76 protein-coding genes and 1 pseudogene are annotated in these 94,111 nt (G+C 59.4%); 50 read left to right on the forward strand and 27 right to left on the reverse strand.

Going from position 1 to position 94,111, the window contains the following annotated elements:
- From FYJ85_RS16330 to FYJ85_RS16355, 6 genes and pseudogenes are all read right to left on the reverse strand, one after another.
- Nucleotides 1-232 (reverse strand): annotated as a pseudogene (locus FYJ85_RS16330) (biotin synthase BioB); the annotation flags it as partial.
- Nucleotides 233-341: 109 nt separating this feature from the next.
- Nucleotides 342-1,145, reverse strand: a complete 804-nt coding sequence (locus FYJ85_RS16335; RefSeq protein ID WP_154419522.1) for an ABC transporter ATP-binding protein — start codon at nucleotides 1,143-1,145, stop codon at nucleotides 342-344.
- Nucleotides 1,138-2,031 carry an ABC transporter permease gene (locus FYJ85_RS16340; protein WP_106055462.1) on the reverse strand — a complete coding sequence of 298 codons (894 nt, stop codon included), beginning with the start codon at nucleotides 2,029-2,031 and terminating at the stop codon, nucleotides 1,138-1,140. The genes FYJ85_RS16335 and FYJ85_RS16340 overlap by 8 nt, the downstream gene beginning before the upstream one ends.
- 20 nt (nucleotides 2,032-2,051) lie before the next feature.
- Complete coding sequence (locus tag FYJ85_RS16345; RefSeq protein ID WP_154419523.1) at nucleotides 2,052-3,077, reverse strand: ABC transporter substrate-binding protein; 1,026 nt, start codon at nucleotides 3,075-3,077, stop codon at nucleotides 2,052-2,054.
- A 26-nt stretch (nucleotides 3,078-3,103) separates the two neighbouring features.
- A complete protein-coding gene (locus FYJ85_RS16350) occupies nucleotides 3,104-4,726 on the reverse strand; it encodes a type II secretion system protein GspD (RefSeq protein WP_106055464.1) in 1,623 nt (540 codons plus the stop codon).
- Nucleotides 4,727-4,746: 20 nt separating this feature from the next.
- Nucleotides 4,747-6,237: a type II secretion system protein D gene (locus tag FYJ85_RS16355; protein ID WP_154419524.1), complete on the reverse strand. Its 1,491-nt coding sequence runs from the start codon at nucleotides 6,235-6,237 to the stop codon at nucleotides 4,747-4,749.
- A 217-nt stretch (nucleotides 6,238-6,454) separates the two neighbouring features.
- Between FYJ85_RS16355 and FYJ85_RS16360 the strand changes: the two genes are divergently transcribed.
- The 19 genes from FYJ85_RS16360 to FYJ85_RS16450 all read left to right on the forward strand — a co-directional run bounded on the left by FYJ85_RS16360 (nucleotide 6,455) and on the right by FYJ85_RS16450 (nucleotide 32,822).
- Nucleotides 6,455-7,219, forward strand: a complete 765-nt coding sequence (locus tag FYJ85_RS16360; RefSeq protein ID WP_154419525.1) for a hypothetical protein — start codon at nucleotides 6,455-6,457, stop codon at nucleotides 7,217-7,219.
- A 214-nt stretch (nucleotides 7,220-7,433) separates the two neighbouring features.
- Nucleotides 7,434-8,423: an ABC transporter substrate-binding protein gene (locus tag FYJ85_RS16365; protein ID WP_106055468.1), complete on the forward strand. Its 990-nt coding sequence runs from the start codon at nucleotides 7,434-7,436 to the stop codon at nucleotides 8,421-8,423.
- Nucleotides 8,424-8,442: 19 nt separating this feature from the next.
- Nucleotides 8,443-9,501 (forward strand): ABC transporter permease, encoded by a 1,059-nt coding sequence (locus FYJ85_RS16370; RefSeq protein ID WP_116884078.1) that lies wholly within the window; start codon nucleotides 8,443-8,445, stop codon nucleotides 9,499-9,501.
- Between the two features lie 2 nt (nucleotides 9,502-9,503).
- Complete coding sequence (locus tag FYJ85_RS16375) at nucleotides 9,504-10,391, forward strand: ABC transporter ATP-binding protein (protein WP_154419526.1); 888 nt, start codon at nucleotides 9,504-9,506, stop codon at nucleotides 10,389-10,391.
- A gap of 17 nt (nucleotides 10,392-10,408) precedes the next feature.
- On the forward strand, nucleotides 10,409-11,128 hold the full coding sequence (locus FYJ85_RS16380; RefSeq protein WP_154419527.1) for an urea amidolyase associated protein UAAP1: 720 nt from the start codon (nucleotides 10,409-10,411) through the stop codon (nucleotides 11,126-11,128).
- Nucleotides 11,129-11,144: 16 nt separating this feature from the next.
- Nucleotides 11,145-11,801 carry an urea amidolyase associated protein UAAP2 gene (locus tag FYJ85_RS16385; protein WP_154419528.1) on the forward strand — a complete coding sequence of 219 codons (657 nt, stop codon included), beginning with the start codon at nucleotides 11,145-11,147 and terminating at the stop codon, nucleotides 11,799-11,801.
- Nucleotides 11,798-12,451, forward strand: a complete 654-nt coding sequence (locus FYJ85_RS16390; protein WP_154419529.1) for a DUF1989 domain-containing protein — start codon at nucleotides 11,798-11,800, stop codon at nucleotides 12,449-12,451. Before FYJ85_RS16385 ends, FYJ85_RS16390 begins: the two co-directional genes overlap by 4 nt.
- A gap of 7 nt (nucleotides 12,452-12,458) precedes the next feature.
- Entirely contained in the window at nucleotides 12,459-16,058 is a 3,600-nt protein-coding gene (gene uca, locus FYJ85_RS16395) for an urea carboxylase (RefSeq protein WP_154419530.1), read from the forward strand.
- 39 nt (nucleotides 16,059-16,097) lie between these two features.
- Nucleotides 16,098-17,846, forward strand: a complete 1,749-nt coding sequence (gene atzF / locus FYJ85_RS16400) for an allophanate hydrolase (RefSeq protein WP_154419531.1) — start codon at nucleotides 16,098-16,100, stop codon at nucleotides 17,844-17,846.
- A gap of 13 nt (nucleotides 17,847-17,859) precedes the next feature.
- Nucleotides 17,860-18,690, forward strand: a complete 831-nt coding sequence (locus FYJ85_RS16405) for an alpha/beta hydrolase (protein ID WP_154419532.1) — start codon at nucleotides 17,860-17,862, stop codon at nucleotides 18,688-18,690.
- Between the two features lie 233 nt (nucleotides 18,691-18,923).
- Entirely contained in the window at nucleotides 18,924-19,802 is an 879-nt protein-coding gene (locus tag FYJ85_RS16410; protein WP_106055476.1) for a helix-turn-helix domain-containing protein, read from the forward strand.
- An 87-nt stretch (nucleotides 19,803-19,889) separates the two neighbouring features.
- Entirely contained in the window at nucleotides 19,890-22,208 is a 2,319-nt protein-coding gene (locus FYJ85_RS16415) for a DUF6259 domain-containing protein (protein ID WP_154419533.1), read from the forward strand.
- Complete coding sequence (locus FYJ85_RS16420) at nucleotides 22,198-25,758, forward strand: GDSL-type esterase/lipase family protein (RefSeq protein ID WP_154419534.1); 3,561 nt, start codon at nucleotides 22,198-22,200, stop codon at nucleotides 25,756-25,758. The genes FYJ85_RS16415 and FYJ85_RS16420 overlap by 11 nt, the downstream gene beginning before the upstream one ends.
- A gap of 80 nt (nucleotides 25,759-25,838) precedes the next feature.
- Nucleotides 25,839-26,531, forward strand: a complete 693-nt coding sequence (locus FYJ85_RS16425) for a prepilin-type N-terminal cleavage/methylation domain-containing protein (protein ID WP_106055480.1) — start codon at nucleotides 25,839-25,841, stop codon at nucleotides 26,529-26,531.
- Between the two features lies 1 nt (nucleotide 26,532).
- Nucleotides 26,533-27,552 carry a LacI family DNA-binding transcriptional regulator gene (locus FYJ85_RS16430; protein ID WP_154419535.1) on the forward strand — a complete coding sequence of 340 codons (1,020 nt, stop codon included), beginning with the start codon at nucleotides 26,533-26,535 and terminating at the stop codon, nucleotides 27,550-27,552.
- Nucleotides 27,539-29,035: a glycosyl hydrolase family 28-related protein gene (locus FYJ85_RS16435; protein ID WP_154419536.1), complete on the forward strand. Its 1,497-nt coding sequence runs from the start codon at nucleotides 27,539-27,541 to the stop codon at nucleotides 29,033-29,035. The genes FYJ85_RS16430 and FYJ85_RS16435 overlap by 14 nt, the downstream gene beginning before the upstream one ends.
- Nucleotides 29,035-30,678 (forward strand): glycosyl hydrolase family 28-related protein, encoded by a 1,644-nt coding sequence (locus FYJ85_RS16440; protein WP_154419537.1) that lies wholly within the window; start codon nucleotides 29,035-29,037, stop codon nucleotides 30,676-30,678. Before FYJ85_RS16435 ends, FYJ85_RS16440 begins: the two co-directional genes overlap by 1 nt.
- A 25-nt stretch (nucleotides 30,679-30,703) precedes the next feature.
- Nucleotides 30,704-32,134 (forward strand): sialate O-acetylesterase, encoded by a 1,431-nt coding sequence (locus FYJ85_RS16445; RefSeq protein WP_154419538.1) that lies wholly within the window; start codon nucleotides 30,704-30,706, stop codon nucleotides 32,132-32,134.
- Between the two features lie 223 nt (nucleotides 32,135-32,357).
- A complete protein-coding gene (locus FYJ85_RS16450; RefSeq protein WP_154419539.1) occupies nucleotides 32,358-32,822 on the forward strand; it encodes a LacI family DNA-binding transcriptional regulator in 465 nt (154 codons plus the stop codon).
- Nucleotides 32,823-32,894: 72 nt separating this feature from the next.
- Here FYJ85_RS16450 and FYJ85_RS16455 read toward each other — a convergent pair whose 3' ends face one another.
- Entirely contained in the window at nucleotides 32,895-33,875 is a 981-nt protein-coding gene (locus FYJ85_RS16455) for a calcium/sodium antiporter (RefSeq protein WP_154419540.1), read from the reverse strand.
- Nucleotides 33,876-34,003: 128 nt separating this feature from the next.
- On the opposite strand from FYJ85_RS16455, the gene FYJ85_RS16460 reads away from it, so the two are divergent.
- The 3 genes from FYJ85_RS16460 (at nucleotide 34,004) to FYJ85_RS16470 (ending at nucleotide 36,105) form a co-directional block, all read left to right on the forward strand.
- A complete protein-coding gene (locus tag FYJ85_RS16460; RefSeq protein WP_106055487.1) occupies nucleotides 34,004-34,483 on the forward strand; it encodes a C-GCAxxG-C-C family protein in 480 nt (159 codons plus the stop codon).
- Nucleotides 34,484-34,499: 16 nt separating this feature from the next.
- Nucleotides 34,500-34,844 (forward strand): TIGR04076 family protein, encoded by a 345-nt coding sequence (locus tag FYJ85_RS16465; RefSeq protein WP_154419541.1) that lies wholly within the window; start codon nucleotides 34,500-34,502, stop codon nucleotides 34,842-34,844.
- A 91-nt stretch (nucleotides 34,845-34,935) separates the two neighbouring features.
- Complete coding sequence (locus tag FYJ85_RS16470) at nucleotides 34,936-36,105, forward strand: MFS transporter (RefSeq protein WP_177995774.1); 1,170 nt, start codon at nucleotides 34,936-34,938, stop codon at nucleotides 36,103-36,105.
- Nucleotides 36,106-36,159: 54 nt separating this feature from the next.
- Here FYJ85_RS16470 and FYJ85_RS16475 read toward each other — a convergent pair whose 3' ends face one another.
- The 8 genes from FYJ85_RS16475 to FYJ85_RS16510 all read right to left on the reverse strand — a co-directional run bounded on the left by FYJ85_RS16475 (nucleotide 36,160) and on the right by FYJ85_RS16510 (nucleotide 44,998).
- Nucleotides 36,160-36,483 (reverse strand): 50S ribosome-binding protein YggL, encoded by a 324-nt coding sequence (locus FYJ85_RS16475; RefSeq protein ID WP_106055490.1) that lies wholly within the window; start codon nucleotides 36,481-36,483, stop codon nucleotides 36,160-36,162.
- Nucleotides 36,484-36,522: 39 nt separating this feature from the next.
- Nucleotides 36,523-38,298, reverse strand: coding sequence for an ABC transporter ATP-binding protein (locus tag FYJ85_RS16480; RefSeq protein ID WP_158704358.1), 1,776 nt, complete (start codon nucleotides 38,296-38,298; stop codon nucleotides 36,523-36,525).
- 127 nt (nucleotides 38,299-38,425) lie between these two features.
- On the reverse strand, nucleotides 38,426-39,526 hold the full coding sequence (locus tag FYJ85_RS16485) for an ABC transporter ATP-binding protein (RefSeq protein WP_106055492.1): 1,101 nt from the start codon (nucleotides 39,524-39,526) through the stop codon (nucleotides 38,426-38,428).
- 223 nt (nucleotides 39,527-39,749) lie between these two features.
- Complete coding sequence (locus tag FYJ85_RS16490; RefSeq protein ID WP_106055493.1) at nucleotides 39,750-40,043, reverse strand: hypothetical protein; 294 nt, start codon at nucleotides 40,041-40,043, stop codon at nucleotides 39,750-39,752.
- Between the two features lie 109 nt (nucleotides 40,044-40,152).
- On the reverse strand, nucleotides 40,153-42,009 hold the full coding sequence (locus tag FYJ85_RS16495; protein ID WP_177995773.1) for a glycosyltransferase family 39 protein: 1,857 nt from the start codon (nucleotides 42,007-42,009) through the stop codon (nucleotides 40,153-40,155).
- An 8-nt stretch (nucleotides 42,010-42,017) separates the two neighbouring features.
- Complete coding sequence (frr, locus tag FYJ85_RS16500; protein ID WP_206213252.1) at nucleotides 42,018-42,584, reverse strand: ribosome recycling factor; 567 nt, start codon at nucleotides 42,582-42,584, stop codon at nucleotides 42,018-42,020.
- 123 nt (nucleotides 42,585-42,707) lie between these two features.
- Nucleotides 42,708-44,249, reverse strand: a complete 1,542-nt coding sequence (locus tag FYJ85_RS16505) for a glycoside hydrolase family 5 protein (protein ID WP_154419544.1) — start codon at nucleotides 44,247-44,249, stop codon at nucleotides 42,708-42,710.
- 5 nt (nucleotides 44,250-44,254) lie between these two features.
- Nucleotides 44,255-44,998 carry a prepilin-type N-terminal cleavage/methylation domain-containing protein gene (locus FYJ85_RS16510; protein ID WP_154419545.1) on the reverse strand — a complete coding sequence of 248 codons (744 nt, stop codon included), beginning with the start codon at nucleotides 44,996-44,998 and terminating at the stop codon, nucleotides 44,255-44,257.
- 180 nt (nucleotides 44,999-45,178) lie between these two features.
- Here FYJ85_RS16510 and FYJ85_RS16515 point away from each other — a divergent pair, with 180 nt between their 5' ends.
- The 4 genes from FYJ85_RS16515 (at nucleotide 45,179) to FYJ85_RS16530 (ending at nucleotide 50,221) form a co-directional block, all read left to right on the forward strand.
- Entirely contained in the window at nucleotides 45,179-46,084 is a 906-nt protein-coding gene (locus tag FYJ85_RS16515) for a helix-turn-helix domain-containing protein (protein ID WP_158704361.1), read from the forward strand.
- Nucleotides 46,074-46,895, forward strand: a complete 822-nt coding sequence (locus tag FYJ85_RS16520) for an alpha/beta hydrolase (RefSeq protein ID WP_154419547.1) — start codon at nucleotides 46,074-46,076, stop codon at nucleotides 46,893-46,895. Before FYJ85_RS16515 ends, FYJ85_RS16520 begins: the two co-directional genes overlap by 11 nt.
- 267 nt (nucleotides 46,896-47,162) lie before the next feature.
- Nucleotides 47,163-47,927 carry a type II secretion system protein gene (locus FYJ85_RS16525; protein WP_154419548.1) on the forward strand — a complete coding sequence of 255 codons (765 nt, stop codon included), beginning with the start codon at nucleotides 47,163-47,165 and terminating at the stop codon, nucleotides 47,925-47,927.
- 17 nt (nucleotides 47,928-47,944) lie between these two features.
- Entirely contained in the window at nucleotides 47,945-50,221 is a 2,277-nt protein-coding gene (locus FYJ85_RS16530; RefSeq protein WP_154419549.1) for a hypothetical protein, read from the forward strand.
- Between the two features lie 64 nt (nucleotides 50,222-50,285).
- Here the strand turns inward: FYJ85_RS16530 and FYJ85_RS16535 are convergent, their stop codons facing one another.
- Nucleotides 50,286-52,076, reverse strand: coding sequence for a hypothetical protein (locus FYJ85_RS16535; RefSeq protein ID WP_154419550.1), 1,791 nt, complete (start codon nucleotides 52,074-52,076; stop codon nucleotides 50,286-50,288).
- Between the two features lie 140 nt (nucleotides 52,077-52,216).
- Here FYJ85_RS16535 and FYJ85_RS16540 point away from each other — a divergent pair, with 140 nt between their 5' ends.
- Together FYJ85_RS16540 and FYJ85_RS16545 are read left to right on the forward strand one after the other, a co-directional pair.
- A complete protein-coding gene (locus FYJ85_RS16540) occupies nucleotides 52,217-53,512 on the forward strand; it encodes an ATP-dependent 6-phosphofructokinase (RefSeq protein ID WP_106055503.1) in 1,296 nt (431 codons plus the stop codon).
- A gap of 12 nt (nucleotides 53,513-53,524) precedes the next feature.
- Nucleotides 53,525-54,592 carry a polyprenyl synthetase family protein gene (locus tag FYJ85_RS16545; protein ID WP_106055504.1) on the forward strand — a complete coding sequence of 356 codons (1,068 nt, stop codon included), beginning with the start codon at nucleotides 53,525-53,527 and terminating at the stop codon, nucleotides 54,590-54,592.
- A 53-nt stretch (nucleotides 54,593-54,645) separates the two neighbouring features.
- Here the strand turns inward: FYJ85_RS16545 and FYJ85_RS16550 are convergent, their stop codons facing one another.
- On the reverse strand, nucleotides 54,646-55,638 hold the full coding sequence (locus tag FYJ85_RS16550; protein WP_154419551.1) for a uroporphyrinogen decarboxylase family protein: 993 nt from the start codon (nucleotides 55,636-55,638) through the stop codon (nucleotides 54,646-54,648).
- 10 nt (nucleotides 55,639-55,648) lie between these two features.
- Nucleotides 55,649-56,593 (reverse strand): hypothetical protein, encoded by a 945-nt coding sequence (locus tag FYJ85_RS16555; protein ID WP_106055506.1) that lies wholly within the window; start codon nucleotides 56,591-56,593, stop codon nucleotides 55,649-55,651.
- Nucleotides 56,594-56,764: 171 nt separating this feature from the next.
- On the opposite strand from FYJ85_RS16555, the gene FYJ85_RS16560 reads away from it, so the two are divergent.
- From FYJ85_RS16560 to FYJ85_RS16650, 19 genes are all read left to right on the forward strand, one after another.
- Nucleotides 56,765-57,661, forward strand: a complete 897-nt coding sequence (locus FYJ85_RS16560) for an electron transfer flavoprotein subunit beta/FixA family protein (RefSeq protein WP_106055811.1) — start codon at nucleotides 56,765-56,767, stop codon at nucleotides 57,659-57,661.
- A gap of 20 nt (nucleotides 57,662-57,681) precedes the next feature.
- Nucleotides 57,682-58,692: an electron transfer flavoprotein subunit alpha/FixB family protein gene (locus FYJ85_RS16565; protein ID WP_106055812.1), complete on the forward strand. Its 1,011-nt coding sequence runs from the start codon at nucleotides 57,682-57,684 to the stop codon at nucleotides 58,690-58,692.
- A gap of 18 nt (nucleotides 58,693-58,710) precedes the next feature.
- The gene (locus tag FYJ85_RS16570) at nucleotides 58,711-60,429 is read left to right on the forward strand and encodes an acyl-CoA dehydrogenase family protein (RefSeq protein WP_106055507.1); all 1,719 of its coding nucleotides are present in this window, start codon (nucleotides 58,711-58,713) and stop codon (nucleotides 60,427-60,429) included.
- 84 nt (nucleotides 60,430-60,513) lie between these two features.
- Nucleotides 60,514-60,780, forward strand: coding sequence for a DNA-directed RNA polymerase subunit omega (gene rpoZ / locus FYJ85_RS16575; RefSeq protein ID WP_106055508.1), 267 nt, complete (start codon nucleotides 60,514-60,516; stop codon nucleotides 60,778-60,780).
- Between the two features lie 9 nt (nucleotides 60,781-60,789).
- A complete protein-coding gene (purE, locus tag FYJ85_RS16580; RefSeq protein WP_106055509.1) occupies nucleotides 60,790-61,302 on the forward strand; it encodes a 5-(carboxyamino)imidazole ribonucleotide mutase in 513 nt (170 codons plus the stop codon).
- Between the two features lie 22 nt (nucleotides 61,303-61,324).
- The gene (locus FYJ85_RS16585) at nucleotides 61,325-61,936 is read left to right on the forward strand and encodes a MarC family protein (RefSeq protein WP_177995764.1); all 612 of its coding nucleotides are present in this window, start codon (nucleotides 61,325-61,327) and stop codon (nucleotides 61,934-61,936) included.
- Nucleotides 61,933-62,706 carry a M55 family metallopeptidase gene (locus tag FYJ85_RS16590; protein WP_154419554.1) on the forward strand — a complete coding sequence of 258 codons (774 nt, stop codon included), beginning with the start codon at nucleotides 61,933-61,935 and terminating at the stop codon, nucleotides 62,704-62,706. Before FYJ85_RS16585 ends, FYJ85_RS16590 begins: the two co-directional genes overlap by 4 nt.
- 136 nt (nucleotides 62,707-62,842) lie before the next feature.
- Complete coding sequence (locus FYJ85_RS16595; RefSeq protein ID WP_177995763.1) at nucleotides 62,843-63,262, forward strand: ATP-binding protein; 420 nt, start codon at nucleotides 62,843-62,845, stop codon at nucleotides 63,260-63,262.
- Between the two features lie 6 nt (nucleotides 63,263-63,268).
- The gene (locus tag FYJ85_RS16600) at nucleotides 63,269-63,604 is read left to right on the forward strand and encodes an STAS domain-containing protein (protein WP_154419556.1); all 336 of its coding nucleotides are present in this window, start codon (nucleotides 63,269-63,271) and stop codon (nucleotides 63,602-63,604) included.
- Nucleotides 63,605-63,623: 19 nt separating this feature from the next.
- Nucleotides 63,624-63,887 carry a PqqD family peptide modification chaperone gene (locus FYJ85_RS16605; RefSeq protein ID WP_154419557.1) on the forward strand — a complete coding sequence of 88 codons (264 nt, stop codon included), beginning with the start codon at nucleotides 63,624-63,626 and terminating at the stop codon, nucleotides 63,885-63,887.
- Between the two features lie 48 nt (nucleotides 63,888-63,935).
- Nucleotides 63,936-66,491 carry a peptidase domain-containing ABC transporter gene (locus tag FYJ85_RS16610; protein ID WP_154419558.1) on the forward strand — a complete coding sequence of 852 codons (2,556 nt, stop codon included), beginning with the start codon at nucleotides 63,936-63,938 and terminating at the stop codon, nucleotides 66,489-66,491.
- Nucleotides 66,488-67,819, forward strand: coding sequence for an HlyD family type I secretion periplasmic adaptor subunit (locus tag FYJ85_RS16615; RefSeq protein ID WP_106055515.1), 1,332 nt, complete (start codon nucleotides 66,488-66,490; stop codon nucleotides 67,817-67,819). The genes FYJ85_RS16610 and FYJ85_RS16615 overlap by 4 nt, the downstream gene beginning before the upstream one ends.
- Before the next feature lie 97 nt (nucleotides 67,820-67,916).
- Nucleotides 67,917-69,110, forward strand: a complete 1,194-nt coding sequence (nagA, locus tag FYJ85_RS16620; protein WP_177995762.1) for an N-acetylglucosamine-6-phosphate deacetylase — start codon at nucleotides 67,917-67,919, stop codon at nucleotides 69,108-69,110.
- Nucleotides 69,107-69,943, forward strand: a complete 837-nt coding sequence (locus tag FYJ85_RS16625) for a class I SAM-dependent methyltransferase (protein ID WP_154419560.1) — start codon at nucleotides 69,107-69,109, stop codon at nucleotides 69,941-69,943. Before nagA ends, FYJ85_RS16625 begins: the two co-directional genes overlap by 4 nt.
- Complete coding sequence (locus FYJ85_RS16630) at nucleotides 69,940-70,755, forward strand: AraC family transcriptional regulator (RefSeq protein WP_106055518.1); 816 nt, start codon at nucleotides 69,940-69,942, stop codon at nucleotides 70,753-70,755. The genes FYJ85_RS16625 and FYJ85_RS16630 overlap by 4 nt, the downstream gene beginning before the upstream one ends.
- Nucleotides 70,756-70,894: 139 nt before the next feature.
- Nucleotides 70,895-71,632, forward strand: coding sequence for a prepilin-type N-terminal cleavage/methylation domain-containing protein (locus FYJ85_RS16635; protein WP_154419561.1), 738 nt, complete (start codon nucleotides 70,895-70,897; stop codon nucleotides 71,630-71,632).
- A 17-nt stretch (nucleotides 71,633-71,649) separates the two neighbouring features.
- Entirely contained in the window at nucleotides 71,650-74,556 is a 2,907-nt protein-coding gene (locus FYJ85_RS16640) for a hypothetical protein (protein ID WP_154419562.1), read from the forward strand.
- A 31-nt stretch (nucleotides 74,557-74,587) separates the two neighbouring features.
- On the forward strand, nucleotides 74,588-75,577 hold the full coding sequence (locus FYJ85_RS16645; protein ID WP_154419563.1) for a hypothetical protein: 990 nt from the start codon (nucleotides 74,588-74,590) through the stop codon (nucleotides 75,575-75,577).
- Between the two features lie 4 nt (nucleotides 75,578-75,581).
- Nucleotides 75,582-75,767, forward strand: a complete 186-nt coding sequence (locus tag FYJ85_RS16650; protein WP_154419564.1) for a hypothetical protein — start codon at nucleotides 75,582-75,584, stop codon at nucleotides 75,765-75,767.
- Between the two features lie 85 nt (nucleotides 75,768-75,852).
- On the opposite strand, the gene FYJ85_RS16655 is transcribed toward FYJ85_RS16650, so the two are convergent.
- The 6 genes from FYJ85_RS16655 to FYJ85_RS16680 all read right to left on the reverse strand — a co-directional run bounded on the left by FYJ85_RS16655 (nucleotide 75,853) and on the right by FYJ85_RS16680 (nucleotide 86,995).
- Nucleotides 75,853-76,902 carry a LacI family DNA-binding transcriptional regulator gene (locus tag FYJ85_RS16655; RefSeq protein ID WP_177995756.1) on the reverse strand — a complete coding sequence of 350 codons (1,050 nt, stop codon included), beginning with the start codon at nucleotides 76,900-76,902 and terminating at the stop codon, nucleotides 75,853-75,855.
- Between the two features lie 948 nt (nucleotides 76,903-77,850).
- Nucleotides 77,851-81,387, reverse strand: coding sequence for a DOMON domain-containing protein (locus FYJ85_RS16660; RefSeq protein ID WP_154419566.1), 3,537 nt, complete (start codon nucleotides 81,385-81,387; stop codon nucleotides 77,851-77,853).
- Nucleotides 81,388-81,433: 46 nt separating this feature from the next.
- The gene (locus FYJ85_RS16665) at nucleotides 81,434-82,138 is read right to left on the reverse strand and encodes an H-X9-DG-CTERM domain-containing protein (RefSeq protein WP_106055526.1); all 705 of its coding nucleotides are present in this window, start codon (nucleotides 82,136-82,138) and stop codon (nucleotides 81,434-81,436) included.
- A gap of 246 nt (nucleotides 82,139-82,384) precedes the next feature.
- Entirely contained in the window at nucleotides 82,385-84,973 is a 2,589-nt protein-coding gene (locus FYJ85_RS16670; RefSeq protein ID WP_106055527.1) for a hypothetical protein, read from the reverse strand.
- Nucleotides 84,974-84,991: 18 nt separating this feature from the next.
- Complete coding sequence (locus FYJ85_RS16675; protein WP_154419567.1) at nucleotides 84,992-85,744, reverse strand: prepilin-type N-terminal cleavage/methylation domain-containing protein; 753 nt, start codon at nucleotides 85,742-85,744, stop codon at nucleotides 84,992-84,994.
- Between the two features lie 231 nt (nucleotides 85,745-85,975).
- A complete protein-coding gene (locus FYJ85_RS16680) occupies nucleotides 85,976-86,995 on the reverse strand; it encodes an IS5 family transposase (RefSeq protein WP_154419568.1) in 1,020 nt (339 codons plus the stop codon).
- A gap of 191 nt (nucleotides 86,996-87,186) precedes the next feature.
- Between FYJ85_RS16680 and FYJ85_RS16685 the strand changes: the two genes are divergently transcribed.
- A complete protein-coding gene (locus FYJ85_RS16685) occupies nucleotides 87,187-87,468 on the forward strand; it encodes a hypothetical protein (RefSeq protein WP_154419569.1) in 282 nt (93 codons plus the stop codon).
- Here FYJ85_RS16685 and FYJ85_RS16690 read toward each other — a convergent pair.
- Nucleotides 87,446-89,617 carry a beta-galactosidase gene (locus FYJ85_RS16690; protein WP_154419570.1) on the reverse strand — a complete coding sequence of 724 codons (2,172 nt, stop codon included), beginning with the start codon at nucleotides 89,615-89,617 and terminating at the stop codon, nucleotides 87,446-87,448. The two genes, FYJ85_RS16685 and FYJ85_RS16690, sit on opposite strands and share 23 nt — an antisense overlap.
- A 51-nt stretch (nucleotides 89,618-89,668) precedes the next feature.
- A complete protein-coding gene (locus tag FYJ85_RS16695) occupies nucleotides 89,669-90,424 on the reverse strand; it encodes a prepilin-type N-terminal cleavage/methylation domain-containing protein (protein WP_276529152.1) in 756 nt (251 codons plus the stop codon).
- A 192-nt stretch (nucleotides 90,425-90,616) separates the two neighbouring features.
- Here FYJ85_RS16695 and FYJ85_RS16700 point away from each other — a divergent pair, with 192 nt between their 5' ends.
- Together FYJ85_RS16700 and FYJ85_RS16705 are read left to right on the forward strand one after the other, a co-directional pair.
- Nucleotides 90,617-91,630 (forward strand): AraC family transcriptional regulator, encoded by a 1,014-nt coding sequence (locus tag FYJ85_RS16700; protein WP_106055532.1) that lies wholly within the window; start codon nucleotides 90,617-90,619, stop codon nucleotides 91,628-91,630.
- Between the two features lie 467 nt (nucleotides 91,631-92,097).
- Nucleotides 92,098-93,213, forward strand: coding sequence for a cytochrome c biogenesis CcdA family protein (locus FYJ85_RS16705; protein WP_154419571.1), 1,116 nt, complete (start codon nucleotides 92,098-92,100; stop codon nucleotides 93,211-93,213).
- A gap of 3 nt (nucleotides 93,214-93,216) precedes the next feature.
- Here the strand turns inward: FYJ85_RS16705 and FYJ85_RS16710 are convergent, their stop codons facing one another.
- Nucleotides 93,217-93,900 carry a DUF1573 domain-containing protein gene (locus FYJ85_RS16710; protein WP_154419572.1) on the reverse strand — a complete coding sequence of 228 codons (684 nt, stop codon included), beginning with the start codon at nucleotides 93,898-93,900 and terminating at the stop codon, nucleotides 93,217-93,219.
- Nucleotides 93,901-94,111: the final 211 nt, after the last annotated feature.

A 94,111-nucleotide genomic window follows, 5' to 3' on the forward strand; every position in this document is an offset into this window, starting at 1 on the left:
TTCCGGCGGAGATGAAACAATTCAGGCTTGCGAGAAATGCCCGGTCTTCCGCAATGCTGCGCCCGCGGGTGGTCAGATAGCCGCCGGTAATCATGCTGTTCATCCCGGCAAGCATCAGGAGGCCCTGAAAGTCTTTCATCGTCGTTTCGCGTCCGGCGGCGAATTTCAGCATCTTCGCGGGGGTGACCAGCCGGAATATCGCAAATGACTTGGCGACATCGGCAACCTTCATTTTTCTGCCGGGTGTCGCCGTCACCGGACGGCACGCTGCACACGGAAATTCCGGAAGGCATTCCGGCGATTTCGCCGGGACAGTCCCGGGGTATCTGTCTGCAGAATATTCAGATGCCGCCGCCGTTCCGGACTTCGGAACGTTTTGCGAGACGTTCGAGCATGTCGCTGCGGTAAGCTGCCGGAATCTTCTGCTGAAGCGCCTTGATTTCCGGCTGCCGGAACAGAGCGGTGCGGTCGTATCGACGCGAAATTCGGTTTTCCTCGTCGGCGATAATCCGCCCGGGGGAGCTGGAGAATACCACGAGCCGCGTTCCCAGATAAAGGGCCTCGTCGATGTCGTGCGTCACGAAAATCACCGTCCGCCGTTTTCCGGCATCACGGTGCAGATTGCGCACCAGCTCCTGCAGGAGCGCCCGGTTTACCGGATCCAGCGCGCCGAACGGCTCGTCCATCAGCAGAATCCCGGAGGGGGACGCCAGCGCCCGCGCGATTGCCGCCCGCTGGCGCATTCCGCCGGACAGCGCCTCCGGATACTGGCCGAAAGAACCGCCCAGTCCCACGGTTTCGAGATACGACTCCGCCAGCGCCTTTACCTCCTTCCGGTTTTTATCCGGATATGCGGCATGCAGTGCCAGCGTCAGATTCGCACCGGTCGTCATCCAGGGAAAGAGCGAATAATCCTGAAAGACCACGGAACAATGGCGATCCGGCCCGTCGACTGGTTCGCCGTCGATCCGGATTTCTCCGGCCGACGGCCGTTCCAGCCCGGCAAGCAGCCGTAAAAGCGTCGATTTTCCGCAGCCGGATTGTCCGAGAATACAGAGAAATTCGCCGTTTTCGATGTTCAGGTCAATTCCCTGAAGGATCGTCTTCGAATCATAGGAAAAATCAATATGCCTGCATTCAATCATGTATATTCCTCCGGTAACGCAGCAGCCTGCGCTCCAGTTTGTTGAAAAGCCACATCAGCGAAGTGACGACGATTCCGATAAAGAGGATGCCGACGATCACCCGTCCGTAATCCGCGAAGTCGGAAAAGTTCTTCACATACCAGCCGAGTCCCTCGGTCGCGCCGATCAGCTCGGCGGCGGTCAGCAGGAGAAAACTGAAAATCAGCCCGAGCGAAGCGCCGGTCAGGATCGACGGCATCGCTCCCGGCAGCAGAATCCGGAAAAAGAACACGCTCCTTTTCAAGTGGAGCATTCTGGCTGAATCCAGCAGGGAATCCGGAATCGTCACCACTCCGGAAACCGTATTGACGAAAACCGGCCAGAACGCCCCCGACCAGATCACGAAGATCGAAGCCGAACGGAAACTCGGCAGAAGCGCAATCGCATACGGAATGTAGACGATCGGGGGAATTGCGCCCAGCACGCGGGAAAACGGTTCCGCTGCGGCGCGCAGCCTGCGGGAGCTTCCCACGGCGATTCCGGCCGGAATCGCCGTCACGAGGGCGAGCCCGTAGGCGGAACCGAGCAGATAGGAAGAAGAGAGCAATCCCCTGAACATATCGCCCAGTTCCGCGAAGAACAGTTCGAGAATCGCCGCCGGCGGGGGAAACAGCACCGGGTCGGCAAGTTGGAAATTCGCACTGGCCAGCTGCCAGACCAGCAGAACCGCTTCGATTACAGTGGCGGAATCGATCACGGCGTTGCACTTCTCCTCCCGCCGGGCAAGCCGGGCGCGTACTGCCGCGACGGCCGGCAGCGCGAGAGCGAGCAGCGCAAGCGGATAATCCCGGTTTCCCAGTGCGGCCGCAAACAGCGCGAGGCTTATGACTGCGAGCAGATATTTCATGACCGATTCCGCTCCCCGTTTCAATTGTTCGCTTTGAAGAAGGCATCCATTTCCCGGTATACCGGATCGTCGGGCCACCGTTTCAGCACTTCATCCAGCGCTTCGCGGTAAATCGATGTATCGATATGGCGGCTGATGTCGACCCGGTTTTCCGGCAGGTAGCCGATCTCGTTCATCGTATTCCAGAAATCCACGGTTCCCTTTTTCAGGGGATCGGGGTTGGAGTCGAAGGTATGATCGGTATAGGTGTCCGCGCGGACAATGCCGGGGTCCAGCTTGAAACTGCCGGCGAATATCTTCACGGTTTCCTCCTGATTCTCCCGGTAAAATCTGTACGCCCGGATTTCCGCGACCAGGTACCGCTTGTAGATTTCCCGTTTCGCCTTCAGGTCCTTTGTATTGGCGATCAGCCGGCAGCAGGTGTAAGCGGGCTGGAAATCGGCGATGTAATTCGACACCACAAGACCGTAATTCTTTTTCGCCAGCGAAAAGTGCGGGCTGAATACGATCCCTGCATCCACCGCGCCCTTCCGGACGGCTTCCACCACGGCGCCCTGGCCGCCGAATTCAATGATTTCAAGATCTTTGTAAGGATCGACCCCGGCCTTCTTCAACGCTCCGCGGAAGATCACATCGCCGGTGGAGAGCTTGCCGAGGCCGACTCTTGCCCCCTTGAAGTTCGCAAGATTCCGGAACTTCCCGGCATTCTCCGGCTTGACGATGATCGCCTGACCGCCGATCATCATGCCGCCGAAGACGGTGAAGTCGACTCCTCGGGCGATGAAAAGCAGCGGCGCCGCCGTGCCGAAGGTCCCGACATCAAGTTTTTTCGCCCGGACCGCTGCGCACCCTTCCGCAGTGGTATTGAACTGAAACAGATCGGCATCAATTCCTTCTTCGGCGAAAAAGCCTTTTTCCCGGGCGATGAAGTGCAGTCCGTGCGCCGGTTCCGCCAGATAGCCGACCCTGACCTTGTCTGCGGCGAACGTCCCCGAAGCCGTGAGAGCCAGAATTGCCGAAAGAGTGATTTGGAAAATGTTGTTCATGTTGAAACTCCTTGATTTTTTTCAGATTATTCAATTGTGTCGGAATCAATTCCGTACTGTTCAAACCCGAGATTGTTGAGCGGATTCCGCACGCCGGCACGGACGTCCTCGACGATTTTGCCGACATTGGCCTGGATCTCCGTCGGCACAGGATCGAACGGCGTACTGTATTCCGCGCTCGCCAGAATCACGATCTGCGACTTCTTGGTCGATTCGCTTTCGGTCGAGAACAGCCAGCCGAGCAGCGGAAGGTCTTTCAGGAGCGGCACTCCCGCGACACCTCGGACGACGTCGAACTTCTTCAGGCCGCCGATCACGAAATTCTTGCCGCTGTTGCCGATCTGCACTTCCGTTTCGATTTCGGACTTGTTCAGACGCGGTTCCCCGCTGGAATCCCAGCCGATCAGCGAAACGCTCTCCGCATGGAGCTTCAGAGTGGTGCTGTTGGCCGTGACGATCGGCTCGACGAGATCAAGCGAAAAACGAAACCCTTCTCCGACTTTGGTGATCTGCTGCTGCCCCTTCCGGATTTCGAGTTTTCCTGCGTCCGGCACATCCGGTTCGCCTGCGAACGGCGCCGGCAGCCTGCCGGTGTTGCCGGGTTCGATTTTTTGCGACACGTCGTCATAGAACAGGCCGGAACCGACATTGATTGAGGTTGTGGTGCGGTTTTTGGCATTCAGCACGCCGCTGGTCAGCACCCGCGCTTTGCCGCGGCTGGTCAGAAAATCGATGTACTTGCTGTTCCACTTCGGATTGAAATTGAAGAATTCCGTTTTGCTGGAGCCGGAGTTGTTCACTCCCGCGCCGAACGTGGAAGCCCAATTGCTGCGGAAACGCCCTCCGGCGGAAAAGAAATCCGCGCCGTCGTTGTTTTTCCAGCTCTGAAAATCCAGGCCGATCCTGTCGTCGTTTTCCGCGAAGATTTCGACCACTTTGTAGCGGAAACGGATCTCCGGGATCGGGCGGTCATATTGCGCAAGCATATTGCTGATATGTTTCCATGACCAGAAAGGAGCCGCGACAAACAGCGCGTTAAGTCCGCCGTCGACGATCAGTTTGTCCACACCGTTGTCGAATTCCACATCAATCGCCGAGACGCCCACTTCCGAAACCATTTTCTTCAAAGTCGCCGCCGAATTGATCTTCGGGAAGTAGATGAATTTCGGACGGCCGCTGGAAGCGGTCAACCCCGGCTGGTCAAGCCGTTCCACCAGTTTGTCGATGCTCTCTCCGTAACCGTCGTCCTCAAACCGGCAGGCTTCCGCCGAGACGATCAGCAGCTTGCGCCCATTGTTGAATTTGAGCGCAGCGACGCTCGGCTGATTCTGATCCACGCGCTTGGCGTTGATAATGGCGTTCAGATACCAGCGCAGTCCGTAGGGATCCGCATGTTTGAGTTCGTAAGTTCTGGTAATGACGTACGGGTCGTTGTTGTCGCGGATAAAATGGATCGCTTTCGTCCCGTCCTTGACTTCCAGCCGCAGCTGCGCCTGCACGCTGCTGCTGCCGTAACCGGCGCTGGGGGCGTTGAAATCGGCTTTGGGCTTACCGGGAATCTGCTCCGGCACGAGATTGATCGTTTCGGCCGCCGTCAGAACGGAAGCGGGAAAAAGTGCGGCCAGAAGGAGAAATATCTTGTTGTTCATGAAGTAAACCTTTCGGAAAATCAGTTGAGTTCTTCCGCAACGACTTCCGGACTGACCGGAGGAGTCGGCAGAAGTTCGGGGTGGACCAGACGGGCTTCGGCTGTGACGATGATGTAGCTTTTCTCTTTCAGCGTGGTGGTCGTGCCGAACAGATATTTGAGCACCGGAATCCGTGAGAGAAACGGGATGCCGATCGTTTGTTCGACATCGGTCTCTTTCACATAGCTGCCGAGCAGTTTCTCCTGCTTGAAGCCAAGTGTCAAAGCTCCGTCAATCCGTGCGTAATTGCTGAGTTCATCTCCGCGATTGTTGCGTTCCACAACACTGTTCACTCCGAGGTTGTAGGAGAAAATCACTCCGCCGGTTCTGTTGTTTTCATAAAAATCCCCGGTTGCAGGCACCATGCCGATGGAATCCACTTCACCGGTCTGTGTTCCGAAGCAGATCACCGGATTGGTGATTTTGAGCGCGACTGCCGGAGTTCCATTTTGGTCAGCCACGACATCGGTTCGGTCGTCATCATCCTTTTTGAGGTTCTGGTAGCTCGGCGTCAACTCTGCATAATAGGTGCGCGTGACATCGCTGCCGTCGCCGTAAAGCGGCGTATTGAGAAAGGTCAGGTCCGCATTGGAAACCAGCCGGGCATTGCCGGATTGCTGAAGCAGCCGGACGAAACTCAAATCGAACTGCGGCGCGGTGAAGAATCCGCCGTAACTCCAGTTCGTGGAAAAATTTTTTGCCAGATCGGCGAACTGTTTCGCTCCGTTGAGGAGTTGCAGGACCGCTTCGTTGGAGAAAACCTTTCCGGCATCATATCCGGCGGCAAACAGATTCAACCCCGGTCCGTTTTTCCATGCCAGATAGTCCACGCCGATGTCGCGCAGTTTGCTTTCGCGCACCTCATAGTAGTTCAAACGCAGATTCACCTGCGGCACCGGGCGGTCCAGCCGCTGTACCCAGGCGAGAATCGCCTTGGCGGAAGCCACATCATCTTTCCAGTAGATCGTATTGGTTTCCGCATTGAGATAGGCCGCGCCGATGCCCGTGCGCAAAGCGCCATTGATGATGTTGACGATATCCTGCGCCGCCCGGTAACGCGGCGTGTAGCTGATGCGGGTCACGCCGGTGCCTTCGATCACGGAGCCGAACTCGTCAAGCTTGCCAGGCTGGTCGATTTTTGCGATCAGGTCGTCGATCAGCGGGATGATTTCCGGGCCGGAGGAAACGATCAGCCAGTTCTTTTTTGCCGAAAAGTAGTTGACCCGTTCGACCCGCGACTGCGAGTCGTAACGCTTGACCGCGTTCTCGACAAAGGGACGGATATCGGTCGCCTTGACGTATTTGAGTTCATAGATTTTGCTTGTAATGCCGGTTTGGGCGTCATCCTGAATCAGGCGGATCTGCCGCACCTCGTCAGGCGCGTTTTTTCTGCCGGCAAACGCCGGAGACTGTCCGAAGGCGGAGACGGAAAAGCCCGCCGCCAATATGATATGGAAAATACTGTTGTTCATGGTGGTTCCTCATCGGGAAACGCTTCACTCCGAGAGCGGAGAAGCGTGAATTGATCCGGTCATAAAAAACGGACCCGGCACGGGTCCGATTCTGTCGGCTGCGATGCTGTCTCAGCGGCGACATCGGTCCGGCATTCGGCTCATGCGGCGCATCCGGCGGAGCACGGGAGTCATTTTCCCCGTAAAACGGCAGGTTCCGGCGGTATCCGGTAATGAAATGAAACGGTTCGTTTTCATCATCTCCTTTCCGACGATAATGAATTTCGTCATGATATCAAAGAAAACCAAAGCCGATGACTCGGCTTTTGCCATTCACGGGAGCAATCAGCGCGCGAAACAGAATCTCCTGTTCGATGGCGGAACTGTCGCTGCCGGTTCTGCGGAAGCAGACTTTCCAGACCAGTGTTTTCAGAACCGGAGTTTTCAATTCCCCGCGGTATTCGAAAGAGCGGATGGTTCCCAGCGTGTTCCGCAGCTGCAGGAGCGATTGCGAGAATGCCTCCGGTGTAAATTCCTTCTGAAGATTTTCCGCGAGGACCTCTTTCAGCAGTTCATAATTTTCTTCCTGAAAGGCTCTCAGCGCGGCATCTCCGCATTGAAGCGCGGCGCTCCGGTCATGTTCTCCGCCGGAAGCGGGATTTTTTTCTGTTTCCGCCGGGATTTGAGCACACCCGGCAACAAAGACGGCCGCTGCCAGCAGCACCGCCTGAAATCGGGCAATTCGGATGATTTGCTTTTTCATAGGGGCTCCTTCGGTGCTGCAGTATTAATCACTACTGTTTTGGTTGATTTTGTAAAATACATCATATTTGCATGTTTTCAAGTTTTAAAATCTAAAAATATCTATTTTTTTAATATTCACAATTGTAAAGGTAGTGTTTATGGTCGGGGCTTCCTCTTTCCGAATCTCATTTCGAACCGCTCATGCATTCTTCTGAAAACTCAAGCTGCCTTCGTCTGCGGCAGCCGAACCGGACGATAGTTTCCCGGCATCACCTTCTTCTTTACTTGCCGTTTCTTTCACAATTCTGTAATGCAGGAAGCATTCCCTGAACAAATTTGTTCAGGCCGGACGCTTTTCTTCCGCCGGTTCACGCTCATTTCGCCGGCTGGCACGGGATTTGCTGATGGGGTGGCACGGGAGTCCGATATGTTTCATCACTCCCGCAGCAATCTTTAAGCAAGGAGAGTATGACATGAAATGGTTCAGACATTTTCTACTGACGGCGACGGCCGTGGTCGCGGCCGCCGTGTCCGCCGCCGATGAACCGGTATTGCGCATCGGTTACAGCGACTGGCCGGGCTGGACCGCATGGGAGATCGCCGACAAGAAGGGGTTTTTCGCAAAACACGGCGTCAACGTGAAGCTGGAATGGTTCGAATACGGCCCGCAGATGGATGCGTTCGCAGTGGGACGGATCGATGCGGCAGGCATCTCCAACGGCGATGCGATGGTGCTCAACGCCTCCGGCGCACGCAACATCATCATCATGATCAACGATTATTCCAACGGCAATGACAAGATCGTCGGCGCGCCCGGCATCGGTTCGATCAGAGAGCTGAAGGGCAGGAAGATCGGCGTCGAAATCGGCTGTCTGAGCCACATGCTGCTGATGAACGCGCTCGCGAAGAACGGCATGACGGAAAAAGATGTGACGCTGGTCAACATGCCGACCCACCAGGCGGCGCAGACTCTCGCCTCCGGCGACGTTGCGGCGATCGTCGCGTGGCAGCCGAATTCCGGGGCGGCGCTCGAACTGGTCAAAGGTTCCCGGGAACTTTACACCAGCGCCGACGAACCCGGCATCATCTACGACACGCTGGCGGTTTCGGCGGAGAGTTTGCTGAAACACCGCGCCGAGTGGAGCAAGGTCGTCGCGGCGTGGTATGACGTAATCGACTACCTGAACGATCCGGCCAACCGGGACGAAGCGATGAAAATCCTGGCCGCGCGGGTCGGCGTGACGCCGGAAAAATATGCGACCTATATGAAGGGGACCCGGTTTCTGACCGCCGGCGAGGCGATGAAAATCTTCCGCAAGGCGGACGGTTTCGGTTCGGTCTACGGTTCCAGCGCGATTACAGACAAGTTCTTCGTCGACAACAAAATCTATAAAGAGAACGTAAACATCTCCCGCTGCATCGACCCGAGTTTCACCCGGGCGTACCTGAAGGGGAAGAAATAACCGGTTCGGGGAGGCGATTATGACTTTGCGGCAAGGATGCTTCGCCATCCGCAAAAAACTGACCCGGCGACAGGAAGGGACGCTTCTGGTGCTGTCGTTCGTGCTGCCGCTCGCATTGTGGGCGGCGGTCAGCTACACTCCCTTCCTCTATCATCCGGACATGCGGATCACGGATGCGGGCGACAGCCTGCTCTGCGCGCCCGGCGACCGGATCGACCGTTCGGGGTTCGAGCGGGAAAACAAGGCGATTCTCGAAAACGGCGGCGTCCCGATGCGGGGCGTCCGGGCCAATCCGGCCTGGCTGCCCGCGCCGCACGAGGTGGCGGCCGCGCTGGTGACCGCATTCAAGACGCCGCCGCGGCGCGACGGGGAGCCGTGGTTCCATCAGAGCATCGCGCACAGCATCCGGGTGGTGTTCCTCGGGTTCCTGCTGTCGTCGCTGCTGGGAGTGCCGCTCGGCATCCTGTGCGGGGCGTTCCCGTTCTTCGAGCGGCTGTTCGAGCCGGTGGTGGAATTCATCCGCTACTTTCCGGCCCCGGTTTTTGCTACTCTGGCGGTCGCAATTCTCGGGATCAACGATGCGCCGAAGGTCGCGATCATCGTGATCGGCACCTTTTTCCAACAGCTGCCGATGATCGCCAATACCACGCGGCAGGCCGATCCGGCGCTGATCGAAGCGGCCCAGACGCTCGGAGCAGGCCGCAAGCGCATTCTGATGCGGGTGGTCATCCCGTCGGTGCTGCCGAAACTCTACAAGGACATGCGCATCCTGCTCGGCTGGGCGTGGACCTATCTGATCGTCGCGGAGGTGGTCGGCACCACGACCGGCATCAGCTGGTTCATCACCCAGCAGGCCAAATACCGGAATTTCGCGAACGTCTACGCGGCGATCGTGATCATCGGCTGCATCGGCCTTGCCTGCGACATGTTCCTCGCGTGGTTCGCAAAACAAATTTTTCCGTGGGAGGCCGGCTGCCGGACCCGGCTCTACCGGATCTTCGCGGAGGTCTTCGGTCCCCGCGACCAGGTGTTCAGCTTCACCCTGAAAAAACATTCGCCGGAAAACGTGGAGGAGTAATCATGGAACCATTGCCCGACTACAAGCAAATGACTCCCGAGGTGCGCGACCGTTTCGTCCGGCTGAAGCGGCGTCCGGTAATCATGGAGGGAATCCGCGTATGCAAGGAGTTTCCCGCCTCTGACGGCCCCCGGACGGTCCTGAAGGATGTCAGTTTCCGGCTGCGCCACCGCGAATTTCTTTCGATCATCGGTCCCTCCGGCTGCGGCAAATCGACGCTGATCCGGATCCTGGCCGGACTTGAAACCGCGACTTCCGGAGAAATCCTGCTGGACGGCAAAGCGGTCACGAAACCGGGCGCGGAGCGCGGAATGGTGTTTCAGAAATACACCCTGTTCCCGTGGCTGACGGTCTGCCGGAACGTGATGTTCGGCCTTGAAACCGCCGGTTACAGCCGCGACGGCGCCGAAAACATGGCGCTGCAATGGCTGGACATCATCGGTCTGGAAAAATATGCGGACTACTACCCCGGCCAGCTTTCCGGCGGCATGCAGCAGCGTGTCGCGATCGCCCGCGCCCTTGCGCCCCAGCCGCGGGTGCTGCTGATGGACGAACCCTTCGGCGCACTGGATGCGCAGACCCGCGCCCAGATGCAGAACTACCTGCTGGAGGTCTGGCACAACATCGACATCACGGTCATTTTCGTGACCCACGACCTCGACGAGGCAGTCTATCTGTCGGACCGGATTCTGGCGTTGAAAGCGAATCCGGGCGAGGTCAACGAAGTGATCGAAGTGCCGGTTCCCCGGCCGCGCGCCCCGGACATGCTGCTGTCGCCGGAGTTTCAGGCGACGCGGCGCCACATCGACGAACTGATCAACCCGAACCGCCGGGCGCAGAAGCCCGACTTCAAAATCATCAATATGGTCGGAACCAGAAACTACCTGTAAGGAAGGAGAATTTTATCATGGAAAACAATCTTGCCCTGCTCACCGAAACCGTAATCGACGGCGGCTGGAATTATTCCCGGATCGTGAAGCGCGGCCAGCTGCTGCGCCTGACCGATCTGGAAGGCGGAGCCAACGTATCGGCGATGTTCTACAACGCCGGAAACTTTTCGGAACGGTTCAATCTCGGCGATACGCTGAAAATCCAGCATATCTGCCGCCTGACGAAACACTGCTGCATCTACTCCGACATGGGACGCATCCTGATGAGCGTGCCGGAAGACACCTGCGGCTGGCACGACATGCTCTGCGGCTGCACCCATGCCGCGCTGATCGAGAAGCGGTTCGGCCAAAAGGAGTATCAGGAAGCGCACAACGACTTCTACCGCAACGGTTACGATTCTCTGCTCGTCGAACTGGGCAAACACGGCATGACCAAGCGGGACGTGACCGAAATCATCAACTTCTTCAGCAAGGTCACGGTCGATGAAAAAGGGGCGATGACCTTCGTGCCGGGCAATTCTCCGGCGGGAAGCCATGTGGACCTGCGGGCCGAGATGGATACGCTGGTGGTGCTCGATACCGGCATGCATCCGCTGAATCCGGCGACCGAATATCCGCGCAAACCGGTCAGAGCGGCGCTCTACGCGTGCGAACCCGGCCGCAAAGACGATCCGTGCTTCACCTGGTGCCCGGAAAACGAACGCGGATTCGCCGCCACCTCGCTCTACAACCTGTAATCCGGAGGACGCAATCATGGTTACCCGATATCTGGAAAGCTCCCGCAAGGAAGCCGACGCCGTCCACGTCGAAATCGTCAAGGCCGGAACCGGCTGGATGTATCCGGTCCGGAAAGGACAGATTCTGCGGATCGTCGACATCAACGGCAATCAGGCGGTCGACACCATTTTCTACAACGCCGACAATACCGCCGAACGTTACAGCGTGCAGCAGACCGTGCAGCGCCAGCGGAACGCGCTGGTCGGCGTCGGCACCGACCTGATGAGCAGCGAGGACCGCGTGATGCTGACGGTGGTGGCCGACACCTGCGGCGACCACGACACGCTCGGCAGCGCCTGCTCGTGCGAGAGCAACATGATCCGCTACGGTTTCGGCCACCGCTACCAGCACGCCTGCCGCGAAAGCTTCCTTGCCCGGCTGCTGGCGTACGGGATGGACAAGCGCGATCAGGTCAACAACCTGAATTTCTTCATGTACGTGCCGCTGGACGAGCGGGGCAATCTGAATTTCGCCGACGGCATTTCCTCGCCGGGCAAGTACATCGAACTTGAAGCGAAGATGAACGTGCTGGTGCTGGTCTCCAACTGTCCGCAGTTGAACAATCCCTGCAACGGCTATGATCCCACTCCGGTCAAGATGATCGTGTGGGACCCGGAAGGAGGCTGCCGATGAATCCGAAACTCAAAGCGGTGGAACGCGATCCGGCCGAGGCCGTCTGCTCTGCCGTGGTCAAGGCCGGAACCGGCTGGCTGCATGAGGTCCGGGCCGGACAGATCCTGCGGATCGTCGACCTGTGCGGCAACCAGTCGGCGGATGTGCTGCTCTACAATGCGCACGACACCGCCGAGCGTTACAATGTGAACAACACCATTGCGGCGCAGCGCAGCACGATGATCGAGCTCGGCACCGAACTGCGTTCCAACGACGACAATGTGATGTTCACGGTCGTGGCCGATACCTGCGGTGAGCACGACACGCTCGGCAGCGGCTGTTCGGCGGAGGGCAATGCAATCCGTTACACCGACCGCACCCGCTTCATGCACAGCTGCCGCGACACCTTCGTGCGCCACTTTTCGGACATGCCCGGCATGAGCAAGCGCGACCAGACCTGCAACCTGAACTTCTTCACCAAAGTTCAGCTCGGCACGACGGGGAGCCTCGAATTTGTGGACGGCATCTCCGGCCCGGGCAAATACGTGGATCTCGAAGCGAAGATGGACGTGCTGGTGCTGCTCTCCAACTGTGCGCAGCTGAACAATCCCTGCAACGACTACAACCCGACTCCGGTGCAAATGCTCATCTGGGATGCCGAGAAAGGATAAGTGTTTTATGTTCAAGAAAGTACTGATCGCAAACCGTGGCGAAATCGCCTGCCGGATCATCCGGACGCTCAGGGAGATGAAGATCGGTTCGGTCGCGGTCTACTCCGACATCGATGAAACCGCCGCGCACGTGCTGGCCGCCGACGAGGCGGTCCGGCTCGGTCCGGCTCCGGCCGCCGAAAGCTACCTCAACATTCCGGCGATTCTCGCCGCCGCGCGGGAAACCGGGGCCGAGGCGATTCATCCCGGCTACGGTTTCCTGAGTGAAAACGCCGATTTCGCCCGGCAGTGCGAAGCGGCCGGAATCGTTTTCATCGGTCCTGCGCCGGAACAGCTGGTCGACTTCGGACTGAAGCACCGGGCGCGGGAACTGGCGCAGCGGTTCGAGGTGCCGCTGGTTCCGGGAAGCGGCCTGCTGCCGACTGCCGAAGCTGCGCTCGAAGCCGCCCGCGGAATCGGTTATCCGGTGATGCTCAAGAGTACGGCGGGCGGCGGCGGCATCGGCATGTGCGTGTGCCGTTCCGACGCGGAACTGGCCGCCGGTTTCGAACGGATCGGCCGCTTGAGCCGCAATAACTTCAAGGACTCCGGGCTGTTCGTCGAGAAGTACGTCGAATGTTCCCGGCATATCGAAGTGCAGCTGTTCGGGGACGGGCGGGGCCATGTCGCGATTCTCGGGGAACGCGACTGCTCCACCCAGCGCCGCAACCAGAAGGTGATTGAGGAGACGCCCGCGCCGAGCCTGCCGGAAGCGACCCGGGCCGCGCTGCACGCCGCCGCCCGCCGCCTCGGTGAAGGGGTCGCCTACCGTTCCGCCGGTACGGTCGAATTCATCTACGACTGCCGGACGGGCGACTTTTATTTCCTCGAAGTCAACACCCGGCTTCAGGTCGAACACGGCGTGACCGAAGCGGTTTTCGGCATCGACCTCGTGAAATGGATGATTCAGGAGGCGGCCGGAAACGCTCCTTTCGTTCCTGGGGAGTGTTTTACGCCCTCCGGCGCGGCGATGGAGTTCCGAATCTACGCAGAGGACCCCGGCAGGAACTACCAGCCGTCGAGCGGCCTTGTGACCGCCGCCGATTTTCCGGACGGAATCCGTTGCGACAGGTGGATCGAAACCGGCTCCGAAGTCAGCGCATGGTACGATCCGCTGCTCGCCAAACTGATCGTGCACGGCCGCGACCGCGCCGACGTGATCGCGAAGTCCGAACGGGCGCTGGCCGCCAGCCGTGTCGCCGGATTTGAAACCAATCTGCTACTGCTGCGCGATGTGCTGAAGCTGGAAAAATTCCGTTCCGGGGAGGTTTCGACCGCTCTGTTGCGGGAGTTCGCCTATGCCGCGCCGACTTTTGAGGTTCTCGCACCGGGCGCGCAGACCACGGTGCAGGATTATCCCGGCCGCCTCGGCTGCTGGGATGTCGGCGTGCCGCCGTCGGGCCCGATGGACGATTACCACTTCCGGCTCGCCAACCGCATCGTCGGGAATGCCGAAAACGCTCCGGGTCTGGAAATGACCCTCTCCGGCGCAACGCTGCGGTTCAACTGCAAGACGCTGATCGCCGTGACGGGCGGCGATTTCCCGCTGAAACTGAACAACATGCCGGTCGAACGCAACCGTCCCTGCGAAGTGCATCCGGGCGATGTGCTGAAGATCGGCGTCACCCGCTGCGGCCAGCGCTGCAACCTCGCCGTGCGCGGCGGCATCGACGTGCCGGAATATCTCGGCAGCCGTTCGACCTTCACGCTCGGCCGTTTCGGCGGTCACGGCGGCCGCGCCCTCGCGGCGGGCGATGTGCTCCACATCGGGAAGATGACCGCCGGGGAACCGCTGACGCCCTCGGCCGCTTCGCTGCCTGAACTCGGCAGCCGCTGGGAGATCGCGGTCCTGTACGGGCCGCACGGCGCGCCGGACTACCTGACCCCGGAAGATGTGAAAACCTTCTTCGATGCGGAGTGGGAGGTGCATTACAACTCCTCGCGCACCGGCGTCCGGCTGATCGGCCCCCATTTTGAATGGGCGCGTCCCGATGGCGGCGAAGCCGGGCTGCACCCCTCCAACCTGCACGACAACGCCTATGCGGTCGGCACGTTGGATTTCACCGGCGACATGCCGGTAATCCTCGGCAACGACGGTCCGAGTCTCGGCGGTTTCGTCTGTCCGGTCACGGTCATCGGCGCCGAACTCTGGAAGGTCGGCCTGCTCCGTAGCGGCGACCGGGTCCGGTTCGTTCCGGTTTCGGTTGAATATGCGGCGCGCCTGCGCGAGTACCGCGAAGCCGTGCTGGCCGATCCCGCTGCCGCCTGTACGCCGCCGCCGGTTCCTGAACCGGTCGAGCCGGTCACTCCGGTCGTCGCCGAATTCGGCGGCGGCGATGAGATGGAGCGCATCGTCTGCCGCCAGGACGGGGATGCGTATCTGCTGCTGGAATTCGGCCCGCCGGTGATCGACCTGCGGCTCCGGTTCAAAGTTCACGCCTGGATGCTGAGGCTCGGAGAGCTGCACCATCCTGCCCTGATCGACCTGACGCCCGGAATCCGCTCTTTGCAGCTTCACTTCGACCCGGCGAAACTGCCGCAGCGGGAGCTGCTGGAACTGCTTGCCCGCCTTGCGGAAGAACTGAAGAACAACCGGATCACCCGTGTCCCGGCCCGGATCGTACATCTGCCGCTGTCATGGGACGATCCCGCCACCCGGCTCGCCATTGAAAAATACGTCAGCACGGTCCGCCCCGGTGCGCCGTGGTGCTGTCCGAACAACATCGAATTCATCCGCCGCATCAACGGGCTGGACTCGGTTGACGAAGTGTATGAGACCGTGTTCAACGCCCGCTATCTGGTGATGGGACTCGGCGATGTCTACCTCGGCGCGCCGGTCGCGACCCCGCTCGATCCGCGCCGCCGCCTCGTGACGACCAAATACAATCCGGCCCGCACCTGGACGCCTGAAAACGCGGTCGGGATCGGCGGCGCCTACATGTGCGTCTACGGCATGGAGGGGCCCGGCGGCTACCAGTTCGTCGGGCGCACCGTACAGATGTGGAACCGGTTTCGCGTCACTCCGGAATTTGAAGCGGGCAAGCCGTGGCTGCTGCGTTTCTTCGATCAGGTCCGTTTCTATCCGGTCGGGCCGGACGAGCTGATGAGGATGCGCCGGGAGTTCATCGCCGGCAAATTCCATTTGAAGATCGAACCGGCGGTTTTCGACATCGGAGAGTACGAAGCGTTTCTGCATGACAATGCCGCATCGATCCACGCCTTCGAAGCTCGCCGCAGGCAGGCTTTCGAGGAGGAAAAACAGCGTTGGATCGCCAACGGCCAGCTCACTTTCGAGACCCGTTCCGGCGATGTCGTCGACGCCGCGCCCGAAGCCGTCCTGAAAGCCGGAGAAGAAGGCGTTTACGCCCCTGTCGCCGGAAGCATCTGGAAGCTGAATGTCGCCGCTCCCGGCACCCGCGTCAAGGCAGGCGAACCACTCGCCGTGATGGAGAGCATGAAAACCGAAATCGCGATTCCCGCAGAGACCGACTGCACAGTCACTCAGATCTTCTGCGCCGCTGCTGCCGAAGTCAAAAGCGGCCAATGCCTTTTCGCCGTCACTGTGTGATTCTTCCTTGGAAACCGCATTGCATAAAGGCACTTGAACATGCTGACGATCAAAAACTTATTACATCAGTACCGCACCGGGCGGACAACGGTGCGCCGCCGCCTGACCGAACTGTACCGGACCGCCTCCGAAGCGCCCGCCGGAATCTGGATCAGCCTGATTTCCGAAGCGCAGCTGGAACAGTATCTCGCCCGGCTGGAACGGTTGTCGCCGGACTCGCTGCCGCTTTACGGCATCCCGTTCGCAGTCAAAGACAACATCGACCTTGCCGGGATTCCGACCACGGCGGCCTGTCCGGCCTACGCCTACACTCCGGAGCGGTCGGCGCGGGTGGTCGAACTCCTGGTCGAAGCCGGCGCCGTGCCGCTCGGCAAAACCAATATGGACCAGTTCGCGACCGGGCTGGTCGGAGTACGCTCGCCGTATGGCGTGACCCCGAACCGACTTGCTCCCGGTTATGTGGCGGGCGGTTCGAGCAGCGGCTCGGCGGCGGCGCTGGCGCACGGACTGTGCAGCTTTTCGCTCGGTACCGATACCGCCGGTTCCGGACGGATTCCGGCGGCGTTCAATGAACTGGTCGGCGTCAAGCCGAGCCGGGGACTTCTGAGTACCCGCGGCGTGGTTCCGGCCTGCCGCACCCTCGACTGCGTATCGATCTTCGCATTGACGCTTGAAGATGCCGAAATTCTGCTGGAAGCCACCGCGGAATTCGATCCGGAAGACGCTTACAGCCGTGCCGCGCCGAAAGTGAATCCTCTGCCGCGCCGCTGGAAGTTCGGTGTGCCGCGCGACGAAGAACTTGAGTTCTTCGGGAACTGCGCCTACCGCGACGCATTTTCCCGCGCGGTGCGGCGGATGGAGGCGGCAGGCGGCAAGAGGGTGACGATCGACTTCGCGCCGTTTCTGGCCGCGGCGCGTCTGCTCTACGAAGGACCATGGGTATTCGAGCGTTACGCGGCGGTCGGCGGATTCATCGAGAGCCATCCCGGCGCGGCGCTTCCGGTGATCGAAACGATCATCACGCCCGGACAGACGCCGCATCCGTCGGAGGTGTTCCGGGGGATGTACCGGCTGCAGGAGTGCAAGGCGAAGGCCGACGCGGAATTGGCGAAGGTTGATCTGCTCCTGACTCCGACAGCCGGAACCATCTACCGGATCGGCGAAGTCGAAGCCGATCCGATCCGGCTCAACAGCAATCTCGGGTACTATACCAACTACATGAATCTGCTGGATTATGCCGCCCTTGCGATTCCGGCGGCGCGGGCCGGCAAACTGCCGTTCGGCGTGACGCTGGTCGGCAGGGCGTTCGACGACGGCAGGCTGCTGGAGGCGGCGCGGCGCTTCCGGCTGGCGGAACCGTACACCGTCGCGGTCTGCGGCGCGCACCTCGCCGGCATGCCGCTCCACTCGGAACTGGAGGAGCTTGGCGCCCGTTTTCTGGGAAGCGCCGAAACCGCTCCCCGCTACCGGATGTACGCGCTGGAAAAAGGGTCCGTGCCGAAACCGGCGCTGTTGCGAACGGAAAAAGACGGAACTTCATTTTACGTTGAACTTTACGAACTGTCCGAAAATGCTTTCGCCCGGTTCGTTGCCCGCATTCCGCCTCCGCTCGGCCTCGGCATGCTGGAACTCCGGGACGGCTCCCGCGTCTCCGGCTTCATCGGCGAGGCCGTGGCAGCAGAGTGCGGCCGCGATATCTCCGGCTTCTCCGACTGGCGCGCCTATATCAGAACTTGTACGAAATCAGAATGGAAAGCGGACTCCCATGCAGAAACGAATGCCGTTTGAAAGATGTGCCGGAATGACCGGACTCGATCGGAAGTTGACCGGAACCGAACTTGACGCCGCCTACGACAACACCGGTGCGGTCGCCGACAGCGCCCGGCTGCTCGCCGGGTTCGACGAACGCAGCCGCCTTCTGGCCGAACGCCGTCCGGAACGTCTCGACCTGCGGTACGGCGTGCGCGAACGCCAGCGGATCGATTACTTTGCAAGCAGTGCCGTGAATGCGCCGCTTCTGGTTTTCATCCACGGCGGCTACTGGCAAATGCGGCGCAAGGAGACCTTCCGTTTTCTGGCGAAGGGACCGCTGCGGCACGGCATCCACGTCGCCCTGCCGGGTTACACGCTCGCACCGGATCAGACGCTGACCGGTATTGTCGCGGAAATCCGCGACTCCCTGCGCTGGCTGCGGGAGCATGCCGCAGCGTGGGGAGCCGACTGCAGCCGGATCGTGGTCGCCGGCTGGTCGGCGGGCGGACATCTCGCCGCAATGATGGCTGACGAGGCGGGGGTGGTCGGCGTTCTCGCCGTCAGCGGTATTTTCGACCTGGAACCGATCTCCCGGTGCGGCCTGAATGAAAAACTCCGGCTGACGCCGGAAGAAATCACAGGGCTGAGTCCGCAGCATCGTCCTCTTTCCCGGAGTCCGCTGATCGCGGCCTGCGGCTCTGCCGAATTACCGGAGCTGCAGCGTCAAAGCTGGGATTTTGCGCGGCTCCGCGCGGCTGCGGCGCTGCCCGGCGGCGCTTTCACGCTTCCCGGGCGCAACCACTTCACAATCCTGCATGAACTGGAAGCCCCGGAAGGCAAGCTTACAGCAGCTCTGCTGAGCCTGATTCAACCGTTTTGAGCAGGGGGAATCTTGGGATAGAAAGATTTTCCGGCTGACCTGATATTCCGTTGAAAATCAGACGAAGCATCGTGCAGATACATTTCGGCATGTACCGGAAATACGTATATTCAGTATATCCAGTCGGGAAGAATGTGATGCAGTTGAATTTCAGCGATTTGATTTGTTCGATAATAAAGATATATTTATAAAAGCAGATTACGTTGATTTCACAACCCCGGCTTTTCTGTATTATGCAAAGAGTCATTTCGTTTCATGACCATGCGCTTTTAAACAACTTCGGGTTATCCCTGTCTTACAGCGCTTATAAAAATATTTCAGAAGAATCGGAGCATTCTCATGATTTTCTGGAACTGGTCGTGGTTACGCATGGTTCCGGAATTCATAATTTCAACGGCGAGAAGTTTAAACTGTCCGCCGGCAATATTTTCCTTATTATGCCCGGAATTGCACATTCTTACATCAATGAGGACAATCTGGAACTTTACAGTTATCTGTTTTTTGCCGATTTTCTTGACCATTTCCGCAGTGAACTTGAACTTATCAGCGGGTATCATCTGCTTTTCTCCCTCGAACCGATCATGGGAATGGAAAAGAGAATGAGCGGAAATCTCTATATTTCTCCGCCGATCCTGAACAAAGTGATCGATCTTTGTCAAACGATCCGGCAATGCTTTCAGGAACAGTTACCCGGCTGCAGAGTGGAAATTTTCAGTGACTTTCTGAAAATCCTGATTTTGCTTTCAAGAAATTGCGAAGTGTACAACAAATACAGCCTGCATTATCATTATGCGCAGGAAATCAGTAAAATCCTTTCCTATATCGAGCTGAATTATCAGCAGGAAATGTCGTTGGAATCACTGGCCAGGTCGCTCCATATGTCGCCCAGTAATTTCCGTCGTGTTTTCGCCGAAACGACAGGGTGTTCTCCCATCCGATACATCATAGACCTCAGATTGAAGAAAGCGGCAAAGCAATTGCTGGAAAATCGGAGAGACACCGTACAGCGGATTGCCTTTTCCGCCGGTTTTCAGGACAGTAATTATTTTTCGCATCAGTTCCGAAATTATTTTGGCTGTTCGCCTTTGCAGTATCGGAAAAGGCATAATTAGCAGATAACACCGAAAAAATATCATTTTATTAAGGTCGCGGCTCTCCTTTTTTACTATAATATTGTCGGAATCAAGAATAAAATCACATTGACAGATCTTGTCATTGACCAGTTTAATCGCATCGAAAAGGTCTCTGCAGGTTGTCAACACCATGATTTCGGCAAGTGTAAAAAGGGGCATTTCATGTTTTTCGGCAATTCATCCATTCAATTCGATTTTACAGAAAGATATTCTTTACGCCAGATTCTCTTTGAAGGCCGGCCATTACTGGCTTCACGCAGCGGCAATGAGTTATTTGTACTGAGTTTTGTGGATCGCGAAGGCAATCCTTCGCGCCTTTCCAGTGCCGACTTCTTAACGGTTCAGGCATTTTCCGGCAAAAAAGTTCTCCGTGTCATTTTTTCCGGCCATAATGTGATGCCCGGCCTGAAAGCCGTTGTCGCGGTTCGGCTGCAGGACGACGAGCCGCTGGCTCACTGGCATATCGCTCTGGAAAACATTTCCGAACAATTCATTCTCGAGTGGATCGACTTCCCCGGAATTTCAGTTCCGTACGATTTGCATGAGCGAGGCGGAAACGGCAAAATCTTCTGGCCGGGAGCGGAAGGTGTGGTTTTTGATGAGCTGCAGACCAGAGAGAACTCTGAATATTTCAAAGGGCGGGTTCTCTCCTATCCGTTGAACGGCATCAGCGGTTACTATCCCGGAACCTGCCCCATGCAATTTATGGCACATTGGAACGATGATGCGGGCTTGTACTTTGCGGCTCATGACATGCACCATCTGCCCAAGGGCGTTGAGCTGATCTGTAAAGGGACGGATTCCGTCCGACTGTTTTATCAGATTTTCTGCGGAAATCATGTTTCCGATCATTTTTCTCTGCCTTTTTCACTGGTCACCGGCGGCTTTCGAGGAAACTGGGAAAACGCAGCTCTCATTTATCGGAAATGGATGGAGGAAAACGATAAAAGCCTGCCGGAAAAATTATTCTCCAATCCGCAGATTCCCGATTGGCTGAAGGAGTCTCCCGTCGTATTGATTTATCCGGTGAAAGGCAATGGATTCGACACCGGGAGCGTCAGCGGCAATGAATATTTTCCATATTCCAATGCCTTGCCGACAGTCCGCAGATATGCCGCCCGCTGGAATTGCCGGATCATGGCTTTGCTGATGCACTGGGAGGGAACCGCCCCCTGGGCTCCTCCTTATGTCTGGCCTCCTTTCGGTGGAGAGGAAATGTTCAGTGAATTCGGTCGGGCGCTGCATGACGACGGCAATCTTCTGGGAGTATATTGTTCCGGGATCGGCTGGACCCAGTCAAGTTCGATCGATACCGGTTACCAGCGGAAAAAGGATTTTGAAGAGAAACATCTGGAGAATATTATGGCTGCCGGACCGCGTGGAGAGATGCGTGCAACCATATGCAACGGGCCTCCGGGGATCGGTCAGCGCATCGGTTATGAAATGTGTCCTGCTTGTGATTTTACGATCGATACCGTTTGCAACGAGATTCGTAAAATAACGGAATCGCAGGTGGACTATATTCAGTTTTTCGATCAGAATCAGGGGTGCAGCGCCCCGCTGTGTTACAACTCCGGGCATGGACATCCGGCAGCGCCGGGCCAGTGGTTAACCGGGGCGATGAGCCATTTGCTGAACGAATCGATGCGATGCGCCTCAAAAAGCGGGAGGCCGGTCATTCTGGGATGTGAGAATGCGGCGGCTCAGCCTTACATCCGATACCTTCCTTTCAATGACCTCCGCAATCATCTGGCCTGGGCTTTTGCGCGTCCGGTCCCGGCCTACAGTATGCTCTTTCATGAATATATCAATAATTTCACCGGCAACGGAGTTTGTCTGGCCGGGTGGTTCGACCGCCGGAAAAGTCCGCAATTCCTGCAGTTCCGCATGGCTTATTCGTTTATTTCGGGTGAAGTGCTATCGGTAACCCTGAAAAAACACGGGGAAATACATTGGAGCTGGGTGTGTGACTGGGAGGAAGACGGTCCCGATCAGGAAATCCTTCAGGAACTGATCGGCAACCTGAACGATATGCGGCGCGGTGCGGCCCATGATTTTCTGGTTTTCGGGCGCATGCAGGTGAGTTGTCCGGTCCGCTGCAATCATTGGGAACTGCATTTTACAGGCAGGCGCTCTCCGATTTCTCTGCCGTGGGTGTTGAGTTCCAATTGGAGTTTTGAAGAAAGAACGGCTCAGATCCTTGTGAATTGCAACACGGAAAAGGAAGCTGTCCGTATCGAGTTTCCGGACGTGAGGCGCGGATTGCTGATTTGTGCCGATGGTAAAAAGAGTTCTTTCTGCGAACGTTCCCTGAAGCTTGAGATTCCCGGTCTTCAGCCGGTTATGATTGAATTTCAAAGAGAAGAGGCCGGGCATGACGCATAAGACCGTTTTTCTATCGGTTCTCCTGCTGGGGCTGAGTGTCTCCGGAAGTGAATTTGCGACAGTACAGGAAGATTTTTCAGGCACTCCCCGGTTTTACGGCAAGATCAGCGAAAATTGTTTGTACGTGGACACAAGAGCAAGCAATGCTCCGTGGAATACCATCTGGGTGGATGAAAAAGGTATTTTCAAGGCGGGGAATACTTATCTGGTGAAATTTCGCTACCGCATTACCGACCGGTTCGACGACGGACATCTTGCATTTATGGTCCGCCCCGGTGATGTGGAACATCACCTGAACGACTTGTATGCAGAAAACGGCATGGCGAAACAGTGGACCGCAGTTCAATTCGAGGTCACGGTGCCGGATGATGCCTCTCCTTATACTTTACAGATTCATGCGAAGGGAAAAGTTTCGGCAGAAATAAGCGGATTGGTCATTGCCTGTCAACGCACGCCGTACCGAATGATAAAACCGGGAAATACAACTTCGTTGAAGCTTCCGGCTGGATCGCAGGAATTTGAGATTGCCCAGCCTCAATTTCCAGCTGAACCGGTTATTGTGGATGCCGGCGAATTCGGTTTTTCCACCGAGGCGCCGGATAACACACAGGCCTGGCAAAGAGCTGTTGCCGCCTGCCGTACCCGGCAGGCATCAAAACTCCTTTTGCCGAAAGGAACTTTCCGCTTTACTTCAAATACTCCTCTGAAACTGGAAGATTTCAGGGATTTTGAACTGGACGGCAACGGAGCATTGTTTGTATTCCATCGAGAAAAAATGCCGATGCACAGCTCTTTTCTGGAACTCAGCCGCAATCACCGGGTGATCCTGAAAAAACTGAATATTGACTGGGATTGGGAGAAAATGCCGCTGGCCAGTACGGTTCAAGTCCTGAAAGTAGATCCTGCCCGAAAGTGGATTGAAGTGGAGTTTACTGAGTATGGCGGTTTTCCCGCTCCCGAATCCATGAGAGTGGCGGATATGGAGCAACTTGATCCGGTCACAATGTCTGTCGGTTGTGAAAACAGCAAGGGAGCGCTGTTTGAGTTCATCCCCGGCCGGTATTCCCCGGCGGATATGACGTGGACCGCTCCCGATCGGATGATCATACGGAAAAATACCGAACAGCAGGACCATTTTTTTACCGAAATCCAGCCCGGCGAGCTGTTCAGAATGCGTCATTATTCCTATGATGCCGGAGCTTTCATACTGGACGACAATCAGCATATCACGCTGAAAGACATCAATATTTACAGCTGTCCCGGTTTCGGCTTGCTGCTGGCCGGGCGCAATCAGAAATTTGTCGAATTGAAAAGGGTGAAAACAGTTCTTCCGAAAGGGAAAAAACGAAATATTACCAGTTGTGCCGATCCGGTTCATGGCAGTCAGTCTGCCGGTTTTCTGAAATTCATTGATTGCGAGTTCGGTTTCAGCGGTGATGATTGCATCAATATCACGGATATGCATGGGCTGGCAACAGTAACGGCTCCTGATCGATTGCAGCTGAGCACCATTTCCATCGGAACATTTCGGGCCGGCGATGTTCTGGAGCTGCGGGAACTGAATTTTGCGCCGGTCAACCGCAGCGTGACGGTCAAAAAACTGCTGCCCGGAAATTCAAACGACGGCAGCGGCGCATTGGAGATTGCCGAAGGTCTCCCGCAGGAGCTTATCGGGCATCGCTTCGTGATTTTCAACCGGGGATATGGTACGCGCAATGTCATTATCCGTAATTGTAAATTCCATAATAACCGGGCGCGAGGCATTCTGCCTCAGGCTCAGAACATGACTATCGAAAACAATTATTTCTTTCATAACCAGGCTGGCGGAATGCAGATCGGGACAGGTTATCAGGAGCATTACTGGGGAGAAGGATTCGGCGTCAGCAATGTAGTGGTACGCAATAATGTATTTGACTACGTAAATGTCAACTCAACACGTGCAGGGAAATTTGTTCGGGATATTGAAATTCTGGCCTATGCCCTGCCGGAGACCGATGAGCCGGTTTTTCCTCTTATGCAGGATATCCTTTTTGAGAACAACACATTTGTAAATCCGGTCGGCGCCGTGTTGTATGCTTCAGGAACCGAAAATCTGATATTTCGTAATAATCGGATCATCAATACATTCAATCGTAAAAATGAATTTGCATACCGTGGAGCGGTAGTTCTGGAACAGGTTAAAAATGGCTTTATCCTGGATAATGAGTGGAATTGTCATGAACTGAACGAGGGAGCCGGAGTCATCATGAATGAAACAACCTGCAAAGGAATCACTGTAAGCGGGAACCGTTTTTTTACCCTTCCGGCGTCTGTCGCCCCTTGTAAAATGGAACTCGTTTCTTCCTGGAAGATTCGCGTCACCGACACGACCGGAAAAACGGCGGTTTTACCGGTTGTTCCTCCTGTACCGGAAAAAATCGTGGATGAGCTCCATGAGAATCTCGCATTGTTCGCCCCGGATAATCCCGGCTGGGCCAGAGGCACGGTTCTGAAACATTTAGCGGCTGCCGAATGTTCTGCTGCGGGTGCGCTGCTGCCCCAGAGTGTAACTGTAAAGCGGCCGGACGGCTTTGTCATGACCCGTGGAACCGACTATGAGCTTGATCCGTTCTGGGGAACGGTCGGGCGGTCAGCCGACGGACGAATCAAGGAAAATGATGCGGTGTTGATAGACTATTCCGTCAGAAATTCACGTCTGGACGCGGTGATCAGGCAAAAAGACGGTTCGCTGATCATCCGCAAGGGAACTCCCGCTCCGGTTTTGGCGCAGCCTCCTCCGCTGCGTTATGGAGAACAGATGCTCGGCAGTGTTTATCTGCCGGCCGGTGCTGATACTCTGACGGATGCGTCCCTCTTCCCGGTGATGGAAACGGAATCGCCGACGGCCGTGCCTGTCGCCGAACAGCTCTTGCCGAAAACATTGAAAAAACTGAGGAACGGAGAACGGCTCCGTATTGTCGCATGGGGAGACAGCGTGACGGCAGGTACCTGGCTGCAGCCGGGAGAAAGAATCGGCGGAGGGTTTGCCGCTGCGCTGAAAGAGCGTTTCCCGCAAGCCGATATAGAACTGGTCACCGTGGGGTGGCCGGGAAAAAATTCCGAGATGTTTTTTGCAGAACCTCCCGGTTCGGAATGGAATTATGTCGCCAGGATTCTCGATTCCAGGCCGGATTTGATTCTGATGGAGTTTGTCAATGATGCCGGTTTGAGCTCGGATATCTGGCAAAAGAATTATACTCGGGTAGTGGAAGACGTCAGACGGATCGGAGCGGAGTTGATTCTGATGACGCCGCATTATGTCCGTCCGGATTGGATGGGATTGACGGAAGAAAAAAGATGTGACGAGGACCCGCGGCCATATGTGCAGTTTTTACGGAAGTTTGCCCGGGAACACAGCATTGCGCTAGCCGATGTCTCCCGCAGTTATGGCGGATTGTGGAGAAGGGGAATCCCATACACGACTTTGCTGGTCAACGGAATAAACCATCCGAATGCGGACGGGATGAAGCTGTTTCAGAAGGCATTGCTGGACTTGTTTCCAATAAAATAGGAGGGTTTTGCCTATCAGTCTTTACCTATCAGTATAGTATTGAAGCATCACAACACCATTGTTGCAGAAAGGAGTTATCCATGAAACACAGAAACTTTACTTTGATCGAACTTTTAGTGGTTATTGCAATTATTGCTATCCTTGCAGGCATGCTTTTGCCTGCACTTAATCAGGCAAGAGAACGGGGAAGATCGGCCAATTGTATCAATAACCTGAAACAGCTTGGCCTGGGCAATATCTCTTACGCCGATTCCAATGATGACTTTGTGGTTTTGCGCAATGGCCCCTATGTACAGTCCTATTTTTGCCCGGGAGGTTCCAATGAAGCTTACTGGTTTGAAATGCTGTATCCCTATGTGGTAGGCTCTCCCATGGCGTCCAGCACCGAGGAGTTCAATAATTTTACTGAAATGAATAAAACATTCATCTGCGGCTCGGTACAGGAAAGATATGAGGCGCAGGGTAAAAAAACAACAACTTATGGAGCGAACGGGAGACTGGCCTCCATCTATGCCGGCAATCAATATCCGGCATTGTACCCGCCGAGAAAAATGTCGGCTTGCCGGCGGCCGTCGAGCAAGGCTCTCTTCTGTGATGCCAAAAATCCCGGTCAATATTTCTTTGAAGCAGGAAACAGCGATGCTTCCGTCTGGGGGAAAGCGCATGGCCAGATGGATAATGTCGTATTCGTGGACGGACATGCCGCAGCTGTCAAAGCCCGGGGAATGGACTCCGATCAGTTTGAGAAAGATTTTGTTCTGAGCGAATGGTAAGATGAAGCGTTCGAATGCCTGCTGTAATCGGAAAAAAGCCACGATACGCGATGTCGCCATGATGGTCGGAGTTACTCCCGGCACGGTTTCGCACGCTTTCAGCGGCAAACGGGCAATCAGCGATAAAGTTCGACGACAGGTATTTGACGCCGCGCGGAAGTTGGATTACCAGCCGAATATCATTGCCCAAGCCATGCGGAACAAAGCCACCGGATTGATCGGAATCCTGATCGATCCGGCCGGCTTACAGAAAAAACAAATGCGGCTTGCCGAAATTGTCACTACTCTGCAAATGAATCATTATGATACAATAATCGGCATGACTGCACAGGAAAAAGGAAGCGGCAATTCCATGCAGAGGTTGATTTCCGGAGGACTGATAGATGGAATGATCAGCCTTCTTCCGAAAAAATTTGATGATTGCCCGGCAATGCAGGTTCCGGTCATCGATGCCGAAGCGGAAGAACGTTCGAATTACAGGAAGGCTGCCGGGAAAGTTGTTAATTATTTTCGGGCTTGCGGGCATTGCCGAATTGGCTGCATTGCGCCGAAAGCTCATATTTTCCCCCAAGTTCTCGGCGATGTACTGGAAGAGAAAGGTATTTGGTGCGAATCGGAATATTGTTTCGAGGAAAGGGATAGCGTGGAAACCGGCATGAGCGGTGCGGAAAGACTCATCGGGCATCAGTCGGCTACAGCAGTGATCGTAATCGGCGAAGCAATTGCCGAGGGGGTATATCGGTGGGCTTCCCTGCACAAAATTCCGATTCCCGCCCGACTGTCGCTGATCGGGGTGGACATGATGAACGAGATATTCTGCCGAAAATTCTCTTTGACGACAATTCGACACACTCCGGGGGACTGGATACAAAACGCGGTAAACAGACTTCTTTGTAAAATCAATCGTTCCGAGTTCATGCCTGATGGAATTTATCCTGAATTGATAATATGCGGTTCCGTGGCTTCCGCGTTTACGGAATTCGGCAATACCTCATGTGAGATGAAAAATGAAATTTTATGATAATTTACTGTGGATTCTGCTTATGTTTTCAAATTCAATCTTATTGCACGCTTCTGTGATTGACGTCACCGGATTCGGAGCCCGCGGCGATGGTGTCACGGATGATCATGCCGCAATACAAAACGCAGTGGCCGAACTGAAAAAGCACAATGGAGGAATTCTGTATTTTCCCGTCGGTCAATACCGTATTGCAACAAGCGGGCATGGCGCACTTTTTCTGGACGGTATTTCCAATGCAACCATCCGTTTTGAACCCGGAGCCGTCTTGCTGATGGACAACCTGCTGCCGGACGGCTCCGGCGGCGGTCATGGAATCGTGGTGCGCGGTCCCGGTTCCGGCATCACGCTGGAGAATATTCATGTCAGATGGGTGAAAAAAGCGATTGGCCGCAGTCATGGTGATGCATTCCGCTTCGAGGGGTATCCCAGTGACGGCAAAACCATTGCCCGGATCATCATGAACAACTGTATCGGAGAACGCAGCCCGCAGACCGGGGCGGTTTTCATGGGATGCAGTGATGTTTCCGTCAATAATTTCAGTCCGGTCGACACCTGGGCTGACGGTTTGCATTTCAACGCCTGCCGCCGCGTAAATGTAAATGGCGTGCTGGGCTTGAACAACGGAGATGATACGCTGGCCTTTGTCACTTATTTTGACGAAAAGTTTTCCGGGCAGACAGGAGGCGTTTTTTCTTTCCCGGATTTAAATGAGTGGTGCAATTCCGACAGCAATGCGACGAATATCACCGCCATAGGAGGGCATGCCGACGGCATGAGAATCTCCGGCGCCCGAAATATCAATGTCAGCAATCTCAATGTTTCCGGCAAATGGGCCGGAGTTCAATTGGATTCGGCCATCAAGACGACGGAGAATGAAGCTGTCGGCTGGGGATATCCGGCTTCGCGCAACATCAATATTTCCAACGTGTCGATATCGGATTGCGATCTGGGGCTGATCGTGCGCAGCTTGAACGTGCTGCCTGACGCTTCGGAATCATTTTGGAGTTTCAAGGTCAACATCAGCAATCTGACTCTTTCCGGAATTCATTCGCATGGAATCGACATTCAGAGTGTCGGCGGCATCCAGATCAGCAACATCCGGTCGGACAGCAGAATCAGATTTCTGAATTTGCGCGGTCCCGTTTCGCTGAACGGCCTGGATCAGACGGGCGGCTCCGTGGAGTTCACCGGCATTCAGGGGAAGCGTTTCTTCGGTTTCCGGCCGAATATGGAACCGAAGCCGATAGAGGTTTCTGGCCCGGAAGAGGTTGCGACAGGCAGCGTTCTGCTGAGCAGAGTCAACCTGACAGGAGCTCCTCTGCGGCTTGACCGCCTGGCCGGTCTCTGTATTTCCGGACTGCGTTCCGATTCTGCAATCGAACTGAAAAACTGCCGGGATATATATTTAAATGAAACCGTCGCCGCCGATAAGCCGTCAATCGGGAATTGCCGGAAAATCTTTTTTAACGGAAGCGAGTTATAATGAAGACATTTATTGGAGCAGTCTGCTTTTTTCTGTTCGTATCAACGGCACTGGCCTTGCCGATTCTGAACATCAGGGAGTTCGGTGCGGCCGGAGATGGAATCGCTGATGATTCGGCAGCCCTGAAACAGGCTGCCGAACGACTGAAGAGCAATGGCGGCGGCACTCTGGAATTTCCGGCCGGAACATACCGTATCGGAACCGTGGGAGGTGGTCTGATCCTGGATGAACAGAGCAATGTGAAAGTTGTTTTTGCTGATGGAGCGGTTTTGCTGATGGACAACCTGCTGCCTGACGGCAATGGGGGCGGGCATGGCATAACAGTACGCGGTCCCGCCAAAAATATTGAACTTCATAACATTAAAGTCCAGTGGAAGAATAAAGCGCGTACCCGAAGCAACGGCGATGGTTTCCGTTTTGAAGGTTATCCGGATAGCCGTCGAACGCTGAAGCGGATCCGGATGGAAAATTGTCAAGTCCTGAAAAGTGCTCAGACTGGAGCCGTTTTCATGGGGTGCAGTGATGTGACGGTACGGAACTTCACCATACGGGAGAGTTGGGGGGACGGGCTCCATTTCAATGCCTGCCGGAATGTCGATGTTGAAGGGGTTACCGGAATTCAGACCGGAGATGACACACTGGCATTCGTTACTTATTATGCGGAAAAACCGGAGGGGAAAATCGGAACCGTATTCTCTTTGCCTGATTTGGGAGAATGGAACAATTCCGGCTCTGTGGCCAGGCATGTCCGTTCAACAGGCGGCAATGCCAACGGAATACGTATTTCCGGAGCTCAGGCCGTGAAAATATCGGATGTCGAAGTGGACAGCAAGGTGGGGTGCGGCATTATCATCGATGCCGGAATGATCAGCAAGATCAATTTATGGCAATATCTGGCCAGCCGCAATATCGAAATCAATGACGTAAAGGTGAAAAACTGTAATACGGGATTGTACATCATGCAGTTTGACCCGGCATTCAGCAATCCTGATTTTTATGAATTCGATGTCCGATGCGGTGATTTTCAAATTGAAAACTGTGATAATGACAGCGTGCACCTGAGCGGAGTATCGGGCGTCGAACTGGCCGATTTCCTCACAACCGGCTGCCGCTGGCGGTTTCGGACAGTTGCCGATTGCCGGCTCAGAAATGCAGATATCAGGGAAGGCGCCTTTCTGATCATCGGACAGGATGAAGCAATCGATCCGGCTCGAATCGAACAGCTCCATGACTGCAACATCCGGGTTTCAAATCTGAAAATAACTCATGGAAACCTTGGAATTCAGCGTTGTCGGAATCTTGGCATGCACAATCTTGAGATTTCCGGTTCTCCCGGCAGTTCCGTTTCCGTCTTCCAGACACTGGAATCCGGTTTCTCCGAGTTGAAACTCGAAAACATGAACTTGGCGGAAACAACTCCTTTTGCGGTTCAAATACTGCAAAGCCGGAATATTCATTTTGACAAAGTCGATGTGATTTCATCAAAACCGCTGACCGCGGCATTCGAACTCGGCGGGGGAGATGAAAATCTCACCACGGATCTCATCACCATTGAAGAATTGGCCGTTCAGCCCTCCGGGATGCTTCCTGTGCTTTCGCAGACCGGTCCGTATGGGGTGACGCATTGGCAGAATCTTCCCTGAACGTATCGGACGGAAAGTTTGAAAAATGAAATCATACCATATTCTATTTCTTCTGGTCGTAAATTGCATGCTTCATGCTGTTACGCCGGGTTCTGTCTTTTCCGACAATATGGTCATACAGAGAGACGCTCCTGTGCGAGTCTGGGGAACGGCGGCTCCGGGCGAAACCGTCACCGTTACGTTTCGCGGCGCCAGTGCATCTGCTGTCGCGGATCGTAACGGCAGATGGCTGGCTGCACTTCCCGCCTTTCCGGCTTCTGACCGGGGGGCCGCTTTGAAAATCAGTGGAAGGACAACGGTTACATATGATAATGTACTGACCGGCGATATCTGGCTATGTGCCGGACAATCCAATATGCAGTTTGAACTCAGTCGAGTGAAGAACGGCGCAAAGTTGGCGGCAGAAAGCACGAATAACAAAATCCGCCTGCTGCAAATTCCGCTTGCCTGGAACAGGAATCCTGTAAATCATACAGATGCGAAATGGCAGGAGTGCATGCCGGAGACGGCAGGGAATTTCTCGGCAGTCGGTTATTTGTTTGGCCGCAGAATTGCTGATCAAACCGGAATTCCGGTTGGTTTGATAAATATATCCTGGGGCGGCTGCCGCATCGAGGCCATGATTGATGAAAATGCTTGGAAAACAGTTCCGGTTTCCCCAAAGGTTGCCGACGGCTTTCGACGCGAACTTGCCGATATGGACATGAAAGATGACAATGAGTTACGGGAGGATAAGCAGAGGCTTGCGTCCGTATTGTACAATGCAATGGTATATCCATTATCCCCGATGTCGGTAAAAGGGATGCTGTGGTATCAGGGCGAAGACAACCATACAGAGGGAATGGAATATGCGGAGAAGCTGCAGATGCTGGCATACTCCTGGCGAAAATGTTTTCAGCAGGAGTCCATGCCTGTCTATATTGTACAACTTCCGCCTTTCGGATACGGAGAGGAGCCGCCTTTTTTCCTTCCGCGTTTCCGAATGGCTCAGCAGATGTTTGCACAATCCGATCCATATTCCGGTTTCATTGTTACCACAGACTGCGGTGATCCGAACGATATTCACCCGGTTGATAAAATCCCATTGGTACATCGCCTGGCCGATCTGGCGCTTTACAAAAGTTATGGGATCGGTAATTCAGAAGCCCTGGCTCCCACTTGTGCAAAAATCGAATTCAAACGTGATCAGGCTGTTGTTTCGTTCATGAACGCGAATGGCTTGAGGAGCAGAGACGGGAACGCAATCAGCCATTTGGAAATTGCCGGTGCCGACAAGATTTTCCATCGGGCAAATGGCATTATTTGCAATGACCGATTATTGGTATCGTCTCCTTTGGTAAAAGCACCTGCATATCTGCGTTTCGGCTGGCATAAAACAGCAAATCCGAATCTGGTAAACCGCTCGGGAAATCCAGTTGCACCGTTTTCCAGCTGCAACCATTCAATTTCCTTTTGAAAACCATGGATAGGAAAGATTGTCAAAGCTGAAACACGCAGCGAAGCCGCCCGTTTTCCCGCCGCTTTCTCCCGGTATCCTGACGGCTGGATGCCGGGGCGGAATAAATTTGATCTTTTCCTGATTCAGCTCTTGACAAACGGGGATAAATCCATCATGTCTAATATAGACAACATGTTGTCTGGTGCGGTTTGCAATTCAATGTACAGGACAAGCTGATGATATGGAAAAGAAGCGCAGCAACATCCGGGATCTTGCGAAAGCGGCCGGGCTTTCGGCCGGAACGGTCTCGCGGATACTGAACAACCGCCCCGGAGATATGAAGATTCCGGAAACCACTCGCGCCCGTGTGGTCGAGCTGGCCCGGAAGATGGAGTACGTTCCGAATATTCACGCTCAGCGGCTGTTTTCGAAACGTTCCGGCGTGATCGGGCTGATTATCCCGTCGGCGGAACGCAACGGCTCCCCAGTGTTCGGCTGTACGCATCTGTCGCATGTGCTGGCCGGAATGGAGCGGGAGCTTGACGCGACCTTCCGGCGGCTCGAGCTCCACCCGGCCGGTCGCCGCCGCCGTGACGCTGCCCGGGCTCCCGGCCGGCCGTTACCGCCTCCGGCGCGTCAGCAACGGCGGCGCCGAAGAGGGAATCGTCGGCAACGGCGGATTCCGGCTGCTCCTGACTCCGCATGAACTGCGCGTCTATGAGCTCATTCCCGTCGATTCGCGTCAAATCAGGCCGCGGAAATGACAGGAGGGAATGCGTCAGAGAGCGGATTGCATGATGAGCCATGCGGTATAGGCAATATAAATCAGGAGGAGGAAAACGCCTTCCAGCCGCGAAATTTTCCAGCCGGTGCGCATGATCGGCAGCAGCAGGACCGAACAGAGAAGCATGACGCCGAGGTCGACATAGCTGAGCGTCGCGTTCCGGAGCGGGGAGATCAGCGGAGCGATGCCGAGGATTGCGAAGACGTTGAAGATGTTCGAGCCGACCACGTTGCCGATGGCGATATCCTTTTCGCCGCGGACGGCGGCGACGACCGAGGTCGCCAGCTCCGGCAGGCTGGTGCCGACTGCGACCAGGGTGAGGCCGATCACGGCGTCGCTGACCTGCAGCAGCCGGGCGAAAAATACGGAGCCGGCGAGGAAGAGCTTCGCGCCGAGGATCAGGAGCGCGAGCCCGGCGATGGTCAGGAGGACGGCGGCGGGGAGGCGCATTGCCTTGGCATTTCCGGAGGAGACGGATTTCCGCGCCTCCTCGACGACGGCGGCGTTGACGGCCGCTTCGCGCTTCGCCTGCCGCACGCTCCAGGCCGTATAGAGGATGATCGCCGCGAAAAAGATTGCGCCGTGGATGCGGCTGATGCCGTGCCCGGTCAGGTAGAATATGGTCAGCATGGCGGCGGCCAGCAGCATGACCGGCGCGTCGAACTGGAACAGATGCGTGTTGACCCGGAGCGGGGTGATGACGGCGCAGAGTCCGAGGATCAGCGCGATATTGCAGATATTCGAGCCGACCACGTTGCCGAGACTGATGTCGGCGTTGCCCGCGATGGCGGCGTCGACGCTGACCACCAGTTCCGGCGCGCTGGTGGCGAAGGCGACGAGCGTGAGCCCGATGACCAGCGGGGAGATGCGGCATCTCTCCGCGATGCGCACGCCGCCGCGCACGAGAAATTCCGCGCCGTAATAGAGGGCGGCGACGCCGGAGGCGCCGTAGAACAGGTTCAGAATCGTTTGCATGAAACTCCCCCGGGTTCGGTCAGTTGTTTTTCCGGAATTTGGAAAAATAGCCCTTTTTTGTAGAATGTCAAGCGGAAATTTTATGAAAACGGGTTATATTACGAAATCAGACAGAGGTGATGAATTCTATGGAAAACAAGGCGGAAACGGCGAAACGGCTCTTTCTCTCCGGGGCGAACTGCTCCCAGGCGGTGATCGGCGCGTTTCAGCCGGAGTGCGGGATTGATTTCGATACGGCGATGCGCATCGCTTCGGGCTTCGGCGGCGGCATGGGGCGGCTGCGCGAGGTGTGCGGCGCGGTCTCCGGCATGTTCATGGCGGCAGGGCTGCTGCGCGGCAGCTCCGATTTGCGGGATAAGGCGGCCAAGGATGCGCACTATGCGCTGATTCAGGAGCTGGCGGAGGCGTTCCGGCGCGAGAACGGTTCGATCGTCTGCCGCGAGCTGCTCGGGCTCGGCGCCGCGCAGGCGGACCGGCCCGTCTCCGAAGCGCGCACGCCGGAGTATTACCGCAAGCGTCCGTGCGCGGAGCTGGTGGCATTCGCAGCCGGGCTGCTGGAGGAGAAACTGAAGGAACGGCTCCGGGCGGAATCCGGAGTCGGGCAGTAACTGGGAGATGCCTGCGATGAAGAAAGTGAAAATCACGGTTCTGAAAACGACTCTGGACGAGGAGCTGGCCCGGGAGTACGGTGCGGAGGGGCTCAAGGCATGTCCGATGCTGAAGGCCGGGCAGGTCTTTTACGCGGATTACGCGAAGCCGGATGGTTTTTGCGACGAAGCCTGGAAGGCGATTTATCAGTATGTGTTCGCCCTTGCGCACGGCGCGGGGGAGGGGCTGTTCTACTACGGCGACTGGATTCGGAAACCGGGCGTTGCGATCTGCAGCTGCAACGACGGGCTGCGGCCGGTGATCTTCAAGCTTGAAGCCACCGGCGAGACGTCGGAGATCAATTACACGCCGGTCCACTGAAAAAGGGCCGCGGCCCGTGTTGTTTTTACCGGAGTGTTGTGGTATGGTATGTTCCGGAAAGGAAGGCGGGAGGCGCCGCCGGTCGGCAATCATGTTTTTCGGAAATAAACGGCTTGCGCTTCTCGTCATCATCTACATCGGCTTCATCAGTCTCGGGCTGCCGGACAATATCCTCGGCGTCGCCTGGGACTCCATGCGGACGGAATTCGGAGTTCCGGTCTATTATGCGGGGTTCATCTCGACGCTTCTGACGCTCTGTTCGGCCGTTTCCGCCTTTTTCAGCGGCGCGATCCTGCGCCGCCTGGGGACCGGGAAACTGCTGGTGATCTGCGGTTTCATGACCGGCTGCGGACTGCTCGGCTATGCGCTTTCCCCATTTTTCCGGGTTCTGCTGCTGTTCGCCGTTCCGCTCGGCTTCGGGCAGGGGGCGATCGACACCGGCATGAACTACTTTGTCGCCAGGCACTACACGAGCCGGGACATGAACTGGCTTCACTGTTGCTGGGGAATCGGGGCCAGCGCCGGTCCGCTGATGATCACGCTCATTCTCTCCGCCGGGTGGAGCTGGCGTTGCGGCTACGGCATCGTCTCCGCCGTGCAACTGTGCCTCGCCGGATTGTTTCTGATGACCTTGAATCTCTGGAAGGAGACCGGAACGGGCGGAGACGGCGGCCGGGCGGAGGCGTTCGAGGGGAAGGTCCGTTACAGCTTGCGTTTTTTCTGCTGCCCGCTCATGATGTTCCTCTACTGCGGCGCGGAGTATTCGCTGGGACTGTGGGGATATCTGTTCCTGACTCAATGCCGGGGATATTCGCCCGAAGCGGCCGGATATGCGGTCACCGGATACTGGGGGATGCTGACTTTCGGACGCTTCCTGCTCGGATTCATTGCGAACCGCCTGGGAAACACCCGGCAGATCCGGTTCAGCACGCTGCTGGGGCTGGCCGGTGCCGTGCTTCTGCTCTCCGATCTCCCGTTTCTGCCGGCGGCCGCGCTCGGCCTGATCGGATTTGCGTTTGCGACCTTCTATCCGGCCATGATGCATGCCGCGCCGGAGCGGTTCGACGATGCGACCGCCGCCACGGTCATCGGCTATCAGGGCGGAGCGGCCATGCTCGGCATCGCTCTGCTGCCGGCCGGATTCGGTTATCTGGCCTCCGTGTTTTCGTTCGATCTGCTGCCGTATTTCGCCGGGGGCGTCTGTGCGCTTCTGTTCCTGATTCAATGGAAAGTCGACGGTTCCGGGCGTTCCCGGGCATGAAAAATCGCGGGAACGGCCGAAACCGTTCCCGCGATCCTGTTGCCGGCGGCGCTGTTACAGGTCGTTGTGCCAGGCGTCGACAAGCTCGCTCGCGTTCACCTCGGTGACGCCGGGGAGCGACTTGACGAAGGCGATCGCCTGATCCCGGCGCTCCGCCTCGTCCGTATTCGGGCTGCCGGTGTTGACCAGGATGTCGAAGTCGGAGAAGTCGAAGTAGCCGGAGATGTCCAGCCCGAGCTCGTCGAATTTGCCGGTCAGCTGATCGACGAAAGCGTAGAGCGCCTCCATGTCGGCCTTCTCTTCATAGGTCGCGGTCAAGACGAAACCAAGTTCCTTGTACTCGCCGCGATGGGTCTTTTTACGCAAACGTTTTTTCATTGTTTTCCTTCCTGCGTGTTGATCCGGTCCCTGTGCCGGTTATTGGGCCGCCGTGAATTTACGGTTCATTTCTGCATAGATTCCATCGAGGGCGAGGAGCTCCTGATGGGTCCCGATTTCCGCGATCCTGCCTTTGTCCATGACCACGATGCGGTCGGCGTTGCGGATGGTCGAGAGGCGGTGCGCGACGATGAAGGTCGTGCGCCCCTTGACCAGGCAGTCGAGCGCCTGCTTGATCTGCGACTCCGACTCGACGTCGAGCGCGCTGGTCGCTTCGTCGAGGATCAGCACGCGGGGATCGCGCAGCAGGGCGCGGGCGATCGCAATGCGCTGCTTCTGGCCGCCGGAGAGGCGGGCGCCGTTCTCGCGCACCTGCGTGTTGAGCCCTTCCGGCAGGGAATCGATGAAGTCCAGCAGGTCCGCGCTGCGGACCGCGCTCATAAGCTCGAATTCCGACGGCTTGATGCCGTAGCAGATGTTTTCGCGGATCGTGCCGTCGAACAGCAGCGTCTCCTGCGTCACGACGGAGATGAATTTCCGGTAGCTGCGCAGATCGAGATTGTTCATGTCCTGTCCGTCGAGCAGCAGCCGGCCGCTCGAGGGCCGCACGAAACCGATCACGAGGTGCGCCATGGTCGACTTTCCGGCGCCGGAGGAGCCTACCAGCGCAATGGTTTCTCCCTGCGGCACATGCAGATTGATATCCTCGAGCGCATGTTTGTCGTTGCCCGGGTAGGAGAAGCTGACATGTTCGAAGACGAAATCGCCCTTGACCTCGGTGACCTGCGGCTTGTCCGCATTGAGCTCGATGTCCGGACACTCGAGCACTTCACCGATCGAGCGGACCGATTCGAGCCCCTTCGTGATGGCCGGAACGCAGTTCATCGCCGCCATGACCATCGTGGTGATCGAGCTGAAATAGCCGGTCAGCAGCACGATGTCGCCGACGCCGATCTTGAGGAATCCCTTCTGGTAGAGGTAGGCGATGAAAATCAGCGTGCAGAGGTTGAACAGCATGAGGAGCACCCAGTTGACCGAACCGAAAATCGAATTGATCCAGTCCACCTGAAGTCCGGTGTTGCGGATCTGCTCGAGCTTCTGGTTGACCCGGCCGATCTCAACCTCCTCGACGTGGTGCGCGCGGGTGATCGGAATCAGGCGGATCATTTCGGTGACCCGGCCGGACATGTCCTCAATGCTCTGCCGGAAGGCGCGGTTGCTTTCGCGGATCTTCTTGCGGATCGCCATGAAGAGGCCGACGGCAAGCGGCACGGCGGCCAGGTAGAACAGGACGAAGAGCGGCGCCTTGACCAGCGTCACGATGATCGCGATGACGATCGTGCAGACGATATGCGGAACCGTGTCGAGCAGCATGCGCGTCATGTTTTCGATGCTTTCGACATCGCGGGTGACCTTGTTCTGCAGCGACCCCATTCTGGTCGAGGTGTGGTATGGAATCGACAGATGCTGAAGGCGCGTGCAGAGCGCGGAGCGCAGATTCATTTCGACGGAACGGCACGGCACGCTCATGAGTCTCACATAGAGCATGTGCGTCGGAATGTTCTGGACGATCACCACGAAGCCGATCGCCAGAATCTCCCAGAGCCGCCCGATGACCTGCTCCAGCGGCAGCTCCCGGTTCGTGATCAGGTTGATCACTTCGGCGGTCAGGATCGGAATCAGAAAGACCGGCGCCGCCTTGACCAGGTACATGAGCCAGACCAGGACGAAGCGGCCTTTCCATTCGGAGTAGAAATCGATATAGTTTCTCAGAGGTCCGCGGTTGCGGTATTGACGATGCAGAAACTCTCTCATTTGTTCACCTGAAAAAGAGAAGATACGGCAGTTGCGGCCGTATCCGTGTAAATTTTCTTCCCGCATGCGGGAAGGAGAACGGAAACGGGAGGCGGCGGCCGGAGCCGCCTTCTCCCGCGGAACCTCCTCAGATGATGGTCTTCTCGGTTTCGCCGTCGAAGATGTGCGCCTTGGGCAGCAGCACCGCGAGGCTTTCGAGCTCGCCGACCCGGAGCTTTTTGTGCGGATCGACGCGGGCGATGAAGGAGTTTTCACCGGTGTTCAGATAGACGTAGGTCTCCGACCCCATCGGCTCGACGACTTCGATTTTCGCCTTGACCTTCGGCATGTCCGGGGCCTTTTCGGCCTCGTCGGAGCCGAGGTCTTCCGGGCGGATGCCGAAGGTGACTTTCTTGTCGACATACGGCTCAAGCCTGGACTTCCACTCATCCGGAATGGCGAACTCGAAACCGGGCTCAACGAAGGTGAGCTTGCCGTCCTTGTTCGTGATGACGCCATCGAAGAAGTTCATCGGCGGCGTGCCGATGAAGCCCGCCACGAATTTGTTGCACGGATTATCGTAGAGCTCGAGCGGCTCGGCGACCTGCTGGATGATGCCGTCCTTCATGACGCAGATGCGGTCGCCCATGGTCATGGCTTCGGTCTGGTCGTGGGTCACGTAGATCATCGTGCTTTCGAGGTGCTGGTGCAGCTTCGAGATTTCGGTGCGCATCTGGACGCGCATCTTGGCGTCGAGGTTCGACAGCGGCTCGTCGAAGAGGAACGCCTTCGGTTTGCGCACGATGGCGCGGCCGACGGCGACGCGCTGGCGCTGGCCGCCGGAGAGCTGCTTCGGACGGCGCTCGAGGTACTCCTCGAGGCCGAGGATCTTCGCGGCTTCCATCACGCGGTACTGGATGTCCTCCTTCGAGAAGTTGCGCAGCTTGAGCCCGAACGCCATGTTGTCGTAAACCGACATATGCGGATAAAGCGCGTAGTTCTGGAACACCATCGCGATGTCGCGGTCTTTCGGCGCGACATTGTTGACCACCCGGTCGCCGATCTTGACCGTCCCCTTGGAGATATCCTCAAGCCCGGCGATCATGCGCAGCGTGGTGGATTTGCCGCAGCCGGAGGGGCCGACGAGGACCATGAATTCACGGTCGCGGATTTCGAGGTTGACGTCTTTCACGGCGGTCACGCTGCCGTCGTAAATCTTGTAGACGTGCTCCAGAATCACTTCTGCCATAATAAAGAACCCTTTTCTCTGCGGTCCGCGACGCCGGAGCAGCCTCTGACGACCTGCGGGGAATTCCGGCTCGCTCGAGCCGGCCCGTCTCCGGGCACATCCGGACCTGTTATCAGCTGGCAATATAGAACCGGAGACGGCCGATTTCAAGCCGCATCCGGATTTTTCCGCATAAAAAAACGCCGTGTCGCCCGGACACGGCGTTCCCCAGCGGCGGAACGGATCAGAACTCCTCTTCCTCTTCGTCGTCGAATTCCTCGTCGAACTCCTCGTCGAGGTCCTCGTCGTCAAAGACTTCATCGTCGAATTCGCCGCGCTCGAAGATATCGTCCTCCTCTTCGTCGAAATCCTCGAAGAGCTCGTCATCGTTGATGCCGTCGTCGAATTCCGACGGGTCCTCGCCGAGGAAGGAGGACGACGCGCTGATGACGGAACCGCATTCCGGACAGCAGCCGTCTTCGGCTTCTATCGCGCTTTCACTCACTTCAATATTGCAATAGGGACAAATTGTAGCCATATCACCAGCCTCCTTCTTAGGTCAGTTTCTCCGGTACTATATTGATACTTTGCAATTTGTCAAACCGGGAACGAAAAAAAAACGTTTTTTTCTCGGGAAATGCGATGAATTACTTCACCGGATCGGGGGAGTCGTACAGCCGGAACAGCCACTCGCCGTCGAGCGGCGCGCCGTCGAGTTCCGAACGGCCGTAGTTGCGCTGGCGGTCGAAGAGCAGCGAGCATTTGCCGGGAAAATCGACGATTTCCAGCAGGAAAAGGCCGCTTTCCGGCATGACGGGGAAGCGGAGCTTCACGAGCCCCGGATGTTCCACCGCGCGCGTCACCGTGCGGCCGTTGACCCGGAAACGAAGCCGGCCGGCGCTGTCGGCCAGCAGCGTCCATTCCGCTTCGCCGGGCTTGTCGAAGTCCGGAAAGCGCTTGGCGAGCTTCTGCCCGCGGCGCATTTCGATTTCGCTCCAGCCGCCGAAGGTCATCGGGCCGTAATCGAGCCGGTAGGGTGTGCCGCCGAAGGCGACGACGGTTCCGTCCGGCCGGCAGAAGCGCGCCAGCGCCGCCTCGAGGTTGTTCCGGTAGAACTCGTAGCCGGAGCTGACGAGCCAGAAGGCGGCGACCAGCCCGCCGCCGCCGCAGAGCAGCAGCTGCCGACGCCGTTCCGGGGATCTCCGCCAGCGCCGCAGGAACCAGGACGCGAAGCCGCCCGCCGCAACGGCGACAAGCGGAAGGATCGGCGCCCGGAAGCGCGAGAGAATGTAGAAGAGTGCGGTCGCCGCCCAGTAGGCCGCCGCGCAGTAGACGAGCAGCCAGAGCCGGACGTCGCGCCGCCGGTACGCCCTGACGGCCGCCAGCACGAGCCCGGCCAGGCCGAGCGGCAGCAGCACGAGGCTGCGCCCCGGCAGCAGCCAGCGCAGGATCAGGCTCGACTCGGCGCCGCCGCCGGGACCGAGAAGCGAAACGTTGTTCGGAATTTCCCGCCAGTCCCAGAAGAGCAGGAGCTTGCGCAGCTGCAGCTCGAAGAACGCGGCGGGCTCGCGGCGCATCCACTCGAACATCTGGGCCGGTACGCCGACGCCGTTTTCGGCGCGGTTCATCATGCGGCCGTACGCTTCGGGGTACTCCATCGGCCCGGCCGGAAGTTCCGGATCGCGGCCGCCGGCCGGCGCTTCCGGCGAATTCCCGAGCGCGAGCACGGCGTCGGCCGCGGTCGACGGGCCGGAGAGTTTTCCGGTCACGCGGGTGTTGTGGAGAGCGAAAGGCAGCTGGACCAGAAGCACCATTGCCGCGAAAAGCCCGGCCGCCGCCGCGATTCGGCCCGGACCTGCTTTGTGCTGCCGCCCGGCCCAGATCAGCGCCGCCAGCAGCCCGGGCAGGAAGAAATTGATGTTGCCGCGGGTCAGGATCGCGATTCCGGTCACGGCTCCGACCGCCGCCCAGCGCTTGAGATTCCAGCATTCGCAGGCCCGCAGCGCCAGGTAGAAGAGAAGCATGAGGTTGAAGGTCTGGAGCGTCTCGTTCTGGTGGTACGGCGTATTGAGCAGCAGCGGCGTCGAAATCGCCGTGAACACGGCGGCGATGCAGCCGGCGGTTTTGCCGAACAGCCGGGCGGAGGCCAGCCCGGCGAGATAGCTTGTCGCCGCCCCGAGCAGCGACTGCACGAAGATCACGAAACCGATCGAACCGCCGGAGAGCAGATAGCAGCCCGGCAGGAAGACCGCATAATAGAACGGCTGATAATAAAAGGGCCCCGTATATTCGCCGGCCGCCATTTCGCGCCCGAGCTTCATATACGTGGCAAGGTCGGTCAGCACCGAAGGGGCATAGACGCTGTTTCGCCCGCCGTTGACGGCGCCGAGCTCGGCCCAGACGCCGAGACGGAGCAGGAACGCACAGCCGGCGATGACGCCGAGCATCAGCAAAAAACCGCGGCCGGAACGGATTCCGGCTGCGGTACCCCCTCTTGACGCCATGCCCGCCATCAGACGGTCATGAGCTCCTTTTCCTTCGCGGCAAGTTCCTTGTCGAGCGTGGCGATGTAGCGGTCGGTCAGCTTCTGGATGTCGTCGAGGATCTTCTTGAGCTCATCCTCGGTGAACACGCCGTCTTTCTGTGCTTTTTTGGCTGCTTCGTTGCCGTCGCGCCGGATGTTGCGGAGCGCGACCTTCGCTTCCTCGACGAACCCTTTCGCCTGCTTGGCCAGCGTCGCGCGGCGGTCCTGGCTGAGTTCCGGAATCGGCAGTTTGATATGAGTGCCGTCGTTCATCGGGGTGATGCCGATGTTCGAGGCGAGAATCGCTTTTTCGACCGCGGAGAGCGCGCTTTTGTCCCACGGCTGGATCACGAGCAGCCGCGGTTCCGGCGCGTTGATGCCGGCGAGCTCCTTCAGGCGGGTCGGGGTGCCGTAATACTCGACCATGATGTTTTCGACCAGCGACGGAGAGGCTTTCCCGGTGCGGATGGTGTGAAAGCTGTTGACGAGGGCCTCTTCGGTCTTCATCATGTGCTCTTCGAGTTCGTCAAGAAGATTGGCCGGATCCAATTGCATGGTTTTTCTCCTGGTTTTGTTTTGCTGTTTCCTTCATTGCGTAAAATAGCAAGCTTTCCGGCAAAATGCAAATAAAAAAACACCCGAATCGTCGAAAATTCGGGTGAAAAAAGAGCGGTACGGTCACCTTGTGTTCTTCTTCAGCGCTTCGAGCAGCACGCGCTTGCGCGGGTTGTCCGGGGAGGGGACGACGCTGCGGAACGCCTTCCCCTCGTGTTCGATGCTCCATGCGTCCCATTCCCGGAACGCGTGGTAGGCCCAGTCCCAGCCGTACTCCTCGAAGAGCTCGATCATGTCCGCGAGATAGCGGTCGCCGCCTTTCGCCCAGTTGATCACGCTGAATTCCCCGACGAAGATCGGGACGCCGTGCTTCTTCTGGAACTCGATGACCTCCTTCATGCTGACCCGCAGCTGCTCCTTGTCCCAGTAGACGCCGTCGATCACGCCGGGATACGACCAGCGGACCTGACCGAGCACCCCCTGATGGGTATAGGCGTGCGGGCTGTAGAAATGCGGGCTGTAAATGACGTTGCGGTCCGCGAGCGGCCGGGTGTTCGCAAAATCCGGCTCGGTGATGATCGGCGTGTCGGGATCGACCTCCCGGATGACTCCGACCAGCCGCTCCGAGATCGCGAGCCACGGGTTTTCGACGCCTCTGACGTAGTTCTCCGCAACCGGCTCGTTCAGCAGGTCGTAGCCGTAGATCTGCGGGTTGCCGCGGTAGTGCGACGCAAGTTTCCGCCACGCCGCGTCGAGGGTGTCGAGGCTGGTCCCGGCGCCGAGGATGTTGCTGGCCACCTGACTGATCCCGGTGCCGGGGCCGGTGTGCAGGTCGATGGCGACTTTGATGCCGTGCTCTCTGAAGAGCGGCATAAGTTCGTCGAGCCGCTTGATTTCGGAATCGATCCAGGCGAGGTATTTCTCCGGTGTCGAGATGTCCGCCTTCGGTTTCACGTTGAGGCCCGGATTCATCTGGTAGCGGATCAGGTTGACGTTCCATTCCGCGAGCGTCCCGACCGCTTCGGGCGACAGGTCGCCGCCGGACATGAAGCCGCGGAACTTCGCGCCTTTGCCGGGGCCGCGCGGAATCGCCTGCGCCTCGGCATTCACGGCGGGCTTCCCCTCCGACGGATCGTCGGTTTCGACGCAGCGGAAGATTCTGACGCCCGCAACCTCGAAGGTTCCGGAGGCGTTCTGGATGCCGAGCGACAGCGTGACCTTATCCGCGTTGTCCGGGATGTTTTCGACGATGCAGACCTTCGTCCAGCCGTAGGTGCCGTAACGCCGCAGCGGCTCCGGATGACGCGTTTTTCCGCCCGCCGAGATCGCGAGCATGACCTTGCTGCCGAAATACGGCTGCGGTCCGCGCGTGAGTTCTTTGCCGCGGACGACGGCTTCAAGCTGGATGAGGCCGCGCAGCTTCGCCGGGTCGAGTCCGATCGACATCCAGCGCGTCCCCCGCTTCGGCAGGACGAAGGCCACGGCGGGGGAGCCGTCCGGCCCGCCTGCCGGAAGATATTGCGCGGCGGAGCTGTCGGTCCACCGTTTCAATGCGCCGGCCGAACGGAAATCGGCCTCCCACAGAAGTTCCGTATTCCGGTAGGCGGCGGACAGGCAGGCCGAAGCGGTCAGCAGGAGCAGCAGAACGGTTTTTTTCATCGTCATGATCCTCAATCCTCCACGAAGGCGCGGCTGCGCAGGTCGATGTCGCTGCTGACGTAATCATAGTACAGGACGGAGGCCCGTCCTTTCCAGCCGGTCCGGTTGGCGGCATGTCCGTCGAGGAACAGGATATTGGCCGAATTGCCGTGGTTCGGGCCGACGTTGCGGGAACTGCCGAGCCAGCATTTGCCGTCTCCTCCGGCGATGACGCCGACGGCGGTGTTGATGTATTCGTTCCCCGAGCTGCCGAGCAGGTTCGAGTAGTCGGAATCCAGGACGGCGTAGGTCGCGGAAGGCTTCCGGTAGCGGGCGGCTTTGGCGAGAGGCCCGGTTTCGGTTCCGTCGAGGCCGCGGATCAGGTTCTGCACGATGCCGTAGCTGACGCGGAGACTGTTTTTAGCAGCCAGAACAGAACGGTCGGACGGACAGCGGAAGATTTTCCAGCTGGCGCCGTCTGTGAGCGGCCAGCCGCTGCCGCCGACCTGTCCGCCGAGGTAGCCGCGCCCCCAGCTGTAATCCCAGCAGCTCAGATGCCGGTTGTTCACGCACTGCGGCGCGATGTAATCGCCGTTGTCGCCGATATACTGCACCATCGCCGACCCCATCTGTTTCAGGTTGGACAGGCAGGAGCTCCTGTACGCCTGTTCGCGCGCTTTCTGGAGCGCGGGCAGCAGCATCGCCGCCAGAATCGCGATGATCGCGATGACGACCAGGAGCTCGATCAAGGTGAAGAAAGTTCTGTTTTGTCTCATGGCACCTCTCCGGTTATATTGGGGTTCTACTTATATTATACTGAATAACCGGTCCTGAAACAATATGGTTTTGGTCTGGATTTGGCATCTGAATCATCAAAAAATACACTTTTATTTCAATTCGTGCTGGAAATATCCGGAATGCGGCGGTATTGTGCCGGAAACAGGGAGGGCAGCGGCGTGAAACGGGCACAGGGCAGCGAGGTTTATTCCCTTTCGCGTTTCGACACCGTCGAAGCGCGCGGAATGACCGAAAGCTGGGATTTCGGCCGGAAGAACATGCTTCCGGTCTGGCCGGAGTTTGCGGTCCGGCAGTTTTTCCTGGCGGGCAATTTCTTTTCGCATACCTGCCCGTCGATAACCGCGTTCGAGCTGCCGCTCGACGGCGATCTGCTGATCGAGCACAATGACCGGATCACGCTGGTGAAGCCGGGTTCATTCTGCATCCTGCCCGCCGGAGAGGACAACACGCTCCGGACCGGTCCCTCCGGCTCGTGCCGCAAGCTTTCGGTCGGCATCTGCGGCCAGCTGATCGCGCCGTTTCTGGCCGCCCTCGGTTTTTCCGGCGGCCGCTGCCGTTTCGACCTGACCGAGCCGGAGAGAGCGTACCGGCTGGTCGAAGCGATGTTTCCGCTGCTGCGCCGGAAGGATCCGGCCGATGTGGCGGAGCTCTCCGGCCTGGCGATCCGTTTCCTGACCGAGCTGAGGATGCAGCAGCCGCATTGCCGGGAGCCGCTGATCGCGGATGCGATTCGCATTTTCGAATTCAACCTCGGCAACCCGATCGCGCTCGGCACCGTCGCCGCGGAACTGAACCTTTCGGAGCTGAAGCTGATCCGATTGTTCAAGCTCCACCTCGGCGTGACGCCGAAGGCGTATCTGATCGCCCTGCGCATGCGCAGGGCGGAGTCGCTTCTGGCCGGCTCGGTGCGTCCGGTCAACGAGATCGCACTCTCCTGCGGATACGGCTCCGCCCGCTGCTTTTCACGCGAATTCAGGAAAAAACATGGAATTTCCCCGCTTGAGTTTCGCCGCCGCAGCTTGACAAATCCGGTCAGGAGTGATCTTTTAAACGATGATGAATAGAACGGAACAAAACCTGCGCCGCCGGCTGCGGCGGCTCTGCCTGCTCTGTCTGGCGCCTCCCGCGGCGCTGGCCGGAATCGTGCTGTTCGCGGCGGGGTGCATGGCCGACCGGGTCATCTTTCAGCCGCCGGGAGGCACGCCTGCTGTTCCGGGGACAACGATGCTCGAAGTCGCCGCCGGCCTTTCCGTCGCCGTGCTGTATCTGCCGCCGCCGGAGGGAGGATATGTGCTGCTCTACAGCCACGGCAACGCCGAGGATCTCGGTTCGGTGCGCTACCGGATCAGGCAGTATGCGGAGCGCGGTTACGGCGTCGCCGCATACGATTACGAGGGGTACGGGCAGAGCGGCGGCGAACCCTCCGAGGCGGCGGCCTGCCGGGACATCGAGCGGGTCTGGCGCTATCTGGTCGAGGAGCGCGGCGTTCCGCCGGAGTCGATCGTGATTTACGGCCGTTCGGTCGGCAGCGGCCCCTCCTGCTTCCTCGCTGAAAAGGTTCCGGCCCGGGCGCTCGTGCTGGAGGCGCCGTTCAAAAGCACTTTTTCCGTGGTCGGCATGGGCTGGCTGCCGTTCGACCGGTTCCGCAACATCGACCGGGTGGCGAAGATCAACCTGCCGCTGCTCATCATCCACGGTACGCGGGACACAGTCGTGCCGTACTCCCACGGCGAGGCGCTTTTCGAGGCGGCTGCCGGGCCGAAGCGGCTTTACACCGTCGAGGGCGGCGGCCACAACAACCTGCTCTTCAAGGCGGGGGAACGCTACTGGGAGACGCTCCGGGAGTTCCTTGCTTCTCCGGAACGGAAGGAGTAAAGCGGGGCAGGCGGCGCCCGGGAAGGGCCTCCCGTTCCGGCATGCGCTGCCGGATCAGTGATTTTGCGGGACCGGATGCGGAGCGTGGCCGGGGCTGCCGCTGTACCGTTCCCGGCTCATTCCGGATCAATGAACCGGAATGAGCCTTTTTGAGCGATAAAGCATAATTTTTTGATTGTTTTCTGGAAGTCGTGTTCTTTTCCGTCGGGTATAATATTGGTGCAGTCTCCCGGAAAACACAATCATGCCATTTGCTGGAGGGATTTCATGAGAAGCAGCTTTACACTGATCGAATTGCTCGTCGTTATCGCCATCATCGCAATCCTTGCTTCAATGCTGCTGCCGTCGCTGAATCAGGCGCGCGAGACCGCCCGCTCGTCCAACTGCAAAAACAATCTCAAGCAGCAGGGGCTCGCCATGCTGCAGTATGCGTCCGACAACAACGACTGCTTCGCGCGGCACAGCAACGGGAGCGAGGACTCCGGGAACCGCTTCTGGACCTGGCTGCTGGTTGCGGACGGGAAGTATCTGGCGAAGAAATCATTCGTCTGCCCCTCCCGCAGCGGTTCGCCGGACTGGGTGAGAGAGCTCTGGAACGATCCCGGCAGGTTCCTGACCAGCTCGGACCATGCCGGCTGGTACATCTGCGACTACGGCATGAACCATCAATATGTCTCCGGGGTGAAGCTCAGCCGTTTTCCGGCGGCCTCCCGGACGCTGCTGATCACGGAGTCCGCCGACGCCGACCGCGCCGAAGGCGACCTCCAGCCGTTCGGTTTCCACCGGATCGATGCGAACTACGATGCGAATTACGCGGTCGCCTGGCCGTCGCACCGCGGCAATTCCGAAATCAACGCGGTTTTCGCCGACGGCCATGTCGTGTCGGAGCGGGGACCGGCGGGCGAGGCCGGCGCCAGATGGCTCATGTCCACCCGCGGCAGCAGGATCGGCTGCCCGTGGGTGGACTCGAACTGGAACGATAACGCACCCTGGAACTTCTGGATTCGTCACGACGGCTGGTACAGATGGTAAGCGGGGGAGGGGAGTTTATGCGGTTGACGGTATTTCTGCTTCTGGCCGGAATCGGCGTCGCGGCATTCGCCGGGGCGGAGACGGAAAACGGAAAACGGATCGTCCGGGCCGATGAGACCTGGAAACCGATCGATATGTCCGCTCTGTCGGTCCGGCCCGGCAGCGCGCTCGACCTGAGCGGCATCCACGAGCCGGGCCCGGCCGGGAAATACGGCCGGGCGGTGATCGGTCCGGACGGCGGCTTCCGTTTCGAGAAACGCCCGGACAGGCCGGTCCGCTTCTTCGCGTTCAACGCGTTTGCAAACCACCTGATGACCTGGAAGGAGTCGATGCTTCAGGCCGCGACTCCGGAGGAGACCCGGAAGAATATCCGCGAGTTCGCCGCGAAGGTGCGGCGCCAGGGGTACAACATGGTCCGTTTTCAGGGCGTGGATCTGCTGCTGATGTCCGGAAAGGACGCGCCCGGCCGGGCGCGGTTCAGCCCGGCGAACCTCGACAATTTTCAGTATATGCTGCACTGCCTGAAGCGGGAGGGGGTCTACTTCGGCATCGACCTGTTCAGCTACACCGGCTACGAGAAGTTCCCGAACCAGTGGTCCGATGCGGTTGCGAAGCGTTACAAGGAGCGCATGTACTTCGATCCCGAAGCACGGCGGATGTGGCTTGACGGCGTGAAGGCGCTCATGACGGCCGTGAATCCGTATACCGGGCTGTCGCTGAACGACGAACCGGCGCTGGTTTATGTCGATATGCACAACGAGCAGGAGCTCGGCATCTGGGCGGCGAAGGAGCCGCTCCGGGCGGAAGGCGTCCGGCTTCCGGCGGAAAGCGCCTGGCGCTCGTTCCTGAAAAAGCGGTACGGAAACGACATCGGCAGGCTCGGAAAGAGCTGGAACGTCCCCGTTGCCTCCTTCGATGCCGTCCCCCTGTTTTCGAAGAAGGACCTGTACGCCTGGGACGCCAGAGGGAAGGATGCCAATGAGTTCCTGTATGAGATCGAGCGCGGAATGCTCGACTTCTACCGGCAGGGGCTGGAGGCGATCGGCTGCCGGACGTTTGCGACGCTCTACGACGTCCTCGGCTATTTCCGCTTCACGTCGATCCGGCGCGACGTGCCGGTCATCACCGCGCACGGCTACCACAACCACCCGACGGCCAACAGCAATCCGGGATCGCGCATGGATCAGAACAGCATCGTCGGCAACGCCGCGGTCTATCTGCGCTACATGTCGACCATGCGGGTCTGGAACCGTCCGTTCCTGATTACCGAATATAATGCGCCGTTCTGGGGCAGATACCGCCACCAGGAGGGGCTGCTCCTGCCGTCCTACGCGTCGCTGCAGGATTATGCCGGAATCACGGTCCACTCGCTGGCCGTCACGCGCATTCCGGCGGAGCTGGCGGATTTTCAGCTCGGCCGCGACCCGGTCGGCCGCGCCGGGCAGGTCATCGCGGCATTCGCCTACGGGCGCGGAGACGTGGCCGCTGCCCGGCACAGGGTCGGAGTGGCGCTGGACGACGCATTCATGCGCGATCCGCGCAATATGAACAGCGGCGTCAGCTCCGAGCAGAACCGGCTCGTGCTCCTGACCGGGCTCGGCGTCGTGCTGGACGGAGCCGTCCCCGCCGGACTGCCGCCGTATCCGGCGCTCGATCTGACCATGCCGCCGTCGCAGGGCAGCCGGATCGCGGCGCAGACCATGTTCACGGTTCCCGTCGATACGAACAATGTCCCGGATTTTGCCGGAATTACCGCAAAACTGCGGGAAAAAAACATCCTGCCCGCCGGCAACCTGACCGATCCGGAAAAAGGCGTTTTCCAGAGCGATACCGGCGAACTCGTCCTGCGGACCGGGGAGAATTGCTTCACGGTGGATACGCTCCGGCTGAAGGGCGCGGCATGGGAGGGGGGCGAACTCCGTCTCTCAAACCTCGTTTTCCGAAGCTCCCTGCCGTGCACGGCCGCGCTGATTTCTCTCGACAAAGCACCGCTCGGGGAGTCCCGCCGCATGCTCCTTGTTTTTTCGACCGACGCCCTGAACAGCGGCATGGAGCTCTCCGCCGACCGCAGGGTTCTTCACAAGCCCGGAACCCTCCCGGTGCTGCTGGAGACCGGGACGCTCGAACTCACGCTCGACTGCTCCGCAAAACTGAAGTGTTTCGCGCTCGGGATCGACGGAGAGCGCCGCGAAGAGCTTCCGCTCCATATCGGCGGCGGCAGAATCCGGCTCGCCATCGATACGGCAAAGCTCAGGAACGGCCCCGCCCTCTATTTCGAACTGGCGGAACGATGAAACTCTCCGACCGGAGAGGTCGAGGCATCTCCGGGGAAAAGGGCCGTTCCGGCGAAGGGGGAGGCTAGAGTTTCAGGGGCCAGGCGAGACGCAGGGCGCCCGCGACGATGAGGGCCGGCAGGAGTGGTTCCCGGAGCAGCAGATGGAAGACGGCGTAAACCGCTCCTCCGACGATCCAGCCCGCAGCGGAAAAGGTCGTGCACCAGCTTCGCGGAAAGGCGGTTTCCCTGCCGATGCGGCCGCGGACCGCTCCGGCCGCCAGGGCGGCGACGGCGGTCACGATGATCCAGGTCGGCTCTTCGACGATGAGGCTCTGCGGAATCAGCCAGACGGCCGGAAGGACGATTGCCGCGAGCGCGAGCACGCGCGCGGCGCGCGCCCGCAACGGCAGAACGACGAAGACGAGCCCGACGCATCCCCAGATCGTCGAGGCCGGCACGCCGGTGAAGAGCTCCCGGCAGGACATGGCGCTGCAGGCCGCCAGCAGGACGAGGACGAATCCGGCGGAGTTCTCCATCAGCGCAAAGCCGTACGGGTTCCGGCCGTACCTGCCGAAGTAGAGCCGGATGGCGCCGTAACCGAGCAGGAAGCAGAACAGCGTCTCATAAAACCATTCGGGCGAAACCGGTTTGGCGAACGCCGGATCGTTTTCCGGCGCGGGCAGGACCGGCGGGGACGGTGTGTAATAGAGCGCCGCAAAAATGCCGGCTGGGATGTGGTTTTCTTCGCCGAACGGTTCGAGCAGCGCGCGCAGCCGTCCGTCGAGCAGGTCCAGGTCGGTGGAGACCGCTTCGCGCGACGCGGCGACCCGTTGTCCGCGCGTTCCCGGCAGGACGGCCCACTGCGCTTCGGCGGGGAGCAGCAGCCGGTTCACGGACGGGAGCACGAGAATGCCGTTTTTCGGCTCCAGCAGCTCCCAGAGTTTCTCCACGAAACCGCGTCGTGCGGCTTCTCCGCCGGACGGAAAGGTGTCGATGTAGATCAGGTTGAACTTTCCGGCGAGGGCGGCGACCGCCCGGCCCGGAAGCCCGTTGTGCGGCTTGAACTTGCTCCAGTCGCGGCCGGGGAACCGTTCCGCCTGAGGCCAGATGCTTTCGACGCCGGCGACGAACGGCATGCTGCACCAGACTTCGGGGAGCAGGGACGGCCGGTCGGAGAGGAAGAGGACGCGCGCAGAATCCGAATTCGCCATGAGGATGGCCGGGAGCGCCGCCGCCACCTCCTGCGGTTCGCCGGCGGAAACCGCCGGCCGGCGGTTCAGCATTCCTTCGGCGAACAGGATGGTCGATACCGGCAGCAGCGCGATCATGCATACGCGCAGAACCCAGTGCGCTCCGACCCAGAGGATCGTCGAGGCGAAGAGGATGGGAAACAGCGCAATCTGAAGCGTCTGGGCGGCGAACGCATGGCCGGGCAGCAGGAATACCGTCAGGGCGAACGATACGCCGAACACGGCGCGGACTCCTCCCGACCGCACCGGCAACGCCGTGAAATAGCCGCCGGCCAGAATTCCGCAGATCGCCAGCGCCGCCCGCGGCCCCGGAACCAGGCTGAACAGAAAAAGCAGCAGCGCCGGCAGGATGAGAATTCCGCGCAGCCCGTGCCGTTCGCGCCAGCTGCCGACCAGGACCGCGCCGAAGATCGCTTCGAGCGCGATGATGATCAGCGATACGCCGGGGATGCCGAACAACCCGGAGCCGTGCTCGAGAAGCTCCATCGTCCCCGCGAAGGCCGAGCCGAGAAAAATTCCGGGAAAAGCGGCGCCGCAGATCATGCGGGCCGCCCGCTCCGTCCGCCGGGCGAAGGGGGAGGTTTCCCATCCGGGAAGAGGTTTCCTGCGTGTGTCAGTCGTCATCGGCGCTCCGGCTTGGATTCTGTTTTTGTTCAATATACTGTTAAACTTTGAAAAAATCCAGTAATGCGGGTTGCTATTTCGGGGGAAAGGTCTATCTTATCGTACCTGAGTGAGTACCCATTATTAAGCGGGAGGAATGAATGACCATGGATATCAAGGATTTTCAGATACCGCGCCTCGGCCGGGCGCAGCTCGATTCGCCGCTCGACCCGTCGACCGCTTTCATCGACGACGGCGCGACCGTCGCCTACGACAGCGATGCCGCGAAGCTGGCCGAATATGTGCGGAAGGGAAAGACGATTCCGGCTTTCGAACTGGCGGGGCCGCGCGCGAGGATCTATCACGACCCGTCCTGGTGCAAGGCGGCGGTGCTGACGGCCGGCGGCCTCTGCCCGGGGCTGAACGACGTCATCAAGTTCCTGACCAGCACGCTGCGGGGTCAGTACAAAGTGCCGATCGTCTACGGCATCCGTTACGGCTACCGGGGGCTGAACCCGGCCAGCAAGCTCGCTCCCATCGTGCTGACCGACGAGAACACCGACGACATCCACGAGCAGGGCGGCACCATCCTCGGCTCCTCGCGCGGCGAGGAAGACACCGGCGTGATGGTCGATACGCTGATGCGCATGAACATCAATCTGCTGTTCTGCATCGGCGGCGACGGCACCGCGCGCTGCGCGCACGACATTGCGATGGAGGCGCAGCGTCGCGGGCTCTCCATCAGCGTCATCTCGATTCCGAAGACCATCGACAACGATATCAGCTTCATCGACAAGTCGTTCGGTTTCGAAACCGCCGTCGCGGCCTGCAGCCGGTTCGCCTCCGGCGCGAACAACGAGGCGAAGGGCGCCTACAACGGCATCGGCCTGGTGCGGGTCATGGGGCGTGATTCGGGCTTTATCGCGGCTTATGCGACGCTGGCGAATTCGTACATCAACTACTGCCTCGTGCCGGAACGCAAATTCACGCTGGAGGGCGAGGGGCCCGATGCGCTGCTGCCGAACCTCGTCGAGCGCATGAACCGCAAGCACCATGCGGTCATGATCGTCGCGGAGGGCGCCGGCCAGGAGCTTTTCGACAAGCTGCCCGAAATGCACGACGCCTCCGGGAACCTGATCCACAACGACATCGGCATCCTGCTGCGCGATAAGATCAGGGAGCATTTCAAAAAGCTCGATATCGAAGTCAACGTCAAATACTTCGACACCTCGTACGCCGTCCGCAGCGGCCCGTGCCACGGAGCCGACGCGGTGTTCTGCGCGATGCTGGCGCAGAATGCCGTGCATGCCGCGATGGCCGGACGCACCGATATGGTGATCGGCCACTGGGGGGACCATTTCACGCACGTGCCGATTGCACTCGCCACGCGCGAGCGCAAGAAAATCGATCTTCACAGCCAGCTCTGGACCAGCGTCCGGGCCAGCACCTGTTTCTGAAAGGGGTTAACGATGCAGGAACATCTGAAAAAAGTTTCCGCTGCGATCGACAAGCTGCTTGCGGCGGACCGTTATCCGCAGACCATCCGGCCCGATTACCTGCGCGCCGCGGTTCTGGACTATCCGCAGAACGGCGGCAAGCGGCTCCGGCCGGCCATTCTGATCTGGTGCTGCCGGCTGCTCGGCGGCAGGGAGTCGGCGGCCCTCTATCCGGCGGCGGCGGCGGAGGTCTGCCACAACTGGACGCTCGTGCACGACGACATCATCGACCAGGATACGACCCGCCGAAACCGGCCGACCTGCCACGTGGCGCTGGCCGGCGGAAGCCGCAGCCGTTTCGGCCTCGCCGCGGCGGAAGCGGACCGCACCGGGCGCGATTTTGCGATTCTGACCGGAGACATCCAGCAGGGGTGGGCGAACGATCTTCTGCTCCGGGCGACGGAGCACGGCGTTCCGGCGAAGGTGACGGTCGGCGTCATGCGCCGTTTTCAGGAGCTGGCGAACCGTGAGCTGATCTGCGGGGAAGCGCTCGACGTCGAATTTTCGCTGCGCATGCTCGAGTCGATCGGGCTTGACGAGGTCCGCGAAATGCTTCGCGGCAAGACCGGCGCGCTGCTGCGCTTCTGCGCCGAAGCCGGCGCGATGATCGCCCTCGAAACCGATGATCCGGAGACGCCGGAGGTCAGGAAGCTCGGGGAGTTCGCCCTGGCTGCCGGGAACGCCTTCCAGCTCCGCGACGACTATCTCGGCATCTTCGGCAACTTTGAGATGCTCGGCAAGTCGCTCGGCGGCGACCTGCGCGAAGGCAAGGCGACGATCCTGCTGCTGAGTACCCTGCAGATGGCCTCCGCCGCCGACCGCAACCGGCTCCTGCGCATGCTCGGCCATCGTGAATATACGCCGCACGACCTCGAAACAGTCCGCCGGATCATGGTCGACTCCGGCGCCGCCGGCGTTCTCGAAAGGGAGGAAGCCGAGCTGGCGGACCGGGCCAAGTCGATCCTGAAGGAGTTTCCGGCCAACGTCTACCGGAAGTGTCTGCTCGAACTGGTCGATTACCTGATCGAGCGGGAAAAATAAGCGCCTGGGGCTTCCTGGAGGGAAGGAGGGCGAAACGCCCTCCTGTTTCCGTTTCAGCGGCAGGCTTCGGCGGCGAATTCGCGGAAGGCCTTCAGGTACAGCGCGTAATCGTCGAGGGTGACGGCGGGCGGAGTCTGGTGGTCGCAGCTGACCAGGAAGCCGCTCTGCCGCGCGGTCGGCAGCAGGCGGGCGAATTCGCGTTCGATCGCCTCTTCGCCTTTGTCCATGACCATTTTGTCGTATCCGCCGAGCAGGAGGAACTTCGGGTGTTCGCGCCGCAGTCTGGCGACGTCCACGCCGGCCTGGCGCTCGAGCGGAAAGATTCCGTCGATTCCCGCCCGCTCGAACCAGCTGACCGAGCCGGTGATGTCACCGTCCGAGTCGAGAAAAACCTTGACGTTGTGTTTCCGGAGAACCGGGATGATTTCGCGGTAGTACGGCAGCAGGAATTCATCGAAAAGCTCTTCGGAGATCATCGAGCCGTGGTTGTAGCTCATATCCTCCGCAAAGCTCATGAATTCGGGTTCATAGCGGTCGAAGATGCAGTCGAGCACCTTCAGATTGAATTCGAGCTGGTCCTGGTTCAGGCGCTTCATGAGCTCCGGCTGGTCGTAGAAGGCGTAAAGATGGTTTTCGATGCCGAAGAGATTGCGCGGGAACCAGAAAAAGCCGTCGAGGGTGAACCAGAAGACCGCGTCGCCGCGCTCGTGCTGTTCGCGGTAGCGTTCGAACGGCTCGAAATCGACTGCGTCGAGATCGTGAACGGCGCGCGAGGCGCGGAGCTGCTCGTATTCCGCGAGGTCGCGTACAAGCGGGCTGCCGTGCGGAACCTCCGGCGTCCGGGCGTTGGTCGGGCGGACCCAGCTCTGCACCATGAGGTCGAGCCCGAAATGCTCCTGGAGTCCGACCGTGTCGAAACCGGCCGGGAGCCCCTGTTTCCGCCAGTTTTCGAGAGTCAGATGCCACCACGGAGCCCATTCGATGACGGGGAGGCGGTCGGGCTTCTCGAAATTCAGGACTGCCTGGAAACGCTCTCTTGTGTTCATGTTTCGGCCTTCAATTGACTGAAAGTTTGTAGATTCCGTTTTTGAGTTCGAAGGAAAGGGTTCGCGCGAGCTCGTCCATGAGCTTGCGCGATTTCTCCTGCTCCGCGCCGAAATATTCGGTGATGAAGCCGGACATGTCCGGGATGGTCAGTTGCACCGGCAGCGGTTCCGGCGGCTGCAGCGCCGCGTCGATGGCGGCGCGGCCGAGTTCGAGAATCCGGCTCATGCGGAACAGCAGCGGTTCCACTTCCATCTCCGTGACCGGCGGAGTCAGGCCGAACTTCCGCGCGAACGGCTTCATCATGAAGAAGAAGCGGATGCGGGAGAAAATTTCGTTCACCTCGCTGACCCGGAGCACTCCTTCTGAGGCGAGGGCGCGCATTTCGGGCGGCAGGACGGCCGTGATTTCGGCTTTGGTCGCGGAGGTCCGGCCGCGGAGCCGGGCGACCGGGCCGCCCGTGATGCTCTCGATCGCGAACTTGCGCTCGTAATACCGCGCCAGTTCGAGGTACAGGTGCGGGTCGGCTTCGTGAATGCCGAGGATTTCGACCGCGCGGGCGACTTCATGCACCACCCGGTCGAAGATCGTATCGGAGCAGGCCAGGAATTTCTGCAGGAATCCGGCGACGGAAACCGGGTCGGCATCGACCGCGACCTGCCGGTCTCCGCCGCTCTGGCGGAACAGCGCGGCGACCTCCGGGAAGCCGGTCTCCTCGAGCATGCGGATCACGGCTGCGGCGAGCTCCCCCTGGCCGAAGACGGCGTCGGGACGGTTGCTGTTGAGCAGCGTGTATTCGACTGCGAGCGCGATATCCTCGGCCATATAGCTGCTTTCGCGCAGCCCGGCCGTGAGGAAGCAGTTGATGAGCCGCGTCTGCAGCTCGACCGGGTCGAACCGGACGCGCTCCCCCTCGTGATCCTGAATATAGATGATTTTTTCCGCTGGTTTAACCATGATGCTGTTTAGTATACCACGTTTCCCGGTTCACGGCAAGCTCTCCGCGTCCGTTTTTTTTGAAAAAAGCTGCCGGGAGGGGGTTGCTATTTGAGTGCGCCGCGATATATTATCATGTTTTATTGTATTTGGACATAAACCATAAGCAACCACAATATGGGAGTCGAAACTGTGAGTTATTCCGTACTCGTGTTCGTCAAACAGGTTCCGGATACCCAGAACATCTCGGGCGATGCAATGACGCCCGAGGGGACCGTGAACCGGGCCGCGCTCCCGGCGATTTTCAATCCTGAGGATTTGAATGCGCTGGAACTGGCCCTCGAGCTCAAGGATCGCTACGGCGCGCGCGTCGTGGTCGCCACGATGGGCATGCCCGCCGCCGCCGAGGTTCTGCGCCAGTCGCTCTACCGCGGCGCCGACGAAGCCGTGCTGGTGACCGACCGCGCTCTGGCCGGCGCCGATACGCTTGCGACGAGCTATACGCTCTCCTGCTGCGCGAAGAAACTCGGTCGCTTCGACCTGATCCTCTGCGGCCGCCAGGCGATCGACGGCGACACCGCGCAGGTCGGTCCGCAGCTGGCGGAAAAGCTGAAGATTCCGCAGCTCTGCTATGTCGAAGAGGTCAAAAGCCTCGAAAAAGGCAAAGTGACGGTCCGCCGCGCGATCGAAGGCGGCTACGAGATCCTCGAGTCTCCGCTCCCGGCCCTGCTGACCGTGATCGACGCGAACGAGCCGCGCCCGATGAATGCGAAGCGGCTTATGAAATACAAGCGCGCCCGGACCGTCTCCGAGATCGCGAAGTCCTGCGGGAATTCGAACTACACCGACGCCGAGGCGGTGGCGGAGGCGCAGAAGAAGCTTGAGAAGGACGGTCTCCTGATCCGGGAGTTCAGCGCGGCCGACATCGACGCCGATCCGGCCCGCATCGGGTTCCCGGGATCTCCGACGAAGGTAAAGAGCGTTATGAGCGTGGTGCTCACCGCGAGCGAGGCGAAGAGCGTTCCCGCGACCGATGAGGGCATCGGTCTCTTGATTCATGAACTCATCAGCGATCACACTCTGGGGTAAGCATCATCATGGCTGAAAAAATTGGAAACGTCTGGATTTTCATTGAGCAGGAAGGCGGAAAAATCGCCGATGTGAGCCTCGAGCTCGTCTGCAAAGGGCGCGAACTCGCCGCCAGGCTCGGCGTCAAAACCGAGGCGCTGCTGCTCGGCGACAAAGTCGAAAGCTGCGTCGACACGCTTTACAGCTACGGCTGCGACACGGTCTATCTGGTCGAGGACGCGCGGCTCGAGCCGTTCACGGTTCTGCCGTATGCGCGGGCCATCGTCGACCTGGTCCGGGAGCACAAGCCGAACATCCTGCTCTTCGGGGCGACGCTGAAGGGGCGCGAGCTTGCGCCGCGCGTCGCGTCGGAGAAGCTCGGCGGGCTGACCGCCGACTGCACCGATCTCAGGATCGACGATTTTGAGGACAAGAAGAACAACAAGAGCTATACGAACAAGCTCATGCAGATCCGTCCGGCCTTCGGCGGCAACATCATCGCCACGATCGTGAACACCTGGGACGATCCGCAGATGGTGACCGTCCGCGAAGGCGTCATGAAGATGGACGCGCCGGACCCGTCCCGCAAGGGCGCGCTCGTCAGGGTCAAGCCCGCGCTCACCGATGCCGAGACCGTGGTCAAGGTCATCGAGCGCGTCCGCGCCGACAAGGAGGTCGACCTCAAGGGCGCCCAGATTATCGTTGCGGGCGGCTACGGCGTCGGCAGCAAGGAAAATTTCAAGCTGATCTACCAGCTGGCCGAAGCGCTCGGCGGCGAAGTCGGCGCTTCGCGCGCCGCGGTGGATGCCGGGTGGATCGATCACGATCATCAGGTCGGGCAGACCGGCGTGACGGTCCGTCCGCGCCTCTACATCGCCTGCGGCATTTCGGGTTCGATCCAGCACGTCGCCGGCATGAAGGAGTCGAAGAAGATCATCGCGATCAACACCGACCCCGGCGCGCCGATCCTCAGCGTGGCCCATTACGCGATCGTGGGCGACCTGAATACCGTGATTCCGCAAATGATCAAAGCCTTCAAGGCCAAAGCGTAAGAGGGGTGGATTCCAATCATGGCTAACTTTTTCAAAGACAACAGCGATCTGGTCTTCACGCTGAACAATCTCGACCTGGCCGAAGTGGCCGCGCTCCGTGAGGACAACTACAAACTCGCGCAGCAATTCGACAACGCGCCGACTTCGTTCGAAGACGCGCTCGACAACTACAACCGCGTACTCGAGATCGTCGGCGAAATCTGCGGCGACCGCATCGAACCGCGCAGCCGCATCGTCGACGAGGAAGGTCCGCATTTCGAGAACGGCAAGGTGACCTATCACCCGGAGACGGTCCGGAATCTGAAGGATCTCGAGCAGGCCGGCGTCATGGGCGTCATGCTCGAACACCGCTTCGGCGGGCTGAACTTCCCGGTGTCGGTCTACACGATGATGACCGAAATGGTCTCCCGCGCCGACGGTTCTCTGCAGAACATCTTCGGGCTGCAGGACATTGCCGAGACGATCAGCTTTTTCGGCTCCGAGGAGCAGAAGCAGAAGTACCTGCCGGGTTTTGCGTCCGGCGAGTTCGACGGTTCGATGGACCTGACCGAGCCGGACTTCGGCTCCGACCTGCAGTCGGTGCGCCTGCGCGCCTGGCAGGATGAGAAGACCGGCCAGTGGTATCTGAACGGCATGAAGCGCTTCATCACGAACGGCTGCGCGCAGGTTCACCTCGTGCTGGCCCGTTCCGAGGAAGGAACCACCGACGGCCGCGGACTCTCGATGTTCATCGCCGAGAAGTGTCCGCAGCTCGTCGTCCGCCGCATCGAGCACAAGCTCGGCATCCACGGCGTCGCAACCTGCGAGCTCCAGTACAACGACGTTCCGGCCCAGCTCTGCGGCAAGCGGCGTTTCGGCCTGATCAAGTACGTCATGAGCCTCATGAACGGCGCGCGCGTCGCGATCAGCGGCCAGGCGGTCGGCATCGCGGAGGCGGCCTACCGCGAAGCGCGCAAGTATGCGTCCGAGCGCATGCAGTTCAAGAAGTCGATCGACCGTTTCCCGGCGATCTACGATATGCTGTCGGGCATGAAGGTCAAGCTCACCGCCGCCCGTGCGCTGCTGTATGAGACGACCCGTGTGGTCGACCTCCGCAACGGCTACAACGATCTCGTCGAAAAGAGCGAAAATCCGTCGGCCGAAGATCGCGCGAAGCAGAAGTACTACAACAAGGTCGCCGCGGTGCTGACCCCGATGTGCAAGGCGCTCGCGACCGAAATGGCGAATCAGGTGACCTACGACGCGATCCAGATTCACGGCGGCACCGGCTTCATGAAGGATTTCAACGTCGAGCGCTTCTACCGCGACGCCCGCATCACGAACATCTACGAAGGCACGACGCAGCTTCAGGTTGTCGCCGCGATCGGCGGCGTGATCCAGCGCGACAACGACGTCCGGATCAAAGAGCTGGCGGAGCTGAACTTCGAAGGAAAGCTCGCGCGTCTCCGCGACAGGCTTATGGAGCTCCATGCCCGGCAGCTCGAAGCGGTCAGGTTCGTCTCCGAGAAGAAGGATCAGGCGTATCACGACCTCATGGCGCGCAGCCTGGTCGAGATGGAGACCTATGTCTTCGTCGGCCTGCTGCTGCTGCGGGACGCGCTGAAGTGCGAGGAGCGTGCCGCGATCGCCGAGCGCTGGGTGCTCGACGCGGTTCCGGAGTTCGAAAAGCGTTTCATGCGCGTCACGTCCGGCGACGTCACGCTGATCGACAACAATCGCGACATCATCGACTACTGAGTGGTCGGAATATAACGAAACCATCGCGGCGGAACGTCCCTACGGAGGCGTTTCGCTTGCGATATTTAAAGAGGAAGCCAAATTATGAGTATGAATAATGCCTATCTGGCACGTGCGAAGAAGATGATTCCGGACCCGCAGATTCTCTCCGTCGTCGCGGCGAAGCGGGCGAAGCAGCTTGCGCTCGGCGCCCGGCCGATGATCAAGTGCGACTCCGAAAACTATCTTGACTGGGCGCTGCTTGAGATCGCCGAGGGGCTGCTGAGCTACGAGTTCGGCACACCCGGCGACAACTCTTCCGCCCTGCCGACGCTCGGGGCCGAGAACGATCCTCCCGAGACCGAAGCGTAAGGGGGAAGCATGGCGAATCAACCGGTTGTCGCTGTCCTGATGGGCAGCAAAAGCGACCTCCCGGTCGTGGAGGGGGCGTTCAAGGTGTTCGACGAATTCGGGATTCCGTACGAAGCGCATGCGATGTCGGCGCACCGGACCCCGGTCGAAGCGATGGAGTTTGCCGCGAATGCGGAGAAGAACGGCTTCAAGGTCGTGATCTGCGCCGCCGGCATGGCCGCGCATCTCGGCGGCGTCGTCGCCGCGCACACGACGCTGCCGGTGATCGGCATCCCGATTGCGTCGGAGCCGTTCAACGGGCTCGACGCGCTGTTTTCGATCGTTCAGATGCCGCCCGGGATTCCGGTCGCAGCGGTGACGGCCGGCAAGGCGGGCGGCAAGAATGCGGCGCTTTACGCCGTGTCGATTCTCGCGCTTGGCGACGCCGCGCTGGCGGAAAAGCTCAAGGAGTTCCGCCGCAAACAGACTGCGCAGGTCCTGAAGGCCGATGCCGAGCTTCAGGAAGAGTTGAACCGCCGTTGAGGAATATCCGGAGGCCGGGGCGATGACGGTCAGTATGGTGATCGGTGTTTTCGTCAAGATCTTTTTTCTGCTGACGCCGTTTTTCGTGCTCTCCGTCTACGTGACGCTGACGCGGGGCGAGGAGCACATGACGCGGCGGAAGCTGGCGGTCCGCACGACGGTCGCCGTGCTGGTCATCGTCATGATCCTCTATCTGTTCGGCGAGGCGATTTTCCGGTATCTCGGCATTACGCTGGACGCGTTCCGCATCGGCTCCGGCATCGTGCTGCTGCTGAGCGGGATCGAGGTTGTGCGGGGAACCGGGATCCCGGCCGGCCGCCAGTCGAACGACGACGGGGATATCGCGGTGGTTCCGCTGGCGATCCCGTACACGGTCGGCCCCGGCACGGTCGGTACGCTGCTGCTGATGGGGGCCGGCGCCCCGTCAACCGAGGTGAAGATCACCGAGATTCTCGGCATCATTTTCGCGGTCGGCGCACTGGGGTTGCTTTTGTTTTATTCGGATACGCTTGAGAAGGTATTGAAGCGCAAGGGATTGAATATCCTGAGCAAGCTGACCGGGCTCTATCTGGCCGCGCTGGCCTCGCAGATCATTTTCGAAGGAATCAAGAATATCATGCAGGGCGGGTCATGAAGGTCTACATTTTCTGCGATCTCGAAGGCGTGAGCGGAATTCCGGCCGGCTGCTTCATCAGCGGAGAGCGCCCGGAGCTCCGGGCGGTAGCCGCGCGCTGCATGGCCGGGGACATCAACGCCTGCATCGCGGGTTGTTTCGAGGCCGGGGCGGAGGAGGTCGTCGTCCGCGACGGGCACGGCGCCGGATTCAATGTCAACTGCGAGATGATCGACGCGCGCGCCGAGCTGGTGCAGGGGGCTTCTCCGCAGGTCCGTTTTCCCGGCATCGAGGGCGCCGGCGCACTGATTCTGCTCGGTTATCATGCGATGGCCGGGACCGAAGGCGCCGTGCTGGAACACACGTTTTCAAGTGCGACGATCCAGAACATGTGGCTGAACGGCCGGAAGGTGGGCGAGCTCGGCATCGATGCGGCGATCGCGGCGGAGCACGGCGTTCCGGTGGTGCTGGTCACCGGGGACGACAAATGCTGCCGCGAGGCGCAGGAGCATATTCCCGGCGTTGCGGTCTGCTGTGTGAAGCAGGGACTTTCGACGCAGGGGGCGCGGATGCTCTCTCCCGCCAGAGCGCAGGAAAAAATCCGCTGCGCTGCGGCGGATGCGCTGCGGCGGCTTGCGGAATTTTCTCCGGTCCGGTTGAATTATCCGGCCACGCTGCGCTGGGAGCTCGTGGAACGCCAGATGCCGCCGGGCGGGCCGGAGATCGTCCGGATCGATGGGCGGACCTATGAAAAGAGCGGTATGTCGGTCGAACGGCTTCTGATCGGGTGAGCTTATGGTTTCCCGGATTTCGGAGCGGGACGAGGTCGAAGTCTTTATTGCGTTTTTTCCGGACGGAGGCCGGTTCCGGGGCTTGTCAAATCCGGGGAACGGGTGTAGATTTTTCCTGTGACGGATGGAGGGTTGGATGAAACGGGTCTTTTTGTTTCGTTTGCCGAACGATATCGGAAAGCTGATGGCGCTCGCCGCGCAGATCCGGGAGCTGGACGAATACCGGCGGCTGGACGGGAAGACCGCTTACGCGCTCGACCTGGCGCTGGAGGAGATGGCCGGCAACATCATCAAATACGGATACGATGTGGCCGGAGAGCGGATCATTGAAATCGAGATCGCCTTCGGGGGGCGCGCCGTCACGCTGACGCTGCGGGATGACGGACGACCGTTCAATCCGCTCAATGTGCCGGAAGAACCGGAGGAGGGGGATGTGGACGGCCGCCGCATCGGCGGAGTCGGCGTCTATCTGGTCCGGAAGATGGTCCGGTCGATGGAATACCGGCGCGAGAATGACAGGAATGTTTTGACGCTTCATATTGACAGGGGGAATTAGGCCGGAATGGAAATCTCGTTTTCTGAGCAGGACGGCGTTACGGTCGCGGCGCTCTCGGGCAGACTCGATTCCGCGACCTCAGGGGAGGCGCAGCAGGCTCTCGCCTCCGGGCTCGACGGCTGCGGCCGGCTCCTTCTGGATCTGGAGAAGGTGGCGTATGTGAGCAGCGCCGGGCTGCGGGTGTTTCTGATGCTGGCCAAGCAGTCCCGGGCGGCCGGCGGCCGTCTGGCGCTCTGTTCGCTCGCGCCGGAAGTGAAGGAAGTGTTCGACATCAGCGGGTTCACGGCGCTGTTCATGTTGCTGCCGGACCGGGTTTCCGGCCTGAACGCATTGTCGGATTGAGGAAACGGAAGGGGAAAGCGTGAAAATCAATACGGATATTGTGTTTCGTGAGGAATTCGACGGCACCGGGATTTTATTCAATCCCGATACCGGCGATACTTACGGGTTGAATCATACTGCGGCATTCATCTGGAAGAGCCTCGAGGCCGGAATCGGACCGGACGGGCTGCTTGCGGAGCTTGCCAGGCATACCGAGCTTCCGCCTGAGGCGGAAAACGAGGTGGCCGCATTTTTGCAGGAGCTGAAGAACAAAGGGTATCTTCTGCTCGACGACGGCCGGTGATCCGGCCGCGGTTTTCACATCTTGGAACCTTTGGGAAAGGATGACTGAGTGGATGCATCTGTCAACAGCGGGGTTGTGTGTTTACGCAACCTGGCTGCAAATTTAAAGCGCGACATCAATTTCGACGCGCTTCTCACACCCGAGCTCGAGAAGGAGCTCGACGGAGACCCGGTCAAGGGGCTGCTGAAGCTGGCTGCGGGCCTCCAGCTCGAGCCGGAGTCTCACAACAATGTCACGGAGCTGGCCGACACCTATGCGGGTCCGGCCCTGGTTCAGCTTCAGAACAGGAACTGGGTCTGCGCCGTGAATCTGGCGCAGGTCAAGCAGGATTCGATGACCCTCTTCGATCCGCTGGTCCGGGGCGGCAGCCCTATGATCAGTGTGCCGAAGACGCAGTTCGTCGAAAAACTGGCCGGCCCGGTTCTGATTTTCCGGCTGCTTCAGGCGGTGGACAACCGCAAGAACAGCGCGCTGTTCGGACTGACCGCGATCGGACGGCATCACAATGTTCCGCTGGACATCCGGCGGCTTCTGCACGATTATGCGATCGGCGAGGGGGAAGTCTCCGTGCGGCAGCTGATCGAAATCGCCTCGGACCACAGCCTGAAGGCGAAGAAGGTCAAGCTGCGCTGGAATGACCTCGAGCATATGGGGCAGGCGTTCCCGCTGCTCGGCATCAAGAAGGACGGTTCGTTCCATGTGATCTGCGGCATGCGCCGGACCGAGGAGGGCGATGAGGTCGTCCTGGTTGATCCGGCCTGGCAGGCCGAACACCCGGGCCAGCAGTTCGAATTTGCGAAGCGCGAGGCGTTCGAGGCGGTTTCGGCCGGGCAGGGGCTGCTTGTGAAGCGGGTCTACAAGCTGGCCGACGAAGAGCAGCCGTTCGGGCTGCGCTGGTTCATCCCGGAGTTCCTGAAGCTGCGGGGACTTTTCGGACAGATCGCCATGGCCGTGCTCATGATCAACGCGATCGCGCTGATCACGCCGCTCTTTTTCCAGATCGTCGTCGACAAGGTGCTGGTCAACAATACGTATCAGACGCTGAACGTGCTCGGCATCGGCATCGTCGCGGCGATCCTGTTCAATGCATGTCTCGAATACCTGCGGAACTATCTGCTGCTTTTCGCGACCAACAAGATCGATATTTCGACGGCGACGAAGACCTTCCGGCACCTCATGCGGCTGCCGATCGAGTTTTTCGAGCGCGTGCCGTCCGGCGTGCTGCTGAAGCATATGCAGCAGACCGAGAAGATCCGCGGCTTCCTTTCCGGGAATCTGTTCTTTACGGTGCTCGAGCTGTTCAGCCTCGTCGTTTTCATTCCGTTCCTGCTGCTTTACAGCGTGGAGCTGACGCTGGTTGTGCTTGGTTTCTCCGTCATGATGGCGCTCGTCATCGCGACGCTGATCAAGCCGTTCCAGACCCGGCTGAACGAACTCTACCAGGCGGAGGGCAAGCGCCAGAGCATGCTGGTCGAGTCGATCCACGGCATCCGCACGGTCAAGTCGCTGGCGATCGAGCCGGTCGAGGAGAAGGCGTGGAACGATTCAACCGCCTACGCGATCAAATCCTATTTCCGGGTCGGCAAGATTTCGATGACCGCCCGCACGATCAGCCAGGCGCTCGAAATGCTGATGACCGTCGCGGTCATCTGGCTCGGCGCGATACTCGTCTTCAAGCATGAGATCAGCATCGGCGCCCTGATTGCGTTCCAGATGCTGTCGGGGCGGGTGACCGGGCCGCTGGTCCGGCTGGTCGGCCTGATTCACGAGTACCAGCAGGTCGCGCTTTCGGTGCGCATGCTCGGCGTCGTCATGAACACTCCGGTCGAGCCGGCCGGCGGCGGCGTCCGCAACCCGTTGAAGGGAAACATCTCCTTTGAGAACGTGACCTTTCAGTATCGGCCCGACACGCCGCAGGTCATCAAGAACCTCGACCTTGAAGTTCCGGTCGGTTCGACCATCGGCATCGTCGGGCGCTCCGGTTCCGGCAAGACCACGCTGACCAAGCTGCTGCAGGGACTCTATCCGGTCCAGTCGGGCCTGATCAAGATCGACGGCATCGACCTGCGCGAGATCGACAAGGCGCATCTGCGCTCAAGCATCGGCGTGGTGCTGCAGGAGAACTACTTCTTCAACGGCACGGTCCGCGACAACATCTGCCTGACCAAGCGCAACGCGAGCCTTGAGGAGATCATCTATGCCGCGCGGCTGGCCGGGGCGCACGAGTTCGTTTCGAACCTGCCGAAAGGCTATGATACGATGCTCGAAGAGAATGCATCGAATCTGTCGGGCGGACAGAAGCAGCGGCTGGCCATCGCCCGCGCGCTGCTGACCAATCCGTCCGTCCTGATTTTCGACGAGGCGACCAGCGCGCTCGACCCCGAGAGCGAAAACGTGATTCAGGAAAATCTCGCGGCGATTGCGAAGGGCCGCACGGTTCTCATCATCTCGCACCGCCTCAGCATCGTAAGCGGCGCGGACAAGATCCTCGTGCTGGACAAGGGAGTCAAGACCGACTTTGCGCCGCACCGTGAGCTTCTGTCGCACGACGGCATCTACCGTGATTTCTGGCGGCAGCAGATGGAAAGGAATCTGAACAAATGAGCGATAAGGAAAAATTGAGCGCAAAGGCGATCGAGTTCCAGCCCGATGCGCTTGAAATCAAACACGAACGGCTGCCCTGGTGGGCGCGGCTCGGCGTGTGGAGCGCTTTTTTCTTCATGGCCGGCGCGATCCTCTGGGCCTGTTTCTTCAAGGTCGATGTCGTCGTCTCCGCGGAAGGGAAGCTCGTGACCGATACGCCGAACATTGTGATGAAGCCGCTCGAAAGAACGGTGATCAAGAGCATCGACGTGAAGGTCGGCGAGGTGGTCAAGAAGGACCAGGTCCTTTTCACGTTCGACCCGGTCATGAACAACGCCGAGGCCGAGCGGCTCTCCGCCGAGCTTTCGACGCTGGGTGCCCAGGTCGAGCGGCTGCTGGCGGAGTTCAAGCATCTCCCCTACACGCCGGCCGATCTCCAGAACGAGGACCAGGTCTGGCAGAAGGCGATTTTCGACCAGCGCCAGAAGTTCTTCGAGGAGAAGATCCGCTACTACGACCAGAGCATCAAGCAGATTCAGGCCTCCCAGAACTCCCTGAAGCAGAGTCTGAAAAATCAGACCGCCCAGCTTGAAAAGCTCAAGCTGATCGAGCAGATGTATGTCGAACTCAAGGATAAGAACGCCGCTTCGCTGAAGGAGACGCTGCAGGTCCAGATTCAGACCATGGAGCTGGAGGCTTCGATCGACAAGCTGCGCGATTCGCTCGTCGAGCAGGAGCATCAGGAGCAGACCGCGCTGGCCAGCAAGAACTCGTACATCGAGGAGTGGCGGAACAACATTTCGACGGAGCTGGTCAAAATCCAGCGCGAATGGACCAGCACGCAGAAACAGTTCGACAAGATTCAGGCGCAGCTCAGCTACGACGCGCTGCGCGCGCCGTGCAATGCGATGGTCCATGAGATCGCGAACTTTTCGGTCGGGTCGGCCGTGCGCGAGGCGGAAGCGCTGATCACGCTCGTGCCGCTGGACAGCGAAATCGAGCTCGAGGCGGAGGTGCTGCCCCAGGATATCGGCAAAGTGCATGTCGGCTCCGAAGTGCGCGTGAAGCTGAATTCGTTCCCGTTCCAGAAATACGGGACGCTGGACGGCGTCGTCCGGACCATTTCGGAGGATTCGTTTCAGAAGCAGCAGGGGGAACCCGGCAATGCACGCACCTACTACCGGACGCGCATTACGCTTTCGGGCAAACTTCGCAACATTCCGAAGGAGTTCCGGCTGATTCCGGGCATGGAGTGCCAGGCCGAGATCAAGGTGGGCGACCGCCGGATCATCGAGTATCTGATCCATCCGCTCATCAAGTCGCTGGATGAATCGATGCGGGAGCCCTGATTCCGGGCAGTGGCGGATTCCGGCGCCGCGGCGGTTCCGGAATCCGCGGATTACATGGGCGCAGCCTGCGGGCTGGTCCGATATTTGGGGAAGGAACATGAAAAACAGGACGCGCCGGCTCTATCTGGCCGACTATCTGATTACACCGGACCGCCGGATCGATACCGGCGCGGTGCTCTGCGAAAACGAACGGATTCTGGCTGTCGGAGGGCTCTCCGCCTTCCAGATGGAGCCGGAACTTGAGGTGTTCGAGTTCATGAACGCCTACCTGACGCCGGGATTCATCGACACTCACATCCACGGCGCCGGCGGGTTCGACGCTTCTTCGGTCGATCTTTCGCCGAAACCGATCGAGTCGATGAGCACGATTCTGGCGGAACGCGGCGTGACCTCGTTCTTCCCGACCGTGGTGGCCGCGCCGCGCGAACAGATGCTCTCGAATCTGCAGCGGCTCGCCGGAGAGATGGCGCGCGAGCTGCCCGGCGCGGATGCGGCCGGGATCAATATCGAAGGGCCGTTCATCAACCCGTTCAAACGCGGGGCGCAGGAGGAGGAGTCGATCATCCCGATCGACCTCGGGTATGCGCGCGAACTGATCGAGGCCGGCAACGGGCTGGTCAAGATCATGACCTTCGCCCCCGAGCTCGAAAATGCGGAGAAGCTCGTCGAGCTTCTGCTCGAATACGGTGTGAAGCCGTCGATGGGACACAGCGTGGCGAATGAAGTGCAGACGCTCCGGGCGATCGACGCGGGCGCGTCGTACTGCACGCATCTGTTCAACGGTATGCCGCCGCTGCATCAGCGCGAGATGGGGCTGTCGAGCATTGCGCTCACGGATGACCGGGTCACGGTCGAGCTCATCATCGACGGGAGGCACATTCATCCGCGGATGGTCGATCTGGCCTGCCGCTGCAAGACGTCGTCGAAGCTGGTCGGCATCAGCGACTGCACGATGGCGGCGGGCATGCCGAACGGCGAATACCGGATCGGGCCGTCGATGATCCGGGTCAAAGACGGCTATTCGCAGACCGATCAGGGGATTCTGGCCGGAACCACGACGATGCTGGACACCGGCTGGCATTCGCTGATGAGCGGCGGCCACCTGACCGAGCTTCAGGCCGCCTCGGCGGTCACCAGCAATCCCGCCAACGCCTTTCAGCTGAAGGACCGCGGTCTTCTGCTGCCGAACCGGCGCGCCGATCTCGCGGTATATGAGAGTAACACCAACCGGCCGCTTCTGACCGTCTGCAACGGCCGGATCGTCTATCGTGCCGAGGACAGGAAAAAATGAAATACGCTCTTCTGGACAGCGGAAATCTTCAGAAACTCGAACAGGTCGGCGAATACCGGCTGATCCGCCCGGCGCTGAATGCGTTCTGGCGCCCGGCGCTGCCGCGCCGGGAGTGGGAGGCGGCGGATGCCGTGTTCACCCGTGACAGCTCAGGCGGCGGCCGCTGGAGCTTCAACCGGAAAATGCCGGAATCGTGGACGGCCGAATGGGGCGGTTTCACGCTGAAGATCAAGCCGACCGGCTTCGGGCATCTCGGCTTTTTCGCCGAGCAGTACCGGAACTGGGATTTCTTCCGTTCTGCGGCTTCGGGGCTCGGCGAGGGGGCGAGAGCGCTGAATCTGTTCGGCTACTCCGGCATCGGTTCGATGGCGATGGCGGAGACCGGTGCCGCGGTCTGCCACCTCGATGCGTCGCGCGGCATGATCGAGTGGGGGCAGGAGAACCTGAAATTCAATCCGCAGGTCCCTCCCGCCATCCGCTGGATCGCGGATGACGTGAACAAATTCACGCAGCGCGAGCTGCGGCGCGGCAACTCTTACCATCTGATTGCGCTCGATCCGCCCACCTTCGGACGCGGCTCGAGCGGGCAGGTCTGGAAGATCGAGGACGACCTGCCGAAGCTGCTCGGCGTCTGCAACCGGCTGCGCGAGCCGGGGAGGCCGTTCACGGTCATCCTATCGTGCCATTCGCCCGGCTTTTCCTGCCTGGTGCTTGAGCGGCTGCTCGAGGAGGCGTGCGGGCGGGGCGGCAGGTTCGAATCGTTTGAAATGACGATTCCGGAGTCGACCGGGCGCGAACTTCCGGCCGGTGTTTCGGTCCGTTACACGGTATGAGCGGAAGCGTCTGTTTCAGTTATGCCGGCTACTACCGGCAGCCGGACCCGGTGCCGGAGCACCGGCACTGCGGCACGGAGCTGGTTTATGTGGTGCGCGGCAGCTGCGTGAACAGCATCGAAGGGCAGCTGCATCCGTGTCGCGCGGGGGATATCTGCCTGATTCCGGCGGAGGCCCGTCACGCCCAGCTGGAAAATTCCGGCGACCTGCATACGCAGTACGTCGTATTCAACGATTCCGGCCGGGAGCGGAAGCTGTTTCCGCAGGTGATCCATGCCGCGGAGGACCGCCTGATCCGGCACTGGTTCGGTGACATCACGACACTGTTCGGCGGCAATGCGGTCTCCGATGCGGATCTGCTGCTTGAATTGCTGTGGCGGCGTATCCGGCAGCTGGCGGCTTCCGCCGTCAGGCTGCACGCCTGGCATCCGGCGCTGGTTCAGGCGCTTCGCTATCTGAACGGTCATTACCGGGAGCCGGTTTCGGTCCGGGAACTCGCCGGGGCCGCCGGGGTGAGCGCGACCTACCTGAACCGGTTGTTCCGGGAGACGTTTTCGATGTCGCCGGCCCGCTGTCTCGCGGAGATCCGCATGCAGCACGCCCGGCAGCTCCTGATGAACCGTTACTATCAGATTGCGCAGGTCGCCCGGCTGGCCGGCTACGACGACCCCGATTACTTCTGCCGCCGCTTCAAGGAGATTCACGGCGTCACGCCGCTGACCTACCGCCGCTATCCTTCGCGTTATTCGGACAGCGGGGAAAGCCGGAAACATCTGTTTATCGTTGCCGATCAGGAACTTGATTCCGAGTAAAACGGCAGGCGCCTTTCCGAGTGTTGTTTTGTCCTGTTTTATTGTTGCAATCTCCAGCTGTCCGCTCTTGTCTTTTCCGGGCTTTTTCGGTATAATATTCATAGCCTTTGGAAACACGGTATGGAAAGGGAGATCTGATATGGTTCAGGGAATGTTGCCGGAAAGGGAGATCAGCCGCCGCATCTTCACATTGATCGAACTTCTCGTTGTTATTGCAATCATCGCTATTCTGGCGGCGATGCTGCTGCCGGCGCTGAACAAGGCGCGGGAACGAGCGCGCCAGAGTGAATGCCTCGCCCGCCAGAAACAGGTGATTTCCGGAATGTTCCTGTATGCCGGCGACAGTGCCGATTGGATTGCGGCTTACGATCTTGCGCAGAATTACTGTCTGTTCGGGGATTTTTACGTGAAGCACGGCTATCTGAACAACTGGCAGCTGTTTCAATGTCCTTCCGCGCAGCGCTCCGATTTGAACACGCTGACGTCGATCGGAGTTTTCCGGTACGATCAGGGGAAATCCACCTATTACGATGTGAAGATTGCCGAGCAGGGGGATTATGCGGCCGGCCCGTGGTGGCGCGGCGGCGGGAACGATCATGACGCGATTTTCTATTCCCTGCGGAGAATGCGCGCGCCGGGCGGTACGCTCCTGCTCTCCTGCACGCGCCGCTCGTTTCCGAACGGTTATGCCGGATACGGGAACTGGGCTTTTGCTCCGACGCTCGCCATTACCACCGGCGGAACCGGGCTTAACCACAACGGCCGGGCCAACCTCGCCTGTGTGGATGGGCATGTCGCGTCTCACGGCCGGGCGGAACTGCGGGAAATCGGTTATACCGTGGTGGTCACGTCGGCCGATCAGTGCATCGCGCCGTAATGCGGAGGAGGTTCAGAATGAAAAGAAAGATATGGTTTATCGCGCTGCTTGCCGGGATCTGTATCGGCGCCGCCGCGGCGCCGGAGTTCGGGAATCCGAAATGCTGGAAGGAGAATTCCTCCGGCAGAATGACCATCACCCGCGGAGCGGAGGGGGCTGTCTGCTTCGACGTGAAGTTCCGGCCGGGAACCGATTTCTGGGCCTATCCGGAGTTTTCGCTGCCGGAAGGAATTCCGGCCGATGCGAATTATCTCGTCTTCGAGGTGAAAATGGTTCAGGCGGAGCCGGAAGCAGGCTATCGGCACGCCTTCGTGATGTTCGGTTACAAGGGAGGAGTTGTCGCCTGGACGCCCGCGCCGTGGTGGCAGCTGCAGGTGATCGACCTCTCCCTGCATAAAATCGACCGTCCGGCCGCAAAAGCGCTGCGCATCGGTGCGAATCCGAACAGCCCGGCGCTGCGCTTTCTGGTGCGCAATATCAGGTTTCTCGAAGAAATGCCGGAGAATGATGCGATGCAGGCCGCCGGCCTGATCGGGTCGAAGGCCCCCGCCATGCTTTTCGTCAACGGTGCCGTGCCGGAACTTCGGGTCCGGGAGCATTTTCCGGGGCTTTCGTATGAGGTGTTCAACCATCGCGGTTTCCGCATGGCGCGGGGAGACGTCGCGCCGGACGGCCGCATCCGGCTTCCGTGCCTGCCGTGCGGTTATTACCGGATTGCCCTGGACGCGCCGGGGAAACGAATTCAGGGAACCGGCTCCTTTGCCGTGATTCCCGACCCGGCGAAACGCCGGACATCCCCGGATTCTCCGTTCTGCATGGATGCTGCGCTCAATGTCGTCGAAACTGTCCGGACCGCCGGAGGTCCGGGAGGCCGGGAGGAGGGAGTGCGCCGCTTTGTCGGGCTGGCCGGGCTGGCCGGGCTGAATTTCGTCCGTGAACGCATCCATCAGGACCGTGCGGAGCCGCGCCCCGGCGTCTATGACTGGGAATTTTACGGACTGGCGCCCCGGATGCTGGCCGGAGCCGGAATCGGCTGTACCGCCGTCTGGCACGATCTTGCGCCGTGGGCGCGGGTTCCGGGCCGCAAGTACGGGCGCGACCTGGCGGCGGTCTACCGGTTTGCGAAGAAGCTTGCGGAGACATTCCGGGGGCAGGTCTCCGCCTGGGAGTTCTGGAACGAACCCGACACCGGTTACTGGGACGGGACGACGTGGGAGTTCGCCGCCGCGGCTAAGGCGGCTTTTCTCGGTTTCAAGGCCGGCGACCCCGGAATTCCCGTCGTCAACGGCGGATTCGCCGTCAATTCGCTGGCGGTCAATGCGTTTCCCGATGATATCCTTCGGAATGACCTGGCGGAATATTTCGACATCTTCAATATCCACATCTACGATCAGCTGAAGGATTATCCCGCCATTGTCGCCGATTGGCGGAGGCTTCTCGCACAGCACGGCGCAGCCGATATGCAACTGTGGGTTACCGAAAACGGCACTTATGCGGAGGGCAGCGCTGCGGAAGCGCTTCCCGGCAGCTCCAACCGCGTCCAGTCGCCGGAGCAGGAGATGGTCTGGGCGGAATTCGTGCCGAAGTCGCAGATTCTGCTCCGGAGCCTCGGCGCGGCCCGCACCTTCACCTTCGTCCTGCCGCCGATGAATGAGAAGCACGGCCGGAAGGAGTGGGGCATGATACGGCGCGACGGATCGGCCAGGCCCGCTTTTGCCGCATTCGCCACGCTGACCGATCAGCTGGCGGCGGCGCAGTTTCTCGGAGAACCCGACCTCGGATCCGGCATCCGTGCATTTCTTTTTCGGCAGCCGGACGGTTCGCAGACGCTTGCGTTCTGGAGCGAGTCCGAGCTGGATCGCACCGCCCCGGACCCGGTGGGCGGCATCCGGCCGGTGCATGAATTCCGGAGAACGTTCGCAATTCCGGCATCGCGCTCCGCCGTACTGACCGATCTTTTCGGCATGTCGGAAACCGTCTCGCCGGAAGACGGCCGGCTTTCGCTGACCGCGACCCGCTTTCCGGCTTATCTGTCAGGGGGGAGCGATATTCCGGTCAGGACGCCGCCGGTCGGAACCGGCGCAGTCGGGGCTCGGATGAGCGGGCTCGACAAAAGCGTTGTTCTGAGCGTAGTTCCCTCCGAAGAGTTCACCGTCGGAGTCAGGAAAAATCTCCTGCTGCTGTCCGCCGGGGCGAAGGAGCGCAAGGTAAAGCTGCGGGTTGCGAACTTCAGCGAAGAGAACAAGCGCGGTGTCGTGGCCGTCGAAGGCGCCGTTCCGTCCGGACTTCCCGGAGCGATCGAACTGGCCCCCTTTGAGGAGAAGGAGTTTGAGCTGCGTTTACCCGCCGGGCTGCCGGCCGGTCGTCACGAGCTTGTTTTCGGCGGTCTTTTCAACGGCCGCCGCATCAGCCGGCTTGTGCTTCCGGTCGTCGTATCGGCTCCCGTCGCCGAAACGCCGCTGCTGCCCGGTTCCGGCGATCCGGTCCGATGGCGTAAGAACAGCTCCGGCGCGATGACGATTGCGTGGGACGAACGGGAGAAGGCCGTCCGGTTCGACGTTGAATTCCCGCCGGACACCGATCGCTGGGTCTATCCGGAATTTATGCTGCCCGACGGCTTTCCGGAGGGAACGCTCGGATTTTCATTCGAAATCAGAACCGCACAGGCGGCTGCGGAGAAACCGGACATCAATCTGGTCATGCTTGTGGAGGGCGAGGGAGAGGCCGGAAAAAGCCACCACGTCTATTATACCCCTTCCTGTGGCGAATGGCGGGAGAATTTTATTGAGCTCGCATCATTTTCGCCCGGCAAGATCCGGCAGTTCCGCATCGGCATGAATCCGCGCCGGGGAAAGGTCACATTCTTTCTCCGCAACATTCGGCTTCACCTCGCCGGGAAAGGCGGGGCGTGCAATAAAAAATAATGGCTTATCAACGAATCAATCGGGAGAATCTATGAAACAGTTGTCATGGCTGTCCGGGAAGCGCGGTCTGATGGTGCATTACCTGCCGGAATTTCCGGGGAATGAGCAGGTCGATTCGTTCGACCTGGCCGGTTTTCTGGACGACTTCGACCGGAGCGCCTCCGACTACCTGATCTTCACGCTCGGGCAGAACAGGGGCTTTTACTGTGCTCCCAATGAGGTCATCGACCGATATGCCGGCCCGGGCCGCTGTTCCCGGCGCGACCTGTTCGGGGAGATCGCCGCTGCGCTGGCGAAACGCGGAAAACGGATGATCGCCTATCTGCCCTGCGAAATCCGCGGCAACACGGCACTGCATGTCGGGTTCGGCTGGAACTCTGCGGATGGTACCGACCAGCGTCGTTTTCAGGAGCGCTGGAGCGAAGCGATCCGGTATTGGAGCCTCCGGTACGGGGAGTTGATTTCCGGGTGGTGGTTCGACGGCTGTTACGACTGGAACTGTTTTCATCACGATCTGCTGGATTACCCGCTTTACCGGCAGGCGGTGCAGGCGGGTAATCCCGGCGCGCTGCTGACCTTCAATGACGGCTGTTACTGCATCGGGCATACCCGGCCGTTCCGGGACGGTTTCGATTATTTCGCGGGCGAGGCGGTTCTGCTCGACCCGGCTACCGGGCGCCCGTTTCTCGGCCCTTTCACGAATGCGCCGGTCTGCCCCGAAGAGGAGTGCGTCGATGCCGGGACCGGAGTGACGCCGCATCTGCTGGTTTCGACGGATGCGTTCTGGGGACATCTGAATTCCGCCGCCGCCGTGCTGGGAGACGGGCCGTCGCTGTTCCGGGATCCGGCGCTGCTGCGGCCGGGGGAGATGGAGCTGCCGCTCTATTCGCGGGAAACCCTGTCGCGCACGCAGGCGCTCTATTGCGGCAGCGGCGGCGCGGTCACCTTCAATGCGGGAATTTTCCCCGGAGGCCGGCTCGGACCGCGCACGGTGGAGCTCCTTTCCGGGCTGGGACGGTGACGGGTTGCAGCTTCAGCTCCATGGCGAGCAGCCCCGGGCTTTCGGCGCCGAAGCCGAGTTTCCGGCAGACCGGCGCCCCCTGGTCCGCTGCGCCGAGCTCCAGATTGGAGAGGCCGAGCGTCTTTACATCGGCGATCATGAGTGCACCTCCGTGGCCAGTCCGCGCCGCCGGAATTCGGGGCGGGTGTAGACGTTCATGACCAGCCCCGTCCAATATACCGCTGGAGAAGCGGGAATGCAAATACCGTTCCTGCCATACGCGTGGATGAATCGGTCTATGCCGATTCGCGCGGGATGAAACGGGTCCGGACCGGCGGCTGCTCCGGCAGCTCCCCGTCCCGAAGCCCGGCGAGCAGGAGTCTGACCAGCTCGTCCGCCAGCAGCTCGATATTGAGGCTGATGCTGCTGAGCTCGGGATCGCAGGCGAAGCAGAGCGGCCTGATGTTTTCATAGCCGACGACCGCCACGTCGCCCGGAACCCGGACCTGCTGCTTTTTCAGGTATTTGATCAGCGGCGCGGCCCAGAAGTCGTTGTGGGCGATGATCGCGTCCGCTTTGCGGTTCACGACGAGCTCCTCGTAGATCCGGGCGGAACGCGGGATGCGGTACTCCTCGGTCGCGTAACTCAGGCCGAACTCGTCCGCATTCCAGCAGGACTCCCGCTGGAATTTGACGCCGACATCGGCGAGCCCTTCCTTGAAGCCTTCCAGCCGGCCGCGGGCCGGGCCGTTGTCCAGGTCGTTAACCGCAAGGAAGATGCGTTTCCGTCCGGCGGCATGCAGATGGCGGACCGCCTCGCGGACGCCGCGGCCGTAGTCGATGGGGACGAAATTGTGCTTCATGCGCACCGGCAGCCGGTTCAGGAAGATGACGTTCCGGTAGCGGTTGATCTGCCGGGCCAGCGTGACCGGGGCGTTCTGCTCATAACCGCAGAACAGATGATCGAGCACGATGGTTCCGGCGAAGTCGAAGCCCATGAAGGCGCGCAGCACGCTCGGCGCATCCTCGGCATGCGGATTGATCCGGGAGAGCAGCACCAGGTATCCGTTCCGGCTCAGCCGTTCTTCGAGGTGTTCGATCATGCGCTGGACCTGATAACCGCTGTCTTTGGAGACCACGATGTTCACGAAGCGGCTTTTCCCGGAACGGAGCTGCAGGGCCAGCGGATTGACTTTGTAGCCGTATCGTTCCACAATGGCAAGAATTCTCTCCCGCGTCTCCCTGTGAATCGGTTTCTGAGAGTTGTTGACGACGAGAGATACCATGCTGCGGGATACGCCTGCGAGCTCCGCGATCATTTTCTGCGTGACTTTTGTCTGTTCCATCGAGCCTCCGGATAGCCGGCTGTTATGCCGTTCTGATTGATTGTGCTGCGTATAATAGTATAATATGGAAAAATGTTTTTTCAATCGTGCCATCCTTGTTTTATTTAAAAAAATATATTTAACATGCTCAAAATATAATTTTAATGCCTGAAATCAAATATCGGTATTTATTTATTCATCTTTTTATTCAATCGTGTTTCGAGTAAAATCGAATTTTTTTTGAAGAAATGGATTTTTCAGGTTGATAAATAGGAATAATAACTTATAATGTTTATTGACGGAGGCGGTAACTCGAATGAATCGGGAGGGCGCCGGCTGGTGCCGGTGCGGTTTTCGAGAGTTCGCTTCACGCCGAAGTCAGTTCCGGAACGCGGCCGGCCGCGCTCCCCGTCGACAGGAGTGCGGAGGGCCGGAAAGGTTGGAATTCGGCGGCGGCATGCCCGATACGAATTGCGCAAAGCATATAGAACAACAAACCGGGGAGGTTGAGCTCAAAAATAAAATTGGACTGCGGGAAGCCGTGGTCTGACAAACAAAACCCCAACACGAAGGCTCTGCGGACCGCATGGAACGCAGGGCCTTCCCTTTATCCGGAGAAAAACGGATTTGACGAGGCGGAGAAACGGAAGTATGGCAGGAGGAGTGAAATGCAGAATCAGAAAAGATTCAAACCCGTTGACGGCGAATAATATCCGGCGCGGGGCTCCGCCTGTGTCCCGGAGCCGGAGAAACCGTCCGCCGGAAGACTGCCCGTTTTCGGCGCGCACCATGCCGGGACCGCGCCGGAGAGTGGTTTTCGCCGCAATCCGGCCGGAACTCCGGAGGAGGACCGCCCGGAGACCCTGAAACGCATCGAAGCCGCCCGGCGGAAGTACGACAACGCGGCTGGGCGGCGGTTCGGAGGGGGCGGCGCGCCCCCTCCCGGGTTTCCGGGCATTTGCCGGAGAGCTATTTGAGAACAAGGAGCTGGAAGAGCGTGTCGGATTTCTCCGGCGCGATGCCGAGCCCCCAGTTCAGGAATCCGGCCCGTCCGGTGCCGGGATCGCTGTTGACGATCAGCGAGGAGCCGATGACTGAGCCCGGTTTGAGCTCGAGCCCGAGCTCCTTTCCGTTCAGGCGGATTTCGTAGAGATACCAGCCGTCGCCGACCGCGCGGAAGTCGAGCTTCGACCCGGCGAGTTTCCCCGCCGGCGTGCCGATATGGGCGTAGAGGGTCTGCCCTTCGCCGCATTTGGCGGCGGTGATCTCATGGTACTGCCGGCGGCCGAGCGGAAGCTTGTCCGCCTTCCGCTGCTGGACCGTCAGCTGGACGGAGTCGCCGCGCCACGATTCGAAGGCGCTGTTCGCATTCACATGCCGCTCGTCCCTGACCAGCACCTGAAGGACGAGCTCCCGCGGCGTATAGAAGCCGCGAAGCCGCGCCTCGATGTCGGGGACCGTCTTGTCGCCCTCCCACGGAGTCCAGTTCGCGGGGCCGCTGAAGTCGTTCCAGTTTCCGAGCGCCTCGAGTTCGGCCGGCGTCGCCGGGCTCCTTGTTCCGTCCGGCATCGCTTCGAGAACGAGCTCCTGCTGCCGGAAGGGAGCGAATGAGAAGGCGATCGGGGTGGCGTTGCCGTTGCGGTCGCCGACGCGGAGCGTCTGGAAATCCGCCTTTTTCGGGTTCGGCGCGAGTGATGCACGGAATGCGGTTTCGGCCGTTCCTCCGGCCGGGACGGTGACGGCTGCGGGCTGCGTCAGCAGTTCGGCGCCCGGCGGCAGTTCGATTTCCGGCGCGAATTCGAGCGGCGTTTTGCCGAAATTGTTGATGCGGAGCTTCAGTTCGAGGTCGCCGGATTCCGGCATATAAAAGCCGCGGTTGGTGACGATGAGCTTCGAGAGGTCCGTCAGGGGCTGGAGGACGAGCGGCTTTGCGGCGCGCGGCCGCGGCCGGTAGGATTTCGCAAGCCGGCAGAGTTCCATCGCCCGGGTGCCGGGGTCGATGAAGTTCTGTTTCGCGGCTTTGTCGAGATAGACGTAGGTGATGCCGTCGGTGTTCGGCACTCTGCCGTTCCTGAATTCGACCGGGCGGCCGTCGATGCCGGTTGCGCGCAGCACGCCGAGACCGGACGGCAGCGACACGGAGGACTTGCGGTTCTTCCGCGTTCCGTTGTAGAGCACGGCGACGAGATCGTCTTTCCCCTCGAACACCCGGGAGCGGAGCGCGTCGCTCCCCTTGAGGTCGCCGACGTAATCGCGGTGCGAAAGGACGCGCACGAGGTGCAGGTAGGCGGCCATTCCGCGCATCGGCGTGCGGTTCGCATCCATCTGACCGAAATTGTTCGCATTCTCCCGGCGGAACTTGTATTCGAAGGCGAAATAGCGTTCGAGGCCGAGCGCCCGCAGTTCGGCCGCCTTGCCGGTGATTTCGGCCGCGCTGTACAGATCCGGTTCGGCGGGGCCGCGGCTGGTGCCGGTCCACGGGCGCGGTTTGCCGCATTCGGTGATCCAGTACGGGATTCCGGCGCGCGGAGTTCCGCTGTCGAGTTCGGCCTGGCGCAGCGCGGCGACCTGCGGCTCCATATCCGGCACTTCGGCGTAGGAGTGATAGCTGATGACGTCGGAGTCGTCGAGCAGCCCGTTGTCGATATAGGTGCGGTAGAAGTTCGTGCCGGGGCGGGTCGAGGCGAAGACTCCGCCGACGACCAGCGCGTCGATGCCGTTGTCGGCGAAGCTGCGCGATACGGCCTTCGTGAAGGCCGTGACGTATTCGGCCGGAAAGTCATTGCCGAAGCTGATGTCGGGCTCGTTCCAGACCTCGAGCGCCTTCAACGCGCCCCAGTGCCTGACGATCGCGCTCCAGCTTTCTCCGGCGGCGAGCAGGTTGACCGGGTAGAGGTTCCGGCGCGGGTCCGCGTCGCGGAAGCGGGTCGGGGATTCGCTGTTCCACGGCGGTGCGGCGTGAAAGGTGTCGAGCGCCTTGATGCCCTCTTCCTCCGCGATCCGGCGGTAGAGCCCGAAGCGGCCGCCGAAATCGAATTTGCCGCGCTCCTTTTCGATACCCGGCCAGTGGAGCCGGTCGCGGTTCCAGCAGATGCCGTTCTTCTTCAGAATCCGCATGAAGTCGCGGATGCCCTTTTCGTCGTCGGGCGGCGGCCCCCAGCTCAGGGAACTGTCCTGCGCGAAGTATTCGTCGATTTCGGCCGGCGGCGGATCGTCGACCGCGAGGCCGAGGCGGATTCCGAGCTCCGGGTAACAGAGCTCGAAAAAGCCGCGTCCGGGCGGGGGAGGGGCCGAGAGCGTACGGCCGGCTGCGTCATAGACTGCGGTTCCGGCGGCGACTTCGCCGCCGTCATAACCGCGATAGCTGTAACGGAGCTGCTCCGGCTTCGGCGGTTCCGGAAAGCGGGCCTGGAGCTGGACGGGGGAGGTGTCGCCGGTACGGCGGAACAGGGCGGCGGGATCGGCGGCCTCCCAGACCGGGAGCCCTGCGGCGGGGTCGTCGGCTTCGACCGAGAGATTCCGGAATTCGGTTTCGCCCTTTTTCTCCGGCCCGTAGAATTTGCCGCAGACGACCAGCTGGATCCCGGCGAGCGGCCCGTGGAAAACACCGTCGTTTTCGCCGCTCCAGTGGTGCTCGGAACCGGCGACGTCGAACGCGAACTTCTGCGTTTCGCCCGGATTCCCGGAGGCTTTGAACAGATGGTTGTGGAACTGCCCGCCCGCATCGATGAAACGGACCGCGAAGTTCCGGTTCGCTCCGCGCATTTCGAAACTCAGGCGCTTTGCATTGACCGGGGCCTTGAAGCGGTATTCGGCCGCCGCGTAGTCGCCGTGTCTGCTGTTGTCGACCTTGAGCAGCAGCCGTTTGCCGTCCGCATCGAGCGAAGCGTCGGCGCCGGGGGCGAATTCGAGCCCGCGGTTCAGTTTCCACGCTTCGGCGGCAGCGGGGAGCGGCAGCGGCTGCATGAGGCGTCTGGTTTCGACCGTGCGGAAGTCCGCGAGGCGGACGCTGCCGGTTTTGCCGGGAAAGTCATTGCGGTGGAGCACGACGGCAATGCGGCGGACCGGGCCGCGCAGGACGCCGTCGTTTTTTCCGCCCCAGTGGTGCCCGGGAGAACCGGCGACCGGCACTTCGATGCACTGCCAGACCGACGGATTGCCGGTCAGCGGCAGGAAATGCTGGTGGGTCTGTCCGTCCGTATCGACGAAACGGACGGCTGCGCGGGCCGCATCCCCTTTGATTTTGAACTGGAACTCCCGGAGTTCCGCGGCCGGTTCGAGCGTATGGCCGGCGGCGACGTAGCCGCCGCCTCTGCTGAAGTCTCCGGCAAGTTCGAGCGACTTTTTCCCGTTGAACGGAATTTTGTCATCGCATCGCAGCGTTCCGGCGGCGCCCGGGAATTCGGGTCCGTTGCTGAACTTCCAGCCGTCCGGCGGAAGTTCGGCCGCCGCGGCCTGCCATGCGCACAGCAGGCTTCCGAGCAGAAGAAGCGGATATCTGGTCATTTGCTTTCGGTTCCTTTCGTGTTGAGCGGCGAATCGCCGGTATTGTTCAGTGGTTTTCCGGGCCGAAGTTCGAGTTGTAGGAGATGATCACATTGGTGGCCGTGGCGGTCAGGCCGTTTTTGTCGAGCGACTCGACGTGTCCGTCGAACATCAGCGTGTTGGCCCGGTTGTTGTGGCGGCGAATGAGGCCGATGTTCTTCGGACTCTCCCGCAGTTCCGCGGGAGTGAAGTAGTAGGCGCTGTTGTTGCCGGCGATATTCCAGGTGTCGGCCAGCCAGATCGACCGGGCCGGAGCCTTGAGGCGGTTCAGCGCGTAGTAGCGCCACGCATTGTTGCCGTTGTGCCGGATGACGATGTCCCCGACGCTCTCTTTGACTGAATCGCGCGCGCCGGAATAGTAGTCGCACATGCCCATGACCCCGAACCACCAGGAGTTCGGCCCGGCCGGATTCGGGTCTGCCGGGCAGAGCAGGCTGTTCCATTCGATGTAGCCGAGCGACTGGGCGGTGCTGTTCCGGGTGAGCGCCTGCGTCCACGGGTACACGTTCGGCGTCTGGTAGTAGAGCATGTTGCTGAAATCGTTCGCGTAGGAGAGGAAGCCCAGCCCGATCTGCTTCTGGTTGCTCACGCAGTTGATCGCATGTGCCCGCGCCCGCGCCTGGTTCAGCGCCGGCAGCAGCATGGCCGCGAGTATGGCGATGATGGCGATGACGACCAGCAGCTCGATGAGAGTGAACGGTTTTCGATGCATGATTAGCCTCCGTTTGGGTTGTAAGAGATGCAGTCCATGGAATTGCCCTGCATATAATTATACTGCAGCACCGGCCGGAAACAAATTCACGGATTTTCATAAAGTTTCGTCAGATGATCATTTTTGTCCGGATCGACTGACGATTATGGCGCAGAATGATCAGTCCGCGCAGCGTCCGTTCATCGGAACGGACGGAACCGCATCGCCTCGATTCCGTCCGTTCCGATGGTCTGTTCGTTTTTGCGCTTACTGCCGGTTTGCGCGGATGTCGTACATCTCTCCGGCGATATCCCGCGCGGCCCGGACCATTTCAGGGCAGGGGCGGTCGCAGATGTCGAGGAAGCCGACGCCCATGTTCTCGTTGTCCAGTGTGCGTCCGGCCGGATGTTCGTCGATCATCCGGTAGTAGTGGCAGCCGACGAAATTCGGATGGCGCAGGACGCTCTTCAGGTAATGGCGGTATGCTTCGCCGCGTTCCGCGTCGTCGGCGCAGGCGACGAGTCCGGGGTGCGAATGGCCGTTGTTGATGGTTCCGAAGTGGAACTCCCCGATCATGACCGGCATGTCGATGCCGTCCGGGAGCTTGAAGTCCGCGACGGAGTACTGATAGAGGTTGAACGAGAGAAGGTCGCAGTATTTCGCGGCGGTTTTCACAAGTTCGGCGCGCGGCACGCCCGCAAAGCGGCAGCCGAGGTAGAGCTTGCCGGGGAGAACCCGTTTCACGGCGGCGCGGCAGCCTTCGAAATAACGTTCGATGAGCGCATCGTTGAAGGCTTTGAGGTCGTCTTTCGCGGCGTCAGGGTCCGGCAGCGCGGTTTCGGCCGCGAATGCATCCCACGAGGCATAGCTGCTCTTCCAGGCGGCGTTGAGCCCGGCGATGTCGCCGTATCGCTTTTCGAGCCGCCGACGGAACTCCTGCTTCGCGGCCTGGTCGGCCGGACTGCGGAGAACCGCCTCCGCCAGCGCGGTCTCATTCCCCCATCTGTGCTCGTTGTCGACGAAGGCGCCGATGCACATCGGGTCCCCCGCGGCGAACTTCCAGCCCCGCGACAGATTGGAGACGATGCTTTCCTCGAATTTCGGGTCGAACACATCCTCGAAATGCTGCCAGGTGCCGGTATGTCCCTTGATGACCGGTCCGTCGCTGTAAGCCTGCAGACAATACGGCGTGCGGCCGACCCGGGCGTAATCGCCCCAGCTCCAGTTGCCGAGCGTGTTGATTCCCCAGCTTGCGGCGCGGTCGTGCATGAGCCGGCGGTGGATATTCCGCCAGTCGTCGCCGTATTTGCGTTTCAGGTTCCGGCCGTAGTAGTTGAATACGGCCGGACGGAGGTTTTTGAGCCGGTAGAAGTTTTTGCCCGGCGCCGGATTCGAGGTGCCCCAGAGCCCTCTGGTCTCCGGATCGCTCTTCTGCGGAAGGTTCTCGAAGTAGTGTTCGCGCAGCTCGAAGCCGGTCGTTTCGCTGCCGGAGAACTGGTCGATGCCGTGCGAGAAGAAGAGTTTTCCCTCCGGGTCGACGAGATACCATTTGCCGTCGTGCTTCAGGGTGCGGAAGCTGCCGGTCGCCTCGAACGACGGGCCGTCCGCCCAGCCGCCGAACCGGTTCAGCCCGGCGATGGCGGGGTGGGCGGCGAGGTCGCGCTTTTCCGCTTCGAACGCCGCGGCAAGCTCCGCGTCGCTGTGGGTTTTGCCGTTCCACTCCTTATGTTTGTACTGCCCGTAGACATCGATTGCGGGGTAGAAGGTTTTCGCGCTCCGGACTGCGTCGGAGACGCCTTTCCAGGGCTCCTCAAGCCGGATGTTGCGGACCGCGAATTTCAGGTCGCGCGCCGGGGAGTGTTCGAACAGCATGATGTTGGTGACCTTCTTCACGTCGAGGTTGTTTGCGCCGCGCAGCCCCTCGAACGGATTCAGCACACCTTCGAAAACGACGTCGTCCGGCGCGATGCCGTCGCGGTAGAAACGGATGCGCATGGTGGCGGTTTCGCCGGCCTCGAAGCCGCGGCCGCCCTTGACGCAGAATTCACGCCCGTCGGCGCCGAGATTCTCGATCTGGCAGCGGAAGGTGGCCGGATATCCCGCCAGGTTCGTCACATCCATCGCCAGCACCGAACCGCCGGAGAGGTCGAAGTAGGAGCCGCCGTTCTGGGGCTTCAGGTTCACGCCGGGCCAGGTGAAGCTCTGGCCGCCCGGAATTTCGATGATCAGAGCATCCTTCTCCTTCCGGATCGAGGCCTGTCCGTTGACGGTGGCCTTCGACGCATCGAATTTTGCGATGTCGAGCGGGACCTGCGGCGGCGTGTCGTTCCGGCACAGCCTGACGTCCCTGATTGCGGCGCGTCCTTTCGGACGGTCGAAATGATCCTTGTGGACCACAAAGCCGATTTCGGTGACCGGACCGCGCAGGATGCCGTCGTTCGCCCCGCCCCAGTGGTGGCGCGGGGAGCCGGCGACCGGAACGGCCAGTTCGATCCAGCCCGGCGAATCGAGTCCGACCGAAATGAAGTGCTGGTGCACCTGTCCCTTCGAATCGCGGAAACGGACCGCCAGCTGTTCCACCGAGGCTTTGATCCTGAACCGGAGCTCATTGAAATCCGGATTCGACACCTCGTGGAACACGCCGACGTAATTGCCGCCTCTGCTGAAGTCTCCGTCGAGCATGATGCCGCCGCCGGAGTAGTTCGCGCTCCCCGAGGCGCCGGGGAATTCCGGACCGTTGCTGAAGCGCCAGCCGGGGAGTTTCGGTGATATGCCGATTTTTTCGGCCGGGGCGGCGGCGATCGCCGCAGGGAGCAGGAACGCTGCGAAAAGGAGGTGCTGCCAGTGTCTGCGCATGGTAATATTCTCTCTTTCTTACATGGTCCGGGCGGCGAAGCTGCCGTTGACGCAGTACTTCAGCCTGGTCGGGGTCTGGTTCATCTCGGTCGCTCCCATCGCGGCGACGTGGCCGTCGATGAAGCCGCAGTTCGCGCGTTCGTTATGCACGAGCCCGACGCCGGAGTTTTCGGCGGCTTCACCCGGGAAGAAGTAGTAGAACTGTTTGCCCATGTTGGCTCCGGCGGCAGCGGAGCGGAGCGTGTCGGCGAGGATGAAAGTCGTGCTCGGGGATTTGGCGCGCGTCGGCAGGATGGTGACGTTGCACCAGTCGGCAGGGATGTCGGTGGTCGAATTGAAGATGTATCCCGCTTCGGTGCTGCGGTCGATGATGCCCTTCTGCTTCCACATGCCGTAGGTTCCGCTCCAGACATCGACTTGGCCGTTGTCCGGATGGGACGGGCAGGAGAGGATGTTGAACGGCAGATAGGAGGCGGCGCCGTCGTCGAGCGTCTCCATTCCGCCGGTATTGCTCTTGATCCGGGTCAGGATCGTGACGAAGGTCTCCGGCGTGCCGCTGTTCTTGTATTTGGCGCAGACGACCATCTGGTCCCGGTTGTCGTTCGCATACTGGATCTGCCCGAGCATGACCTGCTTCTGGTTGTTTACGCAGCTCGCCTTCCGGGCGCTGGCCCGCGCCTGATTCAGCGCCGGCAGCAGCATGGCCGCGAGTATGGCGATGATGGCGATGACGACCAGCAGCTCGATGAGGGTAAATGGTTTGCGATGCATAATCGGCCTCCGTTTTTTGGGTAAGGTGTGTGTTCCAACGAATTCGCCTCTGCAAATATTATAGGGAACCTCTATCAATAGTTTTTTGAAAGGAATTCCGTTTATTCATGTCTGAAAATCTCCGAATGGGATTTTTCAGAGTTGCCATTTAGTTTTCTGACTTCTCTTTTTCAAGTCTCCACGACCGAAAAAGCCGACGTTTTGTTTAATTTTTCTATAAAAACCTCCGTTTTATGCATTCTGCAGCATCAAAGTGCAGAATCTGTCCATGTTGTATGCGATGTTACGTAATCCAAGTTTCACTTCTGCCATGCTGATTCCGATTGTTCGCAGAATTACATCTCCGGCTCGCTGGTGTATGGCTCCGAAGACATGTTCTATCCGCGAACGAATACGGGCTCTGGTAAGGTTTCCCCGCTTCTCCCGTGAGGTCAACTGATGTCCTTTACAACCTTTTCTTTGTAGGTGCGGACGGAATTTTCTCTGCTTCAGATCAGCCTCATGCTCTGCGGAACGATAAGCGCTGTCCGCATAAATATCCCGGCTGGTATTCTTTTCATCAAGAATGTCCTCAAACACTTTGCTGTCGTGAACAGCGGCATCCGTAATCTTGTAATCCCGGATGATCTTGTGCTGAACATCGACCTCAATATGATTCTTATAACCGAAATAATTCTTGCCTCGTTTCTGCGTCCAACGGGCATCCGTGTCTTTCTGACATTTCTTTGCGTCACTCCAGTTTTCAACTGGCGGATTTCCTGCCTTGATAGCCTCATTTTCTTCTCTGGTGTTACGCTGAGTCGGCACGCGAACAATTGTCGCATCAACGATTTGTCCCTTGCGAGCCACAAAACCGGATTCGGCAAGGAAGGCATTGAACTTGTCAAACAGTTTCCGGGTGAGTTTATGTTCTTCCAGTTTTGAGCGGAACAGCCAAATCGTTTTTGCATCCGGAACGCGACTGTCGAGGTCAAGTCCGAGAAAACGCATAAAGCTCAAGCGATCCATGATCTGATATTCCATCTCATCATCGCTCAAATTATACAGAGATTGCAGAATCAGAATCTTGAACATCATCACGACATCGAACGGTCTGCGCCCGGCATTGCTTTTGCGTTCATGGTCGTATATGACCTCAAGTTCTCCGCGAAAATCTTCCCACGGGACAAGTCTTTTCAGATTCGGCAGTATATCACCGTTCTCCGTCAGATACTCCAGACGATTGTATATATCAAAAAGTCCGTTCAGCATGTGCGCCTCCAATATTGTTCATAACAGTATATACTCCGAGGTTCCTTTTTTTGCCAGCCGTATCTCAATTTATCCTTGAATAAATAGAGGTACCCTATACTATAAAATCAGGCGGAAACCAATTCATGGATTTTCATAAAGTTTCGTTAAATGATCATTCTTGCATGGAACGGCGGAAATTGTGGAGTATAATGATCAATGTGCGGTTCGAATCAGGAGGGAATATTGCATGTCGGACCGGCATGGCCGGCGCCGGCGGTTTGGCGGACCTGCCGCCGCCTGAGGGCGAAGCGCGGCAATCCGGCCCCGCCGCGGAGCTGCTGCCCGGACTGGGGGCGCGGAACGGGCGGAATCCGCATGGCTGCGGTTCCGCCCGTATTTCTCTTGTCGTCGCGCAAAAACTGCGGCCGTATCGCCTTTACGGCCGCCTGGCGCGGATATCGCGCATGGTCAATTTCCGGCCGCGGTGTTGACCGAAGTCCGGTAACGGTACATGTCGGAGCTGACTTTGCGCGCGGCTTCAACCATCTCCCGGTACGGGGTGTCGGTCACATCGACGAAGCCGCACTGAATGTTCTCATCGTCCGCGGGCCGTCCGGTCGCCATCTGGTCGGTGTACTTGAAGTAATGCACGCCGGCGATCTGCGGATTCCACAGGGCGCTGCGGACATAGCGGTCGAAACCGCGGGCGCGCTCGACCTGATTGGCCGCGGGCTGCAGTCCCGGATGCGCCGGGCCGTTGGCGGCAGTGCCGTAATGCCACTCGCCGACGATCACCGGCATGTCGACTCCGGCCGGAAGGCGCCAGGCGCTGATCTCCGGGCGATAAAGGTTGAACGAGCATCCGTCGAGATATCTGGCGGAAGTGGCGATCACTTTTTCATTGCGGTCATTGAAGCGGCAGCCGAAGTAGAGCTTGCCGGGGGCTTCGCGGTTGATGACCTCCTTGCAGGTCCGGAAGTAGCGGTTGACGATAACGTCGTTGAACTCCTCCAGATCCGCCCGCGCCTTTTCGGGTTCGGCGGGCATGGCGGTGGAGGCGCGGAAATCCTCCCAGTTCTTGTAAGCGGTCCCCCAGACTTTGTTGAGTCCGGCGATATCGGCATATTTATTTTGGCAGAACTCCGTCAACGCGGCCTTTGCGTGCTGGGAGGCTGGAGAACGCAACGCGCCTTCCGCGAGAAAAGTATTAGTTTTTCCCCATGAGAGTTCGTTGTCGACAAAGTATCCGATACAGAAGGGGTCATCGACGGTGTATTTCTGTCTGGTTTGCAACGCCTCTTTGATTCCGGCGGCGAACCCGGGATTGAAAACATCCGGAAACTTCTGCCAGCCGATTTGCCTGCAACCTTCGATTACATCGTAAAATTTGGCGAACTCCACGGCGGTGATGTAGGGATGATGGAACTCTGCCTTCAGAATATCCGGATGCACCCAGTTGCCATTGGTATTGAATCCCCAACTGGAAAAACGGCGCTGGGAACGAGTTACGAATTCCTTGTGATATTCCTTGCCGTATTTGCGGAACATATTGTAACAGTAGAAGTGGAACTGCAGAATATTGGTATCTTGGTTGCTGCCTTTCCCTTTATAGAAGCCGAAGCGGGGAAAACTTTGTTTTGTGTAGAAATCCGCATTTTCCGCATTGTTTTCCGGCAGTTCCTCAAAGTAATTTTCCCGAAACGTGATCGCGGTAACACTGTCGGACTTATCGTGTGTCGTATTTATTCCGAGCGACCAGAAGAGTTTGCCTTCCGGGTCGGTGAGGAACCATTTCCCCTTGTACTTGACCGTGCCCCAGCCGCCTTTCTTGTCCTCGAAAGTCGGCCCGTCCGACCAGCCGCCGAACCGGTTCCGGCCGGGAATGGCGGGATGGGCGGCGAGTTCGCGGTCTTCCGCCAGCTTGCGCTCTCCGAGCTGGGCGACATCGGTCACCTTGCCGGGCCAGTCGGCATGTTTGTACTGGCCGAACCGGTCGATGAAGGGATAGAAGGCCTCCTTGCTCTTCAATGCTTCGGGAAGCGGTTTCACCGGTTCTTCCACGCGGAAGTTGGAGAGTTCAAAGCGCATCGGCCTGTCGGCCTCGGGATTGCTCGTCCAGATGCGGAGCTGGGCGACCTGATCCGGCACGATTTTGTGATCGCCCTTGACGAAACCGTCGGGGAGACGCTGCATTCCCTCCGGAGCCCACTCCGAACTCTCTTTGACGGCGCGGCCGTAGCGGACGCGCAGCGGCGCTTTTTCTCCGGGGAGCAGCGCGATCGAAGAATAGGCGATATGGGCGAAGGCGTTCGAGTCCTTCCCCTCTTTCAGGTTGACGATCTCCATTTGGAGCTGCATCATATAGGGGTTGTTGTTTTTGACGTCCACAGCCAGAATCGCGCCTTCGGACAGGTCGAAATACTGTTCTCCTTTTTTCGGTGTGATGATCGTTCCCTGCCAGCGGCCTCCTTTGGGCGGCAGCTCAAGCGAGAGCCTGTTGCCGACTGTTCTCACCTTGTCGGTCTTGTTGAACGGGGCGAAAACAGCCCCGCCCCGGGCGATGCTGAAAAGCTGTCTGTCGGCTGCGGCCAGGTTTGCCGCCAGCAGCAGGGCGGCGGCACATGAACCCAATTTCATCATGTTTTTTTATCCTCTGATTTGTTTGAATGGACCTGTTGTCGCCGGCGGCCTCTAAAGCGTCCGGCGGAATCCGTTGACGTCGAAATACTGGGAGAGCCGAAGCTCGGAGTTCTGCAGCCATTTCCCGCTCACCTGCGCTGCATGGCCGTCGGCGAACACGCATCCGCCGCGGCCGGAGTGAACTTCTCCGAACAGGCCCATCTGCCAGGCCCAGTAATTATGCGTTCTGAAGCGATGGAAAACTTGCGTATTGCCCTCTAAAAAGAAGGCGTCGGCGAAAAGCGGAGTCATGCCCGGCCGTTTCATGCGTCCGGCGCGGACGAACTGCCCCAGAAAGCCGTTATCCAGGTAATATTCTCCGAACCTGCCGAAGGTGTCCAGAATGGACGCGGGGACGCCGTCACTCGGCCAGTCGATGCCGCCGTAGACCGTCCGTCCGATAATGGTATGGCTCGGGGCCGCCGGGCAGGATACGGTCTTCCAGGAAATGTAATTTCCGTAGCCGGTCTTTTTTCCCTGCGAAAGATTTTTATCCCATTCGCCTCCGGCGAGAAAATTCGTCCAGATTCCGCCCCAGTTGTAATGCTGTCCCCAGTCGGGAAGCTGAATGCTGGTCGGGATGATGTTTTTATGATCGTCGCCGTACATCCGGGCGCCGAGACCGATTTGCTTGAGATTGTTGAGGCAGGTGGTGCTTCTGGCCCGGTCACGCGCTTTATTCAACGCCGGCAGCAGCATGGCCGCGAGTATGGCGATGATGGCGATCACAACCAGGAGCTCGATAAGTGTGAATGATTTTCTATGCATATTCAACCTCCGTTTCATGGTTAGAGTTGGTTTGTGGTCAGCGACTATTAATATTATACCGTAAAATAGCCCGAAAACCAATTTGAAAATTAGCAAAAAGTTTCGTTAAATGATCATTCTTGCTTGAAACGGCGGAAATTGTGGAGTATAATGATCAATGTGCGGGCTGAATCATGAGAGAAAGGGAAGGGGATGAAGCAACTGCAGCCGATCAACAACAGCGTGCCGGTCGAAAAGGTGATTCCGGATAATATGGCGCAGCTTTTCCTGCCGCTTTATCTGAAGCATCCGGCCGTCCTGAAACTGCGCGACGCCGGAATCATCATGGCCGGAATCAGCGAGGCTTCCGCCGGTTTCCGCCTGCGGCGCACGCCGGATTTTCTCTTTGCGCTTTTCACGCGCTCGGGCTGCGGCGAGATCGTGGTGGACGGCGATGCCTGCGAGCTGGAGGCCGGCTCCCTCTATCTTGCGCCGGCCGGCCGGGAACAGCTCTATTTTCAGAAGGGCGCCGGCAACTGGCGTTTTCTCTGGTTCCACCTGAAGCCCGACGCCGCGTTCCTGCAGCCGCCTCCGCCCGGCGCTGTGACCGGGCGCTGCGGAGATTCGGCGCGGCTCGAGGAGGCGATGAGCGGTTTTGCCGCCGAAACCGTCCGGTCCATGCGGTCGCTGGTCAGCTCGGACGAGCAGCCGCCGGGGAGTTTTTACAGCGATTCGATGAGCCTGGCCGAATCGCTGCGGAGTTTTCATCTTGAGGTGGACGCCTCGAACCAGAACGCCGAGGCGCTGGCCGGGCTTTACGCGGAGCTGATCTTCGGGCTGCTGGACCGCGCCTTCCTGTCGCTGCTGGCCCGCTATGACGGCGACGAACGTTCCGATTGCCTCGACCGGCTCTGGAGCCGGGTGATTGCCGAACTCGGACGGGAGTGGCCGCTCGAAGAGATGGCGTCGATCGTGCATATGTCGATTCCCACTCTGATCCGGCAGGTGAAGAAGCGGTATGACGCCACGCCGATGCAGATGCTCTACCATCTCCGATTGAAGCGGGCGGTCCAGTTGCTGCTGTCGAGCCGGCTGCCGGTAACCGCCATTGCGCGGGAGATCGGTTACGGCAGCGTCTCCTCCTTTTCGACCGCCTTCCGCGCCGAATACGGCGTCACGCCGCGCGATTACCGCCGCCGGCAGCCGGGCGGCGGGCCGTTCTCCTGAATCATCGGTTGCCGCCGCTGTACTTTCTGAAGAATACCTGTTCCTGAAGCATCGTTATTTTTTTGTCTGTCCGGAGAAATCAAGTCGGCAATCCTGATTTGCTATTTCTCAAATGATGAGGTATTTTATTTGATGCTTTATTTGAAGTTTAAAGTTGAAAAATATGAAATTCTGCGGCAGGGGATCTCTGTTCCGGGACGGTCGGCTGCCGGGGGCGGCGGATTATGCGGCTGCGATGCTCCGGGAAACCGTCCGGCCGGGATGGAGATGACGGGAGTGCTTCGGGGTTTTCTCCTCCGGCTTGAACGGGAACTGAATCCGGCATCGGAATATGTGTCGGCCGATGGATTCAGTGAAGAGAGTTTCGTCCTCCGGCGGCGGCACGGAACGGCTTTGAACCGGACGGGGACCGCCGGTCTGCCGGACTTCCGTGAATCGGTTCCGCAGACAGAACAGGCGGGGGAATCATGAAGAAGCTTCTGGCCTGCCTGCTTCTGGCGGCGGCATCGGCGTTGGCGGCACGGACCGTCACGCTCGACTATTTTTTTCAGCAGGGGTGTGAGGAGTGCGCCCGCGTCAATGCGCTGGTGCTGCCGATGCTGGCGGAACGGTTTCCCGGCGAATACGAGCTTCGCAGGCATGACCTCAACGAAGAGGCGAATTACCTGAAGCTGGTCGAATATCAGGAGCGCCTGAACGTCGCTTCCGACGACGCGGTCTGCATGATCGTCGACGGGAGCCGGTATCTCGGCGGTTTCGCCGCGATCGACCGCGGCCTGCCGGAAGCGATGGAAAGGGCCCGGCGGCTTCCGGCAGGTTCCGCCTCTCCGGCGGATGCGCCGCCGGATCGGGAGCGGCTCCACCGACGCGCCGAAGCCTTCACGATCAGCGCGATCCTGACGGCCGGACTGCTGGATGGGTTCAATCCCTGCGTATTCACCACCCTGATCTTCTTTATGAGTCTGCTGTCGCTCTCCCGCATCCGGGGCAGGCGATTGCTGGCAGTGGGGGGCGTTTACTGCCTGGCCTGTTTCTGCACGTATGTCGCCCTCGGCTTCGGGCTGTTTCACATCCTGAAGCTCTTTTCCGGCTATCAGGTGATGCGGCTCGGAATCGAAACCGTGCTGATCGCGCTTCTGCTGCTGTTTGCGTTCCTCTCCTTCCGGGATGCATGGCGGTTCCGCCGCAGCGGCAGAAGCGGCGCCGTTGCGCTGCAGTTGCCGGAGCGGATCAGAAACAGGATTCACGCCGTGATGCGAAGCGGATTGAAGTTCCATTATCTTCTGGCCGGGGCTTTTACCGTCGGTGTTCTGGTGACGGTGCTCGAAAGCGTCTGTACCGGGCAGGTCTATCTGCCGGCGCTGGTGCTGATGTCGCGTGAATTCGGGGCCGGAAGCCGCTGGTTCGGCTATCTGCTGCTCTACAATCTCATGTTCATTCTGCCGCTGCTGCTGCTCTTTCTGGCTGCCTGGCGCGGAACTTCGATGCCGGTGTTCCTGAACTGGAGCAAAAAGAACGTGGTTGCCGGAAAAACGGCGCTCGGCTGTCTTTTCCTGCTACTGGCCGCCCTGATGCTGCTTTGAAACTTATCGGCTGATCGGCTCTTGACCGGCGAGGGTTCCGCGGATGCGGATCGAAATCGGCGGCTGTCCGGCGGGGGAGACGATATCGATGCGGAACTCCTTTTCCACGATTGCCGTGCCGTCGGCCGGAGTCAGCTGGCAGACGGCGAACCATTTGCCCTCGCTTTTTTCCAGCCGGCAGCCGGAATCGGCGGCTGCGGAAAGCTCCACGCCGGATTGGGAAGGCAGCAGCTCGAAGCGGAATTCATACTCCCGGCCGGCTTTCAGCTTTCCGGCATAGAACTGGGCGGAGGGTTTGACTTCGACCAGCGGCTGCGCGGTTCCCTTCAGCTCAAGGCGGATGAAGCGCCGCCCGGCCATATCGGTTTCGACATAGATGGTTTTGGAGAATTTCCCGAAAACGGAATTCGCTTTGACCTGCGTCCGGATTTCGAGTGCCTTGCCGGGCAAAAGTTCCGAAGCGGAGACCTGACTGATCAGACAGCCGCAGGTGGAGCGGATCTTTCGGATTTTAACCGTCTCCCCGGTGGCGTTGACCAGTCTGAAGGTGTGCTCCCGGCTTTCCGCCGCCGGGTAGGCGCCGAAATCGGCCACGCCATTCCCCGACACCTCCAGTCCGCCCGCCGGCAGCCGGCAGCAGAAGAGACATCCCAGAATCATTTGCGATAATATGATTTTATGATTCATGCCGCTGACCGATATTTCCTGTCGAAAGGCTGCCGGCTGATCCGGCAAGTTATTTTCATTTGAAAAGCATGGCAAAAACTGTTTTTGCCGATCCTTGAACTTTTTCCGTCATATAAATTACATGCCGAACGCCGATAACGCAAACGGCAGGTGCAATCATCCCGGCGAACCGGAGGGAGCCGGATTGTCGTTCCGGGAACTCCCGGTGTCT

It is taken from the genome of Victivallis lenta, assembly GCF_009695545.1.
GTDB classification, from domain to species: Bacteria; Verrucomicrobiota; Lentisphaeria; order Victivallales; family Victivallaceae; genus Victivallis; species Victivallis lenta.

Coding starts and splice junctions, on each gene's coding strand:
- FYJ85_RS16630 (WP_106055518.1), top strand. CDS start 69,940: ATGAGCGGAAGCGTCTGTTTCAGTTATGCCGGCTACTACCGGCAGCCG.
- FYJ85_RS16480 (WP_158704358.1), bottom strand. CDS start 38,298: ATGAGAGAGTTTCTGCATCGTCAATACCGCAACCGCGGACCTCTGAGA.
- FYJ85_RS16505 (WP_154419544.1), bottom strand. CDS start 44,249: ATGACGATGAAAAAAACCGTTCTGCTGCTCCTGCTGACCGCTTCGGCC.
- FYJ85_RS16365 (WP_106055468.1), top strand. CDS start 7,434: ATGAAATGGTTCAGACATTTTCTACTGACGGCGACGGCCGTGGTCGCG.
- FYJ85_RS16465 (WP_154419541.1), top strand. CDS start 34,500: ATGAAGAAAGTGAAAATCACGGTTCTGAAAACGACTCTGGACGAGGAG.
- FYJ85_RS16655 (WP_177995756.1), bottom strand. CDS start 76,902: ATGGAACAGACAAAAGTCACGCAGAAAATGATCGCGGAGCTCGCAGGC.
- purE (WP_106055509.1), top strand. CDS start 60,790: ATGGCGAATCAACCGGTTGTCGCTGTCCTGATGGGCAGCAAAAGCGAC.
- FYJ85_RS16340 (WP_106055462.1), bottom strand. CDS start 2,031: ATGAAATATCTGCTCGCAGTCATAAGCCTCGCGCTGTTTGCGGCCGCA.
- FYJ85_RS16710 (WP_154419572.1), bottom strand. CDS start 93,900: ATGAATCATAAAATCATATTATCGCAAATGATTCTGGGATGTCTCTTC.
- FYJ85_RS16495 (WP_177995773.1), bottom strand. CDS start 42,009: ATGGCGTCAAGAGGGGGTACCGCAGCCGGAATCCGTTCCGGCCGCGGT.
- FYJ85_RS16535 (WP_154419550.1), bottom strand. CDS start 52,076: ATGACGACTGACACACGCAGGAAACCTCTTCCCGGATGGGAAACCTCC.
- frr (WP_206213252.1), bottom strand. CDS start 42,584: ATGCAATTGGATCCGGCCAATCTTCTTGACGAACTCGAAGAGCACATG.
- FYJ85_RS16570 (WP_106055507.1), top strand. CDS start 58,711: ATGGCTAACTTTTTCAAAGACAACAGCGATCTGGTCTTCACGCTGAAC.
- FYJ85_RS16370 (WP_116884078.1), top strand. CDS start 8,443: ATGACTTTGCGGCAAGGATGCTTCGCCATCCGCAAAAAACTGACCCGG.
- FYJ85_RS16425 (WP_106055480.1), top strand. CDS start 25,839: ATGAAACACAGAAACTTTACTTTGATCGAACTTTTAGTGGTTATTGCA.
- FYJ85_RS16380 (WP_154419527.1), top strand. CDS start 10,409: ATGGAAAACAATCTTGCCCTGCTCACCGAAACCGTAATCGACGGCGGC.
- FYJ85_RS16590 (WP_154419554.1), top strand. CDS start 61,933: ATGAAGGTCTACATTTTCTGCGATCTCGAAGGCGTGAGCGGAATTCCG.
- FYJ85_RS16335 (WP_154419522.1), bottom strand. CDS start 1,145: ATGATTGAATGCAGGCATATTGATTTTTCCTATGATTCGAAGACGATC.
- rpoZ (WP_106055508.1), top strand. CDS start 60,514: ATGAGTATGAATAATGCCTATCTGGCACGTGCGAAGAAGATGATTCCG.
- FYJ85_RS16430 (WP_154419535.1), top strand. CDS start 26,533: ATGAAGCGTTCGAATGCCTGCTGTAATCGGAAAAAAGCCACGATACGC.
- FYJ85_RS16640 (WP_154419562.1), top strand. CDS start 71,650: ATGAAAAGAAAGATATGGTTTATCGCGCTGCTTGCCGGGATCTGTATC.
- FYJ85_RS16390 (WP_154419529.1), top strand. CDS start 11,798: ATGAATCCGAAACTCAAAGCGGTGGAACGCGATCCGGCCGAGGCCGTC.
- FYJ85_RS16375 (WP_154419526.1), top strand. CDS start 9,504: ATGGAACCATTGCCCGACTACAAGCAAATGACTCCCGAGGTGCGCGAC.
- FYJ85_RS16450 (WP_154419539.1), top strand. CDS start 32,358: ATGGAAAAGAAGCGCAGCAACATCCGGGATCTTGCGAAAGCGGCCGGG.
- FYJ85_RS16525 (WP_154419548.1), top strand. CDS start 47,163: ATGAGAAGCAGCTTTACACTGATCGAATTGCTCGTCGTTATCGCCATC.
- FYJ85_RS16385 (WP_154419528.1), top strand. CDS start 11,145: ATGGTTACCCGATATCTGGAAAGCTCCCGCAAGGAAGCCGACGCCGTC.
- FYJ85_RS16520 (WP_154419547.1), top strand. CDS start 46,074: ATGATGAATAGAACGGAACAAAACCTGCGCCGCCGGCTGCGGCGGCTC.
- FYJ85_RS16420 (WP_154419534.1), top strand. CDS start 22,198: ATGACGCATAAGACCGTTTTTCTATCGGTTCTCCTGCTGGGGCTGAGT.
- FYJ85_RS16625 (WP_154419560.1), top strand. CDS start 69,107: ATGAAATACGCTCTTCTGGACAGCGGAAATCTTCAGAAACTCGAACAG.
- FYJ85_RS16665 (WP_106055526.1), bottom strand. CDS start 82,138: ATGCATCGAAAACCGTTCACTCTCATCGAGCTGCTGGTCGTCATCGCC.
- FYJ85_RS16595 (WP_177995763.1), top strand. CDS start 62,843: ATGAAACGGGTCTTTTTGTTTCGTTTGCCGAACGATATCGGAAAGCTG.
- FYJ85_RS16550 (WP_154419551.1), bottom strand. CDS start 55,638: ATGAACACAAGAGAGCGTTTCCAGGCAGTCCTGAATTTCGAGAAGCCC.
- FYJ85_RS16485 (WP_106055492.1), bottom strand. CDS start 39,526: ATGGCAGAAGTGATTCTGGAGCACGTCTACAAGATTTACGACGGCAGC.
- FYJ85_RS16410 (WP_106055476.1), top strand. CDS start 18,924: ATGCAAAGAGTCATTTCGTTTCATGACCATGCGCTTTTAAACAACTTC.
- FYJ85_RS16635 (WP_154419561.1), top strand. CDS start 70,895: ATGGTTCAGGGAATGTTGCCGGAAAGGGAGATCAGCCGCCGCATCTTC.
- FYJ85_RS16615 (WP_106055515.1), top strand. CDS start 66,488: ATGAGCGATAAGGAAAAATTGAGCGCAAAGGCGATCGAGTTCCAGCCC.
- FYJ85_RS16470 (WP_177995774.1), top strand. CDS start 34,936: ATGTTTTTCGGAAATAAACGGCTTGCGCTTCTCGTCATCATCTACATC.
- nagA (WP_177995762.1), top strand. CDS start 67,917: ATGAAAAACAGGACGCGCCGGCTCTATCTGGCCGACTATCTGATTACA.
- FYJ85_RS16555 (WP_106055506.1), bottom strand. CDS start 56,593: ATGGTTAAACCAGCGGAAAAAATCATCTATATTCAGGATCACGAGGGG.
- FYJ85_RS16685 (WP_154419569.1), top strand. CDS start 87,187: ATGATCAATGTGCGGTTCGAATCAGGAGGGAATATTGCATGTCGGACC.
- FYJ85_RS16695 (WP_276529152.1), bottom strand. CDS start 90,424: ATGCATAGAAAATCATTCACACTTATCGAGCTCCTGGTTGTGATCGCC.
- FYJ85_RS16645 (WP_154419563.1), top strand. CDS start 74,588: ATGAAACAGTTGTCATGGCTGTCCGGGAAGCGCGGTCTGATGGTGCAT.
- FYJ85_RS16445 (WP_154419538.1), top strand. CDS start 30,704: ATGAAATCATACCATATTCTATTTCTTCTGGTCGTAAATTGCATGCTT.
- FYJ85_RS16360 (WP_154419525.1), top strand. CDS start 6,455: ATGAAACGGTTCGTTTTCATCATCTCCTTTCCGACGATAATGAATTTC.
- FYJ85_RS16435 (WP_154419536.1), top strand. CDS start 27,539: ATGAAATTTTATGATAATTTACTGTGGATTCTGCTTATGTTTTCAAAT.
- FYJ85_RS16440 (WP_154419537.1), top strand. CDS start 29,035: ATGAAGACATTTATTGGAGCAGTCTGCTTTTTTCTGTTCGTATCAACG.
- FYJ85_RS16540 (WP_106055503.1), top strand. CDS start 52,217: ATGACCATGGATATCAAGGATTTTCAGATACCGCGCCTCGGCCGGGCG.
- FYJ85_RS16705 (WP_154419571.1), top strand. CDS start 92,098: ATGAAGAAGCTTCTGGCCTGCCTGCTTCTGGCGGCGGCATCGGCGTTG.
- FYJ85_RS16660 (WP_154419566.1), bottom strand. CDS start 81,387: ATGACCAGATATCCGCTTCTTCTGCTCGGAAGCCTGCTGTGCGCATGG.
- FYJ85_RS16475 (WP_106055490.1), bottom strand. CDS start 36,483: ATGAAAAAACGTTTGCGTAAAAAGACCCATCGCGGCGAGTACAAGGAA.
- FYJ85_RS16675 (WP_154419567.1), bottom strand. CDS start 85,744: ATGCATCGCAAACCATTTACCCTCATCGAGCTGCTGGTCGTCATCGCC.
- FYJ85_RS16510 (WP_154419545.1), bottom strand. CDS start 44,998: ATGAGACAAAACAGAACTTTCTTCACCTTGATCGAGCTCCTGGTCGTC.
- FYJ85_RS16455 (WP_154419540.1), bottom strand. CDS start 33,875: ATGCAAACGATTCTGAACCTGTTCTACGGCGCCTCCGGCGTCGCCGCC.
- FYJ85_RS16690 (WP_154419570.1), bottom strand. CDS start 89,617: ATGATGAAATTGGGTTCATGTGCCGCCGCCCTGCTGCTGGCGGCAAAC.
- FYJ85_RS16585 (WP_177995764.1), top strand. CDS start 61,325: ATGACGGTCAGTATGGTGATCGGTGTTTTCGTCAAGATCTTTTTTCTG.
- FYJ85_RS16545 (WP_106055504.1), top strand. CDS start 53,525: ATGCAGGAACATCTGAAAAAAGTTTCCGCTGCGATCGACAAGCTGCTT.
- FYJ85_RS16530 (WP_154419549.1), top strand. CDS start 47,945: ATGCGGTTGACGGTATTTCTGCTTCTGGCCGGAATCGGCGTCGCGGCA.
- atzF (WP_154419531.1), top strand. CDS start 16,098: ATGCTGACGATCAAAAACTTATTACATCAGTACCGCACCGGGCGGACA.
- FYJ85_RS16460 (WP_106055487.1), top strand. CDS start 34,004: ATGGAAAACAAGGCGGAAACGGCGAAACGGCTCTTTCTCTCCGGGGCG.
- FYJ85_RS16670 (WP_106055527.1), bottom strand. CDS start 84,973: ATGCGCAGACACTGGCAGCACCTCCTTTTCGCAGCGTTCCTGCTCCCT.
- FYJ85_RS16490 (WP_106055493.1), bottom strand. CDS start 40,043: ATGGCTACAATTTGTCCCTATTGCAATATTGAAGTGAGTGAAAGCGCG.
- FYJ85_RS16355 (WP_154419524.1), bottom strand. CDS start 6,237: ATGAACAACAGTATTTTCCATATCATATTGGCGGCGGGCTTTTCCGTC.
- FYJ85_RS16600 (WP_154419556.1), top strand. CDS start 63,269: ATGGAAATCTCGTTTTCTGAGCAGGACGGCGTTACGGTCGCGGCGCTC.
- FYJ85_RS16405 (WP_154419532.1), top strand. CDS start 17,860: ATGACCGGACTCGATCGGAAGTTGACCGGAACCGAACTTGACGCCGCC.
- FYJ85_RS16680 (WP_154419568.1), bottom strand. CDS start 86,995: ATGCTGAACGGACTTTTTGATATATACAATCGTCTGGAGTATCTGACG.
- FYJ85_RS16345 (WP_154419523.1), bottom strand. CDS start 3,077: ATGAACAACATTTTCCAAATCACTCTTTCGGCAATTCTGGCTCTCACG.
- uca (WP_154419530.1), top strand. CDS start 12,459: ATGTTCAAGAAAGTACTGATCGCAAACCGTGGCGAAATCGCCTGCCGG.
- FYJ85_RS16700 (WP_106055532.1), top strand. CDS start 90,617: ATGAAGCAACTGCAGCCGATCAACAACAGCGTGCCGGTCGAAAAGGTG.
- FYJ85_RS16350 (WP_106055464.1), bottom strand. CDS start 4,726: ATGAACAACAAGATATTTCTCCTTCTGGCCGCACTTTTTCCCGCTTCC.